The 113,108-nt window shown below is 65.0% G+C and carries 102 protein-coding genes, 2 rRNA genes and 1 pseudogene (1 of these 105 running past the window's edge); 54 read left to right on the forward strand and 51 right to left on the reverse strand.

The genetic code is table 11. From position 1 onward, the window contains the following. Positions 1-7: 7 nt before the first annotated feature. Positions 8-122: ribosomal RNA gene (gene rrf / locus AC1DCU_RS16260) — 5S ribosomal RNA — on the forward strand. A 132-nt stretch (positions 123-254) separates the two neighbouring features. Then, positions 255-369, forward strand: a 5S ribosomal RNA gene (gene rrf / locus AC1DCU_RS16265). Positions 370-584: 215 nt separating this feature from the next. On the opposite strand, the gene AC1DCU_RS16270 is transcribed toward rrf (AC1DCU_RS16265), so the two are convergent. Continuing rightward, positions 585-2,300, reverse strand: coding sequence for a M28 family metallopeptidase (locus tag AC1DCU_RS16270; RefSeq protein WP_442251948.1), 1,716 nt, complete (start codon positions 2,298-2,300; stop codon positions 585-587). A gap of 78 nt (positions 2,301-2,378) precedes the next feature. Continuing rightward, complete coding sequence (locus AC1DCU_RS16275; RefSeq protein ID WP_032975637.1) at positions 2,379-3,041, reverse strand: DUF4097 family beta strand repeat-containing protein; 663 nt, start codon at positions 3,039-3,041, stop codon at positions 2,379-2,381. Between the two features lie 169 nt (positions 3,042-3,210). On the opposite strand from AC1DCU_RS16275, the gene AC1DCU_RS16280 reads away from it, so the two are divergent. Next, positions 3,211-4,440, forward strand: coding sequence for a murein hydrolase activator EnvC family protein (locus tag AC1DCU_RS16280; RefSeq protein ID WP_223483365.1), 1,230 nt, complete (start codon positions 3,211-3,213; stop codon positions 4,438-4,440). A gap of 107 nt (positions 4,441-4,547) precedes the next feature. Continuing rightward, positions 4,548-6,053 carry a S41 family peptidase gene (locus tag AC1DCU_RS16285; RefSeq protein WP_282279292.1) on the forward strand — a complete coding sequence of 502 codons (1,506 nt, stop codon included), beginning with the start codon at positions 4,548-4,550 and terminating at the stop codon, positions 6,051-6,053. Positions 6,054-6,139: 86 nt separating this feature from the next. Here AC1DCU_RS16285 and AC1DCU_RS16290 read toward each other — a convergent pair whose 3' ends face one another. Further along, positions 6,140-6,832 (reverse strand): rhomboid family intramembrane serine protease, encoded by a 693-nt coding sequence (locus AC1DCU_RS16290; RefSeq protein WP_025878304.1) that lies wholly within the window; start codon positions 6,830-6,832, stop codon positions 6,140-6,142. A gap of 226 nt (positions 6,833-7,058) precedes the next feature. Here AC1DCU_RS16290 and AC1DCU_RS16295 point away from each other — a divergent pair, with 226 nt between their 5' ends. From AC1DCU_RS16295 to AC1DCU_RS16310, 4 genes are all read left to right on the forward strand, one after another. Next, on the forward strand, positions 7,059-8,486 hold the full coding sequence (locus AC1DCU_RS16295; RefSeq protein ID WP_025878303.1) for an outer membrane protein transport protein: 1,428 nt from the start codon (positions 7,059-7,061) through the stop codon (positions 8,484-8,486). Between the two features lie 109 nt (positions 8,487-8,595). Further along, positions 8,596-9,036, forward strand: coding sequence for a hypothetical protein (locus tag AC1DCU_RS16300; protein WP_051501537.1), 441 nt, complete (start codon positions 8,596-8,598; stop codon positions 9,034-9,036). A gap of 71 nt (positions 9,037-9,107) precedes the next feature. Then, positions 9,108-9,716 carry a nicotinamide riboside transporter PnuC gene (gene pnuC, locus AC1DCU_RS16305; protein ID WP_025878300.1) on the forward strand — a complete coding sequence of 203 codons (609 nt, stop codon included), beginning with the start codon at positions 9,108-9,110 and terminating at the stop codon, positions 9,714-9,716. Next, positions 9,703-10,773, forward strand: coding sequence for an AAA family ATPase (locus AC1DCU_RS16310; RefSeq protein ID WP_032975635.1), 1,071 nt, complete (start codon positions 9,703-9,705; stop codon positions 10,771-10,773). Before pnuC ends, AC1DCU_RS16310 begins: the two co-directional genes overlap by 14 nt. An 88-nt stretch (positions 10,774-10,861) precedes the next feature. Here the strand turns inward: AC1DCU_RS16310 and putA are convergent, their stop codons facing one another. Next, positions 10,862-14,080: a bifunctional proline dehydrogenase/L-glutamate gamma-semialdehyde dehydrogenase PutA gene (gene putA / locus AC1DCU_RS16315; protein WP_032975634.1), complete on the reverse strand. Its 3,219-nt coding sequence runs from the start codon at positions 14,078-14,080 to the stop codon at positions 10,862-10,864. Between the two features lie 273 nt (positions 14,081-14,353). Here putA and AC1DCU_RS16320 point away from each other — a divergent pair, with 273 nt between their 5' ends. The 6 genes from AC1DCU_RS16320 (at position 14,354) to AC1DCU_RS16345 (ending at position 19,150) form a co-directional block, all read left to right on the forward strand. After that, positions 14,354-14,830 carry a DUF2244 domain-containing protein gene (locus tag AC1DCU_RS16320; protein WP_025878297.1) on the forward strand — a complete coding sequence of 159 codons (477 nt, stop codon included), beginning with the start codon at positions 14,354-14,356 and terminating at the stop codon, positions 14,828-14,830. Between the two features lie 11 nt (positions 14,831-14,841). Beyond that, positions 14,842-15,798, forward strand: coding sequence for a cytochrome c oxidase subunit II (coxB, locus tag AC1DCU_RS16325; protein ID WP_032975633.1), 957 nt, complete (start codon positions 14,842-14,844; stop codon positions 15,796-15,798). 61 nt (positions 15,799-15,859) lie between these two features. Continuing rightward, entirely contained in the window at positions 15,860-17,467 is a 1,608-nt protein-coding gene (gene ctaD, locus AC1DCU_RS16330) for a cytochrome c oxidase subunit I (RefSeq protein ID WP_025878294.1), read from the forward strand. Between the two features lie 8 nt (positions 17,468-17,475). Further along, complete coding sequence (locus AC1DCU_RS16335; protein ID WP_032975632.1) at positions 17,476-17,673, forward strand: hypothetical protein; 198 nt, start codon at positions 17,476-17,478, stop codon at positions 17,671-17,673. Beyond that, positions 17,670-18,260: a cytochrome c oxidase assembly protein gene (locus AC1DCU_RS16340; protein WP_025878292.1), complete on the forward strand. Its 591-nt coding sequence runs from the start codon at positions 17,670-17,672 to the stop codon at positions 18,258-18,260. Before AC1DCU_RS16335 ends, AC1DCU_RS16340 begins: the two co-directional genes overlap by 4 nt. 14 nt (positions 18,261-18,274) lie before the next feature. Next, positions 18,275-19,150: a cytochrome c oxidase subunit 3 gene (locus AC1DCU_RS16345; RefSeq protein ID WP_025878291.1), complete on the forward strand. Its 876-nt coding sequence runs from the start codon at positions 18,275-18,277 to the stop codon at positions 19,148-19,150. A 53-nt stretch (positions 19,151-19,203) separates the two neighbouring features. On the opposite strand, the gene AC1DCU_RS16350 is transcribed toward AC1DCU_RS16345, so the two are convergent. Continuing rightward, positions 19,204-19,422: a twin transmembrane helix small protein gene (locus AC1DCU_RS16350; RefSeq protein ID WP_010484233.1), complete on the reverse strand. Its 219-nt coding sequence runs from the start codon at positions 19,420-19,422 to the stop codon at positions 19,204-19,206. Between the two features lie 57 nt (positions 19,423-19,479). Here AC1DCU_RS16350 and AC1DCU_RS16355 point away from each other — a divergent pair, with 57 nt between their 5' ends. Genes AC1DCU_RS16355 through cyoE form a run of 4 tightly spaced genes read left to right on the forward strand, consistent with a single transcriptional unit; the run spans position 19,480 to position 22,888 of the window. Continuing rightward, positions 19,480-20,196 carry an SURF1 family protein gene (locus AC1DCU_RS16355; protein WP_442251946.1) on the forward strand — a complete coding sequence of 239 codons (717 nt, stop codon included), beginning with the start codon at positions 19,480-19,482 and terminating at the stop codon, positions 20,194-20,196. Between the two features lie 50 nt (positions 20,197-20,246). Beyond that, on the forward strand, positions 20,247-20,816 hold the full coding sequence (locus AC1DCU_RS16360) for a hypothetical protein (RefSeq protein ID WP_032975628.1): 570 nt from the start codon (positions 20,247-20,249) through the stop codon (positions 20,814-20,816). Positions 20,817-20,826: 10 nt separating this feature from the next. Further along, on the forward strand, positions 20,827-21,990 hold the full coding sequence (locus AC1DCU_RS16365; RefSeq protein WP_025878285.1) for a COX15/CtaA family protein: 1,164 nt from the start codon (positions 20,827-20,829) through the stop codon (positions 21,988-21,990). Positions 21,991-21,994: 4 nt separating this feature from the next. Then, positions 21,995-22,888 carry a heme o synthase gene (cyoE, locus tag AC1DCU_RS16370; RefSeq protein WP_478014220.1) on the forward strand — a complete coding sequence of 298 codons (894 nt, stop codon included), beginning with the start codon at positions 21,995-21,997 and terminating at the stop codon, positions 22,886-22,888. A 104-nt stretch (positions 22,889-22,992) separates the two neighbouring features. On the opposite strand, the pseudogene AC1DCU_RS16375 reads toward cyoE, so the two are convergent. The 6 genes and pseudogenes from AC1DCU_RS16375 to rpsU all read right to left on the reverse strand — a co-directional run bounded on the left by AC1DCU_RS16375 (position 22,993) and on the right by rpsU (position 28,196). After that, positions 22,993-23,969: pseudogene (locus tag AC1DCU_RS16375) on the reverse strand (bile acid:sodium symporter family protein). Positions 23,970-24,009: 40 nt separating this feature from the next. Beyond that, positions 24,010-24,513, reverse strand: a complete 504-nt coding sequence (locus AC1DCU_RS16380) for a protein tyrosine phosphatase family protein (RefSeq protein WP_032975626.1) — start codon at positions 24,511-24,513, stop codon at positions 24,010-24,012. A gap of 26 nt (positions 24,514-24,539) precedes the next feature. Next, the gene (gene dnaG, locus AC1DCU_RS16385) at positions 24,540-26,279 is read right to left on the reverse strand and encodes a DNA primase (protein WP_312963284.1); all 1,740 of its coding nucleotides are present in this window, start codon (positions 26,277-26,279) and stop codon (positions 24,540-24,542) included. A gap of 59 nt (positions 26,280-26,338) precedes the next feature. Then, a complete protein-coding gene (locus AC1DCU_RS16390) occupies positions 26,339-27,298 on the reverse strand; it encodes a YihY/virulence factor BrkB family protein (protein ID WP_051501539.1) in 960 nt (319 codons plus the stop codon). Between the two features lie 105 nt (positions 27,299-27,403). Then, the gene (locus tag AC1DCU_RS16395; RefSeq protein ID WP_032975623.1) at positions 27,404-27,847 is read right to left on the reverse strand and encodes a GatB/YqeY domain-containing protein; all 444 of its coding nucleotides are present in this window, start codon (positions 27,845-27,847) and stop codon (positions 27,404-27,406) included. 133 nt (positions 27,848-27,980) lie between these two features. After that, positions 27,981-28,196 (reverse strand): 30S ribosomal protein S21, encoded by a 216-nt coding sequence (gene rpsU / locus AC1DCU_RS16400; protein ID WP_002808376.1) that lies wholly within the window; start codon positions 28,194-28,196, stop codon positions 27,981-27,983. A gap of 166 nt (positions 28,197-28,362) precedes the next feature. Between rpsU and tsaD the strand changes: the two genes are divergently transcribed. Continuing rightward, a complete protein-coding gene (tsaD, locus tag AC1DCU_RS16405) occupies positions 28,363-29,388 on the forward strand; it encodes a tRNA (adenosine(37)-N6)-threonylcarbamoyltransferase complex transferase subunit TsaD (protein ID WP_049468546.1) in 1,026 nt (341 codons plus the stop codon). A gap of 42 nt (positions 29,389-29,430) precedes the next feature. On the opposite strand, the gene AC1DCU_RS16410 is transcribed toward tsaD, so the two are convergent. Continuing rightward, complete coding sequence (locus AC1DCU_RS16410; RefSeq protein WP_442251949.1) at positions 29,431-30,090, reverse strand: hypothetical protein; 660 nt, start codon at positions 30,088-30,090, stop codon at positions 29,431-29,433. A 365-nt stretch (positions 30,091-30,455) separates the two neighbouring features. Between AC1DCU_RS16410 and folB the strand changes: the two genes are divergently transcribed. The 4 genes from folB (at position 30,456) to AC1DCU_RS16430 (ending at position 35,206) form a co-directional block, all read left to right on the forward strand. Continuing rightward, positions 30,456-30,809: a dihydroneopterin aldolase gene (gene folB / locus AC1DCU_RS16415; RefSeq protein WP_025878255.1), complete on the forward strand. Its 354-nt coding sequence runs from the start codon at positions 30,456-30,458 to the stop codon at positions 30,807-30,809. Positions 30,810-30,900: 91 nt separating this feature from the next. Next, positions 30,901-32,172, forward strand: coding sequence for a mechanosensitive ion channel family protein (locus AC1DCU_RS16420; RefSeq protein ID WP_033830173.1), 1,272 nt, complete (start codon positions 30,901-30,903; stop codon positions 32,170-32,172). A 128-nt stretch (positions 32,173-32,300) separates the two neighbouring features. Then, the gene (locus AC1DCU_RS16425) at positions 32,301-34,475 is read left to right on the forward strand and encodes a glycoside hydrolase family 3 N-terminal domain-containing protein (protein ID WP_442251945.1); all 2,175 of its coding nucleotides are present in this window, start codon (positions 32,301-32,303) and stop codon (positions 34,473-34,475) included. Positions 34,476-34,612: 137 nt separating this feature from the next. Further along, positions 34,613-35,206, forward strand: coding sequence for a hypothetical protein (locus AC1DCU_RS16430; RefSeq protein WP_313446512.1), 594 nt, complete (start codon positions 34,613-34,615; stop codon positions 35,204-35,206). Positions 35,207-35,312: 106 nt separating this feature from the next. On the opposite strand, the gene AC1DCU_RS16435 is transcribed toward AC1DCU_RS16430, so the two are convergent. Continuing rightward, positions 35,313-36,479, reverse strand: coding sequence for a PQQ-dependent sugar dehydrogenase (locus tag AC1DCU_RS16435; protein WP_059065755.1), 1,167 nt, complete (start codon positions 36,477-36,479; stop codon positions 35,313-35,315). A 172-nt stretch (positions 36,480-36,651) separates the two neighbouring features. Between AC1DCU_RS16435 and yiaA the strand changes: the two genes are divergently transcribed. Then, positions 36,652-37,104: an inner membrane protein YiaA gene (gene yiaA / locus AC1DCU_RS16440; protein ID WP_025878247.1), complete on the forward strand. Its 453-nt coding sequence runs from the start codon at positions 36,652-36,654 to the stop codon at positions 37,102-37,104. Between the two features lie 107 nt (positions 37,105-37,211). On the opposite strand, the gene AC1DCU_RS16445 is transcribed toward yiaA, so the two are convergent. From AC1DCU_RS16445 to AC1DCU_RS16470, 6 genes are all read right to left on the reverse strand, one after another. Then, the gene (locus AC1DCU_RS16445; protein WP_025878246.1) at positions 37,212-37,559 is read right to left on the reverse strand and encodes a hypothetical protein; all 348 of its coding nucleotides are present in this window, start codon (positions 37,557-37,559) and stop codon (positions 37,212-37,214) included. Between the two features lie 82 nt (positions 37,560-37,641). Next, positions 37,642-38,943 carry an APC family permease gene (locus tag AC1DCU_RS16450; RefSeq protein WP_033830177.1) on the reverse strand — a complete coding sequence of 434 codons (1,302 nt, stop codon included), beginning with the start codon at positions 38,941-38,943 and terminating at the stop codon, positions 37,642-37,644. Further along, positions 38,940-39,704, reverse strand: coding sequence for a L,D-transpeptidase family protein (locus tag AC1DCU_RS16455; RefSeq protein ID WP_313446510.1), 765 nt, complete (start codon positions 39,702-39,704; stop codon positions 38,940-38,942). The genes AC1DCU_RS16450 and AC1DCU_RS16455 overlap by 4 nt, the downstream gene beginning before the upstream one ends. 12 nt (positions 39,705-39,716) lie before the next feature. Further along, positions 39,717-40,565, reverse strand: a complete 849-nt coding sequence (locus tag AC1DCU_RS16460; protein WP_313115802.1) for a MurR/RpiR family transcriptional regulator — start codon at positions 40,563-40,565, stop codon at positions 39,717-39,719. 400 nt (positions 40,566-40,965) lie between these two features. After that, on the reverse strand, positions 40,966-42,060 hold the full coding sequence (locus AC1DCU_RS16465) for a dipeptide epimerase (RefSeq protein ID WP_025878242.1): 1,095 nt from the start codon (positions 42,058-42,060) through the stop codon (positions 40,966-40,968). Beyond that, positions 42,061-43,506, reverse strand: coding sequence for an SH3 domain-containing protein (locus tag AC1DCU_RS16470; protein WP_442251943.1), 1,446 nt, complete (start codon positions 43,504-43,506; stop codon positions 42,061-42,063). Positions 43,507-43,638: 132 nt separating this feature from the next. Between AC1DCU_RS16470 and AC1DCU_RS16475 the strand changes: the two genes are divergently transcribed. The 9 genes from AC1DCU_RS16475 (at position 43,639) to hglS (ending at position 54,900) form a co-directional block, all read left to right on the forward strand. Next, the gene (locus AC1DCU_RS16475; protein ID WP_442251942.1) at positions 43,639-45,111 is read left to right on the forward strand and encodes a transglutaminase-like domain-containing protein; all 1,473 of its coding nucleotides are present in this window, start codon (positions 43,639-43,641) and stop codon (positions 45,109-45,111) included. Between the two features lie 50 nt (positions 45,112-45,161). Continuing rightward, positions 45,162-48,185, forward strand: a complete 3,024-nt coding sequence (locus AC1DCU_RS16480) for a TonB-dependent receptor (protein WP_442251941.1) — start codon at positions 45,162-45,164, stop codon at positions 48,183-48,185. Positions 48,186-48,240: 55 nt separating this feature from the next. Continuing rightward, positions 48,241-49,794, forward strand: a complete 1,554-nt coding sequence (locus AC1DCU_RS16485) for a serine hydrolase domain-containing protein (protein WP_442251940.1) — start codon at positions 48,241-48,243, stop codon at positions 49,792-49,794. Then, positions 49,727-50,440: a M15 family metallopeptidase gene (locus tag AC1DCU_RS16490; RefSeq protein ID WP_442251939.1), complete on the forward strand. Its 714-nt coding sequence runs from the start codon at positions 49,727-49,729 to the stop codon at positions 50,438-50,440. The genes AC1DCU_RS16485 and AC1DCU_RS16490 overlap by 68 nt, the downstream gene beginning before the upstream one ends. A gap of 595 nt (positions 50,441-51,035) precedes the next feature. Beyond that, positions 51,036-51,407 (forward strand): hypothetical protein, encoded by a 372-nt coding sequence (locus tag AC1DCU_RS16495; RefSeq protein ID WP_059065767.1) that lies wholly within the window; start codon positions 51,036-51,038, stop codon positions 51,405-51,407. A 227-nt stretch (positions 51,408-51,634) separates the two neighbouring features. Then, positions 51,635-52,054 (forward strand): EF-hand domain-containing protein, encoded by a 420-nt coding sequence (locus tag AC1DCU_RS16500; protein ID WP_025878233.1) that lies wholly within the window; start codon positions 51,635-51,637, stop codon positions 52,052-52,054. A gap of 97 nt (positions 52,055-52,151) precedes the next feature. Beyond that, positions 52,152-52,904, forward strand: a complete 753-nt coding sequence (locus tag AC1DCU_RS16505) for an HAD family hydrolase (protein WP_032975604.1) — start codon at positions 52,152-52,154, stop codon at positions 52,902-52,904. 31 nt (positions 52,905-52,935) lie between these two features. Continuing rightward, positions 52,936-53,424 carry a hypothetical protein gene (locus tag AC1DCU_RS16510; protein WP_313446712.1) on the forward strand — a complete coding sequence of 163 codons (489 nt, stop codon included), beginning with the start codon at positions 52,936-52,938 and terminating at the stop codon, positions 53,422-53,424. Positions 53,425-53,538: 114 nt separating this feature from the next. Then, positions 53,539-54,900 (forward strand): 2-oxoadipate dioxygenase/decarboxylase HglS, encoded by a 1,362-nt coding sequence (hglS, locus tag AC1DCU_RS16515; RefSeq protein WP_059065771.1) that lies wholly within the window; start codon positions 53,539-53,541, stop codon positions 54,898-54,900. 85 nt (positions 54,901-54,985) lie between these two features. On the opposite strand, the gene AC1DCU_RS16520 is transcribed toward hglS, so the two are convergent. After that, a complete protein-coding gene (locus tag AC1DCU_RS16520) occupies positions 54,986-56,500 on the reverse strand; it encodes an acetyl-CoA hydrolase/transferase family protein (protein WP_080150722.1) in 1,515 nt (504 codons plus the stop codon). A gap of 375 nt (positions 56,501-56,875) precedes the next feature. On the opposite strand from AC1DCU_RS16520, the gene glnE reads away from it, so the two are divergent. Beyond that, entirely contained in the window at positions 56,876-59,671 is a 2,796-nt protein-coding gene (glnE, locus tag AC1DCU_RS16525; RefSeq protein ID WP_442252345.1) for a bifunctional [glutamate--ammonia ligase]-adenylyl-L-tyrosine phosphorylase/[glutamate--ammonia-ligase] adenylyltransferase, read from the forward strand. 216 nt (positions 59,672-59,887) lie between these two features. Here the strand turns inward: glnE and AC1DCU_RS16530 are convergent, their stop codons facing one another. From AC1DCU_RS16530 to AC1DCU_RS16550, 5 genes are all read right to left on the reverse strand, one after another. Beyond that, positions 59,888-60,448, reverse strand: coding sequence for a queuosine precursor transporter (locus AC1DCU_RS16530; protein ID WP_025878224.1), 561 nt, complete (start codon positions 60,446-60,448; stop codon positions 59,888-59,890). 74 nt (positions 60,449-60,522) lie between these two features. After that, complete coding sequence (locus AC1DCU_RS16535) at positions 60,523-61,038, reverse strand: hypothetical protein (protein WP_025878222.1); 516 nt, start codon at positions 61,036-61,038, stop codon at positions 60,523-60,525. 32 nt (positions 61,039-61,070) lie between these two features. Continuing rightward, on the reverse strand, positions 61,071-61,565 hold the full coding sequence (locus AC1DCU_RS16540; protein ID WP_025878220.1) for a hypothetical protein: 495 nt from the start codon (positions 61,563-61,565) through the stop codon (positions 61,071-61,073). Between the two features lie 18 nt (positions 61,566-61,583). Further along, positions 61,584-62,432 carry a DUF2145 domain-containing protein gene (locus AC1DCU_RS16545; RefSeq protein WP_033830189.1) on the reverse strand — a complete coding sequence of 283 codons (849 nt, stop codon included), beginning with the start codon at positions 62,430-62,432 and terminating at the stop codon, positions 61,584-61,586. A 151-nt stretch (positions 62,433-62,583) separates the two neighbouring features. Beyond that, a complete protein-coding gene (locus AC1DCU_RS16550; protein ID WP_442252346.1) occupies positions 62,584-63,543 on the reverse strand; it encodes a mitochondrial fission ELM1 family protein in 960 nt (319 codons plus the stop codon). Between the two features lie 122 nt (positions 63,544-63,665). On the opposite strand from AC1DCU_RS16550, the gene AC1DCU_RS16555 reads away from it, so the two are divergent. Both AC1DCU_RS16555 and AC1DCU_RS16560 read left to right on the forward strand, forming a co-directional pair. Continuing rightward, a complete protein-coding gene (locus AC1DCU_RS16555; protein ID WP_025878215.1) occupies positions 63,666-64,256 on the forward strand; it encodes a malonic semialdehyde reductase in 591 nt (196 codons plus the stop codon). 85 nt (positions 64,257-64,341) lie between these two features. Further along, positions 64,342-65,052 carry a YceI family protein gene (locus tag AC1DCU_RS16560; RefSeq protein WP_025878214.1) on the forward strand — a complete coding sequence of 237 codons (711 nt, stop codon included), beginning with the start codon at positions 64,342-64,344 and terminating at the stop codon, positions 65,050-65,052. Positions 65,053-65,267: 215 nt separating this feature from the next. On the opposite strand, the gene AC1DCU_RS16565 is transcribed toward AC1DCU_RS16560, so the two are convergent. Then, positions 65,268-65,669: a hypothetical protein gene (locus AC1DCU_RS16565; protein ID WP_099782578.1), complete on the reverse strand. Its 402-nt coding sequence runs from the start codon at positions 65,667-65,669 to the stop codon at positions 65,268-65,270. A 285-nt stretch (positions 65,670-65,954) separates the two neighbouring features. Between AC1DCU_RS16565 and AC1DCU_RS16570 the strand changes: the two genes are divergently transcribed. Beyond that, positions 65,955-66,788 (forward strand): hypothetical protein, encoded by an 834-nt coding sequence (locus AC1DCU_RS16570; RefSeq protein ID WP_442251577.1) that lies wholly within the window; start codon positions 65,955-65,957, stop codon positions 66,786-66,788. A 73-nt stretch (positions 66,789-66,861) separates the two neighbouring features. On the opposite strand, the gene AC1DCU_RS16575 is transcribed toward AC1DCU_RS16570, so the two are convergent. Next, positions 66,862-67,659 (reverse strand): siderophore-interacting protein, encoded by a 798-nt coding sequence (locus AC1DCU_RS16575; RefSeq protein WP_164280921.1) that lies wholly within the window; start codon positions 67,657-67,659, stop codon positions 66,862-66,864. A 59-nt stretch (positions 67,660-67,718) separates the two neighbouring features. After that, entirely contained in the window at positions 67,719-68,279 is a 561-nt protein-coding gene (locus AC1DCU_RS16580) for a PadR family transcriptional regulator (RefSeq protein ID WP_099841794.1), read from the reverse strand. Positions 68,280-68,927: 648 nt separating this feature from the next. Between AC1DCU_RS16580 and aceE the strand changes: the two genes are divergently transcribed. Beyond that, positions 68,928-71,615 (forward strand): pyruvate dehydrogenase (acetyl-transferring), homodimeric type, encoded by a 2,688-nt coding sequence (gene aceE / locus AC1DCU_RS16585; protein ID WP_099841795.1) that lies wholly within the window; start codon positions 68,928-68,930, stop codon positions 71,613-71,615. Positions 71,616-71,841: 226 nt separating this feature from the next. Here aceE and AC1DCU_RS16590 read toward each other — a convergent pair whose 3' ends face one another. The 8 genes from AC1DCU_RS16590 to AC1DCU_RS16625 form a co-directional block, all read right to left on the reverse strand. Then, positions 71,842-72,840 carry a hypothetical protein gene (locus tag AC1DCU_RS16590; protein WP_442251578.1) on the reverse strand — a complete coding sequence of 333 codons (999 nt, stop codon included), beginning with the start codon at positions 72,838-72,840 and terminating at the stop codon, positions 71,842-71,844. Positions 72,841-72,842: 2 nt separating this feature from the next. Then, positions 72,843-74,015: a hypothetical protein gene (locus tag AC1DCU_RS16595; RefSeq protein ID WP_442251579.1), complete on the reverse strand. Its 1,173-nt coding sequence runs from the start codon at positions 74,013-74,015 to the stop codon at positions 72,843-72,845. Between the two features lie 80 nt (positions 74,016-74,095). After that, complete coding sequence (locus AC1DCU_RS16600) at positions 74,096-75,889, reverse strand: AIPR family protein (RefSeq protein ID WP_442251580.1); 1,794 nt, start codon at positions 75,887-75,889, stop codon at positions 74,096-74,098. Further along, entirely contained in the window at positions 75,880-76,908 is a 1,029-nt protein-coding gene (locus AC1DCU_RS16605) for a PD-(D/E)XK motif protein (protein ID WP_478013620.1), read from the reverse strand. Before AC1DCU_RS16605 ends, AC1DCU_RS16600 begins: the two co-directional genes overlap by 10 nt. Then, positions 76,889-79,858, reverse strand: a complete 2,970-nt coding sequence (locus AC1DCU_RS16610; protein WP_442251582.1) for a Z1 domain-containing protein — start codon at positions 79,856-79,858, stop codon at positions 76,889-76,891. The genes AC1DCU_RS16605 and AC1DCU_RS16610 overlap by 20 nt, the downstream gene beginning before the upstream one ends. A 10-nt stretch (positions 79,859-79,868) precedes the next feature. Next, entirely contained in the window at positions 79,869-81,326 is a 1,458-nt protein-coding gene (locus AC1DCU_RS16615) for an ATP-binding protein (protein ID WP_442251583.1), read from the reverse strand. 43 nt (positions 81,327-81,369) lie between these two features. After that, a complete protein-coding gene (locus tag AC1DCU_RS16620; RefSeq protein ID WP_442251584.1) occupies positions 81,370-83,490 on the reverse strand; it encodes a sigma-70 family RNA polymerase sigma factor in 2,121 nt (706 codons plus the stop codon). 40 nt (positions 83,491-83,530) lie between these two features. Continuing rightward, positions 83,531-85,108: a DNA cytosine methyltransferase gene (locus tag AC1DCU_RS16625; protein ID WP_442251585.1), complete on the reverse strand. Its 1,578-nt coding sequence runs from the start codon at positions 85,106-85,108 to the stop codon at positions 83,531-83,533. A gap of 29 nt (positions 85,109-85,137) precedes the next feature. Here AC1DCU_RS16625 and AC1DCU_RS16630 point away from each other — a divergent pair, with 29 nt between their 5' ends. Further along, complete coding sequence (locus AC1DCU_RS16630) at positions 85,138-85,611, forward strand: very short patch repair endonuclease (RefSeq protein WP_478013621.1); 474 nt, start codon at positions 85,138-85,140, stop codon at positions 85,609-85,611. 483 nt (positions 85,612-86,094) lie between these two features. On the opposite strand, the gene AC1DCU_RS16635 is transcribed toward AC1DCU_RS16630, so the two are convergent. The 4 genes from AC1DCU_RS16635 to AC1DCU_RS16650 form a co-directional block, all read right to left on the reverse strand. After that, a complete protein-coding gene (locus tag AC1DCU_RS16635) occupies positions 86,095-86,445 on the reverse strand; it encodes a hypothetical protein (RefSeq protein WP_442251586.1) in 351 nt (116 codons plus the stop codon). A gap of 99 nt (positions 86,446-86,544) precedes the next feature. Continuing rightward, positions 86,545-86,913, reverse strand: coding sequence for a hypothetical protein (locus AC1DCU_RS16640; protein ID WP_442251587.1), 369 nt, complete (start codon positions 86,911-86,913; stop codon positions 86,545-86,547). Positions 86,914-87,535: 622 nt separating this feature from the next. Next, complete coding sequence (locus AC1DCU_RS16645; protein ID WP_442251588.1) at positions 87,536-89,170, reverse strand: hypothetical protein; 1,635 nt, start codon at positions 89,168-89,170, stop codon at positions 87,536-87,538. A 78-nt stretch (positions 89,171-89,248) separates the two neighbouring features. Beyond that, positions 89,249-89,707 (reverse strand): energy transducer TonB, encoded by a 459-nt coding sequence (locus AC1DCU_RS16650; protein ID WP_478014222.1) that lies wholly within the window; start codon positions 89,705-89,707, stop codon positions 89,249-89,251. Between the two features lie 202 nt (positions 89,708-89,909). Between AC1DCU_RS16650 and AC1DCU_RS16655 the strand changes: the two genes are divergently transcribed. Further along, complete coding sequence (locus AC1DCU_RS16655; protein ID WP_442251590.1) at positions 89,910-90,509, forward strand: hypothetical protein; 600 nt, start codon at positions 89,910-89,912, stop codon at positions 90,507-90,509. Positions 90,510-90,542: 33 nt separating this feature from the next. Here AC1DCU_RS16655 and AC1DCU_RS16660 read toward each other — a convergent pair whose 3' ends face one another. After that, on the reverse strand, positions 90,543-93,530 hold the full coding sequence (locus AC1DCU_RS16660; RefSeq protein WP_442251591.1) for an XVIPCD domain-containing protein: 2,988 nt from the start codon (positions 93,528-93,530) through the stop codon (positions 90,543-90,545). Between the two features lie 11 nt (positions 93,531-93,541). After that, positions 93,542-94,042, reverse strand: coding sequence for a hypothetical protein (locus AC1DCU_RS16665; RefSeq protein WP_442251592.1), 501 nt, complete (start codon positions 94,040-94,042; stop codon positions 93,542-93,544). 246 nt (positions 94,043-94,288) lie between these two features. Between AC1DCU_RS16665 and AC1DCU_RS16670 the strand changes: the two genes are divergently transcribed. The 6 genes from AC1DCU_RS16670 to AC1DCU_RS16695 all read left to right on the forward strand — a co-directional run bounded on the left by AC1DCU_RS16670 (position 94,289) and on the right by AC1DCU_RS16695 (position 100,046). Then, positions 94,289-95,215 (forward strand): XVIPCD domain-containing protein, encoded by a 927-nt coding sequence (locus tag AC1DCU_RS16670; RefSeq protein WP_442251593.1) that lies wholly within the window; start codon positions 94,289-94,291, stop codon positions 95,213-95,215. Next, complete coding sequence (locus tag AC1DCU_RS16675; protein WP_442251594.1) at positions 95,215-95,841, forward strand: hypothetical protein; 627 nt, start codon at positions 95,215-95,217, stop codon at positions 95,839-95,841. Before AC1DCU_RS16670 ends, AC1DCU_RS16675 begins: the two co-directional genes overlap by 1 nt. A 3-nt stretch (positions 95,842-95,844) precedes the next feature. Further along, positions 95,845-96,858, forward strand: a complete 1,014-nt coding sequence (locus AC1DCU_RS16680; RefSeq protein WP_442251595.1) for an XVIPCD domain-containing protein — start codon at positions 95,845-95,847, stop codon at positions 96,856-96,858. A 179-nt stretch (positions 96,859-97,037) separates the two neighbouring features. Next, positions 97,038-98,186 (forward strand): YncE family protein, encoded by a 1,149-nt coding sequence (locus tag AC1DCU_RS16685; RefSeq protein ID WP_478014224.1) that lies wholly within the window; start codon positions 97,038-97,040, stop codon positions 98,184-98,186. Positions 98,187-98,329: 143 nt separating this feature from the next. After that, positions 98,330-98,905, forward strand: coding sequence for a hypothetical protein (locus tag AC1DCU_RS16690; protein WP_032975572.1), 576 nt, complete (start codon positions 98,330-98,332; stop codon positions 98,903-98,905). Between the two features lie 40 nt (positions 98,906-98,945). Beyond that, positions 98,946-100,046, forward strand: coding sequence for a hypothetical protein (locus tag AC1DCU_RS16695; protein WP_442251597.1), 1,101 nt, complete (start codon positions 98,946-98,948; stop codon positions 100,044-100,046). A gap of 47 nt (positions 100,047-100,093) precedes the next feature. Here the strand turns inward: AC1DCU_RS16695 and AC1DCU_RS16700 are convergent, their stop codons facing one another. Continuing rightward, positions 100,094-100,492 carry an XVIPCD domain-containing protein gene (locus AC1DCU_RS16700; RefSeq protein ID WP_223483326.1) on the reverse strand — a complete coding sequence of 133 codons (399 nt, stop codon included), beginning with the start codon at positions 100,490-100,492 and terminating at the stop codon, positions 100,094-100,096. 232 nt (positions 100,493-100,724) lie between these two features. Between AC1DCU_RS16700 and AC1DCU_RS16705 the strand changes: the two genes are divergently transcribed. Continuing rightward, positions 100,725-101,183, forward strand: coding sequence for a hypothetical protein (locus AC1DCU_RS16705; RefSeq protein WP_152543287.1), 459 nt, complete (start codon positions 100,725-100,727; stop codon positions 101,181-101,183). Positions 101,184-101,205: 22 nt separating this feature from the next. Here the strand turns inward: AC1DCU_RS16705 and AC1DCU_RS16710 are convergent, their stop codons facing one another. Then, a complete protein-coding gene (locus AC1DCU_RS16710; protein WP_105163336.1) occupies positions 101,206-101,685 on the reverse strand; it encodes a DUF4440 domain-containing protein in 480 nt (159 codons plus the stop codon). A 228-nt stretch (positions 101,686-101,913) separates the two neighbouring features. On the opposite strand from AC1DCU_RS16710, the gene AC1DCU_RS16715 reads away from it, so the two are divergent. Continuing rightward, on the forward strand, positions 101,914-102,726 hold the full coding sequence (locus AC1DCU_RS16715) for an alpha/beta fold hydrolase (protein WP_442251598.1): 813 nt from the start codon (positions 101,914-101,916) through the stop codon (positions 102,724-102,726). Positions 102,727-102,750: 24 nt separating this feature from the next. Next, a complete protein-coding gene (locus AC1DCU_RS16720) occupies positions 102,751-102,921 on the forward strand; it encodes a hypothetical protein (RefSeq protein WP_099782623.1) in 171 nt (56 codons plus the stop codon). Positions 102,922-102,925: 4 nt separating this feature from the next. Here the strand turns inward: AC1DCU_RS16720 and AC1DCU_RS16725 are convergent, their stop codons facing one another. Beyond that, complete coding sequence (locus tag AC1DCU_RS16725; protein WP_442251599.1) at positions 102,926-103,642, reverse strand: hypothetical protein; 717 nt, start codon at positions 103,640-103,642, stop codon at positions 102,926-102,928. A 92-nt stretch (positions 103,643-103,734) separates the two neighbouring features. Here AC1DCU_RS16725 and AC1DCU_RS16730 point away from each other — a divergent pair, with 92 nt between their 5' ends. The 3 genes from AC1DCU_RS16730 (at position 103,735) to AC1DCU_RS16740 (ending at position 106,038) form a co-directional block, all read left to right on the forward strand. Continuing rightward, complete coding sequence (locus tag AC1DCU_RS16730; protein ID WP_442251600.1) at positions 103,735-104,379, forward strand: hypothetical protein; 645 nt, start codon at positions 103,735-103,737, stop codon at positions 104,377-104,379. A gap of 56 nt (positions 104,380-104,435) precedes the next feature. Continuing rightward, positions 104,436-104,981 carry an RNA 2'-phosphotransferase gene (locus tag AC1DCU_RS16735; RefSeq protein WP_282279341.1) on the forward strand — a complete coding sequence of 182 codons (546 nt, stop codon included), beginning with the start codon at positions 104,436-104,438 and terminating at the stop codon, positions 104,979-104,981. An 88-nt stretch (positions 104,982-105,069) separates the two neighbouring features. Further along, positions 105,070-106,038, forward strand: a complete 969-nt coding sequence (locus AC1DCU_RS16740) for a polysaccharide deacetylase family protein (RefSeq protein ID WP_442251601.1) — start codon at positions 105,070-105,072, stop codon at positions 106,036-106,038. 3 nt (positions 106,039-106,041) lie between these two features. Here AC1DCU_RS16740 and AC1DCU_RS16745 read toward each other — a convergent pair whose 3' ends face one another. The 3 genes from AC1DCU_RS16745 to dmeF form a co-directional block, all read right to left on the reverse strand. Beyond that, entirely contained in the window at positions 106,042-106,953 is a 912-nt protein-coding gene (locus tag AC1DCU_RS16745; protein WP_425602694.1) for a class I SAM-dependent methyltransferase, read from the reverse strand. A 73-nt stretch (positions 106,954-107,026) separates the two neighbouring features. Then, complete coding sequence (locus tag AC1DCU_RS16750; RefSeq protein WP_032975562.1) at positions 107,027-107,443, reverse strand: hypothetical protein; 417 nt, start codon at positions 107,441-107,443, stop codon at positions 107,027-107,029. Between the two features lie 92 nt (positions 107,444-107,535). Beyond that, the gene (dmeF, locus tag AC1DCU_RS16755; protein WP_032975561.1) at positions 107,536-108,507 is read right to left on the reverse strand and encodes a CDF family Co(II)/Ni(II) efflux transporter DmeF; all 972 of its coding nucleotides are present in this window, start codon (positions 108,505-108,507) and stop codon (positions 107,536-107,538) included. 50 nt (positions 108,508-108,557) lie between these two features. Between dmeF and AC1DCU_RS16760 the strand changes: the two genes are divergently transcribed. Next, entirely contained in the window at positions 108,558-108,842 is a 285-nt protein-coding gene (locus AC1DCU_RS16760) for a metal/formaldehyde-sensitive transcriptional repressor (RefSeq protein WP_032975559.1), read from the forward strand. 76 nt (positions 108,843-108,918) lie between these two features. Here AC1DCU_RS16760 and AC1DCU_RS16765 read toward each other — a convergent pair whose 3' ends face one another. Next, on the reverse strand, positions 108,919-109,296 hold the full coding sequence (locus AC1DCU_RS16765) for a MerC domain-containing protein (RefSeq protein WP_025879198.1): 378 nt from the start codon (positions 109,294-109,296) through the stop codon (positions 108,919-108,921). Between the two features lie 70 nt (positions 109,297-109,366). Here AC1DCU_RS16765 and AC1DCU_RS16770 point away from each other — a divergent pair, with 70 nt between their 5' ends. After that, entirely contained in the window at positions 109,367-110,692 is a 1,326-nt protein-coding gene (locus AC1DCU_RS16770) for a GTP-binding protein (protein ID WP_059065834.1), read from the forward strand. Between the two features lie 90 nt (positions 110,693-110,782). On the opposite strand, the gene AC1DCU_RS16775 is transcribed toward AC1DCU_RS16770, so the two are convergent. Together AC1DCU_RS16775 and AC1DCU_RS16780 are read right to left on the reverse strand one after the other, a co-directional pair. Beyond that, the gene (locus tag AC1DCU_RS16775; protein WP_032975556.1) at positions 110,783-112,390 is read right to left on the reverse strand and encodes an ATP-binding cassette domain-containing protein; all 1,608 of its coding nucleotides are present in this window, start codon (positions 112,388-112,390) and stop codon (positions 110,783-110,785) included. A 166-nt stretch (positions 112,391-112,556) separates the two neighbouring features. Continuing rightward, on the reverse strand, positions 112,557-113,108 hold the 3' portion of the coding sequence (locus AC1DCU_RS16780; protein ID WP_032975555.1) for a LysR family transcriptional regulator. It continues 348 nt past the right edge of the window; the window shows 552 of its 900 coding nt (coding positions 349-900); the start codon falls outside the window, past its right edge — the gene reads right to left on this strand; it ends in the stop codon at positions 112,557-112,559.

Consider the following 113,108-nt stretch of genomic DNA (forward strand, 5'->3'; position numbering starts at 1 on the left):
CCGCCTCCCTGGTGAAATTAGCGCTATGGAACCACCCGATCCCATCCCGAACTCGGAAGTGAAACGTAGCTGCGCCGATGGTAGTGTGGCCTAAGCCATGCGAGAGTAGGTCATCGCCAGGGTTTATACCCCAAAACCCCGCTGCTCATGCAGCGGGGTTTTTTCTATTAAGTGAAGGCTCTGCTTTTTTGAGTTCCTTCCGCCCCGAGGGCAAGTACGTGAGCTGGCGCTGCAAGCGCTGCTGCAACCGTCTCCCTGGTGAAATTAGCGCTATGGAACCACCCGATCCCATCCCGAACTCGGAAGTGAAACGTAGCTGCGCCGATGGTAGTGTGGCCTAAGCCATGCGAGAGTAGGTCATCGCCAGGGTTTAYAYCCRAAAACCCCGCTGCTCAYGCAGCGGGGTTTTTCTTTGYGCGCGRGAAACYRARGGTAGTGCCGGCCGCTGGCCGGCAACCTCATGAACATCACGCGGCTGCACGTGCCAGCCGGCCAGCGGCCGGCACTACCCGCGCCCAGCACTCACGCACAAAAAAGCGGCGCCCAAGGGCGCCGCTTTCTTTGGAACTCAACGGCTGGGGGACTTACTTCGCCGCAGCGGCCGGTGCCTTGGCCTTCATCATCGTGTCGCGGGCAGCCTTGAACGGATTGCCTTCGTACCAGTTGGGCCAACGATCGCCGCCGGCCAGTTCCTTGCCGACGCCATACATCAGCTGCAGGTCCTCGACCGTGCCATCCAGCTTCCAGGTGGCCGGGTCATACTCGTCCTTCGGGCCGTGGTAACGGTTGGAACCGTAGTCGGCGGCCGCCTTGCGGCCAGCCTCGACACCGCCGTCGCGCAGGTCCTCACCGCCGTCGGCGTACAGCGCCGGCACACCCGCCTTGGCGAAGTTGAAGTGATCCGAACGGAAGTAGAAGCCGCTCTGCACCGAGGTCTCGCCGTGCAGGGTGCGATCCTGGGCTGCAGCCAGCGGCTTGAGGATGTCTTCCAGCTCCGAACTGCCGAAGCCGGTCACCGTCACGTCCTTGGCACGACCGGCCACCGACATCGCATCGATGTTGATGACACCAGCGATCTTGTCCAGCGGGAAGGTCGGGTGGGCGACGTAGTACTTCGAACCCAGCAGGCCGGATTCTTCCAGGGTCACCGCCAGGAACACCACCGAACGTTCCGGCTTCGGTTCCTGATGGGCCATCGCTTCGGCCACCTCAAGGATGCCGGCCACGCCGGTCGCGTTGTCGACGGCACCGTTGTAGATGTTGTCGCCCTGTTCGCCCTCATGCTTGCCGAGGTGGTCCCAGTGCGCCATGTACAGCACGGCCTCATCGGCACGCTTGCTGCCAGGCAGCAAGCCCACCACGTTGCGCGACTGCTTCTGCGCGACCTTGCTTTTCAGGTCCACCGAAGCGGTTGCCTTCAGCGGTACCGGCTTGAAGCCGGGCTTGCTGGCGTCCTTGTAGGCCTGGTCCAGATCCAGCCCGGCGCCGGCGAACAGGGCCTTGGCCGCGTCGGCGCTCAACCAGCCCTGTACCGGCAGGCGCGGCTCTGCATCGTCCTTGGCCGGCAGGTCGTACTGCGGGCCGGCCCAGGAGTTCTTCACCACGTCCCAGCCGTACGAAGCGCCCGCGGTGTCATGCACGATCAGCGCGGCAGCAGCTCCCTTGCGCGCAGCTTCCTCGAACTTGTAGGTCCAGCGGCCGTAGTAGGTCATGCGCTTGCCGTCGAACAGCTTTTCGTCATCGACATGGAAGCCCGGGTCGTTGACGAACATGACCACCGTCTTGCCCTTCCAGTCCTGGCCGGCGTAATCGTTCCACTTCTGCTCCGGCGCATCCACGCCGTAGCCGACGAAGACGAGGTCGCTGGCATCGACCTTCACTTCTGTCTGGCCGGTACGGGTGCCCACCACCATGTCGGTGCCGAACTTCAGTTCGCGGGTCTTGCCGCCCTGGGTGAGGGTGAGCACGGTCGATTCATCGGCCGTGGTCTCGGTCATCGGCACGTCCTGGAACCAGCTGTCGCCGTTGCCGGGCTGCAGGCCGATGCGCTGCATCTGGTCGCGGATGTAGTTGACTGTCAGTTCTTCGCCCTTGCTGCCGGGCGAACGGCCCTCGAACTCGTCAGAGGCCAGGGTCTTCACCATCTCGGCGAAGTCGGCGGCGTTGATCGCCGCTGAGAAGGTGTGCGTGGCCGGCTTGGCGGCGTTGTCGACGCTGGGCGCCGGAGCCGGGGTGTCTTCGCCTTTGCAGGCGCTGAGCGCGGCCGCGGCGGCCAGGCACAGGAGGAGTTTGCGGGGCATCATCGGTTCCTGGAAACACAAGGGACGGCCACGCAGCACGCGCGACCGGTAGCGGGGAGTATCGCCCAAGCCGCAGGCTCAGTCGGCCGGGGCGGTATCGGTATCGAAGGGGATCGGATCGGCGCCGGTGACCGGGCCGATCCGCGCACTGCGGTGGACGTACAGCACCACCTCGCGCTCGAACAGCAGGCTGCCGTTGACCACGGCATTCGGCCCGATGATGACCCGCGGCTTGCGACTGGCCGTCAGCGAGACGCTGAAGTTCGGCTTGCGCACATGCACGCCACCGCCGACCTGTGAGCCGATGCCGACGGTGATGTCGCCGTTGACGGTCTCCACGTCCTTGCGCACGCGGCTGCCGACCAGGCCGATGCCACCGTTGACGGTTTCCACGCCGCCTTCGATCTGGCTGCCCTGGTCGCTGAAGATGCTGCCGTTGACCGTGCTGACATCGCCGTGGGCCGTCACTTCGCGACCCAGGCGGATGCCGCCGTTGACGGTCTCGATGCTGCCCGTGCGCGCACGATCGGCGACCTTGACGCCGCCGTTGACGGTGTCGATGCTGCCGGTTTCCACGCCTTCGCCGACACGGATGCCACCATTGACGGTGTCCAGCTTGCCGTAGCGCTGGCCCGGATCGGCGCTGATGCTGCCGTTGACCTTGCTCACGTCTGCCTGGGCCCAGGCCGGGCCACTGGCCAGCGCAATGCCCAACAGCAGCGGAATGGAGAGAGCTTTCATGGGAACCTCGTTGTTGTGCGGCTGGCAGGCCGCGTGCGGAGATGTCACCATTCCCTGCACGTCTCCGCATCTGCCTGAAGTCACTGGAAAGCCCTTGCGCAACAACGTCTTCCCCTCACGCCGGCATCACATCGCCACCCTGCGCGGTGGACGTTGCCTGTTGCTGGGAATGGCGCTGGCCCTGGCGCTGCCATTGCCGGGTGCGGCGCAGACCTCTTCGGCCCGCGAGGCCGAACGCAAGCTGCAGAAGCTGCGCACCGAACTGAAGGGCGTGGCGCAGGAGCGCCGGCAGATCGAGGGCCAGCGCGGACAGGCGTCGCAGCAGCTGCGCGAGGCCGATGAAAAGGTGGCACGCAGTGGTCGTGCGCTGGCCCAGACCGAATCGGCGCTGCGCGAGCAGACCCAGGCGCTGGCCCAGGCCGAACAGCGGCGCAATGCACTGCAGTCCAACCTGGAAAAGCAGAATCGCGAACTGGCCGGACTGCTGCGCGCGGCCTACCAGCTTGGCAACCACGCGCCGTTGAAGCTGCTGCTTTCGCAGGACACGGTGGCCGATGCCAACCGTGCGCTGGCCTATCACCGCTACCTGCAGCGCGAGCGCGCGCAGCGCATCACCACGCTGACGGCCGACCTCAAGGAACTGGAGACGCTGCAGGCACAGATCGCCCAGCGCCAACAGCAGTTGCAGGGCACTCACCGCGACCAGAAGCAGCAGGTCGCCACGCTCGCATCGGACCGTCGCGAGCGTGCGCAGACCGTGGCTTCGCTGGAAGAGCGCTTCAAGGACAAGCGCGAGAAGGAACAGGCACTGGGCCAGGACGCCAAGGCGCTGGAAACCTTGCTGGCCAACCTGCGCGCTGCCGCGGCCCGTGCCGAGGCCGAGCGCCGTGCCGCCGCCCGCAAGGCCGCTGCGGAGAAGGCCGCTGCCGAAAAGGCCGCACGCCAGGCCAAGGCCGAAGGCCGTCCGGCACCGGCAACCAAGATCCCGCCGGCCGTGGCCTCGGCACCAGCGCCCAAGGTGGGTGGCCTGGGCTGGCCACTGTCGGGCAATCTGCTGGCCCGCTATGGCGGCAAGCTGCCGGATGGCCGTACCAGCAGTGGCGTGTTGATCGGCGCCCCCGCCGGAAGCACCGTCACCGCCGTGGCCGACGGTACCGTGGTGTTCTCCGATTGGATGACTGGCTACGGCATGATCCTGATCGTCGACCATGGCAACGGCTACATGAGCCTGTACGCCCACAACGACACCCTGCTGAAGGATGCCGGTGCGCGGGTCAGCCGTGGCGATGCAGTGGCCAAGGTCGGCAACTCCGGTGGCCAGGGCGTGACGGCGCTGTACTTCGAACTGCGCCGCGGCGGGCAACCGGTCAATCCGGACAGCTGGCTGCAGCGGCGCTGAATTCCGCCTGGCCGCAGGAGGGCGGATTCAACGGGAATTTAGCCACGCTTCGCGCATAATCGGTGCATGTGCCTTGGGCACGATGCCATCGTCGACAGGAGTGATCCATGCGCGCAGCCCGTACCGCCACCCTCTTGCTGGCTCTGTTGCCGGCCCTGTCCTGGGCACAGCAGACCGCCCCCGTCCCGTTGAAGGAAACTCCCGGGAAGGCGGCCAGCAGCGAGGAGGCGGTGACCTCGAAGGTGCCGCTGGACGACATCCGGCGCTTCGTGGCCGTCTACAACGCGGTGCGCGCGGCCTACGTCGATCCGGTCGATGACAACAAGCTGATGCAGTCGGCTGTGCGTGGCCTGCTGCTCGACCTCGATCCGCACAGCACCTACTTCAACAAGGAGGATGCCGAGGCGTTCGACGAACAGGCCAATGGCGCCTATGAAGGCATCGGCGTGGAGCTGCAGCAGCAGCCGGACAACGCCAGCATGAAGGTGATCTCGCCGATCGACGACACGCCGGCGGCCAAGGCCGGCATCCTCGCCGGCGACCTGATCATCGCCATCGATGGCAAGCCGATCAGCGCGATCGATGCCAGCGAACCGCTGCGTGGCCCGGCCGGCAGCAAGGTGGTGCTGACCATTGTCCGCGACGGCAAGCCCAAGCCCTTCGACGTCAGCCTGACCCGGCAGACGATCCGCGTGACCAGCGTGCGCAGCCGCCTGCTGGAACCGGGCTATGGCTACATCCGCCTGAGCACGTTCCAGGCCGACACCGGCTCTGATTTCCAGAAGCACCTGCAGCAGCTGCAGAAGCAGTCCGGTGGCAACCTCAAGGGGCTGGTGCTGGATCTGCGCAGCAATCCGGGTGGTCTGCTGACCGCTGCGGTGCAGGTGGCCGATGATCTGCTCGACAAGGGCAACATCGTCAGCACCCGCGGCCGCATCAGCATCAGCGATGCACGCTTCGACGCAACCCCGGGCGACCTGCTGAAGGGCGCGCCAGTGGTGGTATTGGTCGATGCCGGTTCGGCCAGTGCATCGGAAGTGCTGGCCGGCGCACTGCGCGACAACAAGCGCGCGCGCGTGATCGGCAGCCGCACCTTCGGCAAGGGGTCGGTGCAGACCGTGCTGCCGCTGGACAACGGCGATTCGGTGAAGCTGACCACGGCGCGCTACTACACACCCAGCGGTAAATCGATCCAGGCCACCGGTATCGTGCCGGAAGTGGAACTGAAGGCAGCACCGCGTCCGGAAGACGAGGCATTGCCGGCCAGCTTGAGTGACTACAGTGAAGCGACGCTGCCGGGCCACCTGCGCGGTGATGAGGAAGGCACCGAGGGCTACCACGCAGGCGCCGTGTTGCCGGGCGATGGCCCGATCAACGATGCACTGGCCGAACTGAAGAACCCGGGTTCGGTTGCGGCGCGCTTGAAGGCAGAAGCTGCGAAGGCCGAAGCGGACAGGGCAGCAAAGGCCGCCGCCAAGCCTGCACCGAAGGCGGAGCCCAAGGCTGAAGCAAAGCCGGAAGCCAAGCCCGAAGCCAAGCCCGAAGCCAAGCCCGAAGCCAAGCCCGAAGCCAAGCCCGAAGCCAAGCCTGCAGAGATCCCGGCCAAGCCTTGATTGCGTAGCGTCGAGCCATGCTCGACTGATGTGCGGACACCGCCCGAGCATGGCTCGGGCGTTTCGCAGAATGCAGCAAGCGGACGCTAGAAGCCGTGCCGCTTGCGCAGACGTCGCGCGATCGCCGCGCGCACGTACATGCCGTACACCACGCCGAACACGAAGCCCCCGATGTGCGCCCACCAGGCGACCATGCCGAAGGTCGGGCCGATGTAGGCGAACACCACCTGCAGCGCCGCCCACACACCGATCAGCAGATAGGCCGGGGCGCGCACGAACTCCAGGAACAGCCCCAGCGGGATCACCACGCCCAGGCGCGCGCCGGGGAACAGTGCCAGATAGGCACCGATCAGCGCCGACACCGCACCGCTGGCGCCGATGATGATCTGGTCCGGGCTGCCCATGGTGTAGATCGCGACCAGGTTGGAGATCGCCCCGCCCACCAGGAACAGCAGCAGCAACCGCCACGGGCCCAGCACCCGCTCGGCCGGCAGGCCGAAGATCAGCAGGAACACCAGGTTGCCCAGCAGGTGCGACCAGTCGGCGTGCAGGAACAGGGCGGTGAACAGGCGCAGCACGCTGCCGTCCTGCAGCGTTGCCCACCAGTCCAGCGGGTGGGTCAGGCCGGTGGACAGGGCGCCCCAGTCCAGCCACAGGCTTCCGCGGGCATCGTCCGGGCGCGAGATCGACCACAGGAATGCCAGCCACAGTGCCGCAAACAGCACGGGTGTAGCCCAGCGCAGGGTCGCCTTCTTGCGCGAGGGGAGGGAGACAAACATGGCACTAGCCTAGCGTGCGGGCGCTTTTGGCGGGGAAGGAGCCTGTTCAGCTTTTGCGACGAAGAATGCGCCAGCGCTGTTATTGTTTCATTAACGGCTCTGGGTAATACTCGCATACGGCGTCGTATGTCGGGAGGGGAATCCGGCGCGCTTCGAAAGGCCATCCGGCCTGTCGGGCGCAGGCGCACTTAGAGCACCATCACCGCTTACCGGAGAGAGAACTACGATGCAAACTGCTTCTACCATTGCCCGCCTGACCCTGCTGGCCGTCGGCGTTGCCGGTGCGCTGGCCGCCGCCGACGCCAATGCCGCCGCCTTCCAGCTGAAGGAAAACAGCGCCAAGGGCTTGGGCCGCGCCTTCGCTGGTTCCACCTCTGCCGAAGGCGATGCCTCGGTGGTCGCCACCAACCCGGCCTCGATGCGCCTGCTGGAAGGCACCCAGATCCAGGGTGACGTCAGCGCCATCAGCTTCGGCGCCAAGTTCCGCGGCGAAGGCCGCTATGCCAACGGCGCTCCGATTTCCGGCGGCAACGGCGGCGACGCCGGCATGATCGCTCCGGTTCCGGCCGCGTACTTCCACGTGCCGTTCGGCGAGAAGGACAACATGCACTTCGGCGTGTCGCTGACCGTGCCGTTCGGCTTCAAGACCGAATACGACCGTGACTGGGTCGGCCGCTACAACGGCGTCAAGACCGAACTGCAGGCCATCGACCTGGGTGCGGCCTTCTCCTACGACGTCAACCCGTACCTGTCGTTCGGTGCGTCGGTGTTCGCCGAGCGCCTGAATGTCGACTTGACCAGCGCCGTCGACGGCGGTACCGCCATCAACGCCAGCGCCCAGCAGCGCGCTGCCGCCGCTGCACTGGCCGCTGGCCGCACCCCGGCACAGGCCCAGGCCGCTGCCCAGGCCGCTGGCCGCCAGGCCGCACAGCTCGGCTTCTCGCCGGGTACCGCTGATGGTTACCTGCGCATCAAGGGCGACGAAGTGTCCGTCGGCTACACCCTGGGCATGACCGTCAGCCCGGTGGAAGGCACCAACATCGCCTTCAGCTACCGCTCGGAAGTCGAACACAAGATCACCGACGGCAAGGCCGACTTCACCATGACCCCGGCTGCTGCCGCGTTCCTGGCGCAGGCTGCCCCGGGCACCTTCGTTGACAGCAACGGCCGGGCGACCATCACCCTGCCGGCCAGCGCCACCGTCAGCTTCACGCACCGCGTGAACGACCAGTGGAAGATCATGGCCGACGTGTCGCGCACCGCATGGAGCAAGTTCGACGAAGTGCGCGTCGACTACGACTCCAACCAGCCCGACAGCGTGCTGCCGTTCCACTACCGCGACACCACCTTCGCTTCGATCGGTACCGAGTACCGTCTGAACGAGCAGCTGACCCTGCGTGGCGGTCTGGCCTATGACCAGACCCCGACCACCGACGCCCACCGTGACGTCCGCGTGCCGGATACCACCCGCAAGTGGCTGTCGCTGGGCCTGACCTGGGCGCCGTCGGAGAAGATGGAATACAGCGTGGGCTACACCCACCTGTTCACCAAGGATCCGAACATCAACTCGACCTCCGCTACCGCCAACAACGTTGTCGGCAAGTACAAGGTCACCGGCGACGTGCTGGCTGCGTCGATGCAGTACAAGTTCTGATTCCGGCGATTGCCTGAAGCAGTACGAAGGAGGCCCCGCGCAAGCGGGGCTTTCTTTTTTCCGGGGATCTGCATCCACGCATGGCGTGGATCTACGCGACAATGGCCTGATGGCCGATCGCCGATACCTGAAGAAGATGACCCGCTACTGGGCCGCCGAAGAGGCGAGGGCCACCGTGGCGCTGCAGGATGCGCTCGCATCGGAATGGTTCGACTACTGGCACACCCACTTGGACTGGAAGGGGCGTGGCAATCGCCATGGCAGTGATCGCACCGCCGTTGCCGCCGCGTTGCTGCGGCTACTCGAGCGCGCGGTGGCCTGCAGGCGGCAGGACACCCAGTGCTGGGTGGTGTTGGCGCCGGATAGCGGCCAGAGCGCGCTGTTCCTGCATTCGCCGAATCCGCAGGGTACGCCTTGGCCGCATCCGTTCGATGGCGTGACCTGGGATATCGAAGCACCGGATTGGCTCGCGCCTGTGATGGCGCCGCACCATCAACTGGGCCGCTGGGGTAGCGCAGAGCCCCGGCTGCTGGTGCGCGTGCGCGCTTGATTTCCATCCACGCATGGCGTGGATCTACTGGCTCAATCCCGCGGGGCGTGGATCTACGCGACAATAGCGCGATGAACCTGTCCGACCCGAATTTCCAGCTGGAGCTGGCTGCCAACATCGCCGTTGCCGGCTCGATCCTGCTGGCCGGCCGCAACAACGTGCATACGTGGTGGCTGGGCATCGTCGGCTGCGCGTTGTTCGCTGCGGTGTTCGAGCGCTCCCACCTGTACGCGGACATGGTCCTGCAGTTCTTCTTCGTGGTCATCAGCGTGTTCGGCTGGTGGCAGTGGCTGCGTGGTGACCATGGCGCGCCGTTGCCCATCACCCGCTTGCCAGCACGCGCGTGGAGCTGGCTGCTGCCGTTGGCGGTGCTGGCGACCTTCGGCTACGGCTGGATGCTGACCCGGCTGACCAACGCGTATGCGCCCTACATCGACTCGGCGGTGCTGGTGCTGAGCGTGATCGCACAGATCCTGATGATGCGGCGCAAGCTGGAATCGTGGTGGGTGTGGCTGCTGGTCAACACCATCGCGGTGCCGCTTTACTACAGCCGCGGGCTGCACCTGACCTCGATCCTGTATGTCGGTTTCTGGATCAACGCGCTGGTGGCGCTGCGTCACTGGCGGCACCTGATGCGCGCCGAAGCGGATACGGGCAGGGCGGCCGATGGCATTGCCTGAGCGGGTACCGCGCGGGTTGGTGGTCGGCAAGTTCTGCCCGCTGCACCTCGGCCACGAGCGCCTGATCGAATTTGCTTCTGCCCGCTGCATCCAGCTGCTGGTGATCGGCTGGTCGCAGCCGGGCTTTGCCGGCTACAGCGCAGAGCGCCGCGAGCGCTGGCTGCGCGCGCGCTTTCCGCAGGCGACGGTGGCGGTGCTGGATGATGCGCGGCTGGCGGCGTTGTGCAGGCAACAGGGTGTTCCCGTACGTGCGCTGCCGCAGGACAAGGACAGTGAGCAGGTGCAACGCGCGTTCACCGCATGGCTGTGCGTGGCGTTGTTTGGCGGACCGGTGCAGGCTGTTTTCACCGGTGAAGACTACGGCGATGGTTTCGCTGCAGCCCTGGCGCAGCATTTCAATGCGCCGGTGCAGCACCATCGGCTGGAGCGTTCGACCGACATCGGTCAGGCCAGTGGTACCGAACTGCGCGCCGATCCGCATGCGCATCGACAGGGCCTGAGCCGGTCGGTCTATGCCGACCATGTGCAGCGGGTGGCCTTCATCGGCGGTGAGTCCACGGGCAAGAGCACGCTGGCGCGGGTGCTGGCCGAACGCCTGGGTACGGCATGGGTGCCGGAGTTCGGGCGTACGTTGTGGGAGCAGCAGGGCGGCGAGCTGCAGGCGCAGGATCTGCTGCGTATCGCTGCGACCCAGCCGCAGCACGAGCACCAGGCCGCGCAGCATGCGCATCGCTGGTTGTTCTGCGATACCACGCCGTTGGTGACGCTGGGCTACAGCGGCTGGATGTTCGGGACTGCGCCCGAACCACTGCAGCGGGCCGCGGCGCGTGCGTACGACCTGCTGTTCCTGTGCGCCCCGGATATCCCGTTCGAGCAGGATGGAACGCGTGTGGGCGAGGAGTTCCGCATGCGCCAACACGCGTGGTATCTGCAGCAGTTGCAGGCGCGTGGAATGGCGCATGTGCTGCTGGAAGGCGACCTGGAGATGCGTATCGCGCGGGTGCTGGAGGAATTGGTGAGGCGTGCGGACAACCGGTTCAGTGTGGTGGCGGAATGAGCTGCCAGGGGCTGGCAGGCCCGCATCCGCCCAACATGAAAAAACCCCGCTTTCGCGGGGTTTTTCGTTTACTGCATGACGCCTGGGATCAGTCGCCCAGGGTCAGCAGCGAGGCATTGCCGCCGGCAGCGGTGGTGTTCACCGTCACCGTCTTTTCGGTGGCGAAGCGCAGCAGGTAGTGCGGGCCGCCGGCCTTGGGGCCGGTGCCGGACAGGCCCTGGCCGCCGAACGGCTGCACGCCGACCACCGCACCGATCTGGTTGCGGTTGACGTAGACGTTGCCGACGTGGACGCCGTTGCTGATGCGGTCGACGGTTTCGTCGATGCGCGAATGCACGCCCAGGGTCAGGCCATAGCCGGTGGCGTTGATCTGGTCGATCACCGCGTCGAGCTGGTCGCCCTTCCAGCGGATCACGTGCAGGACCGGCCCGAAGATTTCCTTCTGCAGCTGGCCCAGGTCCTTCAGTTCGTACGCACGCGGTGCGAAGAAGGTGCCGTTGGCCGCTTCGGCGGACAGTTCGGCCGCAGCGATCAGGCGCGCTTCGCGGTCCATGCGCACGGCGTGGTCCTGCAGGATCTTCAGTGCATCGGCGTCGATCACCGGGCCGACGTCGGTGGACAGCAGGCCGGGGTTGCCGACCTTCAGTTCCTTCATCGCACCGGCCAGCATGGTCATCACCTTGTCGGCGATGTCGTCCTGCACGAACAGCACGCGCGCGGCCGAGCAGCGCTGGCCGGCCGAGGTGAAGGCCGAACCGATGGCGTCCTTGACCAGCTGTTCCGGCAGTGCCGAGGAGTCGGCGATGAAGGCGTTCTGGCCGCCGGTCTCGGCGATCAGCACGCCGATGGCGGCGTCACGTGCAGCCATCGCGCGGTTGATCGCACGGGCGGTGTCGGTAGAGCCGGTGAAGGCCACGCCGGCCACGCGCGGGTCGGCGGTCAGCGCGGCGCCGACGGTGGCGCCATCGCCCGGCAGGTACTGCACCACGTCAGCCGGCACGCCGGCATCGTGCAGCAGCTTCACTGCGTAGTAGCCGATCAGGTTGGTCTGCTCGGCCGGCTTGGCGATCACGCTGTTGCCGGCGGCCAGTGCGGCAGCCACCTGGCCCAGGAAGATCGCCAGCGGGAAGTTCCACGGGCTGATGCAGACGAACACGCCGCGGCCATGCAGCTGCAGTTCGTTGGATTCGCCGGTCGGGCTGGGCAGCTTCTCGGCGTGACTGAACTGCTCGCGTGCCTGCTTGGCGTAGTAGCGCAGGAAGTCCACGGCTTCGCGTACTTCGGCGATGCCGTCGGGCAGGCTCTTGCCGGCTTCCTTCACGCACAGCGCCATGAATTCGGGCATGCGCGCTTCCAGCTGGTCAGCGGCGTGCTCGAGGATGGCGGCGCGGCTGGCGGCCGGGGTGCGGTTCCAGGCCGGCTGTGCGGCCACGGCATTGGCCAGCGCCTTCTGCACGGTGGCGGCATCGGCGGCCTGCCACTGGCCGACCACTTCACGGGTGTCGGCCGGGTTGGTCACCGGCAGCGAGGCACCGGTCGGGTTCGCGCCCGGCACCAGCGGTGCGGCCTGCCAAGGCTTCACTGCAGCGTTGAGCTGCTCGGCCAGGGCGCGCAGTTCGTTGTCGTTGGCGAGGTTGGCGCCCATGGAATTCTTCCTGTCGTGGTTCTGGCTGCGCAGCAGGTCAACCGGCAGCGGGATCTTGGGATGCGGAATCGATTCGAACGAGGACACCATCTCAACCGGATCGCGGACCAGGTCGGCGATCGGCACGCGCTCGTCGGTGATGCGGTTGACGAAGCTGGAGTTGGCGCCGTTTTCCAGCAGGCGACGCACCAGGTACGGCAGCAGGTCTTCATGCGAACCGACCGGCGCGTACACGCGGCAGGGCAGGCCAAGGCGATCGGCCGGCACTACTTCGGCGTACAGGTCATCGCCCATGCCGTGCAGCTTCTGGTGTTCGTAGACGCCACCGTTGGCGATGCTGCGCACTGCGGCGATGGTGTGCGCATTGTGCGTGGCGAACATCGGGTAGATCGCGTCGGCATGGGTAAACAGACGCTTGGCACACGCCAGGTAGGACACGTCGGTGTTCTGCTTGCGGGTGAACACCGGGTAGCCGGCATAGCCTTCGATCTGCGCGCGCTTGATCTCGGCGTCCCAGTAGGCGCCCTTGACCAGGCGCACCTGCAGGCGACGACCGGCGCGACGCGCCATGTCGGCCAGGTGGTCGATCGTGTACGGCGTACGCTTCTGGTAAGCCTGCACGACCACGCCGAAGCCATCCCAGCCGGCCAGCGAGGCATCGCCGAACACCTGCTCGATGATGTCCAGCGACAGTTCCAGGCGATCGGACTCTTCGGCGTCGACGGTGCAGCCGATGCCGTAGCTCTTGGCCAGCTGCGCCAGTTCCAGCACGCCGGGCACCAGGTCCTTCAGCACGCGCGCGCGCTTGGCGTGCTCGTAGCGCGGGTACAGCGCCGACAGCTTGATCGAGATGCCCGGTGCGTTGTTGACGTCGCCATCGGCACGGCCACCGCGCGACTTGTGGTCACCACCGATGGCGTGGATCGCACGACGGTAGTCTTCCAGGTAACGCAGGGCGTCCTTCATGGTCAGCGCGCCTTCGCCGAGCATGTCGAACGAGTAGCGGTAGCTGGCGCTGTCGCCCTTGTGCGAGCGTGCCAGCGCTTCGCCGATGGTGCGGCCCATGACGAACTGGTGGCCCATGATCTTCATTGCCTGGCGCACGGCCAGGCGTACCACCGGCTCACCGACGCGGCCGACCAGGCGCTTGAACGCGCTGGGCGCATCGGCGCGGGTGGCGTCGTTCATCTGCACCAGCTTGCCGGTCAGCATCAGGCCCCAGGTGGAGGCGTTGACCAGCACCGAGTCGCTGCCGCCCAGGTGTTTTTCCCAGTCGGCATCGGCCAGCTTGTCGCGGATCAGCTTGTCGGCGGTCTCCTGGTCCGGAATGCGCAGCAGCGCCTCGGCCACGCACATCAGCAGCACGCCTTCCTCGCTGCCCAGGTCGTACTGGCGCATGAAGGCTTCGATCGCGCCCTGGTCCTTGGCGCGCACACGCACCCGGGCGACCAGGTCGGCGGCCAGCGCCTGCACCTTGGCCTGCTCGTCGGCCGGCAGGCGCGCCTGCGCCAGCAGTTCGCGCACATGGCTGGCCTCGTCCTTCAGCCAACCATCGGTGATGGCCTGGCGGAACGGGTTGGGGGACGCCGGCAGTTCCGGCGACAGCAGCGCCGAGTGACGCGGGGCGTCACTGGCGGCAATGGGAGAGGAGGGTGCGTTCATGCCGGTCCGGCCAGTGGAAAACTTGGCGATTTTAATCATTTTTTCGACTTCAGGAAGGCCCGCGCAGCCACCTTCATGAATGCTGATAGCCCCTAGCGGTGGTGGATTCAGCGTGTTCAGCAAAGTCGGGCCGTTTTGTGCCGAATTCGTCATTCGTGCCGCTGGGCCCATGCTGTATTGCAGCATCGGAAAAAGTGTGAATGCACCCTTGCTACCGGCGAGAGGGCAGGGCTACCATCGAGACGTTTCCCGCGGCAGGAACGCGGTTGCGACATGATCGAGGTGCTTACAGCTCCGGATGGGTCAGGTACGCAGCTGCGACTGCGTCCCCCACGGGCGCTCGATGCCCGGCAGTTCGTCCTGTTGTTTGCTGTGTTGTCGGGAGTGATGTGGCTGGTGTCCGCCTTCGGGTGGGTGGCCGGCAATGCATTCGCCCCCCTGTTCGCGCTGCTGTACAGCCTGTTGCTGGCAGCTGCGTTGCGCGCGTTGTGGCGCAGTGGTGAACGGCAGGAGGAAATCCGGGTAGTGCCGGCGTGCGTGGAGGTCATCCCCGTGCCCGGTGGATCGCCGGTGTTCCGGGCTCATCCGCACTGGGTGCGCCTGCTCACCGACGACCAGAGGGTCCGGCTGGCATCCAGCGGCCGGCAGGTGGAGGTGGGGAGTTTCCTCGCGCCGGCCGAACGTCAAACGCTTGTTGAAACGCTTGAAGATTTGCTCGCCGCCAGCGATGGCGGCAACCGACGACGCTAAGGGTCTAGGCAATGAAGCAAAGCAGAGGGTGGGGCACGAAGTGCGTTGCAATGGCCGCCGCGATGGGGGCCCTGCTGTCGATGACGGGGACGGTGCTGGCCCAGGCGGCCGATCCAAAGCCGTGGCAGTTGAACATGGGCAAGGGGGTGACCCAGACCTCGCGCCTGGCCTGGGAATCGAACAACCTTTCGCTGATCGTCTGTACGGTGATCGGCGTGATCGTGTTCGGCGCGATGGCCTACGCGATGTTCAAGTTCCGCAAGTCCAAGGGTGCGGTCGCTGCCACCTTCAGCCACAACACCAAGGCCGAAGTCATCTGGACGGTGATCCCGGTGATCATCCTGGTGGTGATGGCGTGGCCGGCCACGGCCAACCTGATCAAGATGTACGACACCCGCGATGCCGAGATGACGGTCAAGGTCACCGGCTACCAGTGGATGTGGAAGTACGAGTACCTGGGCGAGAACGTGACCTTCACCAGCCGCCTGGACCGCGAGTCCGACCGCATGCGGCAGAGTGGCAAGGTGCCGACCCGCGAGAGCCATCCGCACTACCTGCTGGATGTCGACAACCGGCTGGTACTGCCGGTGGACACCAAGGTGCGCTTCGTCATCACCTCCGACGATGTGATCCACGCCTGGTGGGTGCCGGCGCTGGGCTGGAAGCAGGACGCCATTCCCGGCTTCATCAACGAAGCCTGGACCAGCATCGAGCAGCCCGGTGTCTACCGCGGCCAGTGCGCGGAGCTGTGCGGCAAGGACCATGGCTTCATGCCGATCGTGGTCGAGGCGGTGTCCAAGGAAGAATTCAAGCAGTGGCTGGCGCAGCGCAAACCCGCGCCTGCACCGGCAGCCCCTGCCGCGCCTGCCGAACCCACTGCACCTGCCAGTGAAACGCCGGCGCAGCCGGCGGCACCGGCAGCCGCCGAGGCCGGCAACACGCCTGCGGCGGCGGCCAGCGGAGCCTGATGTAACTGCCCGCGGCCGTATCGCGGCTGCGGCGACAACCGATCCTGAGAGGTGTTTTGCAATGGCGCACTCGGCAGTTGGGCACGACGATCACCATCACCCGCAGAGCTTCTTCGAGCGTTGGTTCTTCTCGACCAACCACAAGGACATCGGCACGCTGTACCTGGGTTTCAGCTTCATCATGTTCGTCATCGGCGCGTTCATGAGCGTGCTGATCCGGCTGGAACTGGCCCAGCCCGGCATCCAGTACATCCGTCCGGAAATCTTCAACCAGCTGACCACCGTACACGCGCTGGTGATGATCTTCGGCGGGGTGATGCCGGCCTTCGTCGGCCTGGCCAACTGGATGATCCCACTGCAGATCGGCGCGCCGGACATGGCGCTGCCGCGCATGAACAACTGGTCGTTCTGGCTGCTGCCGGTGGCCTTCAGCCTGCTGCTGCTGACCTTCCTGCTGCCCGGTGGCGCGCCGGCCGGTGGCTGGACGCTGTACCCGCCGCTGTCGCTGCAGGGCGGCTACAACGTGGCGTTCACCGTGTTCGCCATCCACGTGGCCGGCATCAGTTCGATCATGGGCGCGATCAACATCATCGCCACGGTGCTGAACATGCGCGCGCCCGGCATCGACCTGCTGAAGATGCCGATCTTCTGCTGGGCCTGGCTGATCACCGCGTTCCTGCTGATCGCGGTGATGCCGGTGCTGGCCGGTGCGGTGACGATGCTGCTGACCGACAAATTCTTCGGCACCAGCTTCTTCAATGCGGCCGGTGGTGGCGACCCGGTGATGTTCCAGCACATCTTCTGGTTCTTCGGCCATCCCGAGGTCTACATCATGATCCTGCCCGCCTTCGGCGTGGTCAGCGAGATCATCCCGACCTTCAGCCGCAAGCCGCTGTTCGGCTACCAGGCGATGGTCTACGCCACAGCGGCGATCGCGTTCCTGTCGTTCATCGTCTGGGCCCACCACATGTTCACCGTGGGCATGCCGCTGGGCGGTGAGATCTACTTCATGTTCGCCACCATGCTGATCTCGATCCCGACCGGGGTGAAGGTGTTCAACTGGGTCAGCACGATGTGGCGCGGCTCGCTCACGTTCGAAGCCCCCATGCTGTGGTCGGTGGCGTTCGTCATCCTGTTCACCATCGGTGGGTTCTCCGGCCTGATGCTGGCGATCGTGGCCGCCGACTTCCAGTATCACGACACCTACTTCGTGGTCGCCCACTTCCACTACGTGCTGGTGACCGGCGCGGTGTTCGCGCTGATCGCGGCGGTGTACTACTGGTGGCCGAAGTGGACCGGGCGCATGTACAGCGAGAAGTGGGCCAAGGTGCACTTCTGGTGGTCGATCGTGTTCGTCAACCTGCTGTTCTTCCCGCAGCATTTCCTGGGCCTGGCCGGCATGCCGCGCCGCATCCCCGATTACTCGGTGGCGTTCGCCGACTGGAACCTGATCAGCTCGATCGGTGCGTTCGGCATGTTCGCCACGCCGTTCATGATGGCTGCGATCCTGCTGTCCTCGCTGCGCAATGGCGAGAAGGCCGAGGCCCGCTCCTGGGAAGGCGCGCGCGGTCTGGAGTGGACGCTGCCGTCGCCGGCACCGGCGCACACCTTCACCACGCCGCCGACCATCCGCCCGGGCGACCTGGCCCACGACGATATCGGTCATTGAGGTGATGCATGCATAACGAGAGCCCGATCACCCCGGCCAGAGCCGAGCCACGCCTGGCCGCAAGCGCATCGCCAAGCCAGCGGCCGGGCACCGCGCCGCTTTATGCGGAGCAGCGCCAGCGTGCCAGGCGCACCGCGCTGTGGGTGGGCGCGATCGCCGTGCTGGTGTACGTCGGCTTCATCCTCAGCGGCGTGATCGGTCGATGAGCGAAACACCGGCCACCGCTCCGTCACGCAGCGCCGGCCTGCCGCGCCTGATCGGCGTTGCGGTGGTGGTGTTCCTGCTGACGTTCTCGCTGGTACCGCTGTATCGCATCGCCTGCGAGAAGGTATTCGGCGTGCGCCTGGAACGTGGCCCGGGCAGCGAAGCCAGTACCGGTGCTGCCACCGGCAAGCGCACCGTGCGGGTGGAATTCGATGGCGGGGTCAATTCGCGGCTGCCGTGGTCGTTCCATCCCGAACAGCTGACCATGGATGTGGTGCCCGGCGAGCTCAACGAGGCGCTGTACTTCGCCCGCAACGACAGCCAGCAGGCCGTGGTCGGCAGCGCGGTGCCGTCGGTGGCGCCGGCACGCGCGTCGGGATTCTTCAGCAAGACCGAATGCTTCTGCTTCACCGCGCAGACCCTGCAGGCCGGCGAAAAGCGTGACATGCCGGTGCGCTTCATCGTCGATCCGGACCTGCCGCCGGAAATCCGCACGATCACCTTGTCCTACACCTTCTACCGCAACGATGCGTTGTCCGATCGGCTGGCGCCCGCCGCCACGTCGGAAGGCGCCCATGCTGCTCCCTGACCCGGATACCGACCATGGCCCAGACACCTACCGACGCCAACGTGTACTTCGTCCCGGCCCAGAGCAAGTGGCCGTTCGTCGGTTCCATCGCGATGATGGTGACCATGGTCGGCGTGGCCAGTTGGCTCAATGACGCCAGCTGGGGCCGCTGGACGTTCTACATCGGCGTGGCGATGCTGGTGCTGACCCTGTTCTGGTGGTTCAGCGATGTGGTGCGCGAGTCGCAGGCCGGCAACTACAACCGGCAGGTGGATGGTTCGTTCCGGATGGGGATGGTCTGGTTCATCTTCTCCGAAGTGATGTTCTTCGGTGCCTTCTTCGGTGCGCTGTTCTACACCCGCCACCTCGGCCTGTCGTGGTTGAGCGGCGAAGGGCGCGGGGTGATGACCAACGAGCTGCTGTGGCAGGGCTACTCGGCCGGCTGGCCGACCAATGGCCCGGCAGCGATCGGTGGCGCGTTCCAGACGATCCCGGCCTGGGGCCTGCCGCTGATCAATACGCTGATCCTGCTGACCTCGGGCGTGACCCTGACCATCGCCCACCATGCGCTGAAGGCGGGCAACCGCCGCCAGCTGTTGATCTGGCTGGGCCTGACCGTGCTGCTCGGCCTTGGCTTCCTGACCCTGCAGGCCGAGGAGTACATCCACGCCTACAAGGAATTGAACCTGACGCTCGGCTCGGGCATCTACGGTTCGACCTTCTTCATGCTGACCGGCTTCCACGGCGCACACGTGCTGCTGGGAACGATCATGCTGATCGTGATGTGGCTGCGGTCGGCGAAGGGACACTTCACCCGCGACAACCATTTCGGCTTTGAAGCGGCCGCGTGGTACTGGCACTTCGTCGACGTGGTGTGGCTGATGCTGTTCCTGTTCGTCTACGTGCTTTGACCGCGCAGGCGTCGGCAGCGTCAGCCGCCGGCGCTGCCTGGCCTGATGGGGCGTCAGCCGCCGATGCCGTGCGGTTTGATCCAGCCCATGTAGATGCTCACGATCACCAGTACGATCAACGCCACCGACACTCCGATGCGGCGGGTCAGTGCATTGACCGTGCGCTTGGTCTGGCCGCGGTCCACCAGCAGGTAATACAGGCCGGCGCCCAGATTCCAGACGATGACGATCAGAAACGCGATTACCAGCAGGGTCTTCAGCGAATCACTCATGCGCGGCTCGAGGGCAGGGTGGATGTGCCTATCTGACCGCGTTTGCGCGGACTTGTCATGATGCGCCAGCACACGCGCCTGATCGGCTGGCTGATGGCGTTGCTGGCGATGGCCGGATTCACCGCGCTGGGGCTGTGGCAGCTGCAGCGGATGCAGGCCAAGCAGGTGTTGCTGGATGCACAGGGGCCAGCCGTGGCGCAGGCGCTGCCGTTGGCGCAGGCGCTGGCGGCGCAGGGCGCGCTGCATGGCGTGGCCGATCACGGTCGCTTCCTGCCGGGCGTGGTGCTGCTGGACAACCAGACCCGCCACGGCCGCGCCGGAGTGAAGATCTATCGTCCGTTCCGCAGCGATGCGGGCAGCGTGTTGCTGGTGGACCTTGGCTGGCGCGCGCTGCCGCCGGACCGCAGGTTGCCGGTGGTGCCGGCACCGCCGTCGCCGGTGGCCGTGCGAGGCCTGTTGGCGCCGCCCCCTTCGTCCGGGCTGGCGCTGGGGCCGGCGTTCACTACCACCGATGTTGCAGGGCGCTGGCTGGCCAGTCGCCTTCCCGCCGATGGCCTGGCTGCGGCACTGGGCCTGCCATCGTTGCCCGAGCGCGTGCTGCGGCTGGACCCGGCGCTGCCGTTCGGCGATGAGCGCGATCTCGACCTGCTCCCGAACACGCTGCCGCCGCAGCGCCACCTGGGTTACGCCGTGCAGTGGTTCGGGCTGGCGCTGACCGTGCTGGTGGTGGCGCTGGTACTGGAATGGCGCAGAAGACGGCCCGTTGCCCGGTAGTGCCGGCCGCTGGCCGGCATCCCTTTCCCAACCATGAGAAAATGCCCTGCATGAACACTGCTACCTCCCCGCAGGCGCGCGGCAACGGCCGCCGGACCCTGGTGCTGCTGTTCGCCGTTTTCTTCGGGGCGATGGCGCTGGCCGCCCTCCTGCGTTTCTCCGGATGGCAGCCGACCGCACATCGCAACAGCGGGCAATTGCTGAAGCCGCCGGTGGATCTGCGCCAGCAACCGCCGACGCTGGCCAATGGCGCGGCCTACCCCTGGAACCCCGAGGCGCGCACATGGCGCCTGCTGGTGGCCCCGGCCGGAGCCTGCGACGCGCAGTGCGTCACTTTGTCGCAGGGACTGGGCAAGGTGTGGCAGCTGTTCGGCCATAACGCCGATAATGTCGAGATCCTGTGGCTGGGAACGCCACCGGCGTCGATCGCCTCGCTGCCCGCGCTGCGGCCGCTGGCCCCGTCGCCAGCCCTGCGCGCGGCGCTGCCTGGCGTCGATGATCCGGCGGGTCTGCCGGTCTACGTGATCGATCCGAACGGCTTCGTGATCATGCGTCATGCCCCCGGGAGCGATCTCGGCGGTCTGCGCAAGGACATGGCCACGTTGCTGAAACTGAAGTGAGTCCCGTTTGATGAGCCTTTCCGCGCGTCCGGCGCTGCACCGCAATTTCCACCGCCTGGCGTGGTTCGCCATGATCATGACCGCGAGCACGATCATGTTCGGTGCCTTCGTGCGCCTGTCCGATGCCGGCCTGAGCTGCCCGGACTGGCCGACCTGCTATGGGCAGGCAACCTGGCCGCAGCACGTGGAAGAGACCATTGGCCACCCGGCAGCGGAGATCCGTCCGCTGGAAACACACAAGGCCTGGCGTGAGCAGGTGCACCGCTTCCTGGCCGGCGCGCTCGGCATCGAGATCCTGACCCTGGCCCTGCTGGCCACGCGCAAGCGGCGTTTCGGAAGCACGGCGGTGGTCACCGCCTGCGTGCTGGTGGCCGCGGGCATACCGCTGTACATGATGGGCTGGCATGGAACCGCCAGCGCACTGGCGCTGGTCGGCGAGGCCATCCTGCTGATCGCGGCGCTGCGCTGGAGCAACATCGACCTGGCGCGCGCTGCGCTGCTGACGTTGGCGGTGGTGATCTTCCAGGCGCTGCTGGGCATGTGGACGGTGACCCTGCTGCTCAAGCCGATCGTGGTGATGGGTCATCTGCTGGGCGGCATGCTGATGTTCGGCCTGCTGGTGTGGATGGCCTGGCGTGCCACGCACATGCCGATCACCCTGGCTGAGGCGCCGAAGCTGAAGTGGCTGCTGCGCATTGGCGTGGCGGTGCTGGTCACCCAGATCGCGCTGGGTGGCTGGGTCAGCGCCAACTACGCGGCGCTGGCGTGCGGCGGCGGCAGCGCCTCGCTGGACAACTTCCCGCGCTGTGCCAACCAGTGGTGGCCGCAGCACAACTTCGCCGAGGGCTTCACCCTGTGGCGCGGTATCGGTGTGGACTACGAAGGCGGCGTGCTCGACGGTGCCTCGCGCATCGCCATCCAGATGGCCCATCGCCTGTTTGCCATCGTCGTTGCCGTTTACCTGCTGTGGCTGGGCCTGCGCCTGTTCCGGCTGCCGAGCATGCGCGGCTGGGCTTCGGCCCTGGTCGCGCTGCTGGTGCTGCAGGTCACCCTCGGCATCCTCAACGTGAAGCTGGCGCTGCCGCTGGAAGTGGCAGTGGCGCACAACGGCGTTGCCGTTGCCCTGTTGTTTGTATTGGTCAGCCTGCTGGCCCGCCTGCGTGCCCCGGACTGATCCCATGTTTTCCAACTATCGCCAGTACTGGGACCTGACCAAGCCCAAGGTCGTTGCCCTTATCGTCTTCACCGCCCTGGTCGGCATGGTCCTGGCCATTCCCGGCGTGCCCAGCTGGGAGCAGGTGCGTGCCGGCCTGCTCGGCTTCCTCGGCATCTGGCTTGCCGCGTCCGCCGCTGCAGCCATCAACCAGCTGCTGGATGCGCACATCGACGCGCAGATGGCGCGCACCTCGTGGCGTCCGCTGGTGGTGGGCAAGGTCAAGCCGTGGCAGGTGCTGGTATTCGCCGGCGTGCTGATCGTGCTGTCGATGGYGATCCTGGTGCTGTGGGTGAACTGGATCACCGCGGTGCTGACCTTCGCCTCGCTGATCGGTTATGCGGTGATCTACACCGTCTACCTGAAACGTGCGACCTCGCAGAACATCGTCATCGGTGGTCTGGCCGGTGCGATGCCGCCGATGCTGGGGTGGGCGGCGGTGACCGGCATGCAGGGGCAGTCGGACTGGGCGTACTCGTCGCTGCTGGTGCTGATCATCTTCATCTGGACGCCGCCGCACTTCTGGGCGCTGGCGATCTTCCGTCGCGAGGATTACGCCAAGGCGGAAATCCCGATGCTGCCGGTCACCCATGGCGTGGTGCACACGCGCAAGCAGATCATGGCGTACTCGGTGGTGCTGGCGCTGGTCTGCCTGCTGCCGTACCTGGTTGGCATGAGCGGAGCGTTCTACCTGGGCGGGGCGATCGTGCTCAACGCGGTGTTCCTCTGGTACGCCTGGCGCATGCTCAACCCGCCGGACGAGCTGTTCTCGATGAAGATGTTCAGTTACTCCATCGTCTATCTGATGGCGCTGTTCGCCTTCCTGCTGGTGGACCACTGGATCCTGCCCTGGTTGTAGCGGGTGGATCCGCCGGGCATGGCCCGGCGCTACCTGTGGAACATCCACTGCCCTGGTTGTGACGGGGTGACGCCGCCGGGCATGGCCCGGCGCTGTTCCACAGGTCAGGGCGCGCGCTTGGCATACCGTTGCGCGATCACCCCGCAGACGATCAGCTGGATCTGGTGATAGATCATCACCGGCAGCACGATCGCGCCGAGGCTGCCCCCAGCGAACAGCACCTTGGCGATCGGAACGCCGGTGGCCAGGCTCTTCTTCTCTTCGAGCCGCAGAACACGATGGCGATCTCGTCTTCGCGGTTGAAGCGCAGGCGGCGGGCGATGAAGGTGATCAGCGGCATGGCGATGCCCAGCAGTACCGCCGCCACCACCGCCACCGCGAACAGCGACAGCAGCGGTGTCTTGCTCCACAACCCCTCGGTAACCGCTTCGCCGAATGCCGAGTACACCACCAGCAGGATCGTGGCCTGGTCGGTGTAGCGCAGCAGCGCGCGCTGCCTCTCAACCCAGCCGGCGATCCACGGGCGCAGCAGGTGGCCGGCCACGAACGGCACCAGCAGCTGCAGCATGATGCCGCCGATGGCATGCAGCGGGTCGTGCACGCCGCCGGAGGTGCCGGCCAGTGCGGTCAGCAGCAGGGGCGTGAGGAACACGCCGAGGATGCTCGACAGCGAGGCACTGCACACGGCCGCCGGCACGTTGCCGCGCGCCATCGAGGTGAACGCGATGGACGACTGCACGGTGGAGGGCAGGGTGCACAGGAACAGCACGCCCAGGTACAGCTCAGGCGTCAGCAGCCAGCCGGACAACGGCTTGAACAACAGCCCCAGCAGCGGGAACAGGATGAAGGTGCAGGCGAGGATCGTCAGGTGCAGGCGCCAGTGCAGCATGCCGCCGATGATCGATTCGCGTGGCAGGCGCGCGCCGTGCAGGAAGAACAGCGCGGCGATGGCGACGGTGGTGACATCGTCGAGCACCAGGGCGGCGGCGCCTTTCATCGGCAGCAGCGAGGCCAGGCCGACGGTGCACAGCAGGGCGAGGGTGAAGTTGTCCGGTCGCAGGCGCGACCACCAGCGGGTCATGGTGGATGGGCTCCTTGGTGCGGGGGGATTACCCCGGGAATCAGGGGGTGGGAGAAGGGATCGCCAGACGCTCGCGGGTGGCCGCTTCCAACGACTTCAGGCCGGCTCGCTGGCCCAGTTGCAGCGCCTGTTCCGGGCTGGCGTGTTCGTAGCGTGCGTTGACCAGGCCGAGCACGGCACCGGCGCGGTTGCCGGAAGCGCAGTGCAGCAGCACCGGCCCCTGGCTCTGCTGCAGCGCCTGGTGCACGGCGCGCAGGTTGGTGGCATCCAGGCCTTCGGCGCCGGCTACCGGGATGCGCACATAGCGCAGGCCGAGCGCTTCGGCCTCGCGTGTTTCATCGAAGCCGCGATCTTCATCGGGTTGGCGCAGGTCGATCACCGTGCGCACGCCTTGGGCAGCCAGTTCGTGCAGTTGCGCGGCCGTGGGCTGGCCACCGGCGTAGAGGCCGGGGCGGACTTCAGCAAGAACAGGGTCCGCAGCCCAGGCCGGCAGGATCGGGCAGAGCGACAACAACAACAGCAGGCAGGTCAGGCGCAGCAGCATGCTCTCTCCGGGAATGTGTTCTGCCGCTACAGGCGCAGATTGGCGCGTGCCTTCAGCAGCTCGCGCATCTCGTACTTGTCAGTATCGTCCAGACCCTGTTGTCGCTGCTTGGCGTTGAGGTCGTCGATCCGCTGGAACAGCAGCTGCTTCTCCAGCTGGCCGACTGCGTCATGCAGTTCCACCGTCCACATCGCTTCATCGCCCGCCAGCGTCTGCGCGGCCAAGGTGTGCAGTGAGGCCTGTTCTTCGCGGCCGTCGAAATGCTCCAGCAGGGCGCCGGTACTGATGTCCGGGCGCTGTTCGACCAGCCCCAGCAATTCCAGCAGCAGCTCCACGCCGGGCAGGCGCAGGCCCTGGAAGTGGTGCTTGCCGCCCAGGGTCAGGGCCAGCGATGGCTGCTGCAGCAGGACGGCGATCGCGCCGCGCACCAGGCTGCGCTTGGCCGCCGGCTGGATCGTGCGCGGCGCGGCGCGTTGTGGCATCTGCGGCCGGCCCGCCTGCGCGTTGCCACCCAGGCCGGTCAGCTGCGCCAACTGCTGCTTCATCAGGTCGCCGAAGGCACCATCGGGAATCTGCGCGAGCATCGGCTTGGCGCGCTCGGCCAGCCGTGCCTTGCCGTCCAGGGTGCCCAGGTTGATCTCGCGGGTCAGTTCGTCGAAGAAGAACTGCGACAGCGGCGTGGCCTCCTTCAGGCGTTCGTCGAAGGCCTCGGCGCCTTCCTTGCGCACGATGCTGTCCGGGTCTTCGCCGTCGGGCAGGAACAGGAAGAAGGCCTGGCGGCCGTCCTTCATGCGTGGCAGCACCGATTCCAGCGCCTTCCAGCCGGCGCGGCGGCCGGCGGCGTCGCCATCGAAGCAGAAGAACACGTCCGGCGCGTTGCGGAACAACAGTTCGGCGTGGTCCGGCGTGGTCGCCGTGCCCAGCGTCGCCACCGCCTGGGTGACGCCGAACTGGAACAGCGAGACCACGTCCATGTAGCCCTCGACCACGATCAAGCGCTCGATCTTCTGGTTGGCCTGGCGCACCTGCCACAGGCCGTACAGCTCGCGGCCCTTGTGGAACAGCGCGGTCTCGGGCGAGTTGAGGTACTTGGGGCCGTCATCCTTCTCGAACACGCGCCCGCCGAAGGCGATCACCCGGCCACGGCGGTCGAAGATCGGGAACATCACCCGGTCGCGGAACTTGTCGTAGACGTGGCCGCGGTCGTTCTTGGAGAACAGGCCGGCGCGGTCGAGCAGCTTCATCCGCCGCTCGTCCTTGCCCAGTGCGTCGCGCAGGCCGCTGTAGCCATCAGGTGCATAGCCGATCTGGAAGCGCGCGCGGTTCTCTTCATCCACGCCGCGGCCATCGAGGTAGCTGCGGGCTTTCTCGCTGCCTTCCAGGTTCTTCTGGAAGAACTTGGTTGCCGCGTCCAGCGCCGAATACAGCTCGCGACTGTCATCCTGCTGCTGGGCGTTGCGCGGGTTCTCGCTGCGCGGCACTTCCATGCCGGCACGCTTGGCCAGTTCATCCACCGCGTCGAGGAATTCGAGGCGGTCGTAGTTCATCAGGAAGCTGATGGCCGTGCCGTGCGCGCCGCAGCCGAAGCAGTGATAGAACTGCTTGGTCGGCGAGACGGTGAAGGAGGCCGAGCGTTCGTCATGGAACGGGCAGCGCGCGGCGTACTCCTTGCCCTGGCGCTTCAACGGCACGCGGCTGCCCACCACCTCGACGATGTCGGAGCGGGCCAGCAGGTCGTCGATGAAAGCGTCGGGGATACGGGCCATGGGCAACGAGGCAGGGCGTGGCGGCAGCCACGCGGAAGGGGGAAGTCAGTCCCCCTAGTTTACCCCTTGCCGGCCACGTTCCCGGGCGCGTTCGCCGCAGTGCCAGGGTCGATGCCGGCAGCGAGCAGATGATGGCGTGCGCGCAGGCGTTCATCGATCACCGCGGTCATCAGCGCGCCGACGAAGAAGACCACGGTGGCGTAGTAGATCCAGACCAGCGAGATCACCAGCGCACCCATCGAGCCGTAAGCGCTGCCCGGTGCGACGGTGGCGATGTACACGCCGATGCCATAGCGGCCGAGCGCGAACAGCGCCGAGGTGATGAGGCCGCCGATGAAGGCCTGGCGCCACGCCACGCGCCGGTCCGGCAGGTAGTGATACATGAAGGCGAAGCCGACCGCGTACAGCAGCAGGCTGGTCAGGTAGCCGATGGCCGGCAGGATCGAGGGCAGCTGCGCAAAGGCCACCTGCAGCACGGTGGTGGCGGTCATCGACAGGATCAGCAGGAAGCCCAGCGCCAGCACGACGCCGAAGGAGAACACGCGCTTGCGCAGCCAGGCCTTGATGCCCTCCAGGCGTTCGCCGCTGGTGCGGAAGATCAGGTTCAGTGCGTTCTGCAACTGGGCAAACACCGCAGTGGCGCCAACGAACAGCAACAGCGTGCTCCACAGCCCGGCCAGCGATCCGACGTCGGGCTGGTTGTCGGCATTCTTCAGCACGGTTTCGGCCACGGTCGCGGCACTGCTGCCGGCCACCGAGCTGATCTGGTCGACCAGGGCCTGCTGTGCCGGCGGATACAGCGAGGCGGTCAGCCACAGCAGCAGCACCAGCAGCGGCGCCATCGACAGCAGGGCATAGAAGGAAACCGAGGCGGCCTGGGTCAGCACGTCGATTTCGACGAAGCGCTTGACGACGGCCATCGGGAAACTGTCCTGCAGGCGCTTGATGTACTTGTGCAGGGACGCGGGGCCGCCGTGCGGCGCGCGGTCTTCGGGGGCGTGGGACGTTGGATCAACCATGCCGGAGTTGTAGCAGCACCACGTCGAAGACGCGGTGAAGCAGGTGCGCAGGAGCGCGTCCCGGAGTCCCTTCGCAGTGCGGAAGGGACCCGGGTCTGGCGTTGCTTACGACAGCGCCTGCTTGACCAGCTTGGACACCAGGCCCATGTCGGCCTGGCCGGCCAGCTTGGGCTTCAGCGCGCCCATCAGCTTGCCCATGTCGGCCGCGCTGCTGGCGCCGGTTTCGGCGATGGCCGCCTGGATGGCCGCGACAATCTCGGCTTCGCCCATCTTGGCCGGCAGGTAGGCTTCGATCACCACGATTTCGGCGCGCTCGATTGCCGCCAGGTCTTCGCGGTTGGCCGCTTCAAACTGGCTGACCGAGTCCTTGCGCTGCTTGACCATCTTGTCGAGCACGGCGATCACGGCGGTGTCGTCGAGCTCGATGCGCTCGTCGACTTCCTTCTGCTTGATGGCGGCGTTGATCAGGCGGATGACGCCCAGCTTGTGCTTCTCGCCGCCCTTCATGGCGGCCTTCATGTCTTCGGTGAGCTGCTGCTTCATGCTCATGACGAACCTCGTGGTGGTAGTGGGGCAGGGCGGATGCCCGGGCCCGGAAACGCAAAAAGCCGGCGACGCTCGCGCGTGCCGGCTTCGACTCCATCGCGGCAGGGAATGCCCACCGCAATGAAGATGCGTCCGATCAGTACAGGCGCTGACGCTTGGTAACGTCGCGCGACGAGCGGCGCAGCTGACGCTTCACAGCAGCGGCGGCCTTGCGCTTGCGCTCCTGGGTCGGCTTTTCGTAGAACTCGCGCTTGCGGGTTTCGGCCAGCACACCGGCCTTTTCGCAAGTGCGCTTGAAGCGGCGAAGAGCAAACTCAAAGGGTTCGTTCTCGCGGACTTTGACGCTGGGCATGGAATCTCCGGGACACAGTAGAACCGGGTCACGCCCGGCGAGCCGCACATTATAGTGGCGAATAAACAAACTGCAAGCCACAAATCCTGAATAGGGGCAAGTTGTTGGATTGCAGTGAGGCCTGCCAGTTCCCCGAGGGGTTGGCAGGGGCGTCATAATAGCAGGCATGCGAGTCCTTGGCATCGAATCTTCCTGTGACGAGACCGGCGTGGCGGTGTATGACACCGACCTGGCCGGCAGCGCTGCCCTGCGCGCCCATGCGGTCTACAGTCAGATCGCCCTGCACGCCGAGTACGGCGGTGTGGTGCCTGAACTGGCCAGCCGTGACCACGTGCGCAAGCTGCTGCCGTTGATCCGGCAGACGCTGGCCGAGGCCGGGCTTGGCGTGAACGACATCGACGGGGTGGCCTACACCGCCGGCCCCGGCCTGGTCGGGGCGCTGCTGGTGGGCGCCGGCGTGGCCCGGTCGCTGGCCTGGGCGCTGGAGGTCCCCGCCGTGGGCGTGCACCACATGGAAGGTCACCTGTTGGCGCCGCTGATGGAAGACGATCCGCCGCAGGCCCCGTTCGTGGCGCTGCTGGTGTCCGGTGGCCATACCCAGCTGGTGGCCGTCGATGCCATCGGCCAGTACCGGCTGCTGGGCGAAACCTTGGACGACGCCGCAGGCGAAGCCTTCGACAAGACCGCCAAGATGATGGGCCTGCCGTACCCCGGCGGGCCGCAGCTGGCCGCGCTGGCCGAGCAGGGCACGCCGGGCGTCTACCGCTTCACGCGGCCGATGACTGATCGCCCGGGCCTGGATTTCAGCTTCTCCGGCCTGAAGACCCAGGTCCTGATGGCCTGGCGCGACAGCGACCAGAGCGAGCAGACCCGCGCCGACATCGCCCGTGGCTTTGAAGACGCCGTGGTCGAGACCCTGTGCATCAAGTGCGAACGCGCGCTGGAAGCGGCCGGCACCAATGTGATCGTGGTGGCCGGCGGCGTGGGTGCGAACAAGCGCCTGCGCGCCCGCCTGCAGCAGATGGCCGAGCGCCTCGGCGGCCGCGCCTGCTTCCCGCGGCCGGCGTTGTGCACCGACAACGGCGCGATGATCGCCTTCGCCGGCGCGCTGCGCCTGCTGGCGGGCCAGCACAGCCCCCCGAAGGTGGACGTCACCCCGCGCTGGGACATGGCGACGCTGCCGGCGGTGTAAAGCCCCGCAACCGGTAGCGCCGGGCCATGCCCGGCGGACGCATTATGGACGCCCTGCCAACGGAGAGGCCGCCAGCACCGTGGTGGCCCGTTCATGGCGCTGCAGCCATGCCAGCGTGTGCGGGCACCGGGCGTGGATCAGCCGCCCGATCGCGGCCAGGTCGGCGCCGATGTCGCGCTCAAGGATCGGTTCGTGGTGGGCGATGCGGTTGCGCAGGTGGCGGATGCGGTCGATATCTGCGTGGATGGCTTTCCTGGTGACACTGGGATGGGCCGAAGGCGCATGGCGTAGAACACCGCTGAGTGCTGGTATCCACAGCGAAGCGTCGAAGCGGCAGGTGAAGAGCTGCTGCCAGAAAACCATCGGCAGGTTGGCGACGATCTCGGGCGTGTCGGTGGTACGGCCGGTGACCAGTTCCAGTGCGGTTCTCGCCGAAGCGGATGAAGATGCCGGCAACCTGCGACGGAAGGCATCATTCCACGGCCATCGAGGCCCATGTTGCCGGGCCAGCGCCGATGCGGCTGCGTTGCGGATGACCACTTCGCACAGATGCACCGGCATCATCAGCGCACCGCACATCCGCATGTTCCACAGGTACAGGGATTCGGCGGTGACACCCGGGCTGCAGGCCGATGCAATTCTCTCGTAGGTCGACAGGCGCTCCGCTGACAGAGCGCGCCTCAATGCATCGTATGCAGCCATCGTGATGTGCGGTGGTGAAGGAAGGGTCGATGCTGGCCAGAGACGGCGGCGATCACCATCGGGGAACGCCGTTGCCTGCGTGACCGATTTCCTGTGTTTCGGCTCGGACGAATTCCGTGAGTTGCTTTGTCGCAATTGGCCTTGACCGGCGATTGGGTCCTTGCCTAACCTCAGTGCCTGCGCCACCGGGACCCGCGGCTTGAGAAAGCTCCCCCCGGGGACAAAACGGTAGTACCAAAGGGCCCCGCTAGCAGGGCCCTTTGTCTTTTCCAGACCTTGCGAATGCCCGGCGACCCTCCTCCGTTCCGGGCAGGCTCACTGCCGTCCCGTTACCATGGCCGCCTGTTTTCCGGCTGGTAACCGCAATGGACAAGGTTTTCATCGAAGGGCTGACGATCGACGCCCTGATCGGCATCTACGATTGGGAGCGGCGGATCCGCCAGGACCTGGTGTTCGATCTGGAGATGGGGTTCGACAACCGTCGCCCGGCCGCCAGCGATGACATTGCCCACACCCTGAACTACAAGGCGGTCAGCAAGCGCCTGGAGCAGTTCGTGCGCGAATCGGAGTTCGGCCTGGTGGAGACCCTGGCCGAGCGCTGCGCGCAGATCGTGCTGGACGAGTTCGACGTGAAGTGGCTGCGCCTGAAGCTGAGCAAGCCCGGGGCGGTGCGCGGTGCACGTGCGGTCGGCGTGATCATCGAACGCTCGCGGGACTGACACGCCGGTAATGCCGGCCGTCGGCTGGCAACCCCCGGTAGTGCCGGCCGCTGGCCGGCAACCTCAACAGCAATGAAGAAGGAGACAACCGATGGTGGACGCAGTGGTGGCGGTACAGTGGCTGGAAAAGCTGCAGAACACACTGGAACCCTATCCTGGCGCCTACCTGGCGTTGATGATCTCGGCGCTGCTGGTTGCCGCCGGCCTGGCCAACTGGGTGACCAAGCGCATCCTGCTGCGCGGCCTGCGTCGCCTGCTCAACCGCCTGCCCGGCGCCGATACCGGCCGCGGCAGCCATCTGATGCGGGTCATTTCGCGGCTGTCCAACGTGGTGCCCAGCCAGGTGATCGCCTCAGGCATCCGTATCGTGCCGGACCTGCCGCCGGGCCTGGTCGGCTTCATCATCGGTGCCTGCCAGGCGTGGGCGATCCTGACCGTGGTGCTGGCGCTGTCGCATGCGCTGGATGCGGCCAACGACCTGTACGAACGTCGCCCCGAGGCGCGCAACAAGCCGATCAAGGGGTACCTGCAGGTCGCCAAGATCATCATCTTCGTGATCGCCGGGCTGTCGATCGTTGCCACCCTCGCCGGTGTCGACCTGCGCTACCTGGTCACCGGCCTGGGCGCGGCCACCGCAGTACTGATGCTGATCTTCCAAGACACCATCCTGTCGCTGGTGGCCAGCGTGCAGATCAGTGGTGATGGGCGTATCCGTATCGGCGACTGGATCGAGATGCCCAGCCAGAATGCCGACGGCGATGTCATCGATATCGCCCTGCATACGGTGACGGTGCAGAACTTCGACAAGACCATCACCACCATCCCGACCAAGAAGCTGGTGACCGAGTCGTTCAAGAACTGGCGCGGCATGCAGGAGGCCGGTGGCCGCCGGATCAAGCGCGCGCTGTTCCTGGACCAGCACAGTGTGCGTTTCATGGAGGAGGACGACCTGGCCTTCCTCGGCCAGTTCGCCCTGCTGGGCGACTACCTGCGCGGCAAGCAGCAGGAGCTGGGCCAGTGGAACGGGCGCCTGCGCGAGCAGGGCGTGGCCGAGGTCAACAGCCGCCGGGTGACCAACCTGGGCACCTTCCGCGCCTACGTGGAGCGTTATCTGGCCAGCCACCCGGGCATCCATACCGATATGACCCTGCTGGTGCGCCAGCTGCAGCCGACCACCGAAGGCCTGCCGCTGGAGCTGTACTGCTTCACCCGCAGCACCGCCTGGGGCGAATACGAGGCGGTGCAGTCGGACATCTTCGACCACCTGCTGGCGATCCTGCCGGCCTTTGGCCTGCGGGTGTTCCAGGCGTCCAGCGACGCGATGTTGATGGCCGGGCAGCGCCAGTTGGCCGGCTCGGAGTAAGCTGCGATGCCCCCGGCCGGACCGTACGGATCCGGCTGGTGGCTGAAACTGAATGACGAAACCTCTCGCCAAATCGTCCGGGATCGCTAGAATGCCGGGCTTGTAAACGTTTTCATTAAGGACTGCCGGTGGCCTCCGATCGCATCGAATCCCTCATTGCCCAGATGACCGTCGAGGAAAAAGTCGGCCAGCTGGGTGTCTTCGCGGACATGGTCCGCCCGTTCGCCCCGGACGTGAACCCGGAAGCCAACGTGCGCAATGCCGACCAGGTGCTGCAGCAGGTGCGCGAGGGCAAGGTCGGCTCGCTGTTCAACGGTGTCGGCGCCGAGCTCGGCCGCCGCATCCAGCAGGTCGCCACCGAGGAGAGCCGCCTGGGCATCCCGGTGATCCTGGCGGCCGACGTCATCCACGGCATGCGCACGGTGTTCCCGATTCCGCTGGGCGAGGCCGCCAGCTTCGAGCCGGATCTGGCCGAGCGCACCGCGCGCGCCACTGCGGTTGAAGCTACCGCTGCCGGCCTGCACTGGACCTACGCACCGGCAGTGGACATCGCCCGTGACCAGCGCTGGGGCCGCGGTGCCGAAGGTGCCGGTGAGGACGTGGTACTGGGCTGTGCCTTCGCCGCTGCCCGCGTGCGTGGCTTCCAGGGCAGCGACCTGCGCGCCGCCGACTCGCTGCTGGCCACGCCCAAGCACTTTGCCGCCTATGGCGCGGTGATGGCCGGCATGGAATACAACATGGTGGACATTTCGCCGCAGACCCTGCGCGATGTGCACCTGCCGCCGTTCAAGGCGGCCTTCGATGCTGGCGCGATCACCGTGATGTCCTCGTTCAACGACATCAACGGCGTGCCGGCCAGCGCCAACGCCGAGCTGCTGACCGACATCCTGCGCGGTGAATGGAAGTTCCCGGGCGTGGTGATCTCCGACTACACCGCCGACATGGAACTGGTCGCGCACGGTTATGCCGCCGACGACCGCGATGCCACCGCCAAGGCGTTCACCGCCGGCCTGGACCTGAGCATGCAGAGCGGCTTCTACGCCGAGCACCTGCCGGGCCTGGTGGAGAGCGGCGAGGTGCCGATGAGCGTGCTGGATGAAGGCGTGCGCCGCATCCTGTGGCTGAAGGAAGCCATCGGCCTGTTCGACGACCCGTACCGTTCGCTGGACCCGGCGCGCGAAGCCGATACCTCCCATATCGACGCCCATGACGAACTGTCGCGTGATGCCGCGCGCCGTTCGATCGTGCTGCTGAACAACCGCGACAACGTGCTGCCGCTGCAGAAGAACGGGCAGAAGATCGCGCTGATCGGCCCGTTCGTGCAGGACCGCGACAACATCGAAGGCTGCTGGACGCTGTTCGGCGACAAGCAGCGCTACGTGGATCTGGAAACCGGCGTGCGCGCGGCCATCGGCGATGACGCGCAGCTGGAAGTGGTGCCGGGATGCGAACTGGAAGCCGCCATTGCCGGTGGCACCGAGGCGGCCGTGGCCGCTGCGCTGCGCGCCGACGTGGTGGTGCTGGCGCTGGGCGAGCCGCAGCGTTACAGCGGCGAGGCGCAGTCGCGCGTGGAGATCACCCTGCCGCCGGCACAGCAGGCGCTGGCCGAAGCGGTGGCGATGACCGGCAAGCCGCTGGTGGTGCTGCTGCGCAATGGTCGCGCGCTGGCCCTGCAGGGCGCCGTGCGCAATGCGCATGCCGTTGCGATCACCTGGTACCTGGGCACGCAGACCGGCCATGCCGTGGCCGATGTGCTGTTCGGCGATTACAGCCCCTCCGGCCGCCTGCCGGTCAGCTTCCCGCAGGTGTCCGGCCAGCAGCCGTACTTCTACAACCACCCGCGCACCGGTCGCCCGGAACTGCCGACGATGTCGGAATTCAAGGCACGCTGGCGCGAGATTCCGAACGAGCCGTTGTACCCGTTCGGCCATGGCATCGGCTACACCACCTTCGCCTACGGCGTGCCGCAGCTGAGCAGTGCGCGCGTCGGCTGGGACGACACCCTGACCCTGACCACCACGCTGACCAATACCGGCAGCGTGGCTGGCGAGGAAGTGGTGCAGCTGTACATCCACGACCGCGTGGCCAGCCGCGTGCGGCCGGTGCGCGAGCTGAAGGACTTCCGCAAGGTGGCCCTGCAGCCGGGCGAGTCGGCCGAGGTGGTGTTCACCCTGACCCGTGAACAGCTGGCATTCACCGGCCGCGACGGCGTGCTGCGTGCCGAGCCGGGCCTGTTCGACGTGTGGGTGTGCGCCTCGTCGATGGCCGGTGACGCGGTGCAGTTCGAACTGCTGAAGGCCTGATCGGTAGAGCATCCACGCATGGCGTGGATCTACTGGCAATGAGTAGCGCCGGGCCATGCCCGGCGTCCTCACCCATGGCGAACACGCCGGGCACGGCCCGGCGCTACCATCGGAGCCTGATCCGATGGAGACCGCGCATGCGCACGATGGCCTACCTTGTTCCTGTCCTGTTGCTGGCAGCGTGCTCGCAGCCGGCACCGCCGCCCGAACCTGCCGCCGATGCGCCTCCGCCGATGACGGGCGCGACGCCGGCCGAGGCGGCCGCCAGCACCACGCCCGATGCCGTCGCCGCGCCACAGGCTGCGGCGGAGCACGCCAAGGATACGGCTGCGACGCCGGCCGATGCTGCCAACCCCGCAGCACCTGCGGCGGCAGACGACGCCCGCGCGCGCATCGAGACGCTGCTCGGCGATGCGGCGCAGTATGAAAAAGTATTCACTGCCTTCAAGACCGCAGTGGTCGGTGGCGATCGCGCGGCGGTGGTTGAAGAAGTGCGTTTCCCGCTGAACATCAGCGGTGGCAGGAAGATCACCGGGCCCGGTGAATTCCAGCGCAACTACGAAAAGATCATCACCCCGGCGGTGGTCAAGGCGGTGTCCGCGCAGGACTTCGGCACGGTGTTCGTCAACCAGCAGGGCGTGATGATCGGCGATGGCCAGGTCTGGCTGACCGGCGAGTGCCTGGACAAGGCCTGCACGCGCACCGAGGTGAAGGTCGGCACCATCCAGTAACGAAAACGGCCCCGTATGCAGGGCCGTTCCAGATCGGTAGTGCCGGCCGCTGGCCGGCAACCAGGGCTCCTGCAGGTGCCGGCCAGCAGCCGGCACCACCCGGCCGTCAGGCCTTCGGCGTGAGCTTCAGCAGCCGTGCCTTGCTGCCGTCTTCCAGCAGCCACAGTGCGCCGTCCGGGCCCTGTTCCACTTCGCGGATGCGCTCGCCCATGTTGAAGCGTTCGGCCTCGCGCGCGCTGTCGCCGTCGAAGGCAACCCGCACCAGCGAGGTGGACGACAAGCCACCGATGAAGGCGCTGCCCTTCCACTGCGGGAACAGGCTGCCGCTGTAGAACATCAGGCCGGCCGGGGAAATGACCGGGTTCCAGGTCACCTTCGGTGCGGCGAACTCCGGGCGGGTGTCATGGTCGGGAATCGGACGGCCGTCGTAGTGGTCGCCGTTGGACACGATCGGGTAGCCGTAGTTGGCACCGCGCACGATCAGGTTCAGCTCATCGCCGCCGGCCGGGCCCATCTCCTGCGCCCACAGCTTGCCATTGGCATCGAAGGCGATGCCCAGCACGTTGCGGTGGCCGAGCGACCACACCTGCGCGGCCACGCCGCCCTGCGAGGCGAACGGATTGTCGGCCGGCAGGCTGCCGTCGTCGTTGAGGCGGATGATCTTGCCCAGGTTGCCGCTCATGTCCTGCGCAGGATCGAACTTCTGCCGTTCGCTCGAACTGATCCACAGCTTGCCGTCCGGGCCGAAGGCCAAGCGGTGGCCGTAGTGGCCTTCGCCGCTGACCTTCGGCGTCTGCCGCCAGATCACCTTCAGGTCCTTCAGCTGGCCGCCACCGTTGGCATCGAGGGCGAGGGTGGCACGGGCCACGGCCGCGCCGCGCGTGTCCAGCGTGCCTTCCTCGGCGTAGCTGACGTACACCACATGGTTGCGGGCGAAATCCGGATGCAGGATGACGTCGCCGAACCCACCCTGGCCGCCGTAGGCGACCTTCGGCACACCGGTGATCTCATGTTTTTGGCCGCTGGCCAGGTCCAGGTGCTGCAGCTTGCCGCGCTTTTCGGTGACCAGCAGGCTGCCATCGGGCAGGAAGGTCATCGCCCACGGCTGGTCGAACCGGCTGACCTCGGTGGCGGTGAAGGGACGTTGGTCTGCGCTGGCCGCGGCGGTCGCCGGGGCCTTCTGGCCAGACGCATCAGGGCCGGCCGCGTTGCAGGCGGTGGTGGCGAGGATCGGCAGCAGGCCGAGGGCGAGCAGCAGGGGCGTGCGGGTCATGGGTATCTCCAGCGGAAGGGGATGCGGATGGCCAGGCTCTCCCTTGTATACCACCGGGGCGGTGACGGTCGTGGCCCGAAGGTCCTGCTCCCCCCTGTGCGGCATGGCGCGGATCGTCTAGGGTGTTGTCGCCCGGGCAAAGCATTGCCCGCCTGTCTGCCAAGGACCTGCAATGAACGCACCCCTCATCCATCGACCCTCGCCCGCCTTCATCGCCGCCTCGTGGGTGGCCCTGCTGCTGGGCGCGGTGGCCTACCTGGTCGGCCTGTTCAATGCCGAGATGCCGCTGAACGAGAAGGGCTATTACCTGACCCTGCTGCTGTTCGGCCTGTTTGCGGCGGTATCGCTGCAGAAGAGCGTGCGTGACCGCGTCGAGGCCATTCCGGTGAGCGGCCTGTACTACGCGCTGTGCTGGTTCGCACTGCTGTCGGCGCTGTTGCTGCTGCTGGTCGGCCTGTGGAACGCCACCCTGGTGCTGAGCGAAAAGGGCTTCTACGGCATGGCATTCGCGCTGTCGCTGTTTGGCGCGGTGGCGGTGCAGAAGAACACCCGCGACCTGATTGCCGCCAACGCGGCCGAGCCCAAGCGCGCTTCGTCGATCCCGCCGCTGCCGGAACAGGAATGACCGGCTGAGGCAGCGCCGAGCGCCTGCCCGGCCCAGGCCTGCAACGCAGAAGGCGCCGAGCAGGGGCTCGGCGCTACTGGGCCTGCATCAGTCAACTGCTGGAGGGGTCAACCGTGGCGCGTCAGCCGCGGATCGGCTACATGGGCTTCATCCCAACCGCGGCGGACAGCGGCGCGGGCCTGATCCCATTCCAGGCGGCTCTTGCCGCGCTCCGTCGCCCAGCGGGACTGCAACTCCGCTTCGACCTGTTCGTAGGCGCGGATCACCTGATCGGCGCGGGTTTCGTTGAAACGTGCTGCGTGGCCGATCTGATAGGCCGGCTCGTAGTCATCGAACAGCAGGCTGGCGTCGTAATACGGTTCGGCGCTGTAGCGGTCGCGCCAGTAGTCGGAAATGGCCTCGCGCGGGGTGCTGTCTTCCGGTACGCGGCCGGGGATCTGGTAATCGGGGCTCATGGACAGAAGGCTCCGTAGTGGACGAAGCCTGATCGTGCCCATCGGCCGGTTAACGCGCCGGACCGGCAGCGTGATCGGCAGGTCAATCAGCAGCGGCATCCTTGCGCGGCAGCTTGTAGATCACCGCGCCAACGGCGAAGGCGACCAGCGCCGCGACGATGTTCTGCCAGCTGGCACTGGCAAACAGGGCCACGCACAGCAGCAGGGCCAGCACCGGAATCAACGGGCCGCCGGGCAGCTTCAGCGCGCCGGGACGGTCGGCATAGCGCTTGGCCAGTACCAGCACTGCGGCGGCCGTGCCGATGTAGGCGAACAGTCGTGTGGTCATCGACAGCAGTGCCAGCTGCACGAACGACCCGGACAGCGCCAGGCCGAGGGCGATCAGGCCCTGGCAGAAGATCGCCGCGGCCGGGGTACGGAAGCGCGGGTGCACCTGCGCCAGCACCTTCGGGCCGTAGCCATCGCGGGCCAGGGCGAACAGGAAGCGCGGGCCCATCATCATCGTGTTGCTGTTGGTGCCGAGGATGGAGATGGTCGCGCCCACGGTGAGGATCAGCGCCAGCGCCTCGCCGCCGAAGCTGGAGGCCGCATCGGCCAGTGGCGTGGCCGAGTTGGCCAGGCCGGGCAGCGTGCCCTGCGCCACGATCTGCACCGCCGCGTAGATCACGGTGACGGTGACGATCATGGTGATCAGCGCGAACGGGATGTCGCGGCGTGGGTTGCGGTATTCACCGGCTGCGGCCGGAATGTTCTCGAACCCGGCGTAGGCATACAGCAACAGCAGCGCCGCCTCGCCCATGCGCTGCAGGTCGTGCGGGTCCGGGCGCTGGCCGGAGAAGGCCAGCTGTGGGTCGATGTAGAACGCGCCGATGGCCACGAACAACAGCAGCGGCAGCATCTTGCCGATCACCAGCACGATGCCGGTGCGGGCGGCCGAACGCACGCCGATGATGTTCACCCCGGTGAGGAAACCGAGCGAGACAACGATGATCGCGATACGGCCCATGCCTGCGCCTGCCCACGGCCAGAACCGCGCCACAGCGTCGGCCAGCGCATTGCTGAGCGCTGCGGCCGAGCTGATGCGGGTCAGCCAGATCATCCAGCCGATCTCGAAACCGGCGAAGCGGCCAAAGGCTTCGCGCGCGTACAGGTAGCTGCCACCAGGTTCATCGAAATAGCTGGCCGCCTGCGCGTAGCACAGCACCAGCAGGGCGACGACGATGCCGGCGGCGACCACGCCCCACAGGCTGAAGGGACCGAGCAGGGCGACCGTGGCCGCCGGCAGCAGGTAGATGCCGCTGCCGACCACATCGTTGATGGACAGGCCGACGATCTGCCAGCGGCTGACCGCGCGCTGCAGTTGGGGTTCGTCGGCGGCGCTCAACGTACGGCTCCTTCAAGCGCGGGCAGTTTCCACTGTGCCTGCAGGCGCTGGTATTCGGCCCTTGGCAACAGGACGAAGCGTGGCGTGTCCTGCGGGTGCAGCCAGTCCAGCAACGCCTGCATGCGCACCTCTGGCATCGCAGTGCAGCCAGCGGTGGCCTCGCCGGGCTGGCGCCACAGATGGGCGAAGATGCAGCTGCCCTTGCCGGGTTGGTTGTCCGGGTTGTGCGCGATCACGAAGCCTTCCCGGTAACGCACGTCACCCTGGTTGTGCAGGTCCAGCCGCATCGGTTCGGTGGAACCGGCTATGGCGGCGCTGCCCACCTTCTTCGCATCGACGATGCGGTTGTAGAACGGCGATGCTGGCACGTCCATGCAGTAGCTGCTCTCGAGCATCGGCTGATAGGTCATCGCCGTGCCGGGCCGGGTGATGGCATAGCCGAACGCGCTGCCCAGCGCGAACACACCGGCCGGACTGCGGCCATCGCCCTCCTGTTTCTGCGGACCGCCGGTCTGGGCAGGATGCAGGCCCAGGCCCCAGGCACTGCCGGTGCGACCCAGTGCCACCGGGAAGGCCTGGCCGTGCCTGCGCCAGTGCTTGCCGTCGCGCACGAAGGCCTGCAGCTGGCCCTGCGTGCTGTCCCAGGTCTCGCTGGTGACCACGATCAGTTGGCGAGCGTTGTCCAGCGGGGCAGCGTGGAGAGCAGCTGCGGCAACGAGCAGCAGCGCGGCAGATGCAAGGCGGGCCAGCAGCAGGTTCATCGGGCGCTCCGGTCAGGAATCCAGCAGGTGGTCGATCCGTTCCAGGTTCACCGCCAGCTGCTGCTGGCGATCCGGATTGGCGTGGCAGAGCAGCACGAACAGGAAATCGAGCAGGGCATGCATGGCGCTACGGTACAGCAGCTGCGCCACCTGCGGCGCGCGGTCGTGCGCGCACACCACCAGTGCCGCATCGGCATGCGCACGCAGCGGGTTGGCGGTGTGGCGGGTGATCGACACCACCTTGCCGCCCATGTCCTGGAACTGGCGCGACAGCTGCGAAAGCTGTGGCAACTTGCCGAACTCGGAGAACATCAGCAGCACATCGCCCGGGCGCGCGGCGGACAGGTTGGCCAGCATCAGGATCGGATCGGTATGCGGCACCACCAGCAGGCCGAGCAGCGACAGCCGCATGGCGAATTCGCGCGCGTACAGGCCGTCGTCACCCAGGCCGTATACAAACAGCTTGGGCGCGCAGTCGAGCAGCTGCACGATGCGCTCGATCTCCTCGCGTGGGTTGGCCTGGCGGGTTTCTTCCTCGGCCTGGGCCTTGCTGCGGCGCAGGGCGTCGCCCAGGCGCAGGTAGTCATCGCTGATGTCCGGTTCGGCGGGCGCCTGCTGTGGGTCGGCACCGGCGCGGGCGACGTCCTCGCCGATGGAATATTTCAGGTCCGGGTAGCCCTTGAAGCCGAGCTTCTGGCTGAACTTGACCACGCTGGACTGGCTGATGCCCAGCGCGCTGGCCAGCTGCTGCGAGGAGTAGTCGCGCAGCAGGTGCGCGTTGTCGAGGATGAAGTCGGCGATGCGGCGTTCGATGGCCGACATCTGCCCGCGCTCGGTGCGGATTTTCAGCAGGGGCGGCATGCGGGGCGTCCGGGCATGTGTAGGCGCGTTGCGGTTGGTTGCGTAGAGCGGATTATGGGGTGGGTCGGGCGGGTGCCAGCCGCGAAGGGGTTACGGAGTGGAGCAAAAGCAGGAGCAAGGACATCCACGCATGGCGTGGATCTACCCGGAGCTGCAGTTGAGTCCGCCTTCAAGCGAGCCGAGCACCGCAGGTCCGGCGAGGGCGAAGAGGCGCGGGTGTCTGAGCGCAGCGAGTTCCGCGCCGTCCCTCGGCGGACCGAGGAGCGCAGGGCACCGGCGTGCGCAGCACGTCGGCTCGCGGCCGGCGGAGCGTTTCTTTTGGTTACTTTTCTTTTCGCGAAAAGAAAAGTAACGCCCGACCCAACGTCAGTTGTACGCCAAGCCAGCCGCAAGGCAGAAATCAACCCAGCATCTCCAACCCCCGCACTTCGGTAATGCCCAACCCCGGCACATCGCTGATGCTGATCTCCGACTCGTTGAAGCGCACCCCGCCGCTGACCGGATCGAACTGCCCCAGCGAGGGGCCATCCAGGTCGACCTTGGTGATCACATCGCTCTTGGCTACCGCCAGGTGCACCGCTGCGGCCACGCTGATGCTGGATTCGATCATGCAGCCGATCATGCACGGCACGCCGTAGATGCCGGCGATGTCGGCAATGCGGATTGCGTTGGACAGGCCACCGGTTTTCATCAGCTTGATGTTGATGATGTCGGCGGCGCGCTGTTGGATCAGGTCCATCACCTGGCTCGGGCTGAACACGCTCTCGTCGGCCATCACCGGGGTGTTGACCCGATCGGTCACGTACTTCAGGCCGCTGATGTCGGCGGCCTTGACTGGCTGCTCCAGCAGTTCCAGCACCACACCTGCATCTTCCAGCGTGCGCATCGCATGTACCGCCTGCTTGGCAGTCCAGCCCTGGTTGGCATCCAGGCGCAGCAGCGCACGGCCTTCGACGGCGGCATGGATCGCCTTGACCCGCTCGATGTCCACGCCGATGTCCTTGCCGACCTTGATCTTCAGCGACTCGAAGCCGCGTTCGATCGCCGACAGCGAATCGGCCACCATCTTATCGATGTAGTCCACGCTGATGGTGATGTCGGTGGTGATCACCGGGTCGCCACCACCGAGCATCTGGTACAGCGGCGCGCCATGCAGCTGCGCCCACAGGTCGTACAGGGCGATCTCCACCGCCGCCTTGGCGCTGGTGTTGCGCTCCATCGCGGTCTGCACCAGCGTGCACAGGCGGTTGAGGTTGACCACCTCCTGGCCGATCAAGCGCGGGGCAATGAAGTGCCGGATCGCTTCGATGATCGAGCCGTGGGTGTCACCGGTGATCACCGCGGTGGCAGGCGCCTCGCCGTAGCCGGTGTGGCCGCTGTCGGTGCGGATCAGCACCACCACGTCCTCCACGGTTTCCACCGTGCGCAGCGCGGTCTTGAAAGGGGTCTTCAGCGGCACGCGCAGCATGCCCAGTTCGATGGCGGTGATCTTCATTCAGGGGTTCTTGGCACGCAGGCGTTGGATGTTGGTGATGCGATCGATGTAGCGGACGCTGTCGCTGGCCATCATCGGCTCCAGCGGGGTGACCGATACGCCATTGAGGTGGGCCTGCACACGCTTGCCGTCGGCGCCGAACCAGCTGCCGCCCGCGGTATCGTGGATCACCCAGGTGCGGCCATCGACGTGGCCGATGGCCATCATCACGTGGCCGGGGATGTAGACCAGGTCACCCACCTGCAGATCGGTGACAGCGCGGTCGCGCACGGCCTTGCCGTCCTTGGCGGTGAACGGCAAGCGGTCCAGCGCGGGACTGACCGCCTGTGCGCTGGTATTGCGTGGCAGCAGCACACCGAAGCTGCGGTAGATCTCGGAGACGAAACCACTGCAGTCGCGGGTGTCGTAGTCGTGGCCCCAGCCGTAGCGCTCGCCGAGGAACTTGAACGCTTGCTGCAGCAGCAGGCGCGGGGTCAGCGGCAGGTAGTCGGCGGCAGTGTCCTGCGAGCGCGGCAGCAGCGCCGGCATCAGCTTCAGGCGGCCATCGGCCTCGCGCACCGGCAGCTGCACCACCCACGAGGCGTGCGCCTGTTGCCCGTTCACCGGCTCGGCGGCGGGCCAGTCGGCCAACACCGGCAGGCGCACGCCCATGTCCAGCTGCAGGCGCGAGACACGCGGTTCCTCGGGTGTGTAGGCAGTGTGCGCTGTGGCAGCGGTGACGACGCGGTACGGCCCCTTCGCGCCGTAGCCGAGCACCGTGGCCCTGTCACCGCTGGCCACCGCGTCGGCTTCGATCCATGCGCTGTAGCGCTCGCTGTGCACGAACAACCAGCGGCCGTCGGTGCTGCGGTGGACGACGGCAACCTTGTCGCCGGGGAACAGTGCCGACTCCTGGAAGCGGTCGATGTCGGTATCGCCGACGGTGCTGAAGACACGCTGGCGGGTTGGGAAGGTGCGCAGCGCAGCGCGCTTCACCACCAGGGCGTAGTCCGGCGACACCTGCCCCGGAACTGCATCGAGACCGAGGTTGGCTTCGATCGCGCTGCGCACGTCCGGTGCGATGGCGCGGCCCCTGTCGTCATACAGCGCCCGCGTGGGCCAGCTCGACAGCGTGGTGATGCTGTCACGCACCTGTGCCGAGCTGAGCTGCGCAGGCAGGGTGGCGATGTCCTGGATGTGCTTGTCCTGCGCGCGCATCCGTGCGTTCTGCGCCTCGATCTGCGCGCGGTCCAGGATAGGTGCGTCGGCATTGTCCAGCCGTGCCGCCCAGTAGTCTGCGGTGAGGTAGGCCTCGTGCAGGCCGATCACGTAAGGCAGCGGGGCGCCGGGGTCGGGTACAGGCGTGGCCGCCTGGGTGAATGCGGGTGCGCCCAGCAGGCCCAGGGCCAGTGCCAAGGTCAACCGGTGCGGCCAGTGCCGACGCGGTTCGCGGGAAGCCAGGATCATGCGCTGCACACCCTCCTCGAATGCCTGTTGGAATATTTATTCCTTTCGGCCCCGAAAGCAAGAATAAATTATTGACCGGTCTTCCGGCCCGTGTTACACAGCCGTTACCACCCGCGCTTGGGAAGTGTCGCTGTGGATCCTGCCGTTCGCAAACCGTCTCTGCCTGCCGCTGCCGGCCTGTGTGCCGCGCTGCTGCTGTGGGCGTCGGCGGCACCGGCCGCGGATCCGCGCAGCGCCACTGAACGCGAACGGGAAACCCAGCTGATCGATCTGGTCGACAGCGGTCGTTTCAGCGATGCCGATGCGTTGCTGGCGACCGCTGGCGATGCTGCCGAAAGCGCGTTCCAGCGCGAGCGCATGCGCCGCATCAGACTGGATTTCTCCCTTGACCAAGCCGCAGCCAAAGCAGCGGTACGCCGCTGGATTCCCGACCTGACCAACGAGGAATTCGCGCGCTGGGACCAGCTTGGCCTGATCGAGCATCTCGACATCGATGGCACGCGCTGGTACTTCAAGCGCGCACCATCGAACCTGTTCCTGCTCAGCGATGAAGCACGTGCACGCCGCCGCGCGGATGCGCCGATGCCGGCGCCGGGCCCCAACGAGGTGCTCAACGCGCATCACGCGCGCGTGGTTGCCGCCGCCGAACAGAGCGGCATGGCATCCGTGCTGCCGCAGCGCATCGAATTCACCCAATCGTTGACGGTCAAGGCGGATGCCGTACCGGCCGGCGAAACCGTACGTGCCTGGATTCCGTACCCGCGCGAGATTCCCGGCCAGCAGGAGCGCGTGCAGTGGATCGGCAGTGCACCAGGCAAGGCTCGAGTCGCCCCGGCCAGCACCCAGCAGCGCACCGCCTACCTGGAAGCCAAGGCGGTGGCCGGGCAGCCGACGTACTTTGAAATCCGCTACGCGGTGACGATCTTCGCGCGCCGCACGGCAATCGATGTGACAAAGGTGCAGGCTACGCCGGATGATCCAGCATTGAAGCCCTATCTGGCCGAGCAGCTGCCGCACGTGCGCTTCACGCCGGCGCTGAAGCTGTTCTCCGAGCAGGTGCTGCAGGGCGAGACGCGCCCGTATGAAGTGGTACGCAAGCTGTTCGCCGCGGTCGACCGCATTCCATGGGCCGGTGCGCGCGAGTACTCGACCCTCAGCAACATCAGCGACTACGCGTTGCGCGCCGGTCATGCCGATTGCGGGCAACAGACACTGCTGTTGATCGCCCTGCTGCGCATGAACGGCATTCCCGCGCGCTGGCAATCGGGCATGGTGTTCTCCGACGATGGCAGCGGCTACAACAACCTGCACGACTGGGGCCAGGTCTACCTGGCGCCCTATGGCTGGCTGCCGATGGATGTGACCACCGGCGTGTTGGCCAGCGACACGCCCGCGCTGCGTGACTTCTACCTCGGTGGCCTCGATGGCTACCGCATCGCCTTCAACGACGATTTCGGCCAGGCGTTCGCGCCGGCCAAACAGCACTACCGCTCGGAAACGGTCGACTCGCAGCGCGGCGAGGCCGAGTGGTCAGGCGGCAACCTGTACTTCGACCAATGGAGCTACGACTTCCAGTGGCGGGTACTGCCAGCCGGGCAACGCTAGCGCGACACACCACCCCACCACCATTCAATTCTTGCAGGAGAGAGCAGGGGATGAAGGCTTACAACATCAAGCGGGCGGCCTTGTGCGTCGCCCTCGGCGCGTGTCTGGGCATCATGCTGCCCACCACGGCCACGGCCCAGAACGTGTCGGGTGCCGTTGCCGGCCGCGCCACCGCGGGCGACCAGATCACCGTCGTCAATGCCGGCACCGGCCTGACCCGGACGGTCACCGTCGGTGCCGACGGCAGCTACCGCCTCGGCCAGCTGCCGGTGGGTGACTATCGGCTGCAGCTCAGCCGCGATGGCCAGACCTTGGGCGAACAGGTGGCGGTAAGCGTCGCTGTCGGCGGCACCACGACCGTCAACCTGGCCAGTGGCGGCGGCGTCACCAACCTCGATGCACTGCAGGTGGTCGGTACCCGCGTGATCAACCGGGTGGACGTCTATTCCACCGAGACCTCATTCAACATCAACCGGCAGGAAATCTCACGGCTTCCGGTGGCACAGGATCTGTCCGCCGTGGCGCTGATGGCACCGGGCGTGGTCGGCGGCAACTCGTCGTTCGGCGGCCTGTCCTTCGCCGGTTCCTCGGTGGCCGAGAACGCAGTCTTCATCAACGGCCTCAACGTTACCGACATGTACACGCGTCGCGGCTTCAGCACGGCCCCGTTCGCGTTCTTCAATGAATTCCAGGTCAAGACCGGCGGCTACTCGGTCGAGTTTGGCCGTTCCACCGGCGGCGTGATCAACGCGGTCACCCGCTCGGGCAGCAACGAGTTCAAGGGCGGCGTGGAAGTCACTGCCGAGCCCAGCGCAGGGCGCTCAAGCGGCGGTGACCATTTCCATCGCGACGGTACGCCGCATTCCTATGGCAGCCGCGACAACAACTCGTTCCTGAAGACCAATGTCTGGGGCTCTGGGCCGATCATCAAGGACAAGCTGTTCCTGTTCGCCATGTACGAGGACCGCAACGACCGCGGCCACAACACCTCGTCCGATGGCAGCACCTGGTTCAAGAACAAGTCCGGCAATGGGTTCTGGGGCACCAAGCTGGACTGGAACATCAATGACAACCACAGCCTGGCGCTGCTGGCATTCTCCGATGAAGGCGATGTCACCAATGCGTCCTACGCCTACGACTGGGATGACAACCGCCTCGGCGACTGGGGCGGTGATTCGATCACCGAGACTGGCGGCAAGAACTGGTCAGCCACCTACACCGGTCACTTCGGACAGAACTTCACCGCGCGCGCGATGGTCGGCCAGAACAACCAGCGCGCCTTCACCAACTCGTCGCTGGACCAGGCCTGCAGCCCGGTGTTCACCGACAGCACCTATGGCACCCGTCTGTCCAAGCTGCAGGGCCTGCGCGCCGGCTGCCATCCGACCGGGACCGCCGTGGCCGAGCGTGATGACACACGCGACGTGGCGCGCCTGGACTTCGAATGGCAGCTGGGAGACCACCTGCTGCGCTTCGGCGTTGACCGCGAGCTGATGACCACCGACCAGACCACCCGCTATCCCGGGCCGACCGCCTTGAGCTACACCGCCTACGTGGCGCGTCCCGGGGATGAAGTGTGGGACGGCGCCAATGCCTACGTGCCGGCCGGTGTCACCGAGATGCTGCGTGCGCGCAACCGGCAATCCGGCGGCAAGTTCGAGACCGAAGCCAATGCCTTCTACCTGGAAGACATCTGGAACATCACTCCGAACCTGATGCTGAACCTTGGCGTGCGTTGGGACCGCTTCGAAAACCGCACCGCCGCCGGCAAGGCGTTCATCAAGATGGACGATCTGATTGCGCCGCGGGTGGGCTTCTCGTGGGACATGAAGGGCGATGGCAGCACCAAGCTGTTCGGCAACGCGGGTCGTTACTACCTGCCGGTGACGAACAACATCAACGTCAACTTCGCCGGCGGCCTGACCGACGAGTACAGCTACTACGTGCTTGAGGGCTGGGAACGGAAGACCTCGCCTACCGGTTCGGCGTACATGGCGCCGGTCATCGGACAGCAGATCGGGCCGACCGACACCCGCATGAACACCGGCGGTGCCGACCTGCGGCAGAGCGTGGACAAGGACCTGAAAGCGGTCTACCAGGACGAGTACATCCTCGGTTTCCAGAACATGATCAACCAGGCCTGGTCGTGGGGCGTCAACGCCACCTACCGGCGCATGACCCGCGCACTGGATGACATCCGCATCAACTACACCCCGTGCGGACCGACGCCGAGCACGTTGTGGCCGATCGCGAACCCGGGCGAGAGCCTGACCATCTGGGGCGACAAGAGCATCGGCTGCGCCAACGAAGGCTGGATCACCATCGATACCGCCAACAGCGGCTATCGCAAGGGCGGCAGCGGCGAGGTGATCGGTTATTCCAAGCCGAAGCGTACCTACAAGGCGCTGGAATTCCAGATCGATCGCGCATGGGACGAGAAGTGGATGCTCAACGCGTCCTACCTGTGGTCCAAGAGCGAGGGCAATTTCGAAGGGCCGGTGAACTCCGATACCAACTACGGCGACACCGGCATGGTCCAGTTCTGGGATCACCCGGCTACCAATGAACGTTATGGCGTGCTGTTCAATGATTTCCGTCACCAGTTCAAGCTGCGCGCGGCGTATGCGCTGAACAAGCAGTGGTCGTTCGGCACCACGTTGCAGGTGCAGTCCGGCGGCCCGATCACCGCTTATGGCGTCATGTGGCCGAACGATTCGATCGCAGGTGGCAGCACCTCCAGTGAGGGCAGCGGTGGTGGCACCGGCTGGCTGTGCGTGGCCAACTGCTCCGGCCCCTATGACAAACGCCAGTTCGAATACAGCCCGCGTGGTGCCTTCGGTCGCCTGCCGTGGACTTGGACCATGGGCGCGAACGTGACCTGGCGCCTGCCGGTGGAGAGCATCGACCTGAGTGCCCGGCTGTCGGTGTACAACATCTTCAACAACCAGAAGACCATCAACGTGCACCAGCGTTACGAAGCCCAGCCTGGCCAGTACCGCGAGAACACCTTCGCTACCGGTACCCGCTGGCAGGCGCCGCGCTACACCCAGCTGGTGGTGACCTGGAACTTCTGATCGACGAGGATGCGCAGGGCCGGGCGTCGCCCGGCCCTGCCAATGGAGACCGGCCGTGTATCGCCTGCTGACCTTGGCCGCGTTGCTTGCCGCCACCGCCCCAGCAGGGGCGGTGGACACCGCACGCCTGGACGCCGACATCGCCTTCGTGGGCCAGCACGAGCACCTGCCGGGGCTGGCGATGGCGGTGGTCGAGGATGGCCAGGTGGTCTATCGCCACACCGAAGGGGGGCGCGGTGACGGCGGCCGCATCGATGAAGACACGCTGTTCAAGATCGCCTCCAACAGCAAGGCGATGACCGCCGCGCTGCTGGCCACGCTGGTGGAGCAGGGCAAGCTGCGCTGGGACGACCCGGTACGCCGCCATCTGCCGGCGTTCCGCATGCATGACCCCTGGGTGGGCGAACACCTGCAGGTGCGCGATCTGCTGATTCACAACAGTGGCCTCGGCCTGGGGGCCGGTGACCTGATGCTGTGGCCCGAGCCCAATGCCTTCACCCGCAGCGATGTCATCGCAGGGCTGGCACACCTGAAGCCAGTCACCAGTTTCCGCAGCGGCTACGCCTACGACAACCTGATGTACGTCGTTGCCGGTGAGGTGGCTGCGGCCGCCGGTGGCAAGCCGTATGACCAGCTGATGCGCGAGCGGGTGTTTGATCCGTTGGGGATGACCCGTTGCCAGGTGGGCGCATGGTCGGTGAAGCAGGTCGGCAATGTCGCGCAACCGCATGTGCGTCGCGATGGCCGCAATGTGGTGGCCGGTGCCGATGGAACGCTCAGCCCCGATCTGACGTCGATGGCGGCCGGTGGCATCCGCTGTTCGCTGCGCGACATGACGCGCTGGATGCAGGTGCTGCTGGACCCGGCGCTGGCACCGGCGTGGTTGGGCGCCGAGCAACGCCGCATGCTGTGGACGCTGCACATGCCGATGCCATTGGGCGAACGCCAACGCAAGTGGGACAACGCCCACTTCTATGGCTATGGGCTGGGCTGGCGGGTGTCGGACATGGACGGGCACTGGAAGGTCGCGCACACCGGTACGCTGTCGGGCATGTATTCCTCGCTGGCGCTGCTGCCGGATCGCAAGGTCGGCGTGGTGATGCTGATCAACGGCGAGGCCGAAGAAGCCCGCACCGCGTTGATGGAGTCGACGCTGAAACAGTTCACCGCGCCGGATGACGCGCAACCTGTGGGGTACTACCTGGCCGAGCTGAAGGCCGATCGTGCCGAGCGCGCCGCCACGGGAAGTCGTGCACCCTCCACCAGGGCCGCGCAACCGGCCGCCGCCACCGATCTGGCGCAATGGCAGGGGCGTTACCGCGATCCCTGGCTTGGCCCCGCCTCGCTATGCCCCACCAGCAATGGCCTGCGCTTCAGTGTGGACAAATCGCCCGCGCTGCAGGCAACAGTGAAGCAGTTGGAAGGGCGCTGGCTGTTGCAGTGGGATACGCTGGAACCCTCGGCACAGGCGTGGCTGAATCCCGATGCAGGCACGCCGACGCTGGAACTGCGCGCCATCGATCCGGAGATCGACTTCAGCTATGACTTCCAGGACCTGCATTTCACTCGTACTGGCGATTGCCCTGGCAGCGGCGGCCCACGCCGCTGAGCCACCACGCATCTCGCCCGCCACCGACGTCACTGCGGCGGGACTGGTGGAGATCCGCACGCTGTCACCGCGCATCGAGATGGACATCCGCTACGCCGGTGCCAACAACTTCACCGCTGCGCGCGTGCCCGGCTATGAGGCGCCCGCGTGTTATCTGATGGCGCCGGTGGCAAAGGCGTTGGCCGCTGTGGAAGCTGACCTGCGCGCGCAGGGTTTTGGCTTGCGTCTCTACGATTGCTATCGCCCGGTGCGCGCGGTGCAGGCGTTCATGGCCTGGGTGAGTGATCCGCAGGAACAGTCGCGCAAGGCGCTGCAGTATCCGGATCTGGACAAGCCGCAGCTGCTGAGCGACGGCTACATCGCCGAGCGCTCCGGCCACAGCCGTGGTGCCACCGTGGATCTGGGCCTGCTGGATTGCCGCAGCGGGCGCTGTACGCCGATGGACATGGGCACCGATTTCGACTTCTTCGGCCCGCGCGCGCATACGCAGACGCCCGGCCTGAATGACGCACAGAAGGGCAACCGCCAGCAGCTGGTACAGGCGATGGCACGGCGTGGTTTCGCCAACTATGCGCAGGAGTGGTGGCACTACACGCTGCAGCCCGAGCCGGACTCCGGTACCGCCTACGACGTGCCAGTGCGGTAAGGGGTTGTCGGCAGGGCTGCGCCCTGCACCCGCCGAATCGACGGCAACAGCAACAGCAACAGCAACAGCGGGCATTCCGTGGGATGGCGGGGTGGATCCGGTTGCGGGGGCCGCTGCAAGTACGTCCATGTAAGCTCGGTCGCCGCATCCATGCGGCTCACGCCCCCTCAACCGGACCCACCCCGCCTTCGACAGATTTCCGCGATCTGTCGGGAAGGCATGGCCTGCTCTTGGTGGGTGTCGACCTTGGTCGACACGGTAGGTCCACGCCATGCGTGGATGTTCTTCGTTCAATTGTCGAAATATTCGATTCGATGGAAATCCATCCACGCATGGCGTGGATCTACCACATACCGGGAACCTGTCGAAGGCGGGGCGGTGTCGGATTGCGGGGTGTCAGCCGCATGGATGCGGCTGCCAAGCCTACAAGGACGTACTTGCGGCGTCCCCGCAATCCGACACCGCCCCGCCATTCCACGGAATGCTTGCCGTTGCTTTGGCCGTTGCCGTTGCTTGCGCCCTGGCCTCTGCAGGTGCAGGGGCGCAGCCCTGCCGATACCCTTACACTGGCCGCCTTCTCCTGCGTCCCCGCCTGATGAACCTTCCCCTGCATTTCGGCCTGCTCGGTACGCTCGAGGCGGGCCTCATCGCTCTGCTGGTCGGCCTGCTGGTGTATTTCCTGTGGCACCACCTGTGCCGGGTGCTGCACTGGACCGTGGGCCATGCGATCGGCTGGTCGTGCGTGATCGCGGTGATCATCTCCGCCGGCATCGATGCCTGGAAGCTGTTTTACATGGGCATCGTGCGGCTGGAGTCGCCGCTGTATGCGCGCCTGTTCCTGTCCACCATCCACGATCCGAACGAACTGGGCAGCCGCGTGGTGCTGGAGATCGCCGGTGCGCTCTCCGGTGTTGCATTGGGATGGGTGTTGTTCAGTTCGCGGTCATCGGAAAAAACCGTCGACTGACGCAGGTTTTTCGTTCGCTGCCGGTTAAATCCTGCAGCGCTGAATGCTCGTCTTACTGTCTGCTCACTTCGCACTAACCACCGCGCTAACGCATACGTCTGCGCCAGTGGTTAACCATGCGTGTTCGAGGGAATTGCGGCGCAAAATCGATTCAGAAACGCGGTGGCAGGGTAGGTGCCGTGCGGAGACAACGACCGCGCACTACCACCCTTCAGGAGACACCCCAGATGACTATTCGCAACCGCAAGCCCCTGATCGCCCTGATCGTCGCCGCCGGCAGCGTGTTGGCCATCCCGGCGATGGCGCAGTCGGCCAAGCAGCAGGCCGCGCATGCACAGAACGAAGCGGCGCAGGCCCAGCAGGCGGCGGCACAGGCAGGCCAGGCGGCCGACCAGGCTACCGACGCGGCCGCAGCAGCCTCGGCGCAGGCCAACGGCGGTGGCCAGACGTGGGCCAGCATCGATACCGATGGCAACGGCACCATCAGCAAGAGCGAGTCGCAGGTGAATGCGGGCCTTGCGCAGGTGTTCGACCAGGCGGATGCCAACAAGGACGGCCAGTTGAGCGCCGACGAGTACAAGGCCTACGTGGCCGCCCAGCAGGCGGGTGCCGGCGCGGGTGGCACGGCCGCGGGCCAGGGTCGCTGATCCACGGTTGAATTCGGGACAACCGGTGCATGGGCAACCCGGGTGGCTTCGGCCACCCGGGTTTTTTTCGTCATCGCCGCGCCTGTATCCTAGGGCGATGAACACCTCCACGCCTGCGCCCTCGCGCGCCATCGGCCTGGTCGGTTTTGACGGTGACGACACGCTGTGGAAGAGCGAGGACTACTACCGCAAGGCCGAACAGGATTACCTGGACCTGCTGTCGCGCTACATCGACGTCCACGACACCCAGACCGCCCGCCACCTGCTGGAAGTGCAGCAGCGCCACCTCGGCGTGTTCGGTTACGGGGTGAAAAGCATGACGCTGTCGATGATCGAAGCAGCCATCGAGATCACCTCGCAGCGGATCGAAGCCAAGGACATCCAGCGCATCCTCGACATCGGCCATGACACCCTGCGCCACCCGGTCGAACTGATCGACGGCGTACGCGAGTCGGTGGCCGCCATCGCCGCGCAGTACCCGGTGGTGCTGATCACCAAGGGCGACCTGTTCCACCAGGAAGCCAAGATCAAGGTCGCGGCGCTGGCGGACCTGTTCCCGCGCATCGAGATCGTGTCCGAGAAGGACCCGGAAACCTATGCCCGCGTGCTGGCCGAATTCGACCTGCCGATGCAGCAGTTCGTAATGGTCGGCAATTCGCTGCGCTCGGACATCGAACCGGTGATCACCCTCGGCGGCTGGGGTATCCACACCCCCTACGCAGTGACCTGGGCGCACGAGACCCAGCACGGCGTGGCCGACGACGAACCACGCATGGTCAACGCCGATACCGCCTGGGACTGGCCGGCGGCGCTGGCGACGATCGAGGCCAAGGCCGCTGCCGCGGCCTGACACGGCGCGGCCGCTGCGGCAGAATCGAAGCATGAAACTGCCACTGCGCGCCCTGCTGTTGTCCCTGCTGCTGGCGCCGGCCATCGTGCTGGCGCAGCAGACCGCCGAACGTTCGGCGACCTATGAGGTGGATACCGGCGATGCCTGGGTCGACATCCAGCTGGCCGACATCAACCACTACGCCGAGCGTTACCCCGATGCCTTCCTCGACGAGGTATCGCGCTATGCCGGTGTACCGCGCGGTTACATCGCCGCGCTGGCCACCACCCACCGGTGGCAGGCCGGCGACATCTATTTCGCCTGTTTCTGGGCCAAGGCCAGTGGCCAGACCTGCCGCGACAGCGTGCGCGCCTTCAGCCAGGACCCCGAGGGCGGCTGGGCCGAGGTGGTGAAGCGGATGCCGGCCAAGCCGCAGAACCTGCACTACCGGGCCGTTCGCCACGCCATCGTGGCCAGCTACGAGCACTGGGATCGGCCGATCACCCTCGATGCCACGCTGAAGCGGCAGCTCAAACGGTAGTGCCGGCCGCTGGCCGGCAACTGCATGCCCCCGCCGCACGGAGGTTGCCGCCGCCGCGCGCTCCGGCGACAATACTGGTCCGAGCTGTTCCCCGTTCCCGTAATCGAGTGACTGATGAGCGCCTCTTTCGTTTCGCCTGATGTGATCCGCCGCCTGTTCGCCCAGGCCATGTCCCGCATGTACCGCACCGAAGTGCCGTTGTACGGCACGCTGGTGGAACTGGTGGAGCGGATCAACACGCAGGTCCTGGCGCAGGACCCGGCGCTGGCCGCGCAGCTGCTGCGCAACGACGAGCGTGCCCGCCTGGATGAAGAACGCCATGGCGCGATCCGCGTCGGTACCCCGCAGGAACTGGCAACCCTGCGCCGCCTGTTCGCGGTGATGGGCATGTACCCGGTGGGCTACTACGATCTGTCGGTGGCCGGCGTGCCGGTGCATTCCACCGCCTTCCGCCCGCTGACCGCCGCTGCGCTGGCACTGAACCCGTTCCGCGTGTTCACCTCGCTGCTGCGCCTGGAGCTGATCGAAGACGAGGCGCTGCGTGCGCAGTCGGCCGAAATCCTCGCCCGCCGCCGCATCTTCACCGACGAGGCACTGGCGCTGATCGACCAGGCCGAGCGTGACGGTGGCCTGACCCAGGCCGATGCCGAGCGCTTCGTCGAACAGGCGCTGGAGACCTTCCGCTGGCATGGCGACGCCACCGTCGACCTGCCGACCTACCATGCCCTGCACAAGGCGCACCGGCTGGTGGCCGATGTGGTCAGCTTCCGTGGCCCGCACATCAACCACCTGACCCCGCGCACGCTGGACATCGACGCTGCGCAGGCGGCGATGATCGAGCACGGCATGGCCGCCAAGGCGGTGATCGAGGGCCCGCCGCGCCGCGCCTGCCCGATCCTGCTGCGGCAGACCAGCTTCAAGGCGCTGGAAGAGGCGGTGCACTTCCCGGGCAACGAGGGCGGCGACGCCGGTACCCATACCGCGCGCTTCGGCGAGATCGAGCAGCGTGGCCTGGCGCTGACTGCGAAAGGCCGCGCGCTGTACGACCAGCTGCTGACGCAGGCGCGCGATGCCGACGGCGCGGGCAGCACCGGTGGCGACTATGGGCAGCGCCTGCAGGCGGTGTTCGCCAGCTTCCCGGATGACCACGACACCCTGCGCCAGGAAGGCCTGGGGTATTACCGCTACCAGCTGACCGACGCTGGCCGCGCCGCGCCGGAGCGCGTGGCCGATCTGCCGGCCGAAGTGCTGGTTGCCGCGGGCCTGGCCACGGCCGATCCGATCGTCTACGAGGACTTCCTGCCGGTCAGTGCCGCAGGCATCTTCCAGTCGAACCTGGGCGGCGGTGAGCAGCGCGCGTACGCCGCCCATGCCAATCGCGAGGCCTTCGAACAGGCGCTGGGTGCGGCGGTGAACGATGAGTTCGAGATCTACGAGCGCATCCAGGCCGAATCGCTGGCGAGCCTGCGCACCTGATGCGGAACACCCGCCGGGCATGGCCCGGCGCTACCAAGGTGCGATGCGGGGTAGCGCCGGGCCATGCCCGGCGAACCGGCAATACTCAGGCCTTCATGGTGCCCGTATCCAGCCACCGCTGGTGCCACGACAGCGCCTCCGGCAGCAGGTGCGGGGTGTGCTTGCCGTAGCTCTCGCGGCTGGCGCGGTCGAAGTAGTCCTGCAGCTGCGCGCGGAAATCCGGGTGCGCGCAGTTGTCGATCAGCACCTGCGCGCGCTTGCGCGGGGTCAGGCCACGCAGATCGGCCAGGCCCTGTTCGGTCACGATCACCGACACGTCGTGCTCGGTGTGGTCGACATGGCTGGCCATCGGCACGATCGCCGAAATGGTGCCGTTCTTCGCCGTCGACGGGCTCAGGAACGCAGACAGGAAGCCATTGCGCGCGAAGTCGCCCGAACCGCCGATACCGTTCATGATCCGCGTGCCCATCACGTGCGTCGAATTGACGTTGCCGTAGATGTCCACCTCGATCATGCCGTTCATGCCGATGCAGCCCAGGCGGCGCACCAGTTCCGGATGGTTGGAGATTTCCTGCGTGCGCATGATGATGCGCTCGCGGTAGAAATCGATGTTCTCCTTGAACGTCTCGTTGGCCTGCGGGCTCAGTGCGAAGCCGGTGCACGAGGCGTAGCTCAGCACGCCGTCGCGCAGCAGGTCGAGCATGCCGTCCTGGATCACTTCGGTGAACGCGGCCAGGTCGCGGAAACCACTCTTGGCCAGGCCGGCCAGCACCGCATTGGGGATGTTGCCCACGCCCGACTGCAGCGGCAGCAGGTTGGCCGGCAGGCGGCCGCGTTTCACTTCGTGCTGCAGGAACTCGATCAGGTGCGCGGCGATCTGCTCGCTGGTCGCATCGATCGGGCTGAACGGGCTGTTGCGGTCGGGGCCGTTGGTGCGCACCACGGCCACGATCTTGTCCGGGTCGCAGCGCAGCGCGGTCTCGCCGATGCGGTCGTTGGCATTGACCAGCGGAATCGGCTTGCGGTGCGGCGGCAGCGCGGTGCCGTAGTAGATGTCATGCATGCCGTCCACGCCGGCCGGCTGCCACTCGTTGACCTCGATGATCACCTTCTTGGCCAGGTCCAGCCAGGTCTTGTTGTTGCCCAGCGAGGTGGACGGCACCAGCGAGCCATCCTCGCGGATCGCCGAGACCTCGACCACGGCGGTATCGATCTCGCCGTAGAAGCCGAACCAGACGTGCTGGGCGACGTGGCTGAGGTGGATGTCGATGTAATCCAGCTTGCCCTCGTTGATGCGGTTGCGCGCATCCGGGTCGCTCTGGAACGGCATGCGCATGGCGATGCCATCGGCCTTGGCCAGCGCACCATCGAGTTCCGGCGCGGTGGAGGCGCCGGTCATCAGGCTGATCTGGAAGGGCAGGCCCTGGGCATGCACCGATTCGATGCGGCGGGCCAGCTCAACGGGAACGGCCTTGGGGTAACCGGAGCCGGTAAAGCCGCTCATGGCCACGGTTTCACCGGGCTGGATCAGCGCGGCTGCGGCCTCGGCCGAGACCACGCGGTCACGAAGACGCGCGTTGGCGATGCGATCAACAGTCATGACGACAGCGTTTCTGGGGGGAATCCCGATTATCGGCCATCCCCTGCCGTACGGGGGGTTCTACCTTCGTGGAATGGCGTTTCCGGCAAGGCCTCTCCCATACCCGTCAGTTTTGTTTTGCAGTGCAGCGTGCAAAGTACTTTCGTACACCGCACGATGGCCCTGCATCCCGACGTGGGGGAGGGAGCAGAGCCCGCTGGCAGTTCGCTGCAAGCGGGCTTTTTTATTGCCTGTCGCCCAAGATGAATGCGCGGACTCCATTTTCGGTAGTGCCGGCCGCTGGCCGGCAACCCCAGCAACCTTCGGCGATATCGCAGCAAGCGGTCACAGCCCTTCGCCGTTGGCAAAGGGATGCGACCCCGCGAGAATCAGTGCATGACCCTCGCCCCCGCCGAATTGCCCGCCACCCTGCAGCCCCTCGTCCACCGCGCGCTGACGCGCTTGGCCCAGGCAGTGCCCGATCCCATCCCGGCCGAACTGCAGCCGATGCTGGTGCAGCTGGCCATCAGCAGCGACTTCGCCCTGGACACCCTGGTGCGCCAGCCCGGCCTGCTGGCGCAGCTGGCCGCGCCGGGCTGCCCGCCGCTGCCGGCGCCGGTGCTCGACCCGCTGCAGCCCAGCGACTGGCCGGCACAGCTGCGACGCTGGCGCACGGCGATGTCCACCCGCTTGATCTGGCGCGACCTGGCCGGGCTGGATGACGTGCCGCAGACTCTGGCGGGCGCCACCTCGCTGGCCGAGGACTGCCTGCGCTTGGCGCTGGACGCCCTGCAGCGGGAGTTCGCCCAGCGCCACGGGGTGATCACCGATGACCACGGCCAACCTCAGCAGCTGGTGGTGTTCGGGCTGGGCAAGCTGGGCGGTGGCGAGCTCAACTTCAGTTCCGATGTCGATCTGGTCTACGCCTACGTGCAGGGCGGTGAATCCGACGGTCCGCGCGCGCTGGCGGCCGAAGAGTATTTCGCCCGGCTCGGCCAGCGCCTGGCCAAGCTGCTGGATGAAACCACCGTCGATGGCTTCAGCCATCGCGTCGACCTGCGCCTGCGCCCGTTTGGCAGCGCAGGCCGCGTCGCGCTGTCATTCGCTGCGATGGATCAGTACTTCCAGCGCGAAGGCCGTGACTGGGAGCGCTATGCCTGGCTGAAAGCGCGTGCGGTGGCGGGCGATATCGCCGCTGGCGAGGCCTGGCTGCAGACCCTGCGTCCGTTCGTGTACCGCCGCTACCTGGATTTCACCGCGCTCGACGGCCTGCGCGAGATGAAAGCGGCGATCACCGCTGAAGTCGCCCGGCGCGAGATGCACGACGACATCAAGCGCGGTGCCGGTGGCATCCGCGAGATCGAATTCCTGTGCCAGGCGCTGCAGCTCATTCGCGGTGGCCGTGAGCCGGTGCTGCGTGAGCGGCGGTTGCTGGTCGCGCTGGATGCCCTGGTGGCTGCCGGGCAGATCGCCCGCGATGATGGCGCCGCACTGCGCGAGGCCTATCTGTTCCTGCGCCGGCTGGAAAACCGGCTGCAGATGCTGCGCGATGCGCAGACCCATGTGCTGCCCAGCGATGCGCTGGATCGCGAGCGGATTGCCGTCGGCCTGGGCTATGCCGATTGGGATGCGCTGCGCGACGCACTGCGTGTGCAGCAGCAGCGCGTCAGTACCGAGTTCGGTGCGCTGCTGGCGCCACGCAAGGGCCAGGCAGCGCCCGATGCGCTGGCCAATTACTGGCGCAGCCTGCCCGAAGGCAGCAACGCGCCGCTGCTGGCCGAGGCCGGTTTCCTCGATGCCAATGGCGCCGATCAGTCACTGCGCGATTTCGCCCAGGGCACGGGCGTGAAGTCGCTGTCCGATGCGGCGCGTGCGCGCCTGGACCGCGTACTGCCGGCACTGCTGCACGCGGCCACCCGTTCACCGCAGCCCGATGCCGCACTCAAGCGCGTGCTCGGCCTGCTGCAGGCAGTGCTGCGCCGTACCAGCTACCTGGCGCTGCTGGACGAACAGCCCAGCGCACTCGCGCGACTGGTCGACGTGCTGGCACGCAGCGCGCTGCTGGCCGAGCGCCTGGCCGCGTATCCGCTGCTGCTGGACGAACTGCTGGACGTACGCGTGTCCGGGCCGATGCCCGACGCCGCCGGCATGCTGGCCGAATGCCGGCAGGTGCTGCCGGTGGAAGATCCCGAATCGCAGCTGCGCTGGCTCAATGAAACTCGCCTGGCGTTGAGCTTCCGCATGGCCATGGCCACGCTGGATGGCCGCCAGGGCGCGGTCGACAGCACCCGGCAACTGGCCGAACTGGCGCAGGCGGTGGTCATCACCGTGTTGGCGATGGCCGAGGCCGATATGCACGCCGCGCACGGCGCTATCGCCGGCGGCCGCTTCGCGATCATTGGTTACGGCAGCCTGGGCGGCCTGGAGCTGGGTTTCGGCTCGGATCTGGACCTGGTGTTCCTGCACGATCACCCGCCGGGCGTGGAAGCCAGTGACGGCGCGCGCCCGCTGGAGCCGGGCCGCTGGTATGCGCGCCTGGCCCAGAAGGTGATGGCGCTGCTGGCTGCGGTCACCGCCGCCGGCCGCCTGTACGACATCGACGTGCGCCTGCGTCCGGATGGTGGCAAGGGCTCGCTGGTGTCTTCGCTGGCCAGCTACACCGAGTACCAGCGCGATCGCGCATGGACCTGGGAGCACCAGGCGCTGGTGCGCGCACGCGGCGTGGCCGGCGATGCCAGCCTGCTGCAGGATTTCGAACAGGTACGTGCGCAGACCCTGGGTCGCGAACGTGATCGCGCAACGCTGTATGCCGATGTAGTGAAGATGCGCGGGCGCATGCGCACTGAACTGGACCGCAGCGATGCCGCGCGGCTCGACCTGAAGCAGGGCGCGGGTGGCGTGGTCGACCTGGAATTCCTGCTGCAGACCGGCGTGCTGGCATGCAGTGCGCAAGTCCCTGCATTGCTGCAGCCGCGTGCCACGCCGGCATTGATCGACGCGCTGGCGGCGGCGGAGTTCCTGCCCGAAGCCACCGCACAGGCGCTGCATGGCGCACATGCCACGCTGCTGGAGGTCGGGCTGGCCTGCACGCTGGATCGCCGGCCGCGCTTGGCACCGACCACGCCGGCCATCGAAGAGGCATGTGCGGTGATCCGCGCTGCGTGCATCGCCGCGGAGCTGCCGTTCGCCTGACCGCCTGCAATGGCGGTAGCAGCTTTGGGTAGGTGCCGACCTCTGGCACCCACCGGGTCAATGGCTCGGCGATGGCTTTTCATTGGTAGGTGCCGACCGTTGGTCGGCACAATCTCTCAGCTGCGATGAACCCTGRAGRAGCGTGCCGACCAACGGTCGGCACCCACCGGGTTCARGGAGTGYGCCAACCAAGGTTGGCACCCACCGGTGAGGCAGTCAGCCCGCTGTACGCAGCGGCGCCATCTTCCACAGCAGCGCGCGGAACGGGGCCAGCAGGCACACGCCGATCGCCAGCTTCACTGCCAGGTCGCCCGCTGCCCAGCTCACCCACGGCAGGGTGGAACCGGCGAAGGCGATCGACCAGAAGATCGTGGTGTCCACCGTGGCGCTGCAGGTGGTGGCCACCATCGGTGCGCGCCACCAGCTGCCGCGGCGCAGGCGATCGAATACGGTGATGTCCAGCAACTGGGCCACGATGAAGGCCGAGCACGAGGCGATCGCAATGCGCGGTGTGGCCACCCACACCGACAGCAGCACCGCCACCGCAAACCCGATCCACGCCACGCGGCGGGCCGGGCCCGGGCCGAAGCGGCGGTTGATCAGGTTGCTGACCAGAAAGGCCACCGGGTAGCTGAAAGCACCCCAGGTCAGCCAGTCATTGATCGGGTACTGCACCAGCACGTTGGACAGCAGCACCACCGCGCCCATGGCCAGCACCGCCAGCACCAGGGCGCGGGCGGTCAACGGGGCAAAAACAGGCGCAGGACGCACGGACATGGCGAGCCAGGGGACAAAGGGGATCGCCCATTATCCGCCCGGCCCGCCGCAAAGCCAAAAACGGCCGTTCAGTTTTACAGCTGCTCGCTCAGCGCGTCGCCGGCGGCGTAGGCGGTCGGCACATAGGCCAGGGCCTTGCCGTCACTGTTCTTCACTGTCCAGCCGGCACCGGCATCGGTCGGGTCGAAGCGCACCTGCTGGCCCACTACGAAACCGGCCACCGGGTCTTCGCCCTCGATCGCCGGCCACTGCAGGGTGGCGGTCTGGTCGGCCTTGTCCGGCACCTGCAGCTGCACCTGGCGCTCGCCAGCGGCGGTGGTCGCCACCTGCTTCACTTCCATCGGCGGCAGCGGTACTGCCGGAGTGCGCTCGGCCACCCGGCCATTGCGCTCGCTGGCCTTGAACGGCGCCTTGGACAGCGCGGCCAGGCCCATCGAGGTGGCCAGCGGAACCGACACCACGATCAGCGAAGTGACCAGCACGCTGGCCTGGCCGCTGTTGATGTGCGGGGCGGCACCAGCGTGCACGGTCGGCACCGTCAGGGCCGAGAGCAGCAGGGCGGCGGCGGGGGCGCGCAGGGAACGAAGCATGGTGACCTCCTGGTCAGGATGAAGGCAGCGGCTCAGCGCTGCGTATCGAAAATGTCGCGTGGGCCGGTGGCCTCGGGCAGGTATTCCAGTGGGCGGCCCTGGTTGTCGCTCACACGCCAGCCGTTGCCCGATTCAGCAGGCTCGAAATTCACGGTCTGGCCCACGTTGAACTGCACGGCCGGGTCACCGGGGCGCTTGGGCCATTGCATGGACGCGGTGTTCTGCGGGTTGGCGGGGTCCTGCAGCAGCACTTCGCGGCGGCCATCGACGGTGGTGGAGATGGCGCTGACCTGCATCTGCGGCAGCGTCACCCGCGGGCCCTGGCCGGGGGGCATGCCCGCATCGTTGGTTTCCCCAGCCGCGGCTGCGCGCGCCCGTTCCACCATCGGCGCGGACATCTCCAGGCTCGGCCCCTCGGGCACGCTGTTCTGGATGATCACGATGCGGCGCTCGGCATGTGCCGGCGCTGCAGACAACAGGCTGCCGCACAAAAGCACGGCCAACGCGGAAAACTGCAGGTTGCGCATCATCTTCTCCTTGCCAGGTCAGGGCGCAGCGGCGGCAGTGCCGGCCGTCGCATGCGCAATGGTCAGTTCCTGCTGCAGCTGGCTGCGCTGGTGCAGGAAGTCGAATACCGATTCCACCGTCACCACCGAGTAGTTGCCGGAAATGCGTTCGCTGGCCGGATGGTCGGTGGTGGTGGCGTTGGCCACGAACAAGCGCGCACCCACGCGCTTGCCCAGGCCGATATGCAGCACGCTGGGCTGGTACTTCTGCGCGCGCAGCCATTGCTGTGCCTGTTCGCGCTTGACGATGACCGGGCCCCCTTCGGCCTGCGCCATCGCTGCGGCCAGCACTTCCAGGATCCACTGGTTGGAATTCTGGAAGTCGGTCGCGAACGGATAGGCCACCACGTTGTAGTTCGATTCGTGCAGCGCCTTGGGCTGGATCGCCGGCGCTGCCAGCATCCGCTTCAGTGCAGCCTGCAACGCCGGGGGCGGCACGCCGATGCGCAGATCAGTATGGGTGCCGCTTTCACCGACGAAATTGCCCAGGCCCTCGCGGTACAGCTGCGAGCTGTCGGTCTTGCAGCGGTTGAGCAGGTGCATCGCACGCCAGCGGCCGTCGTCCTCGCGCAGCAGGAAGGCCAGGTGGCTGTGGCGCAGGCCGTAGCGGCTCAGGTCCTGGCCGCCACGCGCGGCGATCACCACGTCCACGTCGGGCAGCGCGTCCAGGCGCTCGGCCGTGGTCCACGCCACATCGAACATCGCCGCCTGCGCGGCCACGCTGGGGTAGCGCTCGCGGCAGGTGCCGCTGTCGGCCCATGCCGGCACGGTGGCCAGCAGGCCCATCGACAGCAGCAGGGCGCAGCGCAGGCGATGCAGACGTTCCATGTGAACCGCTCCAGACGCGGGCAGGCCCGCGCGCCGATCATACCCGCATCGCTGGAATCAGCGCTCCACAGGGGGTGAGGTAGTGCCGGCCGCTGGCCGGCATCCGCATATACGTCGCCGAAGATCATGAGTTGCCGGCCAGCGGCCGGCACTACCGTGATGCCAGGCGCGCTTTGACCTCGGCGGCAATCCGCGTGGTTTCGCGCAGCGGTTCGATGCGGTCGTACTGCCAGTCCAGCCAACGCGGCTGCAGGCGCCCGCGCTCGCGCAGCTGCTGCTGGAAGCGTGCCAGCCGTCCCTGTGCGGTATCGGCCAGGGCCACCATCACCGGCATGCGGGTGGCGCTGGCCTCGGACAACAGGTTCACCGAATCGGGCGACACCACCACCCGGTTGGCCCAGCCGAGCAGGCCGGCATACGGGTTCACGCCATCGCCGCCATCGCCCCAGATCACATGCGGCAGATCGGCGAACTTCGCGCGCAGGATCTCGGCCAATGCTGGCGGCGTGCGTCGCGACGTCGTCGCCAGCAGGCTGCCGCCCTCGCTGCGGATCTGATCGGCCAGTGCCTGGAATACATGCACCATCGCGGTTTCGTCCCACGGCGCCAGCGGCGTCGGGCCGCCCACCAGCAGCGCGGTGCGCGGGCCGGGCAGGGTGCTGAAGCTGGCGAACGCCGCGCGGCCCCAGGCCAGCCAGTCATCGTCCACCGGGTTCAGGCTGCCGATCAGGGTCAGCACGTTGCTGCCGCGCAGCGCGTCATGTTCGGGCACCACCACCACGTCCCAGTGGCGGGAACCGATGCGCGGGTCGAGGATCTGCACCACTTGGCTGCCGCGCGCACGCAGTACGCGCAGCGCGCCGGCGGCCTGGCGACCACAGCCGATCGCCAGCGCGGGCGCATCGGCGGCGAGGGTTGCCAGGGCTTGGCCGTAGCCGTGCACATCACCGGGCAAGCGCCGCGGTGCCAGCCAGCGCCATGGCGCCCGGGGCTGCAGGATCAGGGGGCGGTGGGTGCCTTGGCGCAGCGCCGAGGCCAGCGCGACCGCCTGCCGGACATTGCCGGCACGGCCGTCGGTGACCGTCCAAGGCGCGCTCGATCGTTTCACCATTGGCATTAATTCGTTTCAGCCCTGCTGGGTGTTGCAACAGTCGCGACACTCTACACTGCGGATCGACGTTTCGCCCCGCGCCGCCCGCGGGCACAGACCTTAGCCGCCCTGGAGATCCACCGATGTCCCACGCGCTCGACGCTGCTGCACTGGACCAGTTGTTCCGCACTGCCCGTACCCAGAACGCCTTCCTCGACAAGCCGGTCGAAGACGCCCAGCTGCACGCCCTGTACGACCTGCTGAAGTGGGGCCCGACCGCCGCCAACGGCAGCCCGGCGCGCTTCGTGTTCGTGAAGTCGGCCGAAGCCAAGGCCAAGCTGGCCCCGGCCCTGTCCGAAGGCAACCACAACAAGACCCTGGCTGCCCCGGTCACCGTCATCGTGGCCTTCGACCAGGACTTCCACGAGAAGCTGCCGTACCTGTTCCCGCACACCGACGCCAAGGCCTGGTTCGACGGCCCGCGCGAAGGCCGCCATGAAGGCGCGTTCCGCAACGGCAGCCTGCAGGGCGCTTACCTGATCCTGGCCGCACGCGCGCTGGGCCTGGATGCCGGCCCGATGTCCGGCTTCGACAACGCCAAGGTCGATGAAGCCTTCTTCGCCGGCACCAGCATCAAGTCGAATTTCCTGGTCAACCTGGGGTACGGTGACGATTCGGGCCTGTTCCCCCGTCTGCCGCGTCTGTCCTTCGACGAAGCGGCGCGCATCGCGTAAGTCGCTGTATCGGTTTCGGGCCCGCCCGCCGTGGCGGGCCATTGCTGCACTGTGTTCCCACCCTACGATCCGGAGAGTTCCTGAGATGAGCGCCACCCGTAAACTGCTGCTGCCGCTGGCCCTGACCCTGGCCATCGCCGCCTGCTCCAAGCCGGCCGACACCGCCGCCCCGGCAGCCGATGCTGCTGCCCCGGCCGCCACCGAACAGGCTGCCACCACCCCGGCCGCCGATGCCGCTGCTGCCGCCCCGGCCGCTGCCGCCATCACCATCGCCTCGGGCACCTACAAGCTCGACCCTACCCACACCGACGTGCTGGCGCAGTGGAGCCACTTCGGCTTCTCCAACCCGAGCGCGCACTTCGGCAACGCCGAAGGCACCCTGGTGTACGACGCCACCGACGTCACCAAGTCCACCGTGGAAGTGAAGCTGCCGCTGAGCGGCCTGAACAGCTTCACCGCCAAGTTCGACGAGCACCTGAAGAGCGCCGATTTCTTCGACGCTGCCAAGTTCCCGGCTGCCAGCTTCAAGAGCACCAAGGTTGAATCGGCCGGCACCAACAAGCTGACCGTCACCGGCGACCTGACCATCAAGGACATCACCAAGCCGGTGACCCTGGACGTCACCGTCAACGGCGGCGGCGAGCACCCGATGGCCAAGGTTCCGGCCGCCGGCTTCGATGCCACCACCACGATCAAGCGCAGCGATTTCGGCGTCGGCGCCTACGCTCCGAACGTCAGCGATGAAGTGAAGATCCGCATCACCACCGAAGCCACCGGCGAGAAGCCGGCGGCTTGATCCCTCCCGCTCACTCGTCGTGAGAAGGCAGAAGGCCCGCTGAAAAGCGGGCCTTCTTTTTTGGCAGCGTCCTGGACGGGTCGCTCGATTGTCTGATGCCCGATCGCTGAATCGCCGAATCACTCGGTGGCCCGATCGTCTGGTAGTGCCAACCTCGGTTGGCGCACGAGCACTCCGCAGGCCAACCAAGGGTGGCCATTACCGGGTACGGGCGCTCAGCGCAGCGTACCCAGCCACGCCGCCGACGCTTCGCTCGGGCTCTGCTTGGCCTTCACCGCCAACCCGCTCGCACGCACGAACGTCTGCGCCGCCTGCGCCACTACCTGGCGGGCGATCAGCGCGGCCTGCTTGGTCGTTGCCTGCTGCTTGCGCAGCTGCACGATATGCACCGACGGGCGACCGACCGGTGCGTACTTCTGGTCGCGGCGCAGGATATCGGCCACCTGTGCCACTTCATGTTCGGCCTGCAGGTAGCGGTGCTGTGCCTCGACCAGCTCACGCAGCGGTACGCGCGCCGCAGCCGGGTCGGCAAAGGCGGACAGCGCTGCATCGCAGGCGGCATCATCAGTGAAGCGGGTACGCAGCGTGTCCACGCTGGCCAGGGTCAGTTTGGCCATGTGGGCCTCGTTGCTGCAGGAAAGGTGTGCGATTGTCGCATTGCTTGCCGGGTCGTGCCGGCCGCTGGCGGGCGACTGCGTGGGGGCGTGCGGACCAACGGTCCGCACCCACCGGCGGACCAACTGTCCGCACCCATCGGCTGGCCGAGGGTCCGCACCCATCGGCTGGCCGACGGTCTGCACCCGCCGGCTGTCCAACAGTCTGCATCTGCCGGCTGCAGAGAGCAGCCGAGCATCGGGTCGCGGTTACCATGGCGGCCGCACTGAACCACGGAAGGCAACACCATGCAGGAAGCGCAGTACTGGCTTGGCGAATTCTGGACCGGCCTGAGCGTGCTCGATCTGATCGGCGGCAGCGTGCTGGGCACGCTGTTGGGGCTGGTGCTGGGCATCTTCGCCTGGCGCGGGCTGCATCGACGCGGTTGGCTGCGGCGGCAGCGGCGTTGGCACCACGGGCTGCTGGCCTCGTATGTGGTGCTGCTGCCGTTGCTTGTCGCGTTCTTCGGCCTGCAACTGGGCTTCACCGCCGGCGCGCACCGCGCGCTGTTCAAGCAGCTCGACCACTTCCAGCCGCACCTGCAGACGATGGTGGAAGGGTGGAGCAGTGGCTTCACCGCCTCGCTGGAAGACGAACGCATGCGTGCCGCGCTGCAGAGCCAGGGCACGGTGGGCGACGTTGCCGATTCGCTTGCCGCGATCTACCTGCGCGAGCATCCACTGCCAAGCGTGGAGCGGCTCGGTGACGGGCCGATGGCGCGCGGCGTGGGCTGGGTGATCGGCAAGGTGCGCGCCGGATTGCTGCGCGCGATGGTGGAAGACACGCTGATCGACAAGGCTGGCACTGTGGGCCTGGAGCCGAAGATGGTGCGTGAGGCGCTGACCATGCGCATGGATGAGCTGCTGCATACGCGCGGCGTGCTGCGGCTGGTGAAGGCGCAGATCAACGGCATGATGCCGGGTGTGTACCTGGGGTTGCTGCTGCCGCTGGCGATCATTACGCTGCTGCTGGCGCTGGAGATCTGGGCCGCGCATCGGTTCGGATGGAAGGGTGGGGCTGCGCCCCGGTTGGTAGTGCCGGCCGCTGCCCGGCAGTTGCAGGATGCCGCCGAAGGTTCATGAGGTTGCCGGCCAGCGGCCGGCACTACTCGTAGAAGAGCGTGCGGACCAACGGTCCGCACCTACCGTTTTGCGGTCAATCGCCGTCCTGTTCGTCCGGGTGCGCCTTCCAGTAACCGGTCGAGCGGATCCAGTCGCGCGGCACGCCCAGGTGGCCTTCGATGAACTTGCGCATCATCCGCGCGCGGCGCGATTCGGTGGCGATCCAGTAGAACGTATCGCCCTCGGGCACCTCGAAGTCGGTCAGCATGTCTTCCAGCAGCGTGCTGCTGGCGGCCGGGAAGCCGTTGCGCTCCAGCCAGTGGATGCGCACGTTCTCGTACTGCGGCAGGTCCTGGCGCTCGTCCTCGTCGGCCACCTCGATGTAGGCCTGCACCTGCGCGCCTTCGGGCAGCACGTCCAGCCAGCGGGCGATGGCGGGCAGCGCGGTCTCATCGCCAATCAGCACGTAGGCGTCATAGCTGTCGGCCACCACGAACGAGCCGCGTGGGCCGCCGATCACCAGCATGTCGCCGGCCTGTGCGCGCTCGGCCCACGGCCCGGCAACGCCCTGGTCGTGCAGCACGAAGTCGATGGCCAGCTCACCGGTTTCGTGGTCCCACCAGCGCGGGGTGTAGTCGCGTGCCGGCGAAGGCTGCTTGCCCTCGGGGTAGCTGCGGCCCTCGGCGGTCAGCACCGGCAGCACCATCTCGCCGCTGGCGTTGGGGAAGAACAGCTTGATGTGGTCGTCGGCGCCGGGCGAATCGAAGCCGGCCAGGTCGTCGCCGCCCAGCACGATGCGGCGCATGTGCGGGGTGACAGTCTCGGTGCGCAGCACCGTCAGTTCACGGAAGCGCACATCCAGGCGCAGGCGCGAGTTGTGATGTTCGGTCATGGGGGTACCTGTTGGAAGGTCGCGCGGGGGCGCGCGGCATGGGGGAGACCTGGCTGGAATCAGTCTGGCTGGGTCGTTGAAAAGGGAGAAGGCGCGTTGTCGCCCTGGCCGTTGATCAGCGCCGAGGCACGCGACAGCAGCGCAGCCACTTGCTCGGCTTCGCCGTCGGCCCAGCGCCCGTGGTGGTGCACCAGCGCCCGCTTGAACTCGCGCAGCGCAGCGGCCAGCGGTGCTGGCAGCGAGGCCTTGGTGATCTCGCGGGCGCGGTCGAATGCGCGCCGCTGCGCCAAGCGCACCTGGCTGCGCTGCACCTTCAGCTCGAACTCGCCGGCGGCAGTGATGCGGAACACACGGCGGCCGTCCACCTCTTCCGACGCCACCCAGCCGGCCTGCTCGAAGCTGGCCAACAGCGGGTACATGGTGCCGGCGCTGGGGGTATAGGCCTGCATGAACATGGTGCTGATGTGCTGCATCAGCTCGTAGCCGTGGCGCGGCTGCTCGCCGATCAGCGCCAGCACCAACAGGCGCAGGTCACCGCGGCTGAGCACGCGTGGCTGGCCGTTGCGGCGGGGTACCGCGGCATCGTCGGTGCGGCTGCGAGGGGAGGGGGATCGGCCCATTTCGATATATCGGTAACGTGTGTTGCAAACGATATATCGATAGGCCGGACCCGGCAAGCAGGATTCCGGCCACAACGCTTGCCGGATCGGGCCACGCAGCCAAGTGGCGCAAGGGCTCAGGGGGAAAGATGCGCGCGGCGCAAGCCACCGTTGCGCGGCCTGACATCCGTATCGGGCCACGCAACGGCACTGCGGGTTTCCGCCCCGGGCAGGGGCGCAGCAGACGAGCGGCGAACCGCGGGAAGGGGCCTGCTCGCGGCCAACCGTGCGCAGCTGCCTCGTCTGCGTCGAGAGGCGCGCGCGACACGTTGTCGCGGGTTCAGCGGCGCCCCGTCAGACAACGCCGACATGGCGCCCGCCTTGCCCCACAACGGTCATCCATGGCGGTAACACTGCGTCCTGCGCATGGGCGCAGCAGGCCGCAAGCGACAGCTGGCGCAGCCCTTGCAGGCAGCCACAGCGGCCTGCCGCAGCGCGTTGTCAGCGCTTTGTCCCGCCGGTGGACGTCCCGGGACAGGCCTTGCAGACATGGGTGGCCTGCATCCATACGCCAGCGTAGCCAAGTGACGAAAGCCCTTGGTGCGCTACACTTTGCGGTCTAGAAATCTATCAACAGTCGCGCGCGTGCGTGCGGTAATGGGAGCGCTAATGAACTGGTTGAACGAGGTGCTGAACAACGACCCGAATCCTGTGGAAACCCAGGAGTGGATCGAGTCGTTGAAGGCCGTTATTGATGTCGAGGGCCCCGAGCGCGCGCATCAGCTGCTGGAAGGCATGGTGGAACTGACCCGTCGTTCGGGTGCCTATCTGCCGTTCTCTCCCACTACCGAATACGTCAACACCATCGAGCCGCAGCTGGAGGCCAAGAGCCCGGGCAACGCCGAACTGGAATGGCGCATCCGTTCGATCATCCGCTGGAACGCGATGGCCACCGTGGTGCGCGCCAACCGCAAGCCGGGCGACCTGGGCGGCCACATCGCCTCGTTCGCTTCCGGCGCAACGCTGTACGACGTGGGCTTCAACCACTTCTGGCGCGCCCCCAGCGAAAACCACCCGGGCGATCTGCTGTTCATCCAGGGCCACAGCGCCCCGGGCATCTACGCGCGTTCCTTCCTGGAAGGCCGCATCAGCGAAGAGCAGCTGGACAAGTTCCGCATGGAAGTGGACGGCGGCGGCCTGTCGTCGTACCCGCATCCGTGGCTGATGCCGGAATACTGGCAGACCCCGACCGTGTCGATGGGCCTGGGCCCGCTGGCCGCCATCTACCAGGCGCAGTTCATGCGCTACCTGGAAAACCGTGGCCTGATCGAGAAGTCCGACCGCAAGGTGTGGTGCTTCATCGGCGACGGCGAGAGCGACGAGCCGGAAACCCTGGGTGCCATCGCGCTGGCCGGCCGTGAAGGCCTGGACAACCTGATCTTCGTGGTGAACTGCAACCTGCAGCGCCTGGACGGCCCGGTGCGCGGCAACGGCAAGATCATCCAGGAACTGGAAGGGGTGTTCCGTGGCGGCGGCTGGAATGTCATCAAGCTGCTGTGGGGCGGTTACTGGGATGCCCTGCTGGCCAAGGACACCAATGGCGTCCTGAAGAAGCTGATGATGGAAACCGTCGACGGCGAATACCAGAACTGCAAGGCCTTCGGCGGCGCGTACACCCGCGAGCATTTCTTCGGCAAGTACCCGGAAACCGCTGCGATGGTGGCCGGTCTTTCCGACGACGACATCTGGCGCCTGAACCGTGGTGGCCACGACCCGCACAAGGTGTACGCCGCCTACCACCAGGCCGTGAACACCAAGGGCATGCCGACCGTCATCCTGGCCAAGACGGTCAAGGGTTACGGCATGGGCAGCGCCGGTGAGGCACTGAACCCGACCCACCAGACCAAGAAGCTGGACGACGAAGCGGTGCGCCACTTCCGCGACCGCTTCAACATTCCGGTGACCGACGCGCAGCTGGCCGACGGCCAGGTGCCGTTCTACCACCCGGGCCCGGATTCGCCGGAAGTGCAGTACCTGCAGGAACGCCGTGCCGCGCTGGGTGGTTACCTGCCGCAGCGCCGCCGCAAGGCCGAAAAGAGCTTCAATGCACCGAAGCTGGAAAGCTACGAGCGCCTGCTCAAGAGCAGCGGCGAGCGCAGCTACTCCACCACCATGGCCTTCGTGCAGAGCCTGAACATCACCCTGCGCGACAAGGAACTGGGCCCGCACATCGTGCCGATCGTGGCCGACGAAGCCCGTACCTTCGGCATGGAAGGCCTGTTCCGCCAGATCGGCATCTACGCGCCGTTCGGCCAGAAGTACAAGCCGGTCGACGCCGACCAGCTGATGTTCTACCGCGAAGACCAGAGCGGCCAGGTGCTGCAGCAGGGCATCAGCGAGCCGGGTGCGATCAGCTCGTGGATGGCCGCCGGTACCAGCTACTCGGTCAGCAACGTGCCGATGCTGCCGTTCTACATCTACTACTCGATGTTCGGTTTCCAGCGCGTGGGCGACATCGCCTGGCAGGCAGCGGACATGCGTACCCGCGGCTTCCTGCTGGGTGGTACCGCCGGCCGCACCACGCTGAACGGTGAAGGCCTGCAGCACGAAGATGGCTTCAGCCATCTGGTGGCCGGTGGCATTCCGAACGTGCGCAGCTACGACCCGACCTTCGGCTTCGAAGTGACGGTGATCCTGCAGCACGGCACCAAGGCGATGATGGAAGATCAGATTGACGAGTACTACTACGTCACCCTGATGAACGAGAACTACACCCACCCGGAAATGCCGGAAGGCGCGGCCGAAGGCATCGTCAAGGGCATGTACCTGCTGACCGACGCCGGCAAGCCGAAGAAGGGCGAGCTGCGCGTGCAGCTGCTGGGTTCGGGCACCATCCTGCGCGAAGCCATTGCCGCGGCCGAGCTGCTGGACAAGGACTTCGGCGTGACCGCCGACATCTGGAGCTGCCCGAGCTTCAACGAACTGCGTCGCGATGGTTTCGACGTGGAACGTGCCAACCGCCTGCATCCGGAAGGTGAGCAGCGCAAGGCCTACGTGACCGAGCTGCTGGAAGGCCGCCAGGGCCCGGCGATTGCCGCCACCGACTACGTGCGTGCGTATGCGGACCAGATTCGCGCGTTCGTGCCGATGAGCTACACGGTGCTGGGTACCGATGGTTTCGGCCGTTCGGATACGCGTGCGAACCTGCGCCGGTTCTTTGAAGTGGACCGGTACTACATCGCGCATGCCGCGATTGCGGCGCTGGCGAAGGACGGGAAGATGACCGCGAAGGATGTGGCCAGGGCGATCAAGCAGTACAAGATTGATCCGGAGAAGGCTAACCCTGTTGGGGTTTGAATTCCAAATTTACTCTAGCAAGATCTAGAAGAGGGGGCCGTTGGCCCCCTCTTCTATTGAATCAAAAATGACTCTTGGGAACTCGCCATCTGCGATAGCTGTAAGCATGCCGGCGCGCTTCGAGATCGACTTGGCCAAGCTGCCCAATAGCTAAATAAGGCGAATAAATTTGACGATCACAAGTGCCAACTGGGCACCTTCCACTCGCAAAGAGAGATCTTACAATTTACGCGGAGAGCTTGCTCCTCGCCAAGTAGGCGATCAAATTGTCGCCGACTGACATTACGCTTTCGTCGAAGTCGTGCGCTCTAAGGTGCTCATGGAAGAGGATGTTTCTCACGCGGTATATCTTCTCTGCGAAACTCTTGCCACTTCGATCATCAGCCATGTCATCAAGCAGTCTGTCTAGTGCGGATTCTGTACTGCCACATGGCGGAGAGAGGATCTCTCTAATTCTAGGTAATTCCTGATAGGACTTTTTGAAATCGTCAACGATGTCGCGCAGGGTTGTGATGTTCACGGGCGCGGCCGAATTCAATTTGGCGCGTATTGCCTCGGATCGCACCTTAAAATCGAGTCCAATCAGCATTTCAATAATCTGGTAAGCGTAAAAGAATCTCAGCAGGGCGAATGAAGCGTAGGGGTATAGGTTGAAAAATACCGAGCTTGCATACTGGGAATCAATAATGGGGTCCCTGACGGTAATTGTCTCGGGCGGAACGATGTCTATTCGGCAGTAGTCGCGAGACCCTCTGTGGCTATATATTCCATTCAGAAACAAGGAGGGATGAAATCTCGAGTGGTTCTCCTTGCCAATGACATCGTTCCATAATACAAGATAGGCATCTCCCTCAAGGAAAGGTATCTCGCCGGGCCTCTCAGCTTCAGCAGAACTGGAGGACATAGAGAAGTCTCCCTTAAATGACCGAGCGCACACCTCTAGAGCCGCAATGAGGCTATATGCCGCATAGTGCGGGTCGGAGTTGCGCGGATGTTGGGGTGACAACAGAGCCTGTCCCGGAATAACAAACCCGGCTGTCCTTCCCTTGTACCTAATCGTCGAAACGGATTGCTCTGGCAGTTCTGCCGACGAGGACACGGCGACGACTAGATACTCATTTGCGCAAGCCTTGGCAACTAAGGCTTGGTTGAGATCCTCAGGGACATCGCGAGAGATTACGGAGCCGTCTCTTCGCTTAAATCGCAACTCCTTGACCTTGAACATAATTAAATGCCGATTCTCAAGCTGCTAGTCATCGCCTCGGACTCGGATCTAACTAAATTCATAAATGAACCAGAGCTTGGGCTAACCAAAGCCCTAAAGAACTGGCGAAAATACAAGCGCTGAGCATTGCCAATACGCTTGGCCCTTGAATTCAGTGTTGAGATGGATCTGTTCAGCGAGAGCATAAACTCATCTCCATCACCGCCAATCTCTAGGGTTGAAAAATCGAGCAAGGAGAGAGATACGTCGTCACCAGCATCCCGGAGTATTGATACTGAGGCTCCAAATCCGGATAGAGCCTGCGGTCTTTTGAAAGCGCGAAGGCCGGTCGAGCCCCAGTTGCGGGGCGATGCATTTCCAACGTCATCGTCGTCCCCGCGCTGGTCCTCTTCCAAATCGTCATCTGGAAGTCTCAGAGCTAGCCCGTCGATGGCGACGATAAACCTGTCCCACGCAAGAATAAAGTCGCGAAAGAGATCCTTATCTCTTGTTTCCTTCGAGATATTCTCTAGGCTGGTAATGTTGTCCAGTATCTCGCCTCGATCAAGGGGCGATTCACTCCTTGCTATGTACGCATTGAATCCGTCGATGGCATCTTTAAAGCTGTAGGCGCTCAAAGCCCTGCTAGTCTTTTCTGGTTCACGGAGCAGCTGAACGTGCTCAATCCTTGTGTCTAGAAAATCTATATACATTATCTCGACCTGGTGCCGCAATGACATTGTGGTCTGGCCGGTATTCAACGTCAGCATTCTATATAGAATTCCAAGACGATCGATCCCTTGATAGATCTCGCACCGGATACGTCTTTTCATGAAGGTCGTCAGGACCTCTGGATCCTCGATCTCGCTTCGAAGGTCCAACAGGGTGTATGTGCGCTGGAGGCCATCCAAGAGTGAAAAATGAGTTTTCTCTTCATGGAAGGCTTTCATTGGATTGCTTGCGAAGTCACCTCCATCTTTTGTATACGCCAAGACGATCGGTGGGATAACGCATCCTTCGAGGAAGTCTCGCTTTAGTAACGAGTAGACTGTCTTGGAACCTCTAACCCTCTTTCGTTGAAAGGGGTTTGAATTTATCAAGTGCTCCGCCAGAACCAGATACTGCTGGACTTCCATCTCAACGAGTATGCTCTTCGCTCTAACTTTGTGGTCTTCAAGTACTGATTTAACTTCCATGGCTGATGATTCCGGTTAGTCTCAAGCTTGGAGGGCTTCTTGCTGCTGCGCATATGCGGAGGAGATAGATCTCAAAATCTTCACCTCAGTTCAGGGATTGATTTTCCAATATCACTAAGCCGAATGCTCTTCAAGCCGAGCCAGCACTCTTCCTTTTTTGCCCACTCGCTGATCATCTTTCCCTTGGCGGAGGCATGAAGTGCTGCATTCACCTCCTTCGCCCAAATTCGGATCTGATCTTTGAAGCTCTCTGAGAGGCCTTGTTGCTCCCAAACTCGCATCAGATCAACTCCTGAACCATGCTGCTGGGACAGAAGTGCAACCAAGTAGATAGCAACGTTGCCTTGGAATGCAGGAAACAGTGGCCGAACGAGCGACTGAATCTGCTTGAAAATGATAACCTTCGCAATCATCTGCTTGAACCCTATTGCATCCGGGACCGCAGATTCTCCCCTCTCTTCGCGCTCTCTAACATCGTCCATGAAGCGTGCGAAGTTTTTTTGCCCACCGAGACTCGCTTGGTCAGGTCGTCCATCCCAAGAGTTCAAGAACTTGGCAAGGTCTGTCTTGACTAGGCGACGCGAAGGAGGAATGACTAAGGTTTTGAGTGTCCGATACTTCGTAGCCGTGCTGCCCTCTCGCGCCAACTTGGTGTTGTAACTGCCGGAGGCACGTTCATAGAACCAGCGGCCGACACCATCTGGGAGGTAGACGGTGTCAGACAGTTTCTCGAGCTCAACGTGGAATGGTGAGTTGGCAGAAAGATCAGACTGCTTGACAGTGTTCTGGCTGTTCGCGAACCGCGATATGTCGCTGATAAGCGCCTCTTCCGCAGCGGAGTTGTCCGTCTTGAGGATCACAACCTTGGCTGGCACTTGGACCTTGGACAAATCGGTGTCTGCGAACTTCTTCTTGGTGAAGTATATAGATGCAGTCGTCTGGCCACCGTTAACGATCTGCATGCCCTTCAGCCATGCAATACCAGGGCCACCATCGCTGGTTTTTCCTAGGCTGACTTCGTCGGCAACCACCACAATGCCATTGTTGTAGGCCACAAACTTCTCGGGCTCTGAGCGCAACGTGGCTTGGATACCCTTGTTCACCTTTCCAGTGGCGCTCAGGAACGAGCGCACATTTGCTTCAAGAAGACGGGCGCCGTACTTGTCATACAGGTGGCGAAGCACGTCGGCCGGGAATACCGTCATCGCGTAGTCATAGCTGTCCTCCTCGCCCCGGATATAGACGCACGGGAGCGGGGTGCCTGCCACTTCTGCAAAATTGACTACCAGCTCGTCCCTCGGCTTTCCCTCTGACAGGTGGCGGTTGAGCCTCTCGATGTCCATCACCTCAAGTCGTACGGTCCGGCCTCCAACCTCCTGCGACTTGAAGTTCTTGGTCTTCACTTGGCCATCGGTCAGCACGTAGATCCGGATCTCCTCGAAGTCCCGATAGCCACGTTCAATATGCACCGCGAGTTCGTAAGCCTCGTTCGATGGATCGAGCGTCTTCGTCATCTTTCCCTGGGCAGATTGCGAAAGAAATCGGAAGCAGTACTCCGCGGCTTGCTTTGCTTCAGAGTCCGGAACGGCCTGGACCTTGTCCGAATCCTTGTAGGACGTCACGAACAGGTCAAGGCGTTCCCCGTCCTCAGAGATGGAGTATCCGCTTAGCCTGATGTTTCCCACATGGACGCGCGTGTCAACGTGGCAGACCTGTGGCTCATACGTCATGCCCACTTCTTCCATGTGGCGCATCGTAATCTCGGCGAAAACCAGCTCCGGATAGGGATACGCGGCTCCCGAAACGGACATGCGATCCTCTACTTCATCCTGTACTTCCGCGCGAATCTGCGAAAGGAAATCGGTCAATTCCATTGATTCTTCACTCCAAGACTGGTCGAAATATCAGCGTAAGTAAACGCCGCAATCGGAAATGCATCCAGATCGAGCGAGTAACGTGCCTCATGGATTGCCGCGGGCACGCTGGAACGAGTGAGGCGAGGCGATTCAGCGCATACGATTCGATATGTGAGCTCACTGGACCGGAAACGCCTTGTGTACTCGGCTCGAGTCATGTCCATGTAGCCAGCCGAAACGAGCCGACTGTTCAGCAAGGCAGATGCGCCGGGATCGTGGATTCTTCCAGCCACTTGGTCAATCAAGTCGGGAAGGGTTAATCCCACACTCAGGTGAGTTAGACGAACCGCCGCAACAAAGAGGGGCTGGTGCAGGCTGTCATCCAACTGATCAAGGTTGGAAATCCTTGCGATAAATCCTGCCGGTGCCAGGGTTGTCTTCACTTCGATTGCACCATCACCAAGCAGGAAGTCGTGTAGCCCGTCGTCAGGCCCGGCCCAGCTGTCGAGAGCGTCGAATTCTGAAACTCCATCGTCCAGAAGGTTTTGAAGAACCAAGAGTTCTCCAAAGAGCCCAATCTCTTCCTCCGTGGAAAGAACGCCTTCACTGTCGCGCTTCATGAAGGCTTGCCAGGCACGGATCCTGGAAATCATTGCACTATGAATCCGTAAGCCGTCCTGAGCGGACGTGCTCTCCATCAGGTTCACCAGATCTACCGCCACTTTGGTAAAGAGCTCAAGGGATCCAGATTCCTGTCGAACCAAGGCAAACCATGAGTGGCCTGCAGGGTGGCCCTGGAGCTCTGTGCTTATCAGGCTAAACCCCTGGCCGCGTGGAAGCTGAAATGGTTGGGATGGCAGGTTTCCCTTGACGCCGACCAGGACGCTCTCTTCATTCCGTGCGCCACGACGGCCTGCCATCACGCAGCAGTTGCCGATGCTGAAAAGCTCGATAACCTTCCAGCCATCGCCTGTGGCAAGGCCGCTCAGGGCGCGCCACGCGGCGACCAGCTCTGTGTCACTGCTGGATCGGAGCATTCATATCCTCCCAGCCGATGTTGTTGATGACGTACTCGGGGATGTCGGAATACTCGCTCTCCCAACCGACGTTGTTCACCTTGTAGGGAACCTTGATATCCGAGCTGCTTCCAGGAAAGCTCACGGCAAATGCCAAGACGGGTGGGGCGCCTGCAAGGTTCTTCGGGCGTTCCCAATCTGTCCCTATCTTGGCGCCCGCACGAGCTGGATCAAGAACATACAGAATCAGCAGACCCTTCTCTGGCTCCGCCGTCACGGTCGAAGTTCCCTTGCCTCGAACTCGGCGCAGCGCCACGCCACTGGGGGTGTCCGGAGCCGAAGCACTTTTCTTCTCCGCCTTCTTCTCCCAAGTGGACACGGTGAGCGCGAGCGCGGCGTCCCATTGATCCTGGCTCACGTCAATTGACTCGTCGGTCGGATCAAGGAGGACGCCAATAGAGTACCGGCTCCCCTCCATCGAATCCGCCTTTCTGCGCGCCATGCCAACACTAATCCCTGGAGCAAGCTCATAGGGCTCACCCGATTGAGTCCCCAGAACAGCCACTGTCCACTCCGTGAGCTCGTTTGTTTCCGCCATCTTGCGGATGAACTGAGCAAGCACGTTGCTGTTCACCCGGTGGGCGGCTGACAGTGTGCTGTAGCTGTCAAGGAAGTCGACTACGGTTGTGAAGTCGACACCTCGCCAGAGATGCCCCTGCCATTCCTTGGAGCCCCCTTGGAATGCCGCCTTTATGGCGTTGCTCTCGTCAGGCTTTCCCATTTGCACGGCAAGCCGATTACCTGCATCCAGGTTTCGATTCAGAGTCGGTTGATCAGTCGGGAAGCTGACTGTCTGAACAAGCTCACCACTGTACGAAAGGTGCAGTGTCTTCGCGCTCCGCATCTTGATCTGCGACGTAACCATCATCTCGGGATGCGACTGGACCTTCAGCCCAAACTCCCTCGGCGTGGCCCCAGAATTGGCCATGAGATCGAACTCTTCTCTCAGCTCTGCTGATGCATCAGAGATATGCTTGAACCAGCGAATGAGGTCCGGGGATGTATAGAGACGGCAGAGATCAAGGTAGCCCGGACGGTATCCGAACCACCGACCCATCTGCATCAGCGTGTCGTACATCTTTGATGCGCGCAGGAAGTAGCTGGTGCAGAGGCCTTCCAGCGTAAGGCCGCGTGCAAGCTTGTCGCCACCGATAGCGATGACTTTGAGGCCTCGATCCTTGTTCTGCTCGTAATCCAAGGCATCCTTGGCAGTTCCATTGATCATTCGCACTTCGATGTCATCGAGTACTCCCGGCAGCGCAGAAGCGATGTTTTGCCAAGTAGCATCTGCACTGGGAAGGTCACCCAACCCAAGCTCACGAACCGCGGCAGAAGCAGGAAGGAAGTCACGATTCCACAGCTCCTGCAGACTGGATAGAACGTCGGCGTGGTCGATCCCGCGCCCAATCGCCTGTCGGGCATGCTTGACGTAATCGTCAATGTCAGCCTTTACCACCTTCTGGACGTTGTTGAATCGTGTGACGTGAACGAGCATCGAGCTATGCTTCTTTCCTTGGCCACGGAGCTTCCTGACAGTGCATGCCAGGATAAAGGAGTCGACTGCCTCTCTTAGACTTGGTGGCAGCGCGTGCTCATTGCTCCACACCGGAACATGATCGATCTTGTGGCCCGTCGGCATCCATCCCGTTGTCTTGTCGTCTGACTGGTAGTCGCCCACCGGTTGGGTCAGAGGAAGCTGTCCCTTGCGACCCTCCGGGGACGCGCGCCCAAACATCGTCGTAGGGCCAACGTAATTGTCCGGTGCCGCCAGGCTCTGGATGAAGGCGGATGGGAAGAGATCAGGACCTTCGTTGCGTGTCTCACCGCGTTCATGAATGAAGATGTTTGCGAAAGGCGTGGCGGTGTAGCCCACGTACGCGGAGCGCGAGAATGAATTCAGTATGCGCCGGATCAGTTTGTTGATCGCTGTTGGATCATGTTCCTCATCGGGCTTTCCTTCTTCGTCGACTACCTCTTCACCAGTGTCAACTGAGGCATTGTCAGCTTCGTCATCAATGATGAGCAATGGGAACTTGGTCGCCCTTCTGGCCACGATGGGGAGCTCTTTCGTGTTCGAGGAGGCGGGCTCCGCGCTTGGAACAGGCGCATCCGCGACGTGCGTCTGAATCCACCTGAGAAGCCTGGCAAGTACCGATTTGTTCTTCTTGACGACAAACAGCCAAGGCCGCTGTTCGGGGCTGATCGAAAACTGCTTTCCAGCTGACTCACCAAAATCACCGTTGTCAGCTCGTGTTGTAGCGCAATTGGGCTTGATGGAAATATCACTGTCGATCAAGCCGACGCCCACGCGCTTGAGCGCGTTCTGCGTAGAGTTGGTCTCATACCCCAGGAAGCCTTCTTCAAGGCGTATCTGCGTCTGGGATCGCAGGTTGTTATGCAGCCCGGCGAGGACGATGATGATCTTGTACTGCGCATCCGCGGCCTTGCATACGAGACCGGTATAGCTCGCCGTCTTGCCTGACTGCACGTGCCCGACAACAAGTCCCCGGCGACTCCACTGGCCAGAGCGCAGAGGGTCCTCAAGCATCCCCAGAATCTTGTCGGTTGATTTGTCCAGCTTGTCAGCGATGTCCCAAGACAAGTCCTTTTCGATCATCTCCCGGTACCGCTGCCAGTAACGCCAGTCCTCTTTCCTGGAGGAGTCAAGCCAGGGTTCATGGCCACGATCGTCGGAGAGACTAATGTCATCACCGATCCATACACTGAATCGCCGGATAAGCTCGTCCGTAACAGCGTCACGATCAAGATCGGCTGCCCACCTTCGATTCATCATCAGCACCAGGCTGATCTTCTCGTCAATCAACGTAGGAGTGATCGGTCCTGAATCCTTCTCGCCAGCCAGAAGCTCCTGGACAATCTTGATAACGCTGCTTTCGCTTGAGTCACTCATGGTTCTCTCTTCAGTCCTTGGAGATGTTGTCCGGCAAATTTTTGACCAGCTCTGAGTGGAGATCGAAGGGTTCGGTTCTTAGAAGCTGCCGCTTTGCCATGCTTGGCGACATGCCCTTCTTCTCCACCAGGCTCCGGTAGATCACATTGAGAACCTCTCGAACTGAGTCGTCGGGCTCCCCTGTGAATCCCCCCTTTGCATGCTCTCCGCTTTCCGCAGCTTCAAGCCAGATTCTCTGCACGGGGATAGTTTCCTCGAGGACACGCAACATCGCTTCAACCTTGGTGCCGTACGCTGCGTCATCCAGCAGTTCTTTCACCGCTGCGTGCGTACGGTCGACACGGTAGCGTCGACCTGTCGCCGTGTCTCTCGACTGCCACACGGGTACAACCTCGTCGCGGCGGCCCAGCGATGAATTCGAATGCGCCCGATGCAGGAATACCTTGCGCGCCCTGTCGCGCGCGTCTTCGGCCAAGCGGTAGAGCTGATCCCGCAGTGCAGCGGGAGGATGAGCGGATGACTTGCGGATGTCGATCTTCCATTGCGCATCAAGATCGTTGGGCAGGTCCAGCCGGATGCGTGCGAGCCTGTGAGCCTCGTCCTTGGACCAGGAGCGTCCACGTCCCAGGCCGAGCCAGCTGCCTGCAACCAAAAGTCTCCGTCCACGATAGATGTAGAAGCCTTGCTGACTCGACCATCCCTCGGTTCCGCCCGCTTCAGCGTAGGCCTTGTCGTTGAGGCGGTCCTTGTGGGGCAGCACGAAGGCTTGGCTGGTGATTCTCAGACCACCTTCGCCAACGTTCGACTCGGGTGACCTCCAGGTTGCCGGATTTGACGACAGGAATGGGTCCCATGGTCTAACTGCTTTCCCGTTGAGCCGCAGCTCAATGCCGGGGCCGCTACCGTCAAGATAGCGGTGGAAGATCATCGCGAGGTGGCGCTCCACGTCGTCAATGAGGTCAAGGAAATGCCTGCTTGTGAAGCCTTCAGTGACAATCCGATCGAGTTGTTCCCACAGGACTACTGTCCCTGATGACTGGGCAGTGTGCTGTACCAGGCGTGGCTCTGAGGATGACTCGGGTCCATCAAGAAGGTGCCACTCGCCATCAGGATCTGAAGCAAGAACATCCAGATCCCAGCGCAGGCAGCTCGATTGACCATCCTTGATGCTCAGAACGGTCAACCTTCTGGCTTGTGAGAACGATGCTGTCTTGAGTCCCAGGCCAAAGCGACCCAAGTCCGAGGCCGCCCGTACGTCCAAGGGGTTGCGGTCGCCGAGGAGCATTGCGCTGAATAGCTCAGCATCGTTCATGCCTCTGCCGTCATCTGCAATGGATATCCAGCTGTCTACGCCATTCCAATTGAACCCGACCTCTACTTGGCCCGCGCCAGCGGAAATGCTGTTGTCCACCAGGTCCGCCAGCGCCGTGGCCGTCGTGTAACCCAGGCCGCGCAGTGCCTCAACCATGGCGTCAGCCCTGGGGGGAGCATTTCGGCCTTGCGGCCTACCCCTACTGTTCTGCTGCATCGTCAGCCTCCGGCTTTCCATTGACCAACTCCCTGAGACGCCGCGAAGGGTGGCGCATCAGTCTTAGCGCCTTGGACTCAATCTGACGTATCCGCTCTCGAGTTACGCCAAAGACCTGGCCGACTTCCTCCAATGTCTTGTCGTTGCCGTCGATCAATCCAAACCGATGTCGGATGACTTCAGCTTCTCTTGAACCAAGCGCACTTAGGCAGTCATCGATCGCTCGCCTACGCAAATATCCATCAGTGACTTCCTCAGGCGGCTGAAAGGTATCTGGAGTGGCGATGACCAAATCTGCTGTCTCATCCTGCTGGTGCCAAGAGACCGCGTCGTGCGCCACATTCAGCAACTTTGCTACATCCCCAACTGATAGATCGCAGACCTTGGCGATGTCCTCGGCGCGCACGTCATCGAATGAGTCTTCACGGAGGACTCTGGCTGCCTTTGAAACCTTGTTGACCTTTTCCATGACGTGTATGGGCAACCTTATGACACGCGCTGTGTCTCCGATGGCCCGTCCAACGGACTGTTTCAACCACCACATTGCATACGTAGAAAATTTGTTGCCCCTTGCGTAATCGAATCTGTCGATAGCCTTGAGCAGGCCTATCAGGCACTCCTGAATGCGATCCATGCGTGGCAGCGTGCTCCACGCGTGGCTGTCTGCCACGTGCACTGCGAGTCGAACGTTTGCATGGAACATCTCGAGCTCAAGGCGCGACAGACGCTGCACCGCTCTACGCAGTAGTACGCTTGTGCACCCAGCTGCCCTGAACTCCTTGTCAAACCGTTTAACGGTCGATGAGGTCAGCTCCAGCGCAGATACTGCGGCCAGTGCATCCCTAGCAAGACCTTGGTTGTCTGGATCTTCCTGGAAGGCGAAACATCCGCAGCGTGCGCTTTCCAGCATGTCGCTCAGGTTGAGTCCGCTGACGGGCTGGGCCGGGGCTGGATCATCATCGGCGTCATCCGTGGCGTCGAGAAGATCGCTGGCGGGCTCATCGTCTTCGCTGCTGATGTGGCTGATTTGGCCGACTGAGACGCGACCCCGCTCAAAGTCTGTGGCTAGGCCTGCTATCGACGCGACAGCATGGGGGCTCTCTGCGATGGCGCGATACGCATCCTTGAGGGACAGGTCCAGCAAAAGCCCAATTCGTTCTTCGCCCGTACGGTCAAGCAGAACAGACGACTGGGCAATCTTTGCGAAGTGGAAGTAGGGATCGTTCGTCATGGACGCGAGATCCTGCATGAACTGCTCCAATTCACCGGTATCGCTGTCCGATGCTGGTTCGCTCTCCTGTTCTAGATGCAGAGGAGGTAGCCACTCATCATCGTCTTCCGGTACGGCGTCAATCTGGCCCATAAGGACAGTGAGCTGGCGAAGTACATCGCCCCTCTCATCGCCTTCAATCTCACGGGAGATGATCTCAAGGTCAAGGGGATTGAAGTTGCCCTCCATCCGGGCGCGATGAACTAGCGCTTCGAAGAGTCCATGTGTCGAGCTGTGATTGAGCTCCCGGACCAGTGAAATTTCGGCGTGACTTGGCAGTAGCTTCGCCAGGTCATTCCAGTCCTCATCGTTATCGACAATTACGTGCCTGGAAATCACCTCCTGCACGATCTGTATTGTCGATCGAAGCGAGGGATCCTCTAGCGGCGCTTCGGTCGTGTCTTCTTCCTCCCAAGTGGCAAAGAACTCGGATTCGAATTCAGCATCGTCGGGAGAGGAGTTTTGTGTGGAATCAGTGGCTCGCGTTTGAGCAGATTCCTCGGCCTCATCATCACGTTCATTGCTCCAGAGGCCGTCCAGCGTGGCTGGTGAATCGTCAGCCTTCTGGACTGCGAGCCGCTGAACTTCGAGAGCATGCTCCGAAATCAGGCGGCAGAGATCCAGATGTCCTTTGGAAGCGGCGAGCACATGTAGTGTCCGCCCCTGCTGGTCGCGTGCCTCTACGTCACCCCCGAGTTGAAGGTAGCGCAGAACATGCTCCGCATCGCCGCGAAGCGCGGCGAGTCGAAGGAGCGGCTTCAGCGATGATTGCCGCTTGTCCCCGGCGCTGGCTTCACTGCCAGCCCGGGTAACTGTAGAGCCCAGGGACTCCATTTCCCCTTGATTCATTGGTTCCCCCTGTTGAACCTTTCGCCTAGCTGAGTATCGACCACACGACTCGGGCGATCTGTCTGGCAATCAAAGGCGGAACTGCATTTCCGACCTGTACAAATTGTTGAGTCCTATTGCCGAGGAAAACATAGTCGTCCGGGAACGACTGCAACCGAGCGGCCTCTCTGACAGTGAGACTTCGGCACTGGCGAGGATCCCAATGGATGAACGCGTGACCATCTCTCGAAAGGTGGCTGGTCACCGTATTGGAAGGCTTGCCCTTGAGCTGAACGCGGAAGCGATCCGAGAACGAACCACTTTCCCAGTTCAAGTGATCAGGCGCGAGCTTCTTTGGGAAGTCACGGCTGGTCGGTGATCTGTCGTGCTCGCGCGCGAATGCCGCGCAGAAGAGGTAGCGCCCGAGGTCGGATTTCATGTGTCCCCGAGTCTCGTGGTTGAGCACGGAGTGCTGCGAGTCGCTCTTGAGCTGCTTGACGTAAGGGTTGCTGTCCTGGGTGTACTTGACCGAGCCGCGCGGAAGCCCGCCGGATGGAACAATCGAGCTGAGCTTCTCGATCAGCTCTGGATGGGATTTGCCCAGAATCCGGACCAAGCGATCCCTCTCCGATTCCATGGCCTTCCGCCATTCTTCGGGATCGTCCTGTTTGCGGCTCAGTCCGCTTCTCAGCCGGGGAAGCCCCTCTAGGGCTTTCTTCACACTGACCGGCTCTGCGGCATTGAGGCCGGGCAAGTCCTCGATTCCATCGGGAAGAAGATCTTCCCGGACACCCATGATGATGACCCGGTGTCTCGCCTGTGGAATTCCATGGTTCTCACACTTGATGATGAATGCAGACGGATCCTCCGCGACAAGTTCGCTGGTCCGCTTCTGATTCGCCTCAACGTGGATAGGAAGAAGCACATAGCGATACCCGTTCTTTCCCCCCTTCTTTTCCCTTTTCAGGGCTGCAGCAGGGTCGGAGAGATCGCGCATGATTGCAGCGAACATCTCCTTGTTGCCAACCTTGGAAGTCAGGATTCCCTTGACGTTCTCCATGATGAAGACAGCGGGGGAGAACTCGTCAAGAAGACCCAGGTACTGCTTGTAGAGGAAATGCTTCTTGTCCCCTTTTGAGGAGAATCCCTCCACATGCCGCTGGCGAGCCCGGCCCACGACGGAATAAGCCTGGCACGGGGGGCCTCCGATGAGGATCATCTTTTCGTACTGATCCTTGACCTCGTTGATCCGTGAATAGAGGGCCTGATTGTCCCGTTCTTCTCCCAGGGTGAGGTTGAGCGCCTCGCTCTCGGCTTCAGCCCACAGGTCACTCCATCGACCGTTTCCGAAATGTGCTGCCGGAGGAAGGGCCTCGCCCTTCGCAATTTCATCCAGATAGTCGTAGTACTCTCGCGGGACCTGGCCTTCCTGCCGGATGAGCAAGCGATAGAAGGCCCTGAGACGGAGAGTCGAGTGCGCAGACTTCTCCATTTCAGCGGATACCGCGAGTTCGAAGGGGTACTTGGCACCTTCTTCGGGCTTGAAGCTGCTGAACCCTTCGCCGAGGCCACCGGGGCCGGCAAAGATGTCAATTACACCGATGGGCTTACGTACTGCGGTCAAGACGGAGTCTCTGCTAGATGGTTGATGTGATGAGCCCGGCTGTTCGATCAGCACTGATGTCGAGAATCAGGGCCAAGAACACCAAGCCGGAGGTCACTGTCCGAAGGCACCTTTGGGCGCGCGGCTTCCGCTTTCGACTTCATACGAAGGGCCTCGCAGGAAAGCCTGACCTTGTGCTTCCGAAATGGAAGGCTGCAGTGTTCGTTCACGGGTGCTTCTGGCATCGCCATGAGGGTTGCCCTTTCTTCAGACTTCCGAAGACACGAGCAGGCTTCTGGGATGCAAAGCTCTCCGCCAATCGGCAGCGCGACCTGGCGGTAGTAGGGGCGCTTCTGGACATGAGCTGGCGCGTGGCAGTTGTATGGGAGTGCGCTATCCGACTCGACTCGAGTGTCGCGAGTGATCGCCTTTCGGAGTGGATATCCAGTGATCGCAAGGAAATAGAGATCCTGGCCAGCGACGGCACAGTAATCTGTGGAGACTTGGATAGCGGTCAACCGTGAAAAATCCATCTGCCTACGACCATTCCCTTGTTCATTTTCGCGTTCAGAAAGGGTGGTCGCTTTTGATCCAAGATGCCGGCCCCAATCTGTCTGCGGCAGGGTTCAGTGCTCCACTCTGAATGTCTGAGCCGCGCCCCCCGACGCCTGACGGAATCATACCAGGGTGGAAGCCCCTATCGCAGATTCTTTAGTAGCGCAGGGCTGTCAGAGCGGGGGCGCCGAATGCCTGCGCCGCAGGAGTCAGGTGCTGGTACTCCATGACCGCTCGCTTTGGGCAGCCGAAGGCAAGCCGGGCAGGCGTCTCCAGAGCCTTGCTGGAGCTTGGTCGGCTCCGACTTCACCGACCTCGTGAGCAGGAAGATAGGCGGGTCACGTGGGCGTCTAACTTGCCGGGACGGCCAAATCACTCGCGTTGTGGGTGTTCATAGGGGGAGGCCGGACGGGAGCTTGTCTAGCATGCTCACGCACTCAGGTTGAGGATCACTATTCCCCCAAAATCCGCCCACTCCAATGCAACATCAGCGGCACAGCGCACGGAACATCAATCCACCTGTCCGCAAACAGCACAATCCTAAGCTGCTCCATCGAGTTGTCCACCAACATTACAGGCGTGCCGTGGCAACTGACCACGAAGTACCTCTTCCCTGGGTGCCACGCGTCCCGCACCACGCCCCCGCGTACCAGCCGCACGGCGTCCTCGCGCATGACAGCGAACTCGGCATCAGACACCTTTCGCAGCGTCCACAGGTTCAGCCCAATCCTGGGCACAAACCAGTTGGCGATCACCGCAGACAGTATCGTCAGCAGGACAACGGCATAGATCACAAGCCTCATTGGAAGCTCTACAAATAGCTGACGGACAACAAGGCGAGCGGGACGCGACAACGCGTCAGCAGCCCGCAGCGTGGCGGCAGATGCCCGAGCCCATCCGGGCTACTCCCGAACCCGTAACCGCTCAATCACCTGCGCAGTCAGCCCCACGCACGCCATCATCAACCCTTCCATCACCCGGTCCCCCAGGTACTCCTCAGGCGCGCCGTTCTGCCGCGTGCGCTCCGCAGCCAACAGCACCTCCTGCACCACGCGCAGCCCCGCCAGCGCGCAATCCGCATCTGCCAGTTCAAGACAGCGCCCAGGCAATTGATGCCGCTCTGGCCAAGGCTGGCCATCCGCCGCCGCACCGGTACCGATGCGATGCAGCGTGGCGACAAAGGCGTTGGGATCGACGGACAGTTCGCGCTCGGCGTCGGTGTTGTCCGGATCGTAATGCGCGTGCAGGGAACGGAAATCCGATGTGTTCATGGCAATGCTCCGTACAGGACAGACAGCAGCGCCACCGATAGAGGTGGCGGACGATGCGTGGCTCGAAAACCGGTGAATACCCAAGCCGGCGGGCCCGAAGGCCCCCACGCACCGCCCGCCATGGAACGCGAACGGATTGCCAGCCGGCGCCATCCGAAGATGACGCCGACTGACAAGCGCAAAGCACTGGGTATTCAGACGGGTTTTCGAGGCCCGCGCCACCGGTGCTCGGTGGCACGCCAAGATGTACCCGCGCAGATGCCAAATGCCAAGAAGTCGCAGGCCATTGAGGCCGCAAGTGCTGACGCTTACGGCATTGTCGCATGGCCGCTACGTAGCGAATCGATTGCGGGGCAGCGGTTTCGGCGGAAGTTAAGGTGTCCCTTGTATCCGCGTATCAACGCACGGTTCGGCGCGTGGCGCCGTTCCAATCGCGACAGATCGTTCAGAGATGCAGGGCAGGGAGCAGGACGAAAGCGTCACCACTCAGATGCGTCGCTCAACAATCTGTCGCGGCCATAAAGCATTGGCGTGCAGGCCAAAGTAGTCCCGAAACACGTGTCCCCGCGGCCGCCCCAGACCTCCTCCGCCTGCCCCGAAGCAGCGCGGAGGAGTGGATGGCTCAGGTCTCAGCCATGGGGTGCCGCGTGCGCGGCAGCTCCGGCGGGCGGCTGCCATGGTTCATCACCTCGCGCACCTGGTGCTCCTGTGCGTAGAACTGGTTGGCGCAGTCCTGCGCTTCGCGAGCGTAGTCCTGCATCACGCCAATCACTGCATTGCTGGCATCGTGCTGCAGATCCACGGCAGTCAGATGCCGCGCGCCACCGTGCATGAACGCCACGGAGGTCACCTGGGCCACGCATACCTCCACCCGGGTTGGTCCGAAGCGCACCGCGCCCTCGGCCAGCGTGCCGTTGCCCGCGTACGCATTGCCCGCCACCCGCTGGCCGCGATGATAGGTGCCGACGTAGCGGATGCGGTACAGCGTGGATTGGAAATCGACGCGATTCCACAGCTTGTGTGCCGATGCCATCGCAAACTGTGCAGACGCGACGAAGGCCAGTGCCACCAGGCCGACCATCGCGTTGCCGCTGCTGCGCGCATACACAAAGGCCAGCACCACCCCCACAACGCCCAGCAGCAGGCCGAACAGCCCCAGCGCCAGCAGTGGTTGCTGGCTGGGCGACTGCCATGCAGCACGGAATGCCGAGATCAGCCCCGACGCGCTCTGGTCTGCACGTACGCTCGGTTCTTCTTCCACCAGCAGTTCGCCATCGAAGGTGTCCTTGCTGACGTTGTGCTCATGCACATAGCGATGATGAGGCTGCGGAATGCGGCTGGAAAGCCGCAGCAGGAGGCCGCCGCTGAGGTCTGCCATCTGCATCTTCTCATCCACGATATGCCGTGCTGCCGACGCGCTGTAGCTGCCCGTCTGGGAGATCAGTGCGACTGTGAACAGCGCGCTGGCAATGAGGCCGCTACCGAGCACAGCGAGGGTGGGCAGCACGACCGTGGAAACCGCGAACGGCGGGACGGGTACCTGTACCGGCGAAAGCGTGATGGCCAGCGGCCCGGCAATGGAGACCAGCAGCAGCGTGACGATGGCCGGCCAGCGCGGTGCGGGAACGTTGTTGCTGGCCGCATCCAAGGCGCCCTTGCGAATGGCCGACAACGTTGCGAACGGGCGCAGCAGCACCACCGAGACAATGAAATAGAAGCCCGCCATCCACGCGAAGGCGGTTGGCTGCGCAAAGACCCACGCCAGGCCGAAGCTGACCAGCACCGCGGCCAGGTAGATTGCCCGCTGCAGCTGCAGCTCGGCGTGCCAGCGGATGGTAGGTGGCGCGTTGATCAACTGCGGAACCAGGCCATAGAACATGGACAGCAGCGCACCCGAGGGGCGCTGCCGCACCGGAATGCCGTTGTTGATGACGTTGAGCAGGTAGTTGCGATGCTCGGATTCGCCGCTGGGCAGGGCAATCAGCCCCGAATCACCGGGTACAACGGTGAAGCGGAAATAGCGCATGGCCTCGCGGATGTGCACGCCACCGAACAGCAGCAGCGTGATGCCGGTGACCAAGCGCCCGATGGCACCGATGCCCATGCTGCGAACCTGATCGGCATTGGTAACGCTGAGCAGCAGGATGAGGCCGAACAGTAGCGCAAATGCACCCAGCGCGAGATGCAGGGTGTTTGGCAGTCGCATGGGATTGATGGTGACGGCCTGTGCAGGCGGCGTGCTGTACTCGGTGCTCATCGGAATCTCGAAAGGACGCTCGAACGGCAATAGCGGCCGCCTTCCAGGATTCTTGAGAGATTCAGGGGTTTGTGGGAATCAACGCCCGCGCGCCTCAAATATCACGCGGACCCGCGCACGCACCGCGATGGCCGAACCGTCGTGCACGACAGGCTCGAAGCGCCACTGTTGGAGCGCATCCAGCGCCACACGATCCAATTCCCGCATGTATGTTGACCGCGCAACCATCACGCTGCGCACTTGCCCTTCGGTGCCGATGTCCACCACGAGGATCGTCTCCGCCGGGTGTGGCAGAGGCGCTGCATCTGGCGGAACGTGCGGGGCGGGGGAAGTCAGTACCTTTGGCGGTGGGAGTGCCGGAAGCTCGGGGTTGTCGCCAGGCTCGATGAAGAGCGTGGTTGAGACCTTCGTCAGCCCCGATGGCGAGGGGGCTGTGGAGTGCGCGCGCGGCGTCGAAGCGCAGCCGGTAAGCGCAAGGGCGGCGGCTACCATGACGACGCGAGCGGCCATGATGTTGAAAGCAGTTGGGCTGGGCATCTGCTCAGCATAGTAGCTGCATCGTCGCTTGCGTCATGGCTTAAGGACTCGCCAACGCATGGCTGCTCCCAGTAGACATTCCCACCCCAGCGCTGGGATGTGTGAAGCCAGTTCAGGTCCTGCAGGCCGGTGCGGTGTATAAACTGCCGACAAGTGAGTGCCCGAATGTGAGGAACGGATGCGACACCCACTGAGGCCATGGATGGTGCTGTTGCCCCTGCTTATGGGCGGCTGTGGCACCCAGGCACCCCAGATGTATGGCGATGGTTTCCCCCTCGCCAAGCCAATGGATCTAGTCCACGCAGGTGCAACGGTAGAGGCGCGTTTTGAACTGCCGCCGCCCTGGGAGAAGGACCCCAGACCTCGCACGTTCCTGATCGGCTTCCGTACCGGTGGGCCTGCCAAGCGTCCGGACATGAAACAGGGAGATGTCGACTTTCTTGAAGACGCCCGGATTCCCTTGAAGGTGCGGCTGTGGAAGCTGGATGGCAACACCGAGATGCCCATCGCGCTGCACGCCTTGAATCGCGATCTGCCCGCTGTGTGGCAGGGCAGCCGATATCAACCGGCCAAGGGCGATGTATTCGAATACAGGAATGCCGTCGGCGCGGATTCGAACAGTCTGGTTAATGCAGGAAAGTACGATATGTCACTGGCCTACCGGGAATACGAGGTGGCCCGTGCCGATTCTGGAAATCTGACAGCCGGGAAGTACCGGCTGAAAGTGACCAGCCTTCAGGGCAACCCGGAAGTTGCACATCTCAACATCGAGCTTCTCGTCGCCAACTACAACGTGAAGTAGAGCCGGTGCCAGCCAAGGCTTCGCGCGTGGCGATCACCCCATACTCGCCGCCCGTGCCCTCACTTCCTGCTGCATGCGCTCCTCCTGTGACTGCTGCTCAAGCTCACGGCTCATGGCGCGCTGCTGGGCATCCTGGCTCACGCTCTCGTACTGCTGAAGCGATTGCTCGACTGGTGTCTGAGCGGCCTGCGCTGTCGGCATCGAGGCCCGTGCATGCGAAGGATCATTCAACTCGCCCTGCACCAGAAATACCGTGTGTCCGGCAGGGTTCTGCACGGTCGCGTTGCTCAGCAGCACGTGGTCTACGCGCGACAGATCGTTGTCTTTGGCCAGCACCAACAGGCTGGCGCTCATCCGCTCGCTGATCGCGTCGAAGCTGCGCCCGTGTTTGGCATCCAGTGCCGCAACACCGTCGCGTATCTGCTCGTAGAGCGGGTGGTCAGGGTGACCCGGCGACAGCGGGCCACCTGCGGTCTGGGAATCCTCCACGGCCTTGCGTGCCTGGTCGTACGCCGCATGGGCGGGGTGTTCCTGCTCCTGCACCACGGCGGGGATAGTCGGTTGTTCGCGTTGCTGTCCCTCTGCCTGCGGCAGGGGAGGGGATGGCGACCGATGGACCGATTGCATCCTCGCCATGTCCTCCACGGTGGTGGTGGAGGTCAGCACCATGCGGTTGCCCGCTGCAGTGCCGAAGGACGCGATGGCGCTGTCCGGGCTGGGCGCGTGTGTGCGTGGATCGGGCATCAGCTCCAGCGTGATGTCGGCCTGTTTTCCAACGGCGGCAAGATTCTGTTCAACTGCGGCGGTGGTGGCGGCAAGCTGCTCCTCGGTGCGCGGAATGCCATGTTTCGCGTACAGCGATTCCACCTGCCCGCGCACACCCTCAGGCGCGATGTGCACGGTGGCCTTGATCTGTTCGGCCATCCTGCCCATGTCCGCAATGCCGGCGTTCTGGCTCTGCCAAGTGATTTCCAGTTCATCGCCGACGTTGCGATTGGCCTGGCTGTTGTAGACCACGCCCTCGTGCAGCCACTGGCCATCCGCCTGGCGGCTGTAGCTACGGCCGTCGCTCGCACGCAGAGTGTTGGCGCTGTCCTGCGCATCGCGGATTGCCTGCGGGATGGACGGGTTCTGGGCGTCGCCGAAATCACTCCAACGGCCTTGCTCGTGGGCCACCATGTACCGCGCGGCCACGGCCGCCTTGGTGTTGGCCGCGTTCTGTGCGATGACGGTGCGCGACTGCTCATCCAAGGCGGGTTCGCGTTCCGGCGGAACAGGCTCGCGGCGCGTGATGGGCGTGCGCCCATCTACGACCTCCTTTATCTCCAGCTCCCATTGCCGCGATACGGTGTCGCGCACGAACTCTCTTCCGGTCTCGAAGGCGCTGGGTGGCGGCTCTTTCAAGCCGCTGGCACTCAGTCGATAGGGATCCCGTGGCGGCGGAAGGTTGGCCAGGCCCAGCTCGTAGGAGGCGCGGGCGGCCTGCCAGTTCAATTGGCGCTCCAGCGTGCCAGTGGCCACATAGTCGGCGCTGAAGGTGACATCGGCGCCCTGCGCCGTTTGTACTGGCCGTACTTCCACGCCAGTCCCCAGATCAGCGCTCTGAACTTGCTGTTGCTCGGCGCTGCGCAACCAGCGGCCATCCGGGTCTGCCGGGTTGCGCGCCCAGGTGCGCTGCAATGGATCCTGCTGGATATAGACCCGCTCGATGTCCTTCTGTTCGGCCCACTTCTCACCCAGATGGGCGCCCAGCACACCGCCACCGATGCCAGCGACGAAAGCGCCCGGGCCCGTCCACGAGCCGGATACAAGGCCAACGCCTGCACCTGCTGCGAAGCCGCCGAGCGCGCCGCCCAGGTTGCGGCCGACGAAGTGCGCCGAGGTTGAGTCTGCGCCTGCGGTGTTTCCTTGCGAGTTCAGTTCCACCCATTTATGGCCGGAGGTGGCGAAGTCATGCGCCATCAAGGCGACGCCGGCAACGCCCAAGGCCTTCATGCCGGGGTTTACGCCGTGGGGGACAGCTTCGGCTGCTGTTGCCGCACCCGGAGGCCCGCGTGGCGCGCCCGGTTGCAGCGTTGAATGCGGAGTTGGCGCAGGCAGATCGGCGAACAGACGAGGCCCGGTAGACAGCGCCGAGCGAGCAGCGACCCATTCCGCGCGGGTGGTCGACATCTCGCTGAGATTGAGTGAACTGAAGTCGTGCAGCGGTTTTTCGAAAAGCGTCTTGCTGACGGCGTCATAGCCATCGATGGGCTTGAGGTGCAGGCGCACCTGGGCCACATCGACCGTTTGACCGGTGTTCGTGGTGGCGTGCTGTGCGAGGGTGCGCTCGAGGGTTTGGTACTCGGCGGCAGATTGGATTGCAAAGGCCAGAGGCTCTGGACCGAATTCGCTTATGGGGTAACCATTGATGCGGACCGTGGGGTGGTCGAGAGCGGTGGTCAGTTCAAATTTGTCGAAGCCACGTCCGGACTTGGCCCCATCGACGAATGCCACCAAGGGCCTATCCGTGGCAATGGCGTTCTCGAAATACTTTGGACTGCCCGCATTCCACATGATGTCCTGCAGCGCTGCTCTATGATTGCCCGCCCAAGGTTCCGTCCCCTGGGCATTCATGAAGCGCTCGAGCCCTCGCTCCATGATCTGGAACTCAGGGTGTTTTAGAGGGTCCGTCCTCATCTCGTCGATGAAACGTCCCCAAGGCGTGTCACCAATGATGCCGGCCCTGCCGTTCACATCCTTTGCATAATTCTTGGCATTGTCAAAATTCAGTTGCCCGCTGCGGTCTGTCGCAGAGAAACCAAGATAGTCTGTGCCTGCGGGAAGCTCAGGGGGATGTGCTTGCATCTTGATAGCGACGTAGTCAGCGTAGCTCGAAACGCCATCAGGCCCCGATTGAGGTGATCTCAGATAGGAGATCACCTCTTGCTTCTGTTGCATTGTGAGCGGGCTGCTGTCAGAAGTGTTCTTCGCTCCGCCCAACGTGGCGAGAGCGAAACTGTCGAATGTGAACTTGGACATGACGGCCAGCCTCAATCCGCACGCACGGGATTGACTGCTTCAGCCAGGATGATGGCGTCTCCATGATGAGGCGGCGCCAAGCCAACTGTGGAAATATCGTTACGAGCAAGTGCTTCGGGCGTGGTGATCGCCACGTACCGCACGCCATACCTCGCACTGCTGTGGTCCATGTTTGCCAGTACCAGCCCCTGCGCGACTGAGCATAGGAAGGCGAAGTCACTGTCCTGATTATTCAACGTCTGCTTGAAGCCGAGGACGGACTTCAGGACCCAGTCGCGGCCCAGATCCAGGGTAAAGACGCGTTCCCGGCCATTCTGTGTCTCAACCACCTCGTCGCATCCAAAAAGCCCCAGTCCGTCAACTCTCTGGCCATTGAGATAGAAGAGATACTGGTACTCGGTGTGGCTCGGATCTTCGGGGGGGCTCGCTGGCAGGATGCGTGGTGCCGTGATGGTCACGCCGGTATGGCGATCGACTGCGGAGCCTGGCTGACGCTCAAATTCCAGCGGCATGATTGATCCTTCAATGGAGTCCGGTTGCAGGCGATGGGATCCAAGGATTCCACCGCGTCCTTTTGCGGACTATACGGACCTCATCCTGGCTGCTCTATAGGCTCCGGTCCTAAAGGCCTCCGTACTGCTCCCTGGTTCACACATTCAGCAAGCCGATTCCGCCACCCGAGTCGCGTCCACCTGCCCGTGAACCCACCTATGCGATCATCCGGCCAGGACCGCAGTACCCAACAAGGCTGAGCAGGCATGGAGCAAGCAACACGCTACACGGTAACCCTCTTTCTGGCCGCGCCCGGCACCCCGCTGAACAGCGGCGGCAGCTCACCGCGCGGGCACATGTATTTCCAGGCCGCGACAGGCGAAGAAGCACACAGCTACGGCTTCGCACCGCCGCGCCTGCCACCCGATGAGGCCGCTGCCGGTGTGCAGTACGCCGAGGTCGTACACGACGACGCCGACGAGCACCGCGACCCGTATTACAGCCGCACCCTGGAAATCAGCGAGGAGCACTACGGCTGCCTGCGCGATTTCGCCGAGGAGCCGGCCGAGTTCGGCTTCGATGTCGATCGCCCGGCCACCATCAACCGCTGCAGCGATTTCGTCTGGGCCGCGCTGCACTATGCTGGCCTGCATTCGCAGCCGGCACCGCTGGACGGCGGCAGCAACCTGGGCGAGTTTGCGGTGCTGTTCAACCTGCCGGAAATCCAGTGCATTGCGGCGCCGTTCCCGGCCAGCGAGCTGAATGGCGAACAGCACCACCCGATGCCCGAACGCGAGGCCGAGCTGCACCGCGAAGGCGGTCGCCCGAGCGACGAGCCGCCGCCCAGCCCGATGGAAGTGGCCGGCACGCTGCTGGACCCCTCGCACCCGGACCACCGGCTGTTCGCGCAGCTGATCCAGAAGGTGGCCGAGCTGGACGCTGCACACGGGCGCACCTTCGACGACACCAGCCAGCGCATCAGCGCCAGCCTGCTGGTGCTGGCCAAGCAGAACAACCTGTCCCGCGTGGACCACGTGCTGCTCAGCCGGCCTACCAAGAGCAGCCACGAGGCCGAGAGCATCTTCATCGTGCAGGGTGATCGCGATGACCCGGGGCACCGCCGCGCGAGCATCGCTACGGAGGTGGCGGCACAGACCGATGTGGCGGATTCGCTACGGCTGAAGGAGCAGTGATGCGGGCGGTGCGTGCAGTTGTTGCGTCGGTGGTACTCGCCTTGCTGGTGGGCTGCGGCAGTACTTCGTCACCTGAAGCCCCGAAGCTGTTGACCCGAGCCGAGGCCGACGCACGTACCGTGGTGCCATTCACGCGAGGCGTGAGGTTGGACAAGGCGGGGCGCATCGTGGATGTCACCTTTGAGGCGCCGGCGGTGGTCGACCCGCAGATGTCCTGGCTGAAGCTCGGGTTGAGAATGCAGGGGGCTGAGCAGAAGGCTGTATCGGAAGCTGCTGAACGCCTCAGGCGCGCGGAGTTTCAGACGCGTATTCACTTGGAGCGCGTGGACATGGCAAAGCCGTCGCCCATACCGCTTTCAAGGTCGTCCGATGATGGCCGCGGCTGGCAAAGGCTTCCTCAGGATGGCCGCGTCGAACGTTTGTTTCAAGACAGCGTGGACGCCTATCCCTTGGTGCAGGCCGGGCTCCAGTCGGAGGATATGTTCTATGAGGTTCTGCAGATCGCCGATGCAGGTTTGATTGATCCGGGTCGGTATCGCGTTACCGTTGATATTGTCGAAGATCGCCCTGAGTTCGAGGGGATGCAGGTCGAGTTCATCGCCGCGTATTACTCGCTAGGAAAGTAAATCATGCAGGATGCAGCAGAGCGTTACACCGTCACCATACATCTTGCGGCGCCGGGCACGCCCCGCCGCGGCATGCGGGGCGGTGAGTGGATTGATCTGGAAGACTCCGATGTCGGCCATATGTATCTGTCCCTCAACCGGGTCGGCGAGAAGGCAGACCCGCTGAGTTTTGGCTTTACCCGCAAGATCGAGCCGGATGGCAGCAGTCACGGCTTGGTGGACGCCAATGATGTGAGGGTCTACCAGGACCCCCGCTACCAGCGAACGATCGAGATCAGCAACGAGCAGTACAACAAGATCATCGAGTTCGCGAAAGATCCCGCGAAGCACGGCTTCGATGCAAAGAACTACAACCTTGCCTCCAACTCTTGCGTGGACTTCGCATGGGGCGCCTTGAACCACGCCGGTATTCACGGCAACACCATTTTCGGTGAGTTCAAGACGTACGAAGGTACGTTGAAGGTGCTGGACAACATCGGACCGGTGCAGAGCATCCGGCCACAAGTGAAAGGCAGCGAGCTGGATCGGGAAGAATGGAAGCCGATGCCCGTGCAGACCAATGCGATACAGCGGTGGTCCACGGACGCCAGTGACCCAGCCCGCGCGGATGCACTGGCCTGGACCGGTACGCCGGGCGACCCCAACCACGCCGACAATCCCCGACTGAATCAGATCCACCAGCGCGTGGTTGCCATGAATGCCTTCGGCGCCCAGAACGGCAACGTCAGCGCCAGCCTTCTGGCGCTCTCCAAGGAGCAGCAGTTCACGCGCGTAGACGATGTGCTGCTCGGCGAGCGCCGTGGCGATGCCGCCCCCAACCTCTTCATCGTGCAGGGCGATCGCAGCGACCCGGCGCATCAGCGCGCCAGTCTGCCGGCAGACGTCGCCGCGCAGACGCCGGTGGCAGCCTCGTTCGAGCGCATCGAGCAATTGGCGCAGGCACAGCCGCAGCGGGATGCCCAGCGTCAACAGGAAGAGCAGCAGATGGCCCAGACCCACGCCCCGCGCATGGCGTAGGCGCCCAACACCGAACAGCGCGTCCGCCCTGCATCCGCAGGCGGACGCCACGGCCCCCACCTGCTACCATTCCCGCGCTACCCAGCCAGCCCACCCCGCGCAGACAGATGCAGGGCCGGGCCGTCGAAGAACGGCCCCGCGAGCCAGGACACCCTCCGTGCCCATTGAAGGACGCTCGCATGATCCGCAATTCCCTTTTCCGTTCGGCCGCACTGGCCGTCGCCGTGTCGCTGAGCCTCGGTGCTCCGACTGCCTTCGCCGCTGAAGCCGCCGCTGCCACCAGCCCCGCCACCGCCGTGCAGCGCCAGGGCATCGCCCAGGGCCTGTACGAGCTGGCTTACAGCCCCAAGCAGAACGCCGTGTTCGTTGCCTCGTCCGGTGGCTTCGGTGACAACGCCGGCCCGGCCCAGGTGCTGCGCCTGAACCCGACCACGTTGGCCGTGGAAACCCGCATCCCGCTGGAGCGCAAGGCGTTCGGCGTGGTGCTGGATGACGCCCACGACCGCTTGTACGTGGGTAACACCGTGGACCTGTCGGTGACCGTGGTCGACACCGCGCAGAACAAGGCCATCGGCACCGTGCAGCTGATGGAGAAGAAGACCGGCAAGGACGGCAAGGCCGCCTACACCCACGACCTGCGCGAGCTGGTGGTCGACAGCGCCGCCAACCGCCTGTACGTGACCGGCCACAGCAGCCAGCCGGATGTGAGCAGCGTGCTGTTCGTGATCGATACCAACACCCTGAAGGTGATCAACACCATTCCGGGCCTGGGTAATGCCAAGGCGCCGGGCCTGGCGCTGGATGCCGCCAACAAGCGCGTGTACACCAGCAATCTGCTGGCCGATCTGGTGGTGGTCGGCACCGACTCCAACAAGGTGGAAGCCCAGCACAAGATCGCCGCCGAGCAGCCGATGAACATCGCGCTGGACCCGGCCGGCAAGCGCCTGTTCGTGACCGACCAGGGCTCGGAAATGCTGCGTGGCTACCAGGCCAAGAGCAGCGGGCTGGTCAGCAAGCACCCGGGCCAGCGCGTGCTGGTGCTCGACCGCAGCAATGGCAAGGAACTGGCCAGCATCCCGACCGACGCCGGCCCGCTGGGCATCCTGCTGGATGCACCGCGCAAGCGCCTGTACGTGACCAACCGCGAAGCCGGGACGGTGACCGCGTACAACAGCGACAGCTACCAGAAGGTGGCGACCTACGCCGTGCCGACGCACCCGAACAGCCTGGCGCTGGATGYGAAGAACAACGTGCTGTACGTGAGCATCAAGAACGGCGAGAAGGATGCCAAGGGCTCGGACGAGAGCGTGGCGCGGATCCAGCTGTAAGGGATGGTGCCGGGTCATGCCCGGCAGCTGGCTGCTGGAAAGGGGCAGGGCTTTTTGCCCTGCCTTTTTCTTTGCCCGGTTGCGGTCCCCACCGCCAACCCGCTAGGGTTGAAACCCATGGCAGGGAGCCAAAGGATCTGAACATGCTGGGTATCCACCGCTGGCTGCGCGTTGGCCTGTTGATCATCTTGAGCACCGTGCTGGGTGCCTGTTCCAGCCGCATCCCGGAGCCACCCGAACCACTGGAACTGACGCAGCCGATTACGGTGGATCAGCCCGGCCAGGAGGTGCGGTTCGAGTTCGAGACGAATGCGCGCAATTTCGATCCAGGCCGCACCTATGCGCTGGAGCTTGAGGTGCAGCGGCAGGGCGGGCGCGAGAACGGCGAACCGGACATGCGCAAGTTGAATCTTCCCTTTGAGGTGTCATTGCAGCGATGGGGCGCAGGTGCCTGGCAGGACGTTCCCACCCATGACAGCTACCAGGCACTCGCGCTCAACGCGGGGAAGCCGCTTCCTGCATGGCACACATCCGCTGCCTGGCGCTATGCAGCGTTAAGCGCGGGCAGCGGTGGCCAGTATCGATGGAGCATCGTTGCCCTGCCGTTGGATCTTGATGCCCGTTACCGGCTGGATGTGCGCACGGTTCAGCCCAGCGCCGAGTTGAAGCACTATTCGGCTCGTTTGAAGGTTCACGCCGCCCGCCCGGTTGGAAAGTAGTCAGCACCTCACCCTTGGAAGGAACTGAAGGAGCCACCTTATGGATAAGCCGCGCTATACCGTAGAGATCGTCATCGCCGCACCTGGCACGCCTCTGATGGACCCGAAGACCGGTCGACAGGAGGTCCTTGACGGTGTTCCGCAGACATCCTCTCCAGGTCATATGTTTTATGTCCTGCATGCATCAGGCGAGCCCGCGAAGAGTTTCGGGTTCGCGCCCAAGGTACACGGAAGCATCAACGGGCCCGGTGACATCATGCCGGATGACGCAGATGTCTATAAGGACCCACGCTACACCCGCACCCTCGAGATAAGCGAGGAGCAGTACAAGAAGCTTGAGGCCTTCGGCTCGGACCCGGAGAAATTCGGCTTCAGCAAGCACTACGAGGACGTGCGCCACAACTGCGTGGACTTCACCTGGGAAGCGCTGAACCACGCTGGCATCGAGCGAAAGAGAAGCATCGACGTGAATGCTTTTGGAGGTCCCGCAGGGCAGCTCTTTCCGGATGTCCGCATTCCCCTGGACAGCAAGGGCGCGGGCAAGGACGGTTTTCGCCCGCTGCGCAACATCCACGGCGTGGACAGCATCGAGCCGCCGTTCCCGAACAGCGATCTCAATCGTACGAAGACCAATCCGATGCCCGAGCGCACGTGGAAGCATCGCTTGCTGAGCGAGAACGACGACATCGGTGAGCGCAGCGGTGAGCGGTTGGCCAACGACGCACGTGTGCCGGGTGACACATTGCATCCGCTGGACCAGCGGGTGCGTGCGGCGCTGGGGGACGCGGCCGAGCGCCAAGGGTTGCCGCCGGGACAGCAGCCCGAGCTGTTGGCGGGCCACCTGACGCGATTGGCGGTGCAGGGTGGCTACACCGAGCGCGATACCTTGCAGGTGGCTTTCAGCAGTGGCGGTGCGGCGGATTCGCCAGGCTATGTCTTCCTGCAGCGCACGGGCGACACCGCCTCACCGGACCCTGCCGCGAACCGCCAGCGTCTTTCGCTGGCCGATACCCAGCAGGGCACGGTTGAAGAGGTGTACCAGCAAGCCAGCGTGCAGCATCAGGGCCGTGAGTCCAGCCGCGTCGCGCAGGAAGATCAGCTGCAGCAGCAGACGCAGCACGCTCAGCCCCGAATGGGCTGATACCGGCCCATGCGACAGGCGTCGACGGCATCGACGCCTGACGGCATTCACCCCATGCGATGCGCAGGGTTCTGCTGCTGATCCTGCGCCTGTGCATCCAGCGTCTGCTGCTCGGCCTGCACCGGCTGCTGTCCGCCCAGCCCCAGCTTCTGCAGTGACTGCTCGGCCGGCGTCTGCGCGGCCACGGCGGTCGGCAGCATCGCCCGCAGGTGCGCCGGGTTGGCCGGGTCGCCCTGCACCACGAAGATGTTGTGCCCGGCCGGGAGGTTGGCCGTGGCGTTGCTCACCACCACGTGGTCGGCGCGTTCCAGACCCTGTTCGCGGGCTTTGACGGCCAGGCTGGCGGCCACGTTCTCGCTGGTGGCGTCGAACGCACGGCCATGCTTCTCGTCCAGTGCGGCTACGTTCTGGCGGATCTGCTGGTGCAGGGAATCATCAGGGGTCATTGGAGGCTCCATGTGGCCGCTACCGTGTGGCCGGATGTGGCCAGTGTAAAACGGTCGCGGGCTGCGCCGGTAACCGCTTGTTGCTAGCCTGTGGCCCGGGGCGCAGGGGATGGCGCCCGGCTGCAATGGATGGAGGGAGAAGGTGGTGCACGGGGAGACAAACCGGATACGGGGGCAGGCGGCTGCGCGGTTGTTGCTGGGCATGGGGCTGTGGGCCTGCGCAGGTATTGCAGTGGCTGACACGCCCGTGGCGGCGGACGATCCCGCTTGCCCTTCGCAGGACTTCACCCGTTTCCTGCAACGCTTCGCCGACCCGGCCGATGACCGGGTGCGCCTGCGTTACACCTCCGACCCACTGGAGTACGAGGTGCCCATGCATACCGTGCGCGATGACCACGAGGGGCTGGCGCCCACGCACGTCGTGCTGGAGCAGGGTGCCGCGCGGTTGAAACGTTTCAGCTACCGCTACCTGGCCGCGTTCAATCTGTTCGTGCCTTCACCGGTCAGCCGCGATCCGGCCGCGCTGGAGCGCATGCGCGCCGGCACCTACAACGCGCCCACACGCATCGAAGCGATCGATGACAACGGGCAGCGCGTGACCTTCGGCAGCGACGCCGAGCGCGATACCTACACCTTCGCGCGCCGCTACGGCTGCTGGATGCTGACGCGCGCCAGCAACCTGCGCGACTGAGCGGGCGCTGCGGTGGTGATATTTATTTGTCTGCCGGGTGGTGGTCGTAACTGATCACCCGCTCGGCCTGCCATTGACCGTTCACGCGGCGCCAGACCTGGATGAAACGGGCCTGGCCGGTCCAGCGTTCAACGCCATCGGCGCCGCGCTCATGGAAGCGGTGATCGCCCATTTCCAGGGCGCGATCGTCGTGCAGCGGAAAGACCTGCAGTGAGCTCTCCACCAGCTCGCGCCGCAGGTGCCAGCCCCCCTTGCGCGCGTTGTCGCACAGGGTGGCCACGCTGCGGCGGAAGTCCTCGCGGCTGTTGGCGGACTTGCCGTCCTTGTCATGGAAGAACTCCATGTCTTCGGTGGTCATCGCGGCGGCCCTGTCGGCATCGCAGGCATCGAAGGCCACGGCGAACAGCTGCGTGTCGGCCGCGCGGATCTGCTCGCGCAGGGTGTCGCTGGCGGGGGAGGTGCCGGCGACGGCGGCGGCGAGCAGGGGCAGGGCGAGCAGCATGGCGTGGCTCCATTGAGGTCCGGCGCAGACTGGCATGGGCGATGGCGCACGGTAAGCGGGGCGTGACGAAACCGGCGCAGGGCCGACCAATGCCGTCCATGCGGGTGCGAACCGATGTGCCGGCTGACCGGTGCCCGTGTACGCGATGTCATGGCCTGAGCCGGATCCATCACGGGCGGCTCCGGTGCGATTGCCTAGGCTGGGTTCCTCTTTCCCCCGGGAGTTCCCATGGCTACCTCCTCCGTCCGACTGCACATTGAAGACACCGGCGGCACCGGCCGCCCGGTCATCCTGATCCATGGCTGGCCGCTGTCTGCCGAATCCTGGAAGGCGCAGGTGCCGCTGCTGCGCGATGCCGGTTACCGGGTGATCAGTTACGACCGTCGCGGCTTCGGCCGCTCGGACAAGCCCGCCGATGGCTACGAGTACGACACCTTGGCCGCTGACCTGGCCGGACTGATCGACGAGCGCGACCTGCGCGATGTCACCCTGGTCGGCTTCTCGATGGGCGGTGGCGAAGTGGCGCGCTACATCGCCAACCATGGTGAAGACCGCCTGCACAGCGTGGTGTTCGCTGCGGCCGTGCCGCCGTACCTGTTGAAGGGCGCGGACAATCCCGAAGGGCCGCTGACCCAGGAAAAGGCGGATGAGATGAGCCAGGGGCTGGAGAAGGACCGGGAGTCGTTCTTCGACGGCTTTACCCGCGATTTCTTCAGTGCCGACGGCAAGCTGATGGTCACCGAGGACGAGCGCCAGGCCGCCATCGCGCTTGCCCATCAATCTGACCAGTCCGCTGCGCTGGGGTGCATGAAGGCGTTCGCCACCACCGATTTCCGTGCGGACCTGAAGAAGGTGACCGTACCGACGCTGGTGCTGCACGGCGACAGCGATGCGACGGTGCCGTTTGAAGGTTCAGGCAAGCGCACGCATGCGGCCATCACCGGCAGCGAGGTGGTGGTGCTGAAGAATGCGCCACATGGCTGCAATACCAGCCACGCCGATGATTTCAATCTGGCGTTGCTGGAATTCCTGAAGAAGTAACACCTACTACGGCATCATCCGCACATGCCCACTGCCCGCACGCCGCCTTGGAAGAAGCCCAACCCGAAGGGCCAGAAGACGCAGCCGCTGACGGAAGCGCAGAAGGCGGCGGCGCGGCAGCGGGCAGAGGAGAACGGACGCCGTTACCCGAACCTGGTGGACAACATGTGGGCGGCGAAACTGCCGCGCGGTTGAAGCCTTACTGGCCGCTGCGCCCCGGCCACGGCTGCCAACCCCATTCCCGCCATGGCGCCACGGTGCGCGGCTGTATCGTCAGCGTAACGTTGGACGATGCGCTGCACTGGTGCAGGGCATCGCGCAGCACGGCCGCATCCACCGGCTGCGCCGTGGCCACCTGCAGCAGCGTGCCGCGGTGCCGCACCTGCACCGGCAGTACCCCGTGTACCTCGACCGGATTGCCGGTGCGGGCTCTGCGGTAGCGCATGGTGATGGGGCGGACAGTGCGATGCAGCACGGGGGCGCAGGCATCCAGCAGCTGCAGCTGCTGCTGCATGGGCGCATGGACTTCGATGACGGTGGAGGGATATCCCAAGGTGCTCTCGACCAGCACCTGGAAGCGGGCGCCATCGGGCATCAGGTAGACGGTCAGGCCTACCGTGCCGATGAACGCCATTGCTGCGAGCAGGACCCAGCTGCGCGGCACCTTGGGTGGCAGGGTGAAGTGCTGCAGGCCCGGTCTGCGCCGACGCATGCGGCGATAGCGTCGCTGTGCTGCGGGGCTGGGCAGCAGGCTTTCATCCGGCAGCGCAATCACGCGCGGCGGAAGGCGGGCCAGCCGCGCATTGATCACGCGTGCGCCAAGCATCGCAACCAACACGCCAAGCAGAACCGGCAGCAGGGTACGCACGAGCAGATACAGCCCTACCATCGCCAGCTCTCCTGAAGAAGTGGACATGATCGCGCATCCTCCAAGGTCGTGTCGCATCTGCCAGCCGACAGCGGCCGTTGGCTTGGCTAGCATGCGCGTCACTCGCTGGGACTACGTCGATGACCGCCTTCACTGCCCGCCTCGGACGCTTCTTTGGCCCCGGCCTGATGTTGTTGCTGCTGCAGGTGCTGGCGCTGCTGTCGGTGGGCTTGGCCGCAGGCCATTTCCACCAGCGCGTGGCCCTGCTGCTGGAGCCCCTGTCTTTGGCCTGTGGCGGCACCGATCCTGCTGCCCGGATGCTGGTTGCCGAGCAGCTGTTGGCACGTGCAGGCGCGCTGGACGACTGGCAGCCGCTGTGCTGGCTGCCGATGGCAACGCTGGTGCTGGCCCTGCTGGGTACGCTGCTGGTCTGCGTGCACTGGCTGCGCCATGTGGATGCACCGCTGCGCCGCAGCGCTTGGGGCCTGCTTGCCCTGCATGCGGCGGCGCTGCTGCTGGCGAGCGTGATGCTTCGACTGTATGAGCATGTGTGGGCGGGCATCACCACTGCGCTGCCTGCAGCATGCATGACAGACCTGACACCAGACGGACATGCGCTCCCGTCCTCGATACGGCGATGGCTGTTGCAGATCTTCGCCAGGGCCGACCTGACGCCGCCGCACGCACCTGATGCGCTGGCCATCATCCTGTGCGGACTGCTGATGGCAGCGATGGTGGTCGGCCTGTGGCTGTGGCGCACTACCTCTCAGCTGAGCCGGTTCTGAAGCTGGCGCGGGCCGCTGACTGGCACCAACTGGCGCTTTTGCGGCACGCTATGCCGATGAATACGGAAACTTCATCCAAGCAGACCAGCAAGTTCCTCAGCCTGGTGCTGCGCCATGAACCCGGGAAAATCGGGTTGATCCTGGACGGCCAGGGCTGGGCCAACGTCGACGAACTGCTGCAGAAGCTGGCTGCACACGGGCACGCGCTCGACCGTGGCGGACTGCAGCACATCGTGGCGAGCTGCAACAAGCAACGCTTTGCACTGAGCGATGATGGCCAGCGTATCCGCGCAAACCAGGGGCATTCGGTCGCGGTCGATCTTGGACTGCTGCCGGTGGCGCCGCCGCAGTGGCTGTACCACGGCACGGTGTCGCGCTTCGTCGGCTCGATCCGCGAGCAGGGCCTGCGTGCGGGCGAGCGCCATCACGTGCATCTGTCACTGGACCGGGAGACGGCCCACCAGGTCGGCGCTCGCCGCGGTGCGCCGGTGATCCTCAGCGTGCACGCAGGGCGCATGCATGCCGATGGGCACGTGTTCCACCGCTCGGCCAATGGTGTCTGGTTGACCGACCACGTGCCGCCGCAGTACATCGCCGACTGACCCGCTCTGGCGCTGCGGCCGGATCCACACTCGGCGGCAAGGCCCAATCGCGTTACAGTCGCTGCATCCTGGTCCCATGGATGTACCGATGCGTCTGTTCCTGCGTGCGTTGCCGTTGCTGTTGTTGTCATTGACTGTCCACGCTGCCGAAGTCGATCGGCGCATCGCGGTGACCATTGACGATCTGCCGTGGGCGCGCCTGGATGAGATCGTGCCGGCCGATCTGCAGGCACGCCATGCCGCACTGATGGTGCAGCTGCGCCAGGCCGATGTGCCGGTGGTGGGCTTCGTCAACGAAAACAAGCTGGAAGTGGATGGCCAGGTGCAGCCGGCGCGCGTGCAGATGCTGCGCGACTGGTTGGATGCCGGCTACGAACTCGGCAACCACACCTGGTCGCACATGGACCTCAACGCCAAAGGCGTGCCGGCGTTCCAGCAGGACTTCCTGCGCGGCGAGCAGGTGCTGCGGCCGCTGCTGGCCGAGCGTGGGCAGACGCCGCAATGGATGCGCCACCCTTACCTGCGTGCGGGCCGTACGCCGGAAGACCGCGTGGCGATGGACGTGTTCTTCAAGCAGCACGGCTACCGCGTTGCGCCGGTGACGGTCGACAACGGTGAGTGGGTATGGGCCTTCGCCTATGCCAACGTGATGAACGAGCAGCCCGATTCACCGCAGCGCGAGGCGACGCTGGCGAGCCTGCGCAAGGGCTATGTGCCGTACATGCTGAACAAGGTGGATTACTACGAGCAGCAGTCACAGGCGCTGCTGGGGTATGCGGTGCCGCAGGTGTGGCTGATGCATGCCAACGAGCTCAACGCGGCGACGTTCGCCGAGCTGGTGGCGGCCACCAAGCGCCGTGGCTATCGCTTCGTGTCGCTGGAAGAAGCCGTGCGCGACCCCGCCTATGCGCGCGGCGCCGAGGGCTACAGTGGTCGCTATGGGCCGAGCTGGCTGCACCGCTGGGCGATGGCCGAGAACAAGCCCAAGGCGTTCTACGCCGGCGAGCCGGAAGTACCGAAGTGGGTGATGAAGCTGGCCAAGGTGGAAGGCGAGTGAGCCTCAGCGCTTGACGGCCAGCACGCCATCGAGCGCCAGCTCGGCCTTGAAGCCGGCCTTTTCCAGGCGCTTGGCCACTTCGCGCGGCACGTCGCGGCCGCTGGTCAGCTTGTTCGGCGCGCCGGTGTAGTGGAACAGGCGGCCACCCTTGCGGATGACGCGGGCGAGATGGTCGTAGAACACCTGCGAGTACAGTTCGCCGGCAATGCCGAAGCGCGGCGGGTCGTGCAGGACCGCATCGACGCTGTTGCTGGCGACCTGTTCGATCTGCTGCGAGACGTCGCCGTGGCTGAAGTGCAGGCGGCCGCCCGCGGCGGCTGAGTCAGGATCGGGCGACCACGGATTGAGCGTGCGCAGCCACATCACGTCGGCGTTCTTTTCGAACGAGCGGATCTGGCCGACGCCGGCCTCCAGTGCGCAGGCGGCGAAGTAGCCAAGCCCACCGCAGGTATCGAGGAGGCTTTTGCCCGCCGGGGCGACCAGCTCGACCTTGCGGCGCGCGTCCTCGAACGGCGACAGCTTGGAGGTCGGCAGCATCTTGATGCCGTCGATCTCGAAGGTCGGTGCGCCCCACTCGGTCGGCACCAGCTTGATCAGCGAGCCGCTGAAGCGGGAGATGGAGCAGAACTCCTCGCCATCCCAGTAGTACAGCGTGCGGTCCTTCAGCTTGCCCGGCCACGGGTAGTGCTGGCCGCGGAAGGTGAAACCCTCGGCATCCAGCTGTACCGCCGCTTCGCTGCGGCCCAGATCGAGCGAGCCCGACCATTCGGTGGCGCCCTTGTCGTGGGCACGGCGCAGGGTGTCAGCGCTGTCGCGGGTCAGCAGGGGGCCGGAGTAGTGGGGCACGGTGGGTAGCGGGAGGATTCGGGGGAGGGCATGGTACCGCAGCTGTTGCAGAGCTGAAGGCGGCGGCAGGAACCACTGCCACACCGCCTGCGACGTCCCGAAGCGCACCCATCCAGATGCCCGCCATGAGAAGGCCTGCACGCTATCCGCACTTCACCGCATACACCGGTCCGGCGCCGATCAGCAGCAGCGCCATGTAGTCGCTGTCGCGTGCCCGGGCCTTCAGCGTGGCGCCGTCCTTGACGCGGAAGATGCCGAAGCCGCCGGCCATCCTGATCAGTGCGCTGTCGATCTGGTCGGCGTCATCGCGGAAGTACTGCTGGATGTCGCTGCGGCTGGCTTTGTACAGCGCATTGGGTTCGCGCTGCCAGTGGCCATCGCGTTCGAACGAGACGAAGTACTGGCTTGCTTCCTTTTCGATGCGGAACTCGGCGGACTTGCGCGGGCTGGTGGCGAAGCAGCCGAGCATCGGGTCGGAGGAGAACGGCAGCTGGGTGTCGCCGGAACAGGCCACCAGCAGCAGGAGGGCACCGGGCAGCAGCAGGCGGAGCGTGCGCATGGGATGTCCCGACGGGGCAGGTGCGGCCAGTGTAGGCAGCACGCAGCCGTGGCCGGTACAGATTTTCGGCAAGAACCGTCGCCCTGCTGGCGTCACGCGCTGCGGTGGATCTCCACAGTGATGTGCACCAGTTCCTCGTGGATCGCCAGCGCCTGGCGCACGGTATCCGGATCCAGCGTGGCATCACTGGTGACCACGCTGGCGGCGACGGCGTACTTGCCGCGCCCCACCTGCCACACGTGCAGGTCGGCCAGGCGTGCCGGCCACGGACCCTGCTCGATCACTTCGCGTACCTCGGCCACCACCGGCGCATCCATCTGCGCGTCGAGCAGGATGCGGCCGCTGTCGCGCAGCAGGCCGATTGCCCAGACGGTGACCAGCACCGCGCCGACCAGGCCCATCACCGGATCCAGCCAGGTCAGGCCGAGCAGCTTGCCGCCCAGCAGGGCGACGATGGCCAGCACCGAGGTGGCGGCGTCGGCCAGCACGTGCACGTAGGCCGAACGCAGGTTGAGGTCGTGGCCGTGGGAATGGTCGTGGCCATGATCGTGGTCATGCCCATGATGATGGTCGTGCCCGTGTCCATGGTGGTGGTGGGCGTGGCCGGGGCTGTCGTGCAGCCACCACGCGCACAGCAGGTTCACACCCAGGCCGACCGCGGCGATGGCGATGGCTTCGTTGTAGTGGATGGGCGCGGGCACCCACAGGCGTTCCAGCGATTGCACGGCCATCAGCGCGGCGACGCCGAGCAGGGCGATGGCGCTGGTATAGCCGGCCAGGATCTCGATCTTCCAGGTGCCGAAGGCGAAGCGCGGATCGTGCGCGTAGCGCCGTGCGCAGCGATAGGCGAACACCGACAGGCCCAGTGCCAGCGCGTGCGAGCTCATGTGCCAGCCGTCGGCCAGCACGGCCATGGAGTTGAACCACCAGCCACCGACGATCTCCACCAGCATCATGCTGACGGTGAGCCACATCGCGCGGCGGGTGTTGCGTTCGGCCAGCGGATTGCCGTCGTCGAAGCGGTGCTCGTGGCGGCGGGCGGCGGCGAGGGCGTCCAGGTGCATGGCGGCGGTCAGGCTTGGGTGGATACCCCCATAGGGTATATGATCCTGCCATGGCCCATGTACACAGAAATCGAAAGCAGCTGCTGACCCGGGTGCGTCGCATCGGCGGGCAGGTGGCGGCGCTGGAACAGGCATTGAACACGCCCGAGGGCGAGGCAGGCGACTGCGCCGATGTGCTGGTGCAGGTGGCGGCCGTGCGTGGCGCTGCCCACAGCCTGCTGATGGAACTGCTGCACGAGCATCTGCAGGAACACGTGGTGGGCGCGGACGACCCGGCGCAACGGGCGGCCGAAGCCGAGGTACTGGTGGAACTGCTGCGGCGTTACGGCAAATAGCTGGGTAGTGCCGGCCGCTGGCCGGCAACCTCATGACCTGCGGACGATGCCTGCAGTTGCCGACCAGCGGCCGGCACTAGCTTCTGCGGTGCCGGTGCTGCGCGTTCCACAGGTGCGTGGCGGCCAGCAGCAGGCTGCCGGTGACCGTCAGCGGGGTCTCCCAGGCGTGCGAGGGCAGTGCCAGCGCCCCGGCCATCAACAGTGCCAGGCCCATGCCCGCGCTCAGCCATGCCAGCGCAGGCAGCGGCTGGCGGCGTTCGGCGCGCCACAGGGCAAAGCCGGTCATCGGCAGCGCGATGGCGACGAAGACCAGGTGCACCCACTCCGCTTCGGCCCAGACGCCGAACAGCGGCAGTGCGGCCGCCAGCAGGGGCAGCGCCAGGCAATGCAGCAGGCACAGGCTGGACAGGGCGACGGCGCCGGCATCAAGCAGGGCGGCAGAGGGCGACTTCATGCGGGGAGGATTCCTTGCGCGACAATTGTTATACAGTAACATTTCCATTCCGCAGCCAGCCCGCTCCGACATGAACACTGTTTCCCGCGCCGACCGCCGCCTTCCGGTCACCGTGCTTTCCGGCTTCCTCGGTGCCGGCAAGACCACCCTGCTCAACCAGATCCTGCGCAACCGCGATGGCCTGCGGGTGGCGGTGATCGTCAACGACATGAGCGAGGTCAACATCGATGCGCAGCTGGTGCGCGATGGCGGCGCCGAACTGCGTCGCACCGAAGAGACGCTGGTGGAGTTCAGCAACGGCTGCATCTGCTGCACGCTGCGTGACGATCTGCTGCAGGAGGTGCGGCGCCTGGCCGACAGCGGCCGCTACGACTACCTGCTGATCGAATCGACCGGGATCGGCGAGCCGATGCCGGTGGCGGCGACCTTCGCGGTGCGCGACGAACACGGCTTCAGCCTGAGCGATATCGCACGGCTGGACACGATGGTGACGGTGGTGGATGGCAGTGCCTTCCTGGCCGATTTCGGTTCCACACTGCGCCTGGCCGAGCGTGGCCAGCAGGCGGGGCCGGATGATGATCGTGGCGTGGTCGACCTGCTGTGCGAGCAGGCGGAATTCGCCGATGTGATCGTGGTCAGCAAGGTGGACCAGGTGGACGACGAAGTGCTGCAGGACACGCTGGCCGTGCTGCGCGGCTTGAATCGCGACGCGAAGCTGCTGCTGTCCAGTTTCGGCGACGTGCCGCTTGCCGAGCTGCTGGATACCGGTCGCTTCGATTTCGAGCGCGCGCAGCAGGCCCCCGGTTGGGTGAAGGAACTGCGTGGCGAGCACACGCCGGAAACCGAGGAGTACGGCATCGGCAGCTTCGTCTATCGCTCACGGCGGCCGTTCCATCCCGCCCGTTTCGCGCGCACATTGCAGCACGGCATGCCCGGGGTGATCCGCAGCAAGGGCTGGTTCTGGCTGGCCAACCGCATGGACTGGGTGGGTGAGTTGAACAGTGTGGGCGCGGCCACACGCACCCAGGCGGCGGGCTTCTGGTATGCGGCGCGCGAGCGGGTGCGCGCCGGCCAGGAGGACACCACGCCGCTGCTGCCGCCAACGCCGCTGCCTTACAGCGATCTGGGCTGGGCCCGGCAGCAGGCCGACTGCTGGAGCGCGCCGCTGCCGGACGTACGGGAATTCCCGGACGCGGCCGCGCACTCGGCGATGGCACGCCTGTGGCATCCGCTGTGGGGTGACCGCCGGCAGGAACTGGTGGTGATCGGCGTGCACATGGACGAGCGTGTGGTGCGGTCGGCCCTGGATGCGTGCCTGCTCAACGACACCGAGCTGCAGGCCGGGCCCTTGCTGTGGCAGCAGATGCCGCAGGCGTTCCCGGTGTGGAAGCGTTGATGCGTCTGCGCCACGCGTGGATGAGAGGCTGGCAGTAGATCCACGCCATGCGTGGATGAATGCCTGCAGGAGCCGAACACGTGCCCGGCCCTACAACGCATCGCGCCACCGCCAACCTGCATCACCGACCTGCAGCACCTGCGTTGGCCGCAGCGCCTGCAGCAGGTGGGTGTCATGGCTGACCATCAGCAACGCCCCCGGCCACGCCGCCAGCAGTTCTTCCAGCGCCTGCAGCGCAGCAAGGTCCAGCGCGTTGCCCGGCTCGTCCAGCAACAGCAGCTGCGGGGCAGGATCGGCGTACAGCACGCTGGCCAGCGCACCCTTCACCCGCTCGCCATCGCTGAGGCTGCTGGCCGGGCGCTGGACGCGTTGCGCATCCAGGCCCAGCAGGGCAAGACGCGTACGCAGTTCACCCGCATCGGCCGCGGGATTCGCAGCGCGCACGGCATCGAGGATGCTCTGTTCACCTGCAAGCCCCAGCAGTTGCTGGTCGAGCAGGGCCAGCGGCGCATGCCGCTGCACCTGACCGCTGCGCGCCGCCAGCTGTCCGGCCAGTACGCGCAGCAGGGTCGACTTGCCGCTGCCGTTGTCGCCCACGACGGCGATGCGCTGGCCGCGCCTGATCTCCAGCTGCAGCGCCGCGTTGCAGCCATGCGGCAGCACCAGATCGTGCGCCTGCAGCAGGCGGCCCTGACCACGCTCGCTCTCGCCACTGAACAACGCCAGTTCTGGTGCCACGTGTACTGCCGCAGCGGCGGCGCGCACCTGCGCTGCGCTGGCCTGCAGGCGATCACTCTGGATCTGCTGCGCACGGCCGTGGCTCGCTTCGGCGCGCTGCTTCTGCCGACCGAGCAGGATCGGTGCCTGGTTGGCCTCGCGCGCTTCGCGGTTGCCACGTGCCTGCCGCTGCTGCTGGCGCTCGTTCTGTTCGCGCGCGCTGCGTTGCCGCTGCCGGTGCTGGGCACGGGCATGCTCCAGCTGCGCGGCGGCGGCCTCGCGTTCGGCGGCGCGTGTGTCGGCATAGTGCTGCCACGGTCCGCCGTAACGATGCAGGCCGTGCGCGTCCAGTTCGACGATCTGCGCCATCTGCGCAAGCAGGCCACGGTCGTGGCTGATGGCCAGCAGGCCGCCCTGCCACTGCTGCAGCTGTGCGTACAGCTGGTGGCGATGCCGGGCGTCGAGATGATTGCTTGGCTCGTCGAGGATCAGCCAGTCCGCGCCGCTGGCCCACGCGCCGGACAGCGCCACCTGCATCGCCTGGCCGCCACTGAGCCGGGAGGCGGGCTGCGCCGGATCAAGGTCGGTCGGCAACTGCATCGCCTGCCACTGCTGCTGCAGGCGTTCGCGCAGGTCCCAGTGGTCGCCCACGCAGGCGAAATCGGCTTCATCGATGCTGCCTGCTTCGATGCGCGCCAGTGCCGCCAGCTCGGCGCCGACGCCGGCCAGTTCACCCACCGTGCCACGTGGCGGATAGCCCGGCGTAGGCAACAGGAACACCTGGCCACTGCGGTGCACGCGGCCATCGTCGGGCGACAGCTGGCCGGCGAGCAGGCGCGCGAGCACGCTCTTGCCGGCGCCATTGGCGCCGACCAGCCCGGTGGCCACCGGTTCGAAGGAAAAGGACAGATCGGAAAACAACGGTCGGCCATCGGCCAACCGATACGACACGCGATCGAGCGTGAGGGAATGCGAAGTCATGCGACCTCCATGGATGCCTGGTTCTCCCCTGCGCGCAGGGGCGGGAAGAGTCGGGCCGTCTAGTGCGAAGACGGCGGCATCACTGGCGCATTGGTCGCGAGCCTCGGTGGGGAATGAGCGGGCAGTATAGCGCCGCGAGCTGAATGGTCGCGGCCGTGGCGCTGGGTCAAGGCACCGTATCCAGCCGCGCGCCGACAAATTCGATGAATACCCGCAGCTTCGGCAGCACGTGGCGGCCGGAGGGCCACAGCAGGTGGAAGATGCCGCAGGAATGCACGTGCTCTTCAAGCACGGTGACCAGCCGGCCATCGGCCAGTGCATCGCGCACCGAATGCACCGGCACGAACGCCAGGCCCCCGTCGCGCAGCGCCAGTGCCACCCGCGCTTCGATGGTGTTGGCGACCAGGTGCACCGGCAGATCCTGTGCCGTTTCGCCTTCGGGCCAGAGGATCGGCCATGGCTCGAGCTTGCCGGTGCTGGGGAAGCGGTAGTGCAGCAGGCGGTGCTGCAGCAGGTCGGCCGGCGTGCGTGGAACGCCATGCCGTTGCAGGTACGCCGGCGATGCAACCACGCGGCGTGGGAACACCCCGAGGCGGCGTGCGGTGAGGCGTGAATCGCTGGGCTCGCCAACGCGCAGCACGGCGTCGAAGCCTTCCTCGATGACATCGACCAGGCGATCGCAGAAATCCAGCTCCAGCCGGATGTCCGGGTAGGCCGC

This window comes from Stenotrophomonas sp. 10L48 (assembly GCF_056395105.1).

Excerpts from the sequence above, each read along its gene's own strand:
- AC1DCU_RS16575 (WP_164280921.1), bottom strand. The coding sequence starts at position 67,659 with ATGACCGAACATCACAACTCGCGCCTGCGCCTGGATGTGCGCTTCCGT.
- AC1DCU_RS16345 (WP_025878291.1), top strand. The coding sequence starts at position 18,275 with ATGGCCCAGACACCTACCGACGCCAACGTGTACTTCGTCCCGGCCCAG.
- AC1DCU_RS16700 (WP_223483326.1), bottom strand. The coding sequence starts at position 100,492 with ATGACCCCTGATGATTCCCTGCACCAGCAGATCCGCCAGAACGTAGCC.
- AC1DCU_RS16720 (WP_099782623.1), top strand. The coding sequence starts at position 102,751 with ATGCCCACTGCCCGCACGCCGCCTTGGAAGAAGCCCAACCCGAAGGGC.
- AC1DCU_RS16395 (WP_032975623.1), bottom strand. The coding sequence starts at position 27,847 with ATGAGCATGAAGCAGCAGCTCACCGAAGACATGAAGGCCGCCATGAAG.
- AC1DCU_RS16310 (WP_032975635.1), top strand. The coding sequence starts at position 9,703 with ATGGCATTGCCTGAGCGGGTACCGCGCGGGTTGGTGGTCGGCAAGTTC.
- coxB (WP_032975633.1), top strand. The coding sequence starts at position 14,842 with ATGAAGCAAAGCAGAGGGTGGGGCACGAAGTGCGTTGCAATGGCCGCC.
- AC1DCU_RS16290 (WP_025878304.1), bottom strand. The coding sequence starts at position 6,832 with ATGTTTGTCTCCCTCCCCTCGCGCAAGAAGGCGACCCTGCGCTGGGCT.
- AC1DCU_RS16660 (WP_442251591.1), bottom strand. The coding sequence starts at position 93,530 with ATGTCCAAGTTCACATTCGACAGTTTCGCTCTCGCCACGTTGGGCGGA.
- putA (WP_032975634.1), bottom strand. The coding sequence starts at position 14,080 with ATGAACGCACCCTCCTCTCCCATTGCCGCCAGTGACGCCCCGCGTCAC.
- AC1DCU_RS16695 (WP_442251597.1), top strand. The coding sequence starts at position 98,946 with ATGGATAAGCCGCGCTATACCGTAGAGATCGTCATCGCCGCACCTGGC.
- AC1DCU_RS16445 (WP_025878246.1), bottom strand. The coding sequence starts at position 37,559 with ATGAGCCCCGATTACCAGATCCCCGGCCGCGTACCGGAAGACAGCACC.
- AC1DCU_RS16690 (WP_032975572.1), top strand. The coding sequence starts at position 98,330 with ATGCTGGGTATCCACCGCTGGCTGCGCGTTGGCCTGTTGATCATCTTG.
- AC1DCU_RS16600 (WP_442251580.1), bottom strand. The coding sequence starts at position 75,889 with ATGGAATTGACCGATTTCCTTTCGCAGATTCGCGCGGAAGTACAGGAT.
- AC1DCU_RS16595 (WP_442251579.1), bottom strand. The coding sequence starts at position 74,015 with ATGGAAGTTAAATCAGTACTTGAAGACCACAAAGTTAGAGCGAAGAGC.
- AC1DCU_RS16505 (WP_032975604.1), top strand. The coding sequence starts at position 52,152 with ATGAACACCTCCACGCCTGCGCCCTCGCGCGCCATCGGCCTGGTCGGT.
- ctaD (WP_025878294.1), top strand. The coding sequence starts at position 15,860 with ATGGCGCACTCGGCAGTTGGGCACGACGATCACCATCACCCGCAGAGC.
- AC1DCU_RS16580 (WP_099841794.1), bottom strand. The coding sequence starts at position 68,279 with ATGGGCCGATCCCCCTCCCCTCGCAGCCGCACCGACGATGCCGCGGTA.
- AC1DCU_RS16655 (WP_442251590.1), top strand. The coding sequence starts at position 89,910 with ATGGTGCTGTTGCCCCTGCTTATGGGCGGCTGTGGCACCCAGGCACCC.
- AC1DCU_RS16390 (WP_051501539.1), bottom strand. The coding sequence starts at position 27,298 with ATGGTTGATCCAACGTCCCACGCCCCCGAAGACCGCGCGCCGCACGGC.
- AC1DCU_RS16360 (WP_032975628.1), top strand. The coding sequence starts at position 20,247 with ATGAACACTGCTACCTCCCCGCAGGCGCGCGGCAACGGCCGCCGGACC.
- AC1DCU_RS16570 (WP_442251577.1), top strand. The coding sequence starts at position 65,955 with ATGCAGGAAGCGCAGTACTGGCTTGGCGAATTCTGGACCGGCCTGAGC.
- AC1DCU_RS16275 (WP_032975637.1), bottom strand. The coding sequence starts at position 3,041 with ATGAAAGCTCTCTCCATTCCGCTGCTGTTGGGCATTGCGCTGGCCAGT.
- AC1DCU_RS16725 (WP_442251599.1), bottom strand. The coding sequence starts at position 103,642 with ATGTCCACTTCTTCAGGAGAGCTGGCGATGGTAGGGCTGTATCTGCTC.
- AC1DCU_RS16715 (WP_442251598.1), top strand. The coding sequence starts at position 101,914 with ATGGCTACCTCCTCCGTCCGACTGCACATTGAAGACACCGGCGGCACC.
- yiaA (WP_025878247.1), top strand. The coding sequence starts at position 36,652 with ATGAACGCACCCCTCATCCATCGACCCTCGCCCGCCTTCATCGCCGCC.
- AC1DCU_RS16710 (WP_105163336.1), bottom strand. The coding sequence starts at position 101,685 with ATGCTGCTCGCCCTGCCCCTGCTCGCCGCCGCCGTCGCCGGCACCTCC.
- AC1DCU_RS16340 (WP_025878292.1), top strand. The coding sequence starts at position 17,670 with ATGAGCGAAACACCGGCCACCGCTCCGTCACGCAGCGCCGGCCTGCCG.
- AC1DCU_RS16490 (WP_442251939.1), top strand. The coding sequence starts at position 49,727 with ATGACTTCCAGGACCTGCATTTCACTCGTACTGGCGATTGCCCTGGCA.
- AC1DCU_RS16565 (WP_099782578.1), bottom strand. The coding sequence starts at position 65,669 with ATGGCCAAACTGACCCTGGCCAGCGTGGACACGCTGCGTACCCGCTTC.
- AC1DCU_RS16270 (WP_442251948.1), bottom strand. The coding sequence starts at position 2,300 with ATGCCCCGCAAACTCCTCCTGTGCCTGGCCGCCGCGGCCGCGCTCAGC.
- AC1DCU_RS16650 (WP_478014222.1), bottom strand. The coding sequence starts at position 89,707 with ATGCCCAGCCCAACTGCTTTCAACATCATGGCCGCTCGCGTCGTCATG.
- AC1DCU_RS16645 (WP_442251588.1), bottom strand. The coding sequence starts at position 89,170 with ATGAGCACCGAGTACAGCACGCCGCCTGCACAGGCCGTCACCATCAAT.
- AC1DCU_RS16510 (WP_313446712.1), top strand. The coding sequence starts at position 52,936 with ATGAAACTGCCACTGCGCGCCCTGCTGTTGTCCCTGCTGCTGGCGCCG.
- AC1DCU_RS16770 (WP_059065834.1), top strand. The coding sequence starts at position 109,367 with ATGAACACTGTTTCCCGCGCCGACCGCCGCCTTCCGGTCACCGTGCTT.
- AC1DCU_RS16280 (WP_223483365.1), top strand. The coding sequence starts at position 3,211 with ATGGCGCTGGCCCTGGCGCTGCCATTGCCGGGTGCGGCGCAGACCTCT.
- dmeF (WP_032975561.1), bottom strand. The coding sequence starts at position 108,507 with ATGCACCTGGACGCCCTCGCCGCCGCCCGCCGCCACGAGCACCGCTTC.
- aceE (WP_099841795.1), top strand. The coding sequence starts at position 68,928 with ATGAACTGGTTGAACGAGGTGCTGAACAACGACCCGAATCCTGTGGAA.
- pnuC (WP_025878300.1), top strand. The coding sequence starts at position 9,108 with ATGAACCTGTCCGACCCGAATTTCCAGCTGGAGCTGGCTGCCAACATC.
- AC1DCU_RS16665 (WP_442251592.1), bottom strand. The coding sequence starts at position 94,042 with ATGCCGCTGGAATTTGAGCGTCAGCCAGGCTCCGCAGTCGATCGCCAT.
- AC1DCU_RS16560 (WP_025878214.1), top strand. The coding sequence starts at position 64,342 with ATGAGCGCCACCCGTAAACTGCTGCTGCCGCTGGCCCTGACCCTGGCC.
- AC1DCU_RS16455 (WP_313446510.1), bottom strand. The coding sequence starts at position 39,704 with ATGAACCTGCTGCTGGCCCGCCTTGCATCTGCCGCGCTGCTGCTCGTT.
- AC1DCU_RS16500 (WP_025878233.1), top strand. The coding sequence starts at position 51,635 with ATGACTATTCGCAACCGCAAGCCCCTGATCGCCCTGATCGTCGCCGCC.
- AC1DCU_RS16430 (WP_313446512.1), top strand. The coding sequence starts at position 34,613 with ATGCGCACGATGGCCTACCTTGTTCCTGTCCTGTTGCTGGCAGCGTGC.
- AC1DCU_RS16615 (WP_442251583.1), bottom strand. The coding sequence starts at position 81,326 with ATGGTTGAGGCACTGCGCGGCCTGGGTTACACGACGGCCACGGCGCTG.
- AC1DCU_RS16605 (WP_478013620.1), bottom strand. The coding sequence starts at position 76,908 with ATGCTCCGATCCAGCAGTGACACAGAGCTGGTCGCCGCGTGGCGCGCC.
- AC1DCU_RS16620 (WP_442251584.1), bottom strand. The coding sequence starts at position 83,490 with ATGGAGTCCCTGGGCTCTACAGTTACCCGGGCTGGCAGTGAAGCCAGC.
- hglS (WP_059065771.1), top strand. The coding sequence starts at position 53,539 with ATGAGCGCCTCTTTCGTTTCGCCTGATGTGATCCGCCGCCTGTTCGCC.
- AC1DCU_RS16350 (WP_010484233.1), bottom strand. The coding sequence starts at position 19,422 with ATGAGTGATTCGCTGAAGACCCTGCTGGTAATCGCGTTTCTGATCGTC.
- AC1DCU_RS16320 (WP_025878297.1), top strand. The coding sequence starts at position 14,354 with ATGATCGAGGTGCTTACAGCTCCGGATGGGTCAGGTACGCAGCTGCGA.
- AC1DCU_RS16640 (WP_442251587.1), bottom strand. The coding sequence starts at position 86,913 with ATGAACACATCGGATTTCCGTTCCCTGCACGCGCATTACGATCCGGAC.
- AC1DCU_RS16550 (WP_442252346.1), bottom strand. The coding sequence starts at position 63,543 with ATGGTGAAACGATCGAGCGCGCCTTGGACGGTCACCGACGGCCGTGCC.
- AC1DCU_RS16420 (WP_033830173.1), top strand. The coding sequence starts at position 30,901 with ATGGTGGACGCAGTGGTGGCGGTACAGTGGCTGGAAAAGCTGCAGAAC.
- AC1DCU_RS16740 (WP_442251601.1), top strand. The coding sequence starts at position 105,070 with ATGCGTCTGTTCCTGCGTGCGTTGCCGTTGCTGTTGTTGTCATTGACT.
- AC1DCU_RS16555 (WP_025878215.1), top strand. The coding sequence starts at position 63,666 with ATGTCCCACGCGCTCGACGCTGCTGCACTGGACCAGTTGTTCCGCACT.
- AC1DCU_RS16355 (WP_442251946.1), top strand. The coding sequence starts at position 19,480 with ATGATGCGCCAGCACACGCGCCTGATCGGCTGGCTGATGGCGTTGCTG.
- AC1DCU_RS16300 (WP_051501537.1), top strand. The coding sequence starts at position 8,596 with ATGGCCGATCGCCGATACCTGAAGAAGATGACCCGCTACTGGGCCGCC.
- AC1DCU_RS16610 (WP_442251582.1), bottom strand. The coding sequence starts at position 79,858 with ATGAGTGACTCAAGCGAAAGCAGCGTTATCAAGATTGTCCAGGAGCTT.
- AC1DCU_RS16670 (WP_442251593.1), top strand. The coding sequence starts at position 94,289 with ATGGAGCAAGCAACACGCTACACGGTAACCCTCTTTCTGGCCGCGCCC.
- AC1DCU_RS16520 (WP_080150722.1), bottom strand. The coding sequence starts at position 56,500 with ATGACTGTTGATCGCATCGCCAACGCGCGTCTTCGTGACCGCGTGGTC.
- AC1DCU_RS16730 (WP_442251600.1), top strand. The coding sequence starts at position 103,735 with ATGACCGCCTTCACTGCCCGCCTCGGACGCTTCTTTGGCCCCGGCCTG.
- AC1DCU_RS16590 (WP_442251578.1), bottom strand. The coding sequence starts at position 72,840 with ATGTTCAAGGTCAAGGAGTTGCGATTTAAGCGAAGAGACGGCTCCGTA.
- AC1DCU_RS16630 (WP_478013621.1), top strand. The coding sequence starts at position 85,138 with ATGAGCCCGGCTGTTCGATCAGCACTGATGTCGAGAATCAGGGCCAAG.
- AC1DCU_RS16285 (WP_282279292.1), top strand. The coding sequence starts at position 4,548 with ATGCGCGCAGCCCGTACCGCCACCCTCTTGCTGGCTCTGTTGCCGGCC.
- AC1DCU_RS16540 (WP_025878220.1), bottom strand. The coding sequence starts at position 61,565 with ATGCGCAACCTGCAGTTTTCCGCGTTGGCCGTGCTTTTGTGCGGCAGC.
- AC1DCU_RS16750 (WP_032975562.1), bottom strand. The coding sequence starts at position 107,443 with ATGCGCACGCTCCGCCTGCTGCTGCCCGGTGCCCTCCTGCTGCTGGTG.
- tsaD (WP_049468546.1), top strand. The coding sequence starts at position 28,363 with ATGCGAGTCCTTGGCATCGAATCTTCCTGTGACGAGACCGGCGTGGCG.
- AC1DCU_RS16465 (WP_025878242.1), bottom strand. The coding sequence starts at position 42,060 with ATGAAGATCACCGCCATCGAACTGGGCATGCTGCGCGTGCCGCTGAAG.
- AC1DCU_RS16365 (WP_025878285.1), top strand. The coding sequence starts at position 20,827 with ATGAGCCTTTCCGCGCGTCCGGCGCTGCACCGCAATTTCCACCGCCTG.
- AC1DCU_RS16410 (WP_442251949.1), bottom strand. The coding sequence starts at position 30,090 with ATGGCTGCATACGATGCATTGAGGCGCGCTCTGTCAGCGGAGCGCCTG.
- rpsU (WP_002808376.1), bottom strand. The coding sequence starts at position 28,196 with ATGCCCAGCGTCAAAGTCCGCGAGAACGAACCCTTTGAGTTTGCTCTT.
- AC1DCU_RS16635 (WP_442251586.1), bottom strand. The coding sequence starts at position 86,445 with ATGAGGCTTGTGATCTATGCCGTTGTCCTGCTGACGATACTGTCTGCG.
- AC1DCU_RS16435 (WP_059065755.1), bottom strand. The coding sequence starts at position 36,479 with ATGACCCGCACGCCCCTGCTGCTCGCCCTCGGCCTGCTGCCGATCCTC.
- AC1DCU_RS16765 (WP_025879198.1), bottom strand. The coding sequence starts at position 109,296 with ATGAAGTCGCCCTCTGCCGCCCTGCTTGATGCCGGCGCCGTCGCCCTG.
- glnE (WP_442252345.1), top strand. The coding sequence starts at position 56,876 with ATGACCCTCGCCCCCGCCGAATTGCCCGCCACCCTGCAGCCCCTCGTC.
- AC1DCU_RS16535 (WP_025878222.1), bottom strand. The coding sequence starts at position 61,038 with ATGCTTCGTTCCCTGCGCGCCCCCGCCGCCGCCCTGCTGCTCTCGGCC.
- AC1DCU_RS16460 (WP_313115802.1), bottom strand. The coding sequence starts at position 40,565 with ATGCCGCCCCTGCTGAAAATCCGCACCGAGCGCGGGCAGATGTCGGCC.
- AC1DCU_RS16495 (WP_059065767.1), top strand. The coding sequence starts at position 51,036 with ATGAACCTTCCCCTGCATTTCGGCCTGCTCGGTACGCTCGAGGCGGGC.
- AC1DCU_RS16295 (WP_025878303.1), top strand. The coding sequence starts at position 7,059 with ATGCAAACTGCTTCTACCATTGCCCGCCTGACCCTGCTGGCCGTCGGC.
- AC1DCU_RS16470 (WP_442251943.1), bottom strand. The coding sequence starts at position 43,506 with ATGATCCTGGCTTCCCGCGAACCGCGTCGGCACTGGCCGCACCGGTTG.
- dnaG (WP_312963284.1), bottom strand. The coding sequence starts at position 26,279 with ATGGCCCGTATCCCCGACGCTTTCATCGACGACCTGCTGGCCCGCTCC.
- AC1DCU_RS16335 (WP_032975632.1), top strand. The coding sequence starts at position 17,476 with ATGCATAACGAGAGCCCGATCACCCCGGCCAGAGCCGAGCCACGCCTG.
- AC1DCU_RS16545 (WP_033830189.1), bottom strand. The coding sequence starts at position 62,432 with ATGGAACGTCTGCATCGCCTGCGCTGCGCCCTGCTGCTGTCGATGGGC.
- AC1DCU_RS16675 (WP_442251594.1), top strand. The coding sequence starts at position 95,215 with ATGCGGGCGGTGCGTGCAGTTGTTGCGTCGGTGGTACTCGCCTTGCTG.
- AC1DCU_RS16775 (WP_032975556.1), bottom strand. The coding sequence starts at position 112,390 with ATGACTTCGCATTCCCTCACGCTCGATCGCGTGTCGTATCGGTTGGCC.
- AC1DCU_RS16760 (WP_032975559.1), top strand. The coding sequence starts at position 108,558 with ATGGCCCATGTACACAGAAATCGAAAGCAGCTGCTGACCCGGGTGCGT.
- folB (WP_025878255.1), top strand. The coding sequence starts at position 30,456 with ATGGACAAGGTTTTCATCGAAGGGCTGACGATCGACGCCCTGATCGGC.
- AC1DCU_RS16680 (WP_442251595.1), top strand. The coding sequence starts at position 95,845 with ATGCAGGATGCAGCAGAGCGTTACACCGTCACCATACATCTTGCGGCG.
- AC1DCU_RS16480 (WP_442251941.1), top strand. The coding sequence starts at position 45,162 with ATGAAGGCTTACAACATCAAGCGGGCGGCCTTGTGCGTCGCCCTCGGC.
- AC1DCU_RS16530 (WP_025878224.1), bottom strand. The coding sequence starts at position 60,448 with ATGTCCGTGCGTCCTGCGCCTGTTTTTGCCCCGTTGACCGCCCGCGCC.
- AC1DCU_RS16380 (WP_032975626.1), bottom strand. The coding sequence starts at position 24,513 with ATGCTGCTGCGCCTGACCTGCCTGCTGTTGTTGTTGTCGCTCTGCCCG.
- AC1DCU_RS16735 (WP_282279341.1), top strand. The coding sequence starts at position 104,436 with ATGAATACGGAAACTTCATCCAAGCAGACCAGCAAGTTCCTCAGCCTG.